Here is a 111,420-nt window from a genome sequence, read left to right as displayed (position 1 = left end):
CGATCTTGTCGATCTTTGGCACTTGCATGCTTGAAGTGTAGTTGAACTTCTTAGTCAATGCAGGAGCGATTTCTTCGTTGTATTTAGTTGCAAAACTATTAGCCATTAGTGTCCTCCTTCCCTAAATTAATCCTTGTTGCTTTCAGCTTTAGCAATAACTTTTACGTTGGAAGCGTGAATTGAACCTTCAGTTTCAACTACGCCACCGTTAGCGTTGGCAGCAGATGGCTTGGTAGCCTTCTTGATCATGTTAACGCCCTTAACGACAACGCGGTTCTTCTTAACGTTTACTGAAAGTACAGTACCTTCCTTGCCCTTTTCTGAGCCGGCAATTACCTTTACCTTGTCACCAGTTTTTACGAACATTCGCTTAACTCTCCTTTTACAATACTTCAGGGGCAAGTGAAACGATCTTCATGAAGTCCCCTTCACGGAGTTCACGTGCAACTGGCCCGAAAATACGAGTACCACGAGGGCTCTTGTCAGCGTTGATGATAACAGCTGCGTTTTCGTCAAACTTGATGTATGAACCATCAGCACGGCGAGCGCCTGACTTAGTTCTAACGATAACGGCCTTAACGACGTCACCCTTCTTTACAACACCACCTGGCGTTGCTTGTTTAACAGCTGCGACAACAATGTCACCGATGTTACCGGTCTTGCGCTTGGAACCGCCCATAACGCGGATAACCAGCAATTCACGTGCACCGGAGTTGTCAGCTACCTTCAAACGGCTTTCAGTTTGAATCACTATTAAATCCTCCCTTAGCTAATCCGCAAATTAAACAGATTTCTTTACAATATCAACCAAGCGGAAACGCTTAGTACGTGATAATGGACGGGTTTCCATGATACGAACAATGTCGCCTACCTTGGCTTCGTTGTTTTCGTCCATAGCGTAAAACTTCTTTGAGTAACGAGTACGCTTGCTGTAAACAGGGTGGTTCTTGTAGGTGTCAACTACAACAACGATAGTCTTGTCCATCTTGTCTGAAACAACGCGGCCTTGGTATACGTGGCGACGGTTTCTTTCATTTGATTCGCTCAAGTTAGTATCTCCCTTCCACTAGTTTTGTTCTAATTCTTTTTCGCTCAATACAGTCTTGATACGAGCGATGTTCTTACGGACTTGGCTCAAGCGAGCGGTGTTTTCTAATTGACCGGTAGCTTGTTGGAAACGCAAGTTGAACAATTCTTCCTTGTATTGCTTTTCCTTTGCCAACAATTCATCAGCTGATAATGCTCTGATTTCCTTAGTCTTCATTAGATGCGCCACCTACTTCCTGGTCTTTCTTAACGAACTTGCACTTGATTGGAAGCTTGCTTGCTGCGAGGCGCATAGCTTCACGAGCAGTTTCTTCTGAAACGCCACCAATTTCGAACAAGATCTTTTCTCTCTTAACTACGGCTACCCAACCTGCTGGTGCACCTTTACCGGAACCCATACGTACACCAACACCCTTGGCAGTGTATGACTTTTGAGGGAAGATTCTGATCCAAACCTTACCGCCACGCTTCATGTAACGAGTCATAGCGACACGGGCAGCTTCGATTTGACGGTTGGTAATCCAGTGAGATTCTTGTGCTTGCAGACCGTATTCACCGAAAGCGATGGTCTTGCCACCCTTGGCAGCACCACGCATCTTACCACGGAATTCACGACGGTGTTTTACACGCTTTGGTACTAAAGGCATTACTTGTTACCTCCCTTTGAACGCTTAGCAGGTTGATTCTTGCGACCTGGCAAAATTTCGCCACGGTTGATCCAAACCTTAACACCGATTTCGCCATAGGTAGTAAATGCGTTTACCCATGCGTAGTCGATGTCAGCTCTTAAAGTATGAAGTGGAACACTGCCTTCAGTGTGCCATTCACGACGAGCCATGTCAGCACCGTTCAGACGGCCGGCAGTTTGAATCTTCACACCCTTGGCACCAGCACGCATAGTACGTTGTGCAGCTTGACGGCTGGCACGACGGAATGCGATACGAGCTTCAAGTTGACGAGCGATGCTGTCAGCAACGAGCTTGGCGTCAAGATCAGGCTTCTTGATTTCAACGATGTTGATGTGAACTTGCTTGTTAGTCAAAGCGTTGATTTCCTTGTTCAAGGCTTCAACTTCAGCGCCGCCCTTACCGATAACCATACCAGGACGAGCGGTGTGGATAGCGATGTTAACGCGGTTTGCAGCACGTTCGATTTCTACAGTTGATACGGAGGCATCCTTCAACTTTTCATCGAGGAACTTTCTGATGCGAAGGTCTTCGTTTAAAGTTTCTTTGTAGCCTCTTGCAGCGTACCATTTAGCTTCCCAGTCGCGGTTGACACCCAGACGGAAACCAATTGGGTTAATCTTTGAACCCATTCAAATACCTCCCTAATTAATCGTTCAATTCTGAAACTACAACAACTACGTGGCTAGTTCTCTTGTTGATTGGAGAAGCTGAGCCCTTAGCCCGTGGACGGAATCTCTTCAAAGTAGCACCTTCGTTTACGTAAGCTTCTGATACGTAAAGGTTTGCACTTTCAAGATCGTAGTTGTGTTCTGCGTTGGCAACTGCTGAACGCAGAACCTTTTCAACGATTGGGGAAGCAGCTTTTGGCGTAAACTTCAAAATTGCCAATGCTTCAGCAACGCTCTTACCCCGGATCAAGTCGACAACGAGACGAGCCTTTCTTGGGGCGATGCGAACAGTTCTTGCTTCAGCTCTAGCTGAACTAATTTGTTCTGCCATTTATTGTTTCTCCTTCCTTTACTTAGTAGCCTTGTCGTCAGTCTTGTGACCGCGGAAGGTTCTAGTTGGTACGAATTCGCCCAGCTTGTGACCTACCATGTCTTCAGTAACGTAAACTGGAACGTGCTTTCTACCGTCGTAAACAGCGATAGTCAACCCTACAAAAGAAGGGAAAATAGTTGAACGACGTGACCAAGTCTTGATAACTTGCTTCTTTTCAGCAGCTTGTTGTTCGTCAACCTTCTTCAAAAGGTGGGCGTCTGCGAAAGGACCCTTTTTAATACTACGGCTCATTGATTTACCCCCTTCTCTTACTTGCGACCCTTACGGTGACGGATGATTAACTTCTCGCTAGCCTTCTTGGTGTCTCTAGTCTTGATACCACGTGACTTCTTGCCCCATGGAGTCATTGGTTGAGGACGACCAACAGGTGCCTTACCTTCACCACCACCGTGTGGGTGGTCGTTAGGGTTCATTACGGAACCACGAGATTGTGGACGCTTGCCCATCCAACGTGAACGACCAGCCTTACCGATGTTGATCAGTGAGTGTTGTTCGTTGCCGACTTCACCAACAGTTGCACGGCATTCTGAAAGAATTTCGCGAACTTCGCCGGATTGCAGACGAACTTGAGTGTACTTGCCGTCAACACCAACTACCAGAGCTGAAGTACCAGCACTACGAGCAACTTGGCCGCCCTTGCCTGGCTTCAATTCGATGTTGTGGATTGCCGTACCAGTTGGGATGTTCTTCAATGGAAGTGCGTTACCAACCTTGATGTCGGCGTTTTCGCCTGATTCTACGAAAGCACCTACTTCCAAGCCCTTAGGAGCCAGGATGTAAGCCTTGGTACCATCAGTGTAGTGGAGCAATGCGATGTTAGCTGAACGGTTTGGGTCGTATTCAATTGCGACAACCTTAGCCTTGGCGTTGTCCTTAACACGCTTGAAATCGATGATACGGTATTGTTGCTTGTGACCACCACCACGGTGTCTTACAGTAATGTGACCGTATGAGTTGCGACCTGCAGTCTTTGACTTAGAAGCAAGCAAAGTCTTTTCAGGCTTTGACTTAGTGATTTCTGCAAAGTCAGAAGAAGTCATATTACGACGACCGTTTGATGTTGGCTTGTAAACTTTAATAGCCAATTGACTGACCTCCTAATTACTTTTCTTCGTTTTCGTCTTTGAAAATCTTGATGTCGTTTGAGTCTTCAGTTAAAGCGACGATCGCCTTTCTGCGACGAGCGGTGTTGCCGAAGTAACGACCAACGCGCTTTTGCTTGCCGCGAACGTTCATGATGTTCACAGACTTAACCTTAACATCGAAGATTTCTTCGATAGCGTCACGTACTTGAGTCTTGGTAGCAGTTAAGGCCACGTCGAAAGTGTACTTCTTGCTGTCCATCAAGTCAGTTGACTTTTCAGTGATAACAGGTCTTAAGATAATGTCGCGTGCGTCCATTAAGCCAATACCTCCTCAATCTTCTTAACGTCGTCTTGAGTCATAACGAGCTTGTCGTAGTTAACAGCGTCTTCTACGTTCAAGCTGTTTACTGGAACAACCTTAACCTTTGGCAGGTTCTTAGCTGAAAGTTGAACGTTCTTGTCGTCTGAAACAACCAGAACCTTGCCTTCAAGCTTCAAGCCGTTCAAGATTGCAACGAAGTCCTTAGTCTTTGGAGCTGCCATAGTCAGCTTGTCCAAAACTACCAGGTTTTGGTCCAAAACCTTTTGGGACAGAACTGACTTGATAGCCAACCGGCGTTGCTTTCTTGGCATGCTGTAAGCGTAGGAACGTGGAGTAGGCCCAAAGACGATACCACCGCCGCGCCATTGTGGAGCACGGATAGAGCCTTGACGAGCACGGCCAGTACCCTTTTGTCTCCAAGGTTTCTTGCCGCCGCCGCGAACAGCGGATCTGTTTCTCACCTTTGAGGTACCTTGACGCTTGCCAGCTCTTTGTCTGATGATTGCATCAAAAACAACAGCTTCGTTTGGTTCAACGCTGAATACGTTGTCGTTCAAAGCAACTTCGCCAGCTTGGTTGCCGTTTTGATCCATAAGTTTGAAATTAGTCATTCGAGTCCTCCTTCCTAGTCGTTAGCCTTTGAAGCTGACTTAACAACGATCAATGAGTTCTTAGCACCAGGTACGTTACCCTTGATCATCAAAACATTCTTGTCAGCTACAACCTTTTCTACTACTAAGTTTTCAATAGTAACAGTCTTCACGCCCATGTGACCTGGCAACTTCTTGCCCTTTGGCACGCGGTTGATGATTGAACCCATTGAACCTGGGATTCTGTGGTAGCGTGAGCCGTGAGTTTCTGGGCCACGTGATTGGTGGTGGCGCTTGATGTTACCTTGGTAGCCATGACCTCTTGAAGTACCAGTAACGTTGACAACGTCACCTTCCTTGAACGTATCCACAGTAACTTCTGAGCCGACTTCATAGTCCTTAAGCTCAACACCGCGGATTTCCCGAATGAAGCGCTTAGGTGAAGTCTTTGCCTTTGCAGCATGACCTTGTTCTGGCTTGTTGCTCAAAACTTCACGCTTGTCTTGGTAGCCCAATTGAACTGCTTCGTAACCGTCGTTTTCAACAGTCTTAACTTGCAAAACAACGTTAGGAGTTGCTTCAATAACAGTTACTGGAACAAGGATACCGTCTTTAGTGAAGATTTGAGTCATGCCAACTTTTCTTCCTAAGATTCCTTTGGTCATGATTACACCTCTTTCTATTTAAAATTAAAGCTTGATTTCGATGTCTACACCGCTTGGCAGGTCGAGCTTCATCAATGAGTCAACCGTCTTTGGGGTTGGGTTCAAGATGTCGATCAACCGCTTGTGGGTCCGCATTTCGAATTGTTCACGTGAGTCCTTGTTCATGTGTGGTGAACGCAGAACAGTGAACAAAGTTCTTTCAGTTGGAAGTGGAACTGGACCTGAGATTTCAGCGCCAGTCCGCTTTGCAGTGTCCACAATCTTTGCTGCAGATTCATCGAGAATGCTGTGTTCGTAAGACTTTAATCTAATACGAATTTTTTCGTTTGCCATCTAATTACCTCCTATACGTCTTCTTTAAATAAGATGACTAGCTCGGCGAAAATTTCCTGCACAACCACTGTGGCAATGCAGCCTGGTGTGCCGCAACCTTCCGCGTCAAAGCTGACTACATATTGCCCATGACGGGGTCTCCCCCGTCAAAAGCACTTTATCTAGTATAAGGCCTCACGCCTTAAATAGCAAGGGTTTAGCCCAACTTTTTTGAAAAAAGTCTCGAAAATATCGTTAGACTTTAGAAATACAATTTTCTCTAAGTACTTATTCTACCATAGTGGTAAAATGTAAGCGTAAATAAAACGCCTAATTTTAATTAATGGAGAAAATCATGAAAAGAAGAAAGTTATTTATGTTACTTGGATTGATTGGGATGCTAGCTCAGTATTATCCCCAATCTAAAGTATTAGCAGCCGAGCAAAATATTTCTCAAGATAATCCGTCAAACTACCAAACTTTCACTCCAAGCACACAGCAAAATAGTACAACTGTAAATCCTAATTTGTTTACTACACAATTTAATACCGTAAAAGGAAATTTAGGTGTTGCCAAGGTTTGGATCTCGGGCGGAGAGATTTATCTTTTACTCAAAGTTACAAACCCAATTTTTCCAGTTTATCATGTGACTGGAACAATCAATGTTCACTACTATGCTACAGGTAAAAAGCGCGCTTATAATAGATACTTTGAATTTTCAGGGTTTGGTAGTCTAAATAAGAATTGGACCTATCATCATAAATATAACACCAAAAGACATGGTCAGGTTGTTGTGACAGGTGAGCTCAACGGTAATTTTGGTGAAATTAGTTTTCCACATACCGCTTTTTAATTCTGTTGGAGAGTTTTTTTATGAAAATAGATAAAGTAGCTGAGATAAAATGGATCCTAGATAGTATAAATAAACTGCCCCGCAACAATGCTAACAAACTATGTTTAAACAAATCTAAGTTGATTTCCTTTCGCGTCATAAAAAAGAGCTACCTAAAAGTTTATGTTCCAAATTGCGATCTTTTCATCGCAGTCATGCAGCGACTGGGTATGATGGGGACATACTTTTCAATCGATCTAGGTCCCTTCCAAGCCCCAGCATATAAAGACAAAATTGCTTATATACTCATTTCTGATTATGACGACAATGAAATTAATCACCCTTTTAATTTCTATGGTGGTGATGGCCAGATTGTCAGCCAAAAGCAGGTGAAAGAATTCGATTTGATTTTGCAGAATCTAAGAGAAACAATTTCTTCATTAATGTACCATCCAACCAAGAGCCACAAATTCATCATCTATCCCCAGTCAAAAGATGACTTCTTAACAACTATGAATGCCTTAGGTAAGGTTGGAGCCTATTTTTCCTTCGACTTTTTGAAATATCGCGCACCAGAACCAGGCTATGAGGATTCTTACGCCCGTATCATCGTCATCGACTACGATCAAAATTGGAGTGAGAACGCACAAGACTTTCAATAAATGCAAAAAGGTCACCCTCAATTAAGAGGCTGACCTTTTTGTAATATGATGATATACTTAAAGAAGAAATGTAACATATTTAATTTGTAATGAAGGAAAATATGAAAGTGGAAACTTTGGAAATATTGCTTTTCCACGTACCGCTTTTTAATTATGGATCAAACACAAATTAACGAGCTACAGTGGATGCTTCAATATATTAAGAATGGGATACCGTCTCTGAGGTATCAAGCATCTGATTGCAATGCAGCCTTTACCCTCAAATCACAACACGATCTAAAACTCTTCTTATCCTTTCTAGGATCAATCGGAGCCTACTTCACCTTCGATTTTGAAGTTGATCATCCCCTCGTATTCGAATCGAATAATGCGCTCGTAGTTCTTGATAATTTTGACAAAAATTGGCGTCAACATCCACGGAACTACTACTATGGACAAGGAAAGGCAATGAGTCAAGATCAGATTGCCGAGTTGCAAGCTCTCCTGGAATATGCCAAGTCTTTATCCCCATCGCTAACTTACGAGATTATTGAAGGCGATAAATTTGATCTTCGTCTTCAATCTGAAACAGATTTCCTTTACTGTATTTCCTTTTTAGGTCAGATTGGAGCCTACTTTGCTTTCGATTTTGACATTGACCATGACGACTATGATCTCGTTCCTGAGTCCGAACACCAAACCGACTACGCCCGCATCATCGTCATTGACTACGATCCAAACTGGCGTGAGCACGCACCAGACTTTCAATAAACACCAAAGCAGCCAGCTTCTCAATTGAAGCTGGCTGCTTTTTTCAAAAAAAGAGCCGCTAGATCAACTAGCGGCTCGATTAAAACTTGCGTTTTAACTACCTTTTAAATTTCGCCTCGAGTTCGAAATCAAAAGCATGTTTATTTTGATCTAAAATCTAGAAACTAAGCGTTGCCACCGCGCTTCTTGATGATTTCAGCTTGGATTGACTTAGGACATGGTGAGTAGTGGTCCATAACCATCGTGAAAGTACCACGGCCTTGAGTTGATGAACGCAGGGTGGTTGCGTAGCCGAACATTTCGGACAATGGAACCATCGCGTTGATAACCTTGGCACCGGCACGGTCAGTCATACCTTCCATTTGGCCACGGCGGGCAGTGATTGAGCCCATAACGTCACCGAGGTATTCTTCTGGAGCGATGACTTGAACCTTCATGATTGGTTCAAGAACAACAGCACCAGCCTTTGAAGCAGCGTTCTTCAAAGCGAGTGATGCGGCAACCTTGAAGGCAGCTTCAGATGAGTCGACTTCGTGGTATGAACCGTCGTACAGCTTAGCCTTAACGTCGATCAATGGGTAACCAGCCAGAACGCCGTTCTTCATGGCTTCTTGCAGACCTGCGTCAACTGATGGGATGTATTCACGAGGAACGACACCACCGACGATTGCGTCTTCGAATTCGTAGCCTTCGCCTGGGTTTGGAGTAAATTCGATCCAAACGTCACCGTATTGACCCTTACCACCGGATTGACGAACGAACTTACCTTGAGCCTTAGCTGGTTGAGTGAAGGTTTCACGGTAGGCAACTTGTGGTTCACCGATAGTCGCTTCAACGTTGAATTCGCGCTTCATACGTTCAACCATGATGTCCAAGTGAAGTTCACCCATCCCGGAGATCAAAGTTTCACCAGTTTCTGGGTTGGTTTCAGCACGGAAGGTTGGGTCTTCTTCAGTCAGCTTTTGCAAAGCAACGTCCATCTTGTCACGGTCGGCCTTTGACTTAGGTTCAACTGAAACTTGGATAACTGGAGCAGGAATGTCCAGGCTTTCCAGAATCAATGGGTGGTCTGGGTCAGTCAGAGAGTCACCAGTAGTGGTGTTCTTCAAACCGATGGCACCAGCGATGTCACCTGAGAAGACTTCTGGAATTTCAGTCCGTGAGTTGGCGTGCATTTGCAACAGACGACCAACACGTTCACGTTGGTTCTTAGATGCGTTCAAAACGTATGAACCTGATTGCAATGAACCAGTGTAGACACGGATGAAGGTCAAACGACCAACGAATGGGTCAGTAGCGATCTTGAAGGCCAAAGCTGCGAATGGCTTGTTGTCGTCAGCCAGCAGTTCAACTTCGTTGCCGTCCTTGTCGTGAGCAACGTATGGCTTAACGTCAAGTGGTGATGGCAGGTAGTCGATCACGCCGTCAAGCATCATTTGCACACCCTTGTTCTTGAAGGCTGAACCAGCAAAGACTGGGAAGGCCTTCAGGTCCAAAGTTGCGCGGCGCAAAGCAGCCTTAAGTTCTTCGTTAGTGATTTCTTCACCGCCAAGGAACTTTTCCATGATGTCGTCGTCAACTTCAGCGATCTGTTCGATCATTTCTTCACGACGGCTTTCGGCTTCTTCCTTGTATTCGTCAGGAACTGGAATAGTGTCCCAGTTTGAGCCAAGCTTGTCTTCGTCGTAAACATCGGCAACCATGTCGAACAGGTCGATAACGCCTTCGAATTGGTCTTCAGCACCGATAGGCATTTGAACGGCGATGGCGTTGGCGTTCAGACGTTCATGCAAAGTCTTGACTGAGTAGTCGAAGTTGGCACCGATCTTGTCCATTTTGTTAACGAAGACGATCCGTGGAACACCGTAGTTTTCAGCTTGACGCCAAACGTTTTCAGTTTGTGGTTCAACACCTGATTGAGCGTCCAGCACAGTAACGGCACCGTCAAGGACACGCAGTGAACGTTCAACTTCGATAGTGAAGTCAACGTGCCCTGGGGTGTCGATGATGTTGATCCGGTAGTTCTTCCATTGCGCAGTAGTGGCAGCGGAAGTGATCGTGATCCCACGTTCCTTTTCTTCGTCCATCCAGTCCATTTGTGAGTCACCTTCGTGAGTTTCACCAATCTTGTGGATCTTACCAGTGTAGTAAAGGATACGTTCAGTGGTAGTGGTCTTACCGGCGTCGATGTGCGCCATGATACCGATGTTGCGAGTCTTCTCTAATGAGAATTCACGTTTGTTAGCCATAATTATTTATCTCCTTAGATAACGAACACTAGATTAGAAACGGTAGTGAGCGAAGGCACGGTTGGCTTCTGCCATGCGGTGCACGTCTTCACGCTTCTTAACGGCTGAACCAGTGTTGTTTGAGGCATCGATCAATTCGTTTGCCAAACGTTCATCCATAGTGTGTTCGTTACGCAGGCGGGAGTATGAAACGAGCCAACGCAATGCCAGAGTAGTTTGTCTTTCTGGACGAACTTCTACAGGAACTTGGTAGTTAGAACCACCGATACGGCGAGCCTTAACTTCCAAAACTGGCTTAACGTTGTTCATAGCTTCTTCAAAGACTTCCATTGGTTCCTTGCCAGTCTTGTCCTTGATGATTTCAAAAGCATCGTACAAGATTGATGAAGCTTGAGCTCTCTTACCATCCTTCATCAAGTGGTTGATCAGCTTAGTAACCAGCTTTGAGTTGTAAACTGGGTCTGCTAAAACGTCTCTCTTTGAAACATGACCTTTTCTTGGCATTATTTAGTCCTCCTTTAACCCTTCTTAGCGCCGTACTTAGAACGACCTTGCTTTCTACCGTCAACACCAGCAGTGTCGAGTGCGCCACGAACGATGTGGTAACGTACACCAGGAAGGTCCTTTACACGGCCCCCACGAATCAGAACAACTGAGTGTTCTTGCAGGTTGTGGCCTTCACCTGGGATGTAGGCAGTAACTTCAGTCAAGTTGGACAGACGTACACGAGCGTACTTACGCAAAGCTGAGTTAGGCTTCTTTGGCGTCATAGTACCGACACGGGTAGCAACCCCACGCATTTGTGGTGCTGGGTTGAAGACTTGTTCCTTCTTCATGCTGTTGTAGCTGTAGTTCAAAGCTGGTGACTTTGACTTAGTCGTCTTTGAGTGACGGCCTTTTCTAACCAATTGATTAATGGTTGGCATTAACTAGTTCCTCCTAAAATTAATTATCATTTTGTTCACATATCCGGGAGTTTCTTTTTATTCACGCTCCGGACTAATCTTCAAAACATACATCTGATATTGTACTCCAAATATCTGTCAAAGCAAAGCTTTTTCCAAAAACTTTTTCCGCGCTTTTTTCGGTAAAAAACAGTTAAAAATGCGTACTAGTAAGTGAGGTGATAAAAATGACAATTCTTTTAACATTTATGCTTGGCCTGTCGGCGGCGCTCGCGGCCGCGGCCTTTTATTGGAAGTACCTGGCTGATGAAGCAATTGCTGCTTTTGACTTGGCGGATTTTTCCACTGCAAAAAAAAGGCTGCAGCTGAGCCTTCCTTTTGGCCTGGCCATCAGCTGCTGCCTGGTCCGGCAGAATTATGTTTCCTGCTCCTTGCTGGCCTGCGATCTGGCTTTCTTTTCCTTTCTCAGCCTCCTGGCTACCAGCGATGCCTTTGAGAATTCCTACCTGACCGTGCTGCTGCTCCCGCCGCTAGTCCTGGCCTTCAGCCGGCACTTATTTCTGCCGCTGAATCCTGCCGGATCCCTCTCTGCCCTGCTGCTGCTCTTCCTCCTGGCCGGCTTGGCCTTTCTGGAAAAAATGGGCAGCGGCGACGTCTGGTTCTACGCGATCATCGCTGCTGCCCTTTCGCCGCTCGCAGCCACGAGAACCCTGCTGGCCGGCTGCCTGCTCTGTCTCTTGATCAACTTAACGGATTGGCGCTTGCATGAACCGCTGCCTTTTTTGCCCTATCTTTTCGTCGGCTTGGGCATTCAGGCGCTGATTTTCTGACAACAAAAAAGACGCCTTTCGGCGTCTTTTTGACTAATCACTAGCTTTTGAAACTGCAGCGCTTAGTTATTGCTTTCTTCTTTGTTGTCTTCGTCTTTCATTTGCTTTTCAAGATCAGCAATTGAGTAGACGGAATCAGGCTGTTGGACATCAGCTTGTGGTTCTTCGTTGCGGTAGATTGGCATGCCAGTCCCGGCAGGAATGATCTTACCGATGATGACGTTTTCCTTAAGCCCCAGCAATGGGTCGTTCTTGCCGCGGATTGAAGCGTCAGTCAGAACGCGGGTAGTTTCCTGGAATGATGCGGCTGACAGGAAACTGTTGGTTTCCAGGGCAGCCTTGGTGATCCCGAGGATGTCCGCTTGAGCAGTAGCTGGGATGCCACCGCTGATGATAACGTCACGGTTACGGTCACGGAATTCAGCGATATCCATGACTTCACCTGGCAGGATGTTGGTTTCGCCTGGGTCAAGCACGCGAACCTTTTGCAGCATTTGTCTGGTCAAGACTTCGGCATGCTTGTCGGCCAGGTCAACACCCTGAGTCCGGTATGACTTCTGAACTTCGGCCAAGATGTATTCTTCAGTGGTCAAAGTGTCGGTTACCTTGATCAATTCCTTAGGGTCGATAGAACCTGGGATCAGCTTGTCACCACGGTGGATGACATCGCCAACCTTAACGGCTGGCTTAGCCGTGTAAGGAATAGTGTAGCTTCTGGTATCGATCTTGCCCTTAACGGTGATTTCTTGCAAGTGTTCAGCCGCGTTGCTTTCGATTGAGTCAACAACGCCGTCAACTTCAGAGATGATCGCGCGACCCTTAGGGTTGCGGGCTTCAAACAATTCTTGAACACGAGGAAGACCCTGAGTGATGTCTTCTGCACCGGCAACACCACCGGAGTGGAAAGTCCGCAGAGTCAGCTGGGTACCTGGTTCACCGATTGATTGTGCGGCAACGGTCCCGACTGCTTCACCGATTTCAACTTCTTCGCCAGTAGCCAGGTTGCGGCCGTAGCACTTCCGGCAAACGCCGTGTGAAGTGTTGCAAGTCAGGATTGAACGGATTTGGACTTCCTTGACGCCAGCATCGCAAATCTTGTGGGCCATTTCTTCGTCCATCAAAACGCCCTTGCCGCAGATGATTTCCCCGGTGTTAGGGTCCTTGACTGAACGGTTGGTGAAACGACCAACCAAACGGTCGTAGAGAGATTCGATCAAGCCAGCATCCTTGTCCACGATTGCCCGGGCAGTGATGCCGCGGTCAGTGCCACAGTCATCTTCACGAATGATAACGTCCTGGGCAACGTCGACCAGACGACGGGTCAGATAACCAGACTGGGCGGTCTTCAAGGCCGTGTCAGTCATCCCCTTGCGGGCACCGTGAGTGGACATGAACAGTTCCAGAACGGTCAAGCCTTCCTTGAAGTTTGAAATAACTGGGATTTCAAACAGCTCACCTGATGGAGTAGCCATCAAGCCACGCATACCAGCCAGCTGGGTAAAGTTGGAGATGTTACCACGGGCACCAGACTGCTGCATGACTGAGATTGGGTTGCGAGGGTCGTTGAATTCAGCAATTTCTTTTTGAACTTCGTCCTTGCATTCAGTCCAGATTCTGATGACGTTGTCGTGACGTTCCTTGTCTGACAGCTGACCGTGACGGAACATCTTGGAAACCTGCTTAACCTGCTTGCGGGCCTTGGCAACCAAAGCATCCTTGGTCTTGGTTTCAGGAACGTCGGCCATACCGATGGTCAAGCCGGAGATGGTTGAAGCGGTGTAGCCCATTTCCTTCAAGTCGTCCAGGTATTCTGAAGTCCGCTGTACCCGGTAGCGCTTGTAGATTTCGGAAATCGTGTCGCCCAGGAAGCCCTTCTTGAATGGCGTGTTTACCAAGTCGTCAGCCACTTCGGCAATCTTTTCGTGGATGTCTTGGCCTGGTTCCAGGAAGTACTTGTCATCCATCGGACCAGTCAAATTGGCCTTGGTTGGCTCGTTCAAGTAGAAGTAGTCGTCTGGGTACAGTGAGTTGAAGACCAAACGGCCGTAAGTAGTTACGAAGACTGAGTCTTCGCGGCCTGCTGGCCAGCGCTTCTTAGGCATTGATGATGCTGAAATACCGATGATGGTGTGGTAGTGAATGTCGCCGTTAGCGTAAGCAACAGTTGCTTCGTTTGGAGTAGCGAAGATCATGCCTTCGCCTTCACGGCCCTTTTCAGCTTGGGTCAGCCAGTAGTTGCCCAAAACAATGTCCTGTGAAGGAGTAACGATTGGGGTACCGTCCTTTGGAGTCAAGATGTGGTGGGCAGCCAGCATCAGCAAGCGTGATTCGGCTACGGCTTCATCTGACAAAGGAACGTGGATGGCCATCTGGTCACCGTCGAAGTCGGCGTTGTAGGCTTCACAAGCCAGCGGGTGCAAGCGCAAAGCCTTGCCTGGCACCAGAACTGGCTCGAAGGCTTGAATTGACAGCCGGTGCAGGGTAGGTGCCCGGTTCAAAAGAACTGGACGTTCCTTAATAACGTATTCCAATACGTCCCAGATGTCATCGTCTTCACGGTCAATCTTGCGCTTGGCGTTCTTGATGTTGGAAGCAATGCCCCGGCGAACGAGTTCACGCATCACGAATGGCTTGAACAGTTCCAAAGCCATTGGCCGCGGAACGCCGCATTGGTAAAGCTTCAGCTTAGGTGAAACGTCGATAACTGAACGGCCTGAGTAGTCAACACGCTTACCAAGCAGGTTTTGACGGAAACGACCTTGCTTACCCTTCAGCATGTGTGAGATTGACTTCAGTGGCCGGTTGCCTGGGCCGACAACAGGACGGCCGCGGCGGCCGTTGTCGATCAAAGCGTCAACGGCTTCTTGCAGCATTCTCTCTTCGTTTTGGACGATCAAGCTTGGCGCGTGCATGTCCAAAAGCTTCTTCAGACGGTTGTTCCGGTTGATTACCCGGCGGTACAAGTCGTTCAAGTCGGAAGTAGCGAAACGGCCACCTTCCAATTGCACCATTGGCCGCAAGTCTGGTGGAATGACTGGGATAGCTTCCATGACCATCCATTCAGGCTTGTTGCCGCTGTTCTTGAAGGCATCCAGGATGTCCAAGCGGCGGATCGCGCGGGTCCGCTTTTGCCCCTTCAAGGTCTGCAGCTCGGTCTTGAGCTCAGCAACTTCCTTGTCCAGGTCAACTTGCTTGAGCAGGTCGCGGATGGCTTCCGCCCCCATCTTAGCCACGAAGCGGTTGCCGTACTTGGCCCGTTCTTCACGGTATTCAGCTTCAGTCAGCAATTGCTTGGCTTCCAGGCCAGTGTCGCCTGGATCAATGACAATGTAGGCCGCGAAGTAGATAACTTCTTCCAATTGCTTTGGAGATACGTCCAAAACCAGGCCCATTCTTGATGGAATCCCCTTGAAGTACCAAATGTGGGTTACTGGAGCGGCAAGTTCGATGTGGCCCATGCGTTCACGGCGAACGTGTGAAGAAGTAACTTCAACCCCGCAGCGGTCACAAACGATGCCCTTGTAGCGAACGCCCTTGTACTTGCCACAAGCACAGGCGTAGTCCTTGGTTGGCCCAAAGATGCGTTCATCAAACAAGCCATCTTTTTCTGGTTTTAAAGTACGGTAGTTGATGGTTTCTGGCTTCTTAACTTCACCATAAGACCAGCTTCTGATCTTGTTTGGTGATGCCAAACCAATCTGCATACTATCAAACTTATTTACGTCGATCAAAGTTTAACCTCCCAATTACTTAGAAGCCTTGTCGTCAGCTTCATCTACCGGCTCTGCTTCCACGGCTGACGCGTCGTCAGCTGCGGCATCGTCGTCTGAATCTGCTGCCATTTCAGCTTCTTCTTCGGCTAACTTCTTCTTTTCTTGCGCTTCGGCAAGGCGAGATAAAGTATCGATGTTGACATGTTCATTTGAGTCTTCGTCCATGTCGCGCAATTCAACTTCCTTGTGGTCAGCATCCAAGACGCGCAGGTCCAGACCCAATGACTGCAGTTCCTTGACCAAAACTCTGAATGATTCAGGAACGCCTGGCTTAGGAATTCTTTCGCCCTTAACGATGGCTTCGTACGCCTTGACACGGCCCACAACGTCGTCTGACTTGTAAGTCAAGATTTCCTGCAGGGTGTAAGCGGCACCGTAAGCTTCAAGAGCCCAAACTTCCATTTCACCGAAACGCTGGCCACCAAATTGCGCCTTACCACCCAAAGGCTGTTGGGTAACAAGTGAGTAAGGCCCGATTGACCGCGCGTGGATCTTGTCGTCAACCATGTGAGTCAGCTTCAAGTAGTACATCACGCCGACTGACACGCGGTCGTGGAATGGCTCACCAGTCCGGCCGTCGTAAAGAACAGTCTTCCCGTCTGAGTCCAAACCGGCCTTCTTGACGATGTCCCAAACGTCATCTTCGTCAGCCCCATCAAAGACTGGCGTAGCAACGTGGATCCCCAAGGCACGGGCTGCCCGGCCCAAGTGGAGTTCCAGCAGCTGCCCGATGTTCATACGTGATGGGACACCCATTGGGTTCAAGCAGATATCAACTGGCGTACCGTCTGGCAGGTAAGGCATATCTTCAACTGGTGCTACCAAGGCAACAGTACCCTTGTTACCGTGACGACCGGACATCTTGTCCCCAACTTGGATCTTTCTCTTTTGCACGATGTAGACCCGGACCAGGGTGTTGACGCCTGGAGCAAGCTCATCGCCGGCTTCGCGGGTAAAGACTTGTACGTCTTGTACGACACCGCCGCCGCCATGTGGCACCTTCAATGAAGTGTCGCGGACTTCACGGGCCTTTTCACCAAAGATGGCGTGGAGCAGTCTTTCTTCGGCGCTCAGTTCGGTAATCCCCTTTGGGGTAACCTTGCCGACCAGGATGTCGCCGTCGTGAACTTCAGCACCAATCCGGATAATCCCGTTTTCGTCCAAGTCCTTCAAAGCATCTTCACCGACGTTAGGAATTTCCCGGGTGATTTCTTCAGGCCCAAGCTTAGTATCACGGGCTTCTGAGTCATAGTCTTCAATGTGGATTGAAGTGTAGACGTCATCCTTAACCAAGCGTTCGCTCAGCATAACCGCGTCTTCGAAGTTGTACATGTTCCAAGTGGTGAAGGCGATGACTGGGTTTTGCCCCAAGGCCAGTTCGCCATCAGCCATTGATGGACCGTTGCCGATAACTTGACCGGCAACCACCTTTTCACCGCGCTTGACGTTTGGCGTTTGGTTGTAGTTCTTAGTGGCGTTTGACCGGCGGTACTTTTCAAGCTTGTAGACGTCCAAAGTGTCATCATCGCGGCGAACGCGGATTTCGTTGGCGTCAACGTATTCTACGGTACCAGCTGCTTCAGCAAGCAGGGCGTCGCCAGAGTCGTGGGCTGAACGGTATTCCATCCCAGTCCCAACCAGTGGGCCGTGCGGGTTGATCAAAGGAACCGCCTGACGTTGGTGGTTGGCCCCCATCAAGGCACGGTTGGAGTCGTCGTTTTCCAAGAATGGGATACATGCGGAAGTTACGGAAACGACCTGCTTAGGAATAACGTCCATGTAGTCGATCTTGTCTGGGGTAACTTCGACGTTGTCTTCACGCTGACGGCAAAGGATCACGTCGTCAACGAATGAGCCATCCTCGTTCAAAGGCGTGTTGGCCCCGGCGATGATGTAATTGTCTTCAACATCGGCAGTCAGGTAGTCGATCTTGTCGGTAACCTTGTGGGTCTTCCATGAAACCCGACGGTATGGGGTTTCCAGGAAGCCGTACTTGTTGATGATGGCGTAGGTTGCCATGGAGTTGATCAAACCGATGTTAGGACCTTCTGGCGTTTCAATTGGGCACAGACGGCCGTAGTGGGTGTAGTGAACGTCACGAACTTCGTAGCCGGCACGGTCACGTGACAAACCACCAGGCCCCAAGGCTGACATCCGGCGCTTGTGGGTCAATTCACCCAGTGGGTTGTTCTGGTCCATGAATTGTGACAGCTGGGATGAGCCGAAGAATTCCTTGATTGAACCAACGATTGGCCGGATGTTGATCAATTGCTGCGGAGTTACAGTTGCCGCGTCTTGAATTGACATCCGTTCGCGAACGACGCGTTCCATCCGGGCCAAGCCGATGCGCATTTGGTTCTGCAACAGTTCGCCAACGCGGCGGATCCGGCGGTTGCCCAAGTGGTCGATGTCGTCAATGTCGCCGACGCCTTCTTGCAGTTCCAGGAAGTAGTTGACGGCAGCAATGATGTCAGCTGGCTGGATGCACTTCACGTCTTCATCAATGTGGCCGTTGGAGATCAGCTTGATTTCACGGTCAGGGATTTCACGTGAGTAGACCTTGACTTCTTGAACGGTGATTGGTTCAGGAATGGCCCCTTCTTCTGAAGGAGTGTAGGTTACGGTCTTGAAGTCGTCACGGTCAAGGTAGTCCTTCAGGACATCCATGATTTCGTTGTTGACCACAGTCCCCTTGGCAGCCAGAACTTCACCAGTATCCGGGTCAGCCAAAGTTTCAGCCAAAGTGTAGCCCAAAAGCCGGTTCTTCAAGCTCAGCTTCTTGTTGACCTTGTAGCGGCCAACGGCTGCGAGGTCGTAGCGGCGTGGGTCAAAGAAGCGGGAGACCAACAGGCTGCGTGATGAGTCGGTCGTCTTTGGTTCACCTGGGCGCAGACGGTCGTAGATGTCCTTCAAAGCTTCAGCAACGCGGCTGTCAGCTGGGTTCTTGTGGACGTCCTTGTCCAAAGTCAGGTCCAGCGTGTCGCTGTCGCCAAACATTTGCTTGATTTCGTCATCTGAGCCAAAGCCCAAAGCACGAACCAAGACCGTCAAAGGCAGCTTACGAGTCCGGTCAACGCGAACGTAGGAAACGTTCTTGGCGTCAGTTTCAAATTCCAGCCATGCCCCACGGTTAGGGATGACAGTGGTGCCAAAGATTTGGCGGCCGTTCTTGTCAACTTCGCCGTTGTAGTAAACGCCTGGTGATCTAACCAATTGGGAAACGATAACTCTTTCAGCACCATTGACGATGAAAGAGCCTGACTTGGTCATCAATGGCAAATCGCCGAAGAAGACGTCTTGCGTCTTGATTTCGCCAGTTTCGTGGTTGGTCAGCTTCAGGGTTACATGCATTGGAGCTGAGTAAGTAGCATCATGCTTACGTGCCTCATCTACAGTGTACTTAGGTTCTTGAAGCTTGTAGTCAACGTATTCCAAAGTCAAGCGGCCAGAAACGTCGCTGATTGGCAGAATATCGTCAAAGACTTCCTTAATGCCGTGGTCAAGGAACCACTTGTATGATTCAGTTTGGACGTCGGTCAGATTTGGCAGCGGCAGGATTTCTTTAATCCGTGAGAAGCTGCGTCTGGTCCGGTGTTGTCCGTAATTAACTACGTGTCCGTTTAGCAAGGAAAACATCCTTTCTATCCTGTTGAAGAAAGCAAATATTACATTTGTGTTACAATTTCAAAAAGCTGTGATTTTGAGCATAAAAAAGACAAAAACGAACCAGTCGTTTTTGTCTTTATCATTTTACTGGACAATATATCAGTAAAATCCTGAACTTCAGCCTTTTAAATCGCCAAATATTGTACCACTATTTTCAAAGAAGTGCAAGTCCTAGCGGCCGCTAAAAAGCATGGCCGCCTGGCTGGCCAGACCAACCCCGGTGAGCTGGTAGCCGCCAGCCGTGATGTTCCAGAAGATCTGCTTGCCTTGCGGGCTGAGCTGGGACTTGATCGCAACCGGCTCTAAAGCGATGCGCAAGTCCCGCATCACCTTGCCCAAGTAGACCTTCTGTTCCAGCTGCTGCTTAGCTTCCAGCAGGGCCTCCCGCTCTTCCACCGGCATTTCGTCGTAAAGAGCGTCAATGATGTCGCTGTAAAGCAAGATCCGCCCGTCGGTCTTCTTGCTTGCTTCTTGTTCTGCCTTAGCAGCTTCAGCTTTTTTCTTTTTGCCAAACATAGTCTGCCTTAAAAAATTATCTATCCTTTGATTTTTTCGTCACTTTTAGCCTTGACGATTGCAAATCTGAGCTTGCCGCCTCTGGCGCCAACCTTGATCGTGTCGCCGCTCTTCAGCTCTTCGCTGACGATGTATTCGGCAATTTGGTCTTCCACTTGGTCTTGGATAGTCCGGCGCAGCGGCCGCGCCCCCATTTCTGGATTGTAGCCGTCCTTGGCCAGCTGGTCCAAGGCCGCTGGAGAAATCTTCAGCGTGATCTGCTGCTTGGCCAGACGGGTTACCAGCTTCTTGGTCAGGAGGCTGACGATTGCCCGCAATTGCTTTGGCTGCAGCGGCTCAAAGACGATCTTTTCATCGATTCTGTTCAAGAACTCAGGACGGAAGAAGTCCTTGGTAGCCTTCTTAACCTTGTCGGCAATGACCTTGGACTGGTCTTCCTGCACGCTGGCAAAGCCCACATGGCTGTCTGACTCCAGGCTTCTTGACCCCAGGTTGGACGTCATGATGATGATCGTGTTTCTGAAGTCGATCTTGCGGCCCAAAGAGTCAGTCATAAAGCCTTCGTCCAAGACCCGCAAAAGGACGTTGAAGATTTCCGGATTGGCCTTTTCAACTTCGTCAAGCAGAACGACTGAGTAGGGGTGCTCGCGGACCTTGTTGGACAGCTGGCCACCTTCCTCATAGCCGACATATCCTGGGGCGGAGCCGATCAGCTTGGATGAGGCTTCCTTATCCATGTATTCAGACATATCCACGCGGACGATGCTGTCTTCTGAGCCAAAAACGGCTTCCGCGACAGCCTTGGCCAGTTCGGTCTTGCCGACCCCGGTTGGTCCTAGGAAGAGGAAGGAGCCGATTGGCCGGTTCTCATCCTTCAGACCGGACCGGGAACGGCGAATGGCCTTGGCCACGGCAGAAACTGCCGCGTCTTGGCCGATGACCCGCTCATGCAGAATCGTTTCCAGGTTGGCCAAGCGCTTGTTTTCGCTGGTCTTAAGCTGGGTAACCGGAACGCCGGTCCAAATTGAAACGACCTTGGCCACGTCTTCTGGGCCAACGACAGCCCGCTTGCTCATCTTGCCTTCCAGCTTGGCGGCAACGGCCGCCCGTTTCTGCCGCAACCGCTGCTCTTCATCGCGCAGGCTGGCGGCTTCATCGAAGTTCTGCTTAGCCGCGGCATCGTTCTTCTTCTTTAACGTCCGGTTGATTTCCAGATCCAATTCTGCCAGCTCCTTGTCTTCACCGGTGTCGTTCGCCAATTTCACGGCGGCACTGGCTTCATCGATCAGGTCGATGGACTTGTCTGGCTGGAAGCGGTCAGCAATGTAGCGGGTCGAAAGGTCAACCGCGGCCTTTAAGGCTTCTTCTGACAAGGCTACCCGGTGGTAGTCCTCGTACTTGTCTTTAATCCCTTCCAGGATCTTCAAGGTCTCCTCATCATTTGGCGCGTCCAGGCGAACAAGCTGGAAGCGGCGGACAAAGGCCTGGTCCTTTTCCATGTGCTTGCGGTATTCTTCATAAGTCGTCGCCCCAATCAGCTGGATGTCGCCTCTGGCCAAAGCTGGCTTTAAGGTGTTGGAGGCGCTCATTGCCCCTTCCGCATCCCCGGCCTTGACCAAGGAGTGGATTTCATCCACAAACAGGATTACGTTCTTGCTGGCAGAGACTTCCTTGATCAAGCGGTCCAGCCGCTCTTCAAATTCGCCCCGGTAGCGGGTTCCGGCCACCATGCTGTTGACATCCAATGAAACGACCCGCTTGCCCTGCAGATCCCGTGGCACCTGCTTGGCCACGATCTCACTGGCCAAAGCTTCCGCAACCGCCGTCTTGCCGACGCCAGGCTCCCCTACTAGCAGTGGGTTGTTCTTGGTCCGGCGGGACAGGATCTGGATGACGCGCTGGAGCTCACGCTCACGGCCGATCACCGGGTCAATCTGCCCTTCACGTGCCCGCTGGTTGAGGTCCATGCCATACTTATCCAAAGTTGGGGTGCTTGACTGGCCCCGGCTGACGTCGCTACCGGTCTGCCCGCCTTCATCCGCTGCCTGGCCAACGCTGTTGGCGTCATCGATTTCATCGCGCAGGCTATTCAAGTCCACGTCCAGGTTCCGCAGGATCATGGCTGACAGAACCTGCTCACTGGAAATCAAAGCCAGCAGAATGTCAGTCGTTTCAATCTCCTTGCTGTGACGCATTTCAGAATTGCGCTTGGCGTAATCCAGCGCCAGAGTCAAGCGCGGCGAAAATTCCATGTAGTTGGCACTGGCTGCTGATCCGTAGCCCGTGTAGCGCTCGATTTCCTCACGCACCGCGGTTGGCGTCACGCTCATGGTCCGGAGAATCTTTCCGGCCTTTCCTTCGCTTTCAATCACCAAGGCCAGCAGGACGTGCTCAGTCCCGATCAGCCGGTGATGGAAGCTCCTGGCTTGTTCCTCGGCAATTTCCAGCACTTGATTGCTGCTGTTGCTGTATGAATTTTGCATAAAAACACCGCCTTTAATAATCAGTCCACCTGGGACTTGCTTGGTAATGACAAAGATTCAGACTTATTCGCCCAAAACGAAGCTGGCAATCTCTTCCAAATACTTCTGGTCAGTTTCATCAAAATTGTCTTTGACCGTGGAGTCAAAGTCGTAGACGCCCCAAAGACTCCCATCCTTGTGGAAGATTGGCACGACGATCTCAGAGTTAGAAGCGCTGTCGCAGGCAATATGGCCTGGGAAGGCGTGGACGTCTGGCACGATCTGAGTTGCTTCCTCCTCAGCCGCGGTCCCGCAGACGCCCTTGCCAATGGCAATATGCACGCAGGCCGGCTGCCCCTGGAAGGGCCCCAGGATCAGCTCGCCCTTTTCAAAGCGATAGACGCCGGCAAAGTTAACCTTCTTCAGAGCGTGAAAAAGCAGGGCGGAAACGTTGGCCACATTGGCAATCCAGTCGCTTTCACCGGCAGCCAGGGCTTCTGCCTGCTTAACTAGTAATTCATATTCTTCTTTGCTTGCTGCTGGCATGTTTATCTCCTCGAGTAGATCAATTTCTACTTATTATAGCAAACCCCAAGCCAAAAGCCGCATAATAACTCTTCTCGTCTTCGACATTAAGTCGAGGAGCAGCTGCCCAAAAAGAGCAAAGAAAAAGACCCGCCCTTAAGCGAGTCTTGATGATCGAAAGCGGAAGACGGGATTCGAACCCGCGACCCCCACCATGGCAAGGTGATGTTCTACCACTGAACTACTTCCGCGATACATTTTCTAGTTTACCAAAAAGTCGGCTTTTTGCAAGGAATTCAAGCGAAAAAGTTGAAAAAACAAAAGAAAAAAGCGAGGCAAGAATGCCGCGCTTTGATCACACATTGGCTATCGGGAATGCAGGATTTGAACCTGTGACCTCTACGTCCCGAACGTAGCGCTCTACCAAACTGAGCTAATTCCCGTAAAAGAAAAGGCCCGCCGCCAAGCAAGGCCTGATGCGGAAAGCGGAAGACGGGATTCGAACCCGCGACCCCCACCATGGCAAGGTGATGTTCTACCACTGAACTACTTCCGCAATACATCTATTAGGATAATCAAAGTCGGTCTGTTTGGCAAGGGCTTTTTTTATTTTTCTAAAAAAAGATGCGGTAAACTAGACTTAAGCAGTAGTGTTAGCTAAGAAATATCAAGCAGAGAAAGGAAAAATCATGAAAAAACTGTCAAAATTCCTGCCGCTCCTGGCCATTCTGGCCCTTGTCCCCCTCTTGGCCTCTTGCTCCAAGATCAGCGACTACACCTTGGACCTGCGGTCGAAACTGACAGGGATTCCCTTCACGGTATCAACTTATGACTACAACGGCCAAAAGATTGACCAGATCAAGGCCAAGTCCGTCCACATTGAGACCTACAAGCCAATGAGCAAGAAGACCAGCGACGGCGATGAGCAGTCCAAGGTGATTGACGTCGAGTACGGCGGCCACCAGATGATCCACGTCGGCTCCAGCCTGATTGCCAATGAAGGCTTGAAGAACTACCAAGATACCTTTTCCAAGAACGTGACGATCAAGAACGACCAGCGCTCCGTCCCGGTCCTGTCCATCATGTACAACAACTTCCGCAATGACTGGGCCAGCAAGGGCAAGGTCATCATGGTCCGTTCCCAGGCCGGAATGCCGATCGCCGTATATGCCGGCAACAGCGTCCGCGTCAGCGCCACTGACATGCCGTCCACCACTAAGATCAACGTCGACGGCCACCGCCTGTTTATTTACCGCTGCGACTACTCTATTTACGACATGTCGACCGTAAAGACGATGTAGCTGATTTCCCCCCAAGGACTTTGGGGGGATTTTTTCATAACCAAAAAACAGGCACCTCACGCGAGGTGCCTGACTGCAGGTTTTGGAAAAGTGGATTATTGTGTGTTATTAATGTGTGTTTGCTATATTTGTGAATTGCTAATTGATGATCTTGCTGCTAGTCAAGCTTGTCCAGGGCTTGAGTCAAGTCAGCAATCAAGTCGTTGACGTTTTCAACGCCGATGGAGATTCTGATCAGGTCCGGAGTGATCCCAACGCTGGCCAGTTCTTCCGCGTTCAGCTGCGCGTGCGTGGTTGACGCTGGCTGAATGATCAATGACTTCGCGTCGGCCACGTTGGCCAGAAGAGAGAACAGCTTCAAGTTGGAAATCAGTTCCTTGCCGGCTTCAACGCCGCCCTTCAAGCCGAAGGTAAAGATTGACCCGACCCCCTTTGGAAAGTCGCGTTCAGCCAAAGCGTGGTCCGGACTGTCCTTAAGACCTGGGTAACGAACCCAGGCAACCTTTGGATGGTCGTTCAAGAATTCAGCGATCTTCTGTGCATTGTAGACATGGCGTTCTACGCGCAAGGACAAGCTTTCAAGGCCCTGCAAAAGCAAGAAGGAGTTGAATGGACTAAGAGTGGCCCCGGTGTCGCGCAAAACCGTTGCCCGGATCTTGGTCGTAAAGGCTTGGCCGCCCAAGTCGCCCCAAGTCACGCCCTTGTATGACGGGTCTGGGTTGACGAAGTTCGGGTAGCGGCCGGAAGCCTTGTAGTCGAACTTGCCGCTTTCAACGACCACCCCGCCCATCGTCGTGCCGTGGCCGCCAAAGAACTTGGTAGCTGAGTGCACGACTACGTCCGCGCCGTGTTCAAACGGCCGGTAGAGGTATGGGGTAGCGAAGGTGTTGTCGATAATCAAAATAATCCCATGTTTGTGGGCGATTTCAGCCACAGCATCGATATCGATCAAGTTGGCGTTCGGGTTGCCGATGGTTTCCGCGTACAAGGCCTTAGTGTGTTCGTTGATTTCCTTTTCAAAGTTTTCCGGATCGGATGGGTCAACGAAGTGGGTTTTAATGCCCAATGGCGGCAAGCTTTGCGCAAACAAGTCGTAAGTCCCGCCGTAGATGGTTGAGGCAGCCACGATTTCGTCGCCGGCACCCGCGATGTTCAAAATCGCTGCCGTAATTGCTGCCGCGCCAGTTGCCAGAGCAACGCCGCCAGTCCCGCCTTCCAAGGCGGCAACTCTGTCTTCAAAGACAGCCGTAGTTGGGTTGGTCAAGCGGGTGTAGATGTTGCCCGCATCAGTCAAAGCGAAGCGTCCAGCCGCTTGGTCCGCGTCCTCAAAGACGTAGGAAGTGGTTTGGTAGATTGGCACTGCCCGGGCGCCAGTCTCGTCGATTGGTTGCCCAGCGTGGACTTGGAGAGTTTCAAATGATAAACCTTCGTTGTTAATTGGAGCCTTGCTCATGATAAATACCTCGTTAATATTTTCTAGTCATAATGACAAATCAAATTTTGGTTATTGCTGCTTTTTCGCTTATGAGTCATAAAATATTAACGACACATGGCTGTGCTGCCAATTGACGCGCCCCGCCAGAAAATCAACCAGCGCTTCGTTTGATGATATCGATTCCTGTTCATGCTTGTTTCCTTTCAAATAAAAAACCGCCAAACCATTTGCAATGGTTCAGCGGCTTGCGCGATCAGTCTAATACAGTTAGCGATATTAGGATGGTGAACTATTGCTGGTATTTGAATGTACGCTAAGAGGCATGCAGCACATCATCATGTTGCATGGCATGGTCATCATCATTTTCATGGCGTTAGTCTTCTTAGCTGCAAATACCATCGTAGTTCTCCTTCCCTTTCATCAAATCTTAATTTGGCTTTAAGTATAATTCTTTTCGCCAAGATGTCAAATCCTTTTTGGCCAAAAAAATCTAAAAAAAGAAAAGCAGCCGCAACTGGCCAAAAACAGTCGCTGCAGCCGAAGAATTCTTCATTTTATTAATTTTCGTATTTAGTCAGTTCTGCCTGCAGGTCTTTGACTGACTTAGGCAATTGGCTTTGCGGATAGTTGGCACGAATGTTTACCGTTAAGTTGGCAGCCACGCCAGCTACTGGCTCATTCATCGCGATTCGCTTGGCGGCCATCCGGAGCAGGTTTCCCAGAGCTGGAATCCTGCCAACGGCTGGATCAGCCAGGACTTCATCCAGCAAGGCCTTGAAGCGCTCATTTTCTTTTGAAAGTTTCTTTTTGTGGAAAAGCATTTTTTCCTCCTTATCATCAACTTTAATTTTAATGCCAAGTCTGCCGCTTGTTAAGATTGCAAAGAACGTGCTGAATGAAAAGCAACTTTTCCCGGGAAATATTGCCAGTAAGTTCCAGCAATTTCTTCTTTTTACAAAATATATCGTTTTTTGTGCTTTTTCTTGCTCTTTTTTTCCGGCTTCTTGCTAAAATTAAGAAGAAGCTTGATTTGGTTAGGAAAGCAAACAAGGAAAGAGAAAAGTTAAAGTTGAAAAAAGCGTCTCCATTCCCCCAGTTTTGAACTATAATTTATCTCAAATGATAGATAATTTTATAGAAAGATTGAGTGAATTACTATGGAACACGCACAACAAGGCAATGGCAAGGCCATTAAATATGCCATCAACGCATTCGTGATTATTGCAATCTGTTGGATGAGCTTATTCAACTTTTTGGGCATGGCCATCGGCGGAAATTTCTACCTGAGCATGCCTGAACTTGAAGAAGAAATTATGGCAAGCATTATCTACTTCAGCTGGATTTTTGGCCCAGTCTATGCCATTTTCCGTTTCACCCCTTGGTACAAGGGGCGCGCTGCGCAAGTGATGACCGCGATTGCCATCGTGGTAGCTATCCCTGCTGGCTTTTTGGCTGGCTATACTACCGGCTGGATCGCTTTCGCCTTTATTATGCCAGTCCTCTTCGCTGCAGCTCTGATCTATGATGAGCTGCAACGGGAGCACGGAAAGTATTAGTTTTTTAGAAGAAATTGGATGCAAATAAAAGGACGGTCGCCTGACCGTCCTTTTGTTTTAGCGGACATTGTAAGTTTTTTCATAATCATCAACAGAGCTGCGGATCGTCACTGACCACGTGTCAAAAAAATTGGTCTTGCTGAGAGAAACCGTGTAGTAGTACGGCAAGTTGGCATCCCGCTCGCTTTTAATGGAGCCAGCGTTCTTAAGGAGCTTATAGTTGCGCTTGCGGCAACTGGGAGTCGTAAATTTAGCCGTAAAAGTTGGCACCAGCTTCCAACCCGCGGTCGTCTGCACCGACTCCACGAATTTGGCCTGGAAGCCGTGCTTGGGCAGGCTCTTTTGCAAAATAGCCGCCGCGCTCTTGTTTTCAAGCTGGACATACACATCATATACCGCATTGGCCACGCACAAAATCAAAATCAGTGATGCCAAAAAAGTGCAGACCACGTGCAGAATGGATTTCTTCTGAGATACCATAGCTCTATCTTTCTTTTATTAAAGCTTTTGCTTGGAACATGACTATCAGTTTTATGATATCACGATTTCCTGAGCAGTGATTAGCACTGCCTATTTGGGCAAATGTTTTTGGTAAAAGCCACGCTCGCTTTCTGAAAGCTGCAGGAGTGCCAAAGCCTGATCTAGGCTGATGTGAAAAGCATCCATCATTTTTGGCACAGAATCCATGCGGCTATTAAACTCGCCAGACTGCTCCTGCACCGTTGCTTCTTCAAGCCGGGCTTTGTAAAAAGCACGGTCTGATTCAGGGATATGCAAGATATCCATTGCCTGATCAGGTGAAATCCGCAAAGATGCCATCAAATTCTTGAGGTCCTCCAGTTTGGCCTGTTGCTTGCCGCGAAACTCGGCACTGCTTATCTGTTCTTTGAGATTCATCTGCTCACCTCCAGCAGTTCCGGCTAGGCCTTTCTTGAAAGCTCAGACTTGTAGCCTGCACGGTCTGATTCAGGGATATCCAGGATGTCCATTGCCTGGTCAGCCGTAACTTTGAGAGCTGACATTACTTTCTGAATAGCAGACAACGTGCTTTTTCTTTGGCCAAGTCTTTCGCCCTCTTTTCGGCCGAGTTTTTCGCCTTCTTTTCGGCCAATGTATCTTGCGTCATCCATTTTCATCTTTAAGTCCATGTTTGTGCGCCTCCATTCACTATCATTGCTGTACATCAGCATCTTATCCTTCAGCTGCTTGATGTAGTTATCCCCGTCAACGACCTTGTCGTTCATCAGATCCAGAAAGTTTTGCAGTTTTTTAGAAACTCTCCCCTTTTCACCGCGCGCGTTGACAAAAATCGTGGTCACGCCGGTGTCAATCACTTTTCCGGTATCCAAATTGTAATCAGCACATCTATAATTTTTAACGGCAGGCAAGCCCGGGATTCCACCTATTTCAATGGGTGGAGGGATAGGGCTTGCCTGCCTTCTTTCTTACTTAAATTCGTAAAGCAAAAGCTTTTGCTCTGCTTTTTGCCAGTTGCCGTTATGAGTAATCAGCTTACAGAGCTTTGTACTGATGTAATTCTTGCCATCCTTGATTACGTAATTGCCTAAGCCATCTGAGAGGCGAACATAAGCGCCTTTTGACGTGTAGCTCTGCACATAGCCCCTGAGATTAGTCCCGATGACATGTACATAGTCATTGAGCCATAATCCTCTGGCATGCTTTGTGTTCTTGGCATTGCGTTTTGATGTTCTGTTTGGTTCTTTTCTGCCTTTGCGGGCGGTTGCCTCATGAAGCGAACGCTTCTTTTTGCGGAACTGGCTGATCATCGCTACCGTCTCCGGCATCTGACCAACTGACTTGATCCCGCTGATTGCGATTGCGTCCGTGAAATGTCCCTTTGGCAGATTGAATTTCTTGCGCTCAAAGAAAGTCTGATAGCCGTACTGGTAAGACGCTTCAGGGAAAGCGATCATGATCCGCTTGCGCAGAATGTTCATGAACGTTGCCCCCTTCAGCTGCTTTGTCACTTTCTTCTTGGCCTTCATCCACTTGTAGAGCTTGCCGCCCGGCTGGTGGTTCTTCGTCGTATGACAATTCGTGCAAAGAGTTATCAGATTGTCCACCCGATCTGTCCCGCCCTGTGAGCGGTAGACGATATGGTGGACGACAAGCTTTACGCCTTCGCCATGCTTATGGCAAAGCTGACAAGTGTACTTGTCACGTGCCAGCACGTAGTACTCATAGTTCTTCCAGTCCTTTAGGCTTCCTTCTTGGTACTGCTTGCCCGAAATGGCCGGATTGACCATCTTGGCCATGTCAAACTTGCCCACCTCAATATGCAGATCTGGGTTCGGCAATACAGCCAAATAGCGCTTGATCCAAGCAATGTTGTGGCTTGCCTTGCCTTTTACTGACGGTGGAAGCCACAAGCCGTCTCGCTTGCCGTGCACTCTGTTTAAAAAGCGGGCCTGGCGATAGCGGGTCTTGCGGTTTCTTCTGCCTCGGCGGTAGATCTTGCGGGTGTACAGATTCGTGTGCACGTCCTGGCGAAGCTCTACCTCGCTTTGGTGCAGCACCTTGTCTTGACTCGTTACGGCAAAGCCAATATGTCTTTGCCCGGTGTCAACGCCAAGGCTGACTTTCTGCTTATAGCCGTATGAGCCGTATTTCAGTTGAATGGTGAACGGATATTTCTTGACCACGAAGGCCTTGCCGCTTTTCAGCAGCAGTCTGGCCTTTCTTGGACGGCATGGCATTAGCGGCTTGCCGTCCTTGTTGAGCAGAAATACCCGATTGGCATTCTCATATTCCATTTTTCCTCCTTTGCCGGCAATCATGTTGCCGGCCGCTATCCGCATTGGGAGACCCAACGCGGAGTTGCGTTGTTGCCCTTCGACAATGTTATCCATGCTTGCCACGGTTCCGAAGAACCATGACGACGCAGTTGACTGTCACGTTAACCTCATGACTGTTTACAGAGCTGCCACAGCGCATGGGACTAGAGCATCATCCCATGGTGTGATAACAAAGATAACGTAGTTTTTCTTTCCTGCCAGCCGAAGCCGACTGGAAAGCTTAGTCTAGACAATGATTCCGGATTTCTCCGGAACACCCCACAAAGATATTGAGGCTTGAAGCTTGCGCTCCAAGCCCCTCACTTCAGTGAGGGGTTACCATTGACTTTCGTGCCGCTGCTAATTAAAATGATCGTGCAGATTGCAATGACCACGGCCATGATAATCAACGAAACAATCATTTTTTCACCCCGTTTGCTAAATCTCGTGCTATCAAAAAGAGCTTCCCGCTGGGAAGCTCTTTTAACTCGCCTGGACTACTTGTCCAGCTTAATGTTCTTTTCTTCGTCAACGATCTTTTCCGGACGCATGGTTGGGAACAGCAGGACGTCGCGGATTGATGGCGCGTCAGTCAGCAGCATGACCAAACGGTCAATCCCGATGCCCAGACCACCCGTAGGCGGCATGCCGTATTCCATCGCCCGCAGGTAGTCTTCGTCGATGATGTCAGCTTCATCGTTGCCGGCATCGCGTTCAGCCATTTGAGCTTCAAAACGTTGGCGCTGGTCCAATGGGTCGTTCAATTCTGAGAAGGCGTTGCCGTATTCGTTGCCCAGAATGAAGACTTCGAAACGGTCAGTGAAGCGTGGGTCATCAGCGTTCTTCTTAGCCAATGGTGAAACTTCAACTGGGTGACCGTAAACGAAGGTTGGGTCAACGATGCTCTTTTCGCCGAATTCTTCGAAGAAGGCGTTGATGATGTGACCAACTTGCCAGTATGGCTCAACTTCAACATGGTGTTCAGCAGCCACGTTTCTGGCTTGCTCCAATGTCATTGGCTTCCAGAAGTCAACGCCAGTCAATTCCTTGATCAAGTCAACCATGTGCACGCGGCGGAATGGCTTGCCCAAGTCGATATCAGTGCCTTGGTAGTTGATCTTGCCGTCTGGTGAAACAACCTTGGCAGCGGCACGGATGATCCCTTCGGTTTCGTCCATCACGTCGTGGAAGTCGAAGTAAGCAGCGTAAGTTTCAAGTTCAGTAAATTCAGGGTTGTGCTTCAAGTCCATCCCTTCGTTTCTGAACACGCGGCCGATTTCGTAGACGCGTTCCATGTCACCAACGATCAACCGCTTCAAAGGCAATTCCAAAGCGATCCGCATGTACAAGTCGATGTCCAAAGCGTTGTGGTGGGTTACAAACGGACGTGCTTCCGCGCCGCCTGGAATGTTGTGCAAAACTGGAGTTTCAACTTCCAAGAAGTCGTGGGCGTTCAGGTAGTCACGGATGGCTTGGATGATCTTGGTCCGGTTGACGAAGCGTTCATAGCTCTTGCGGTTGGTCATCAAGTCCAGGTAGCGTTGACGGTAGATTGATTCAACGTCCTTCAAGCCGTGGTACTTGTCTGGAAGCGGACGCAGGGCCTTGGACAGGAAGGTCACGTGCTGGGCGCGCACTGACAGCTCGCCAGAATCAGTCTTGAAGACTTCACCTTCAATGCCCAGGAAGTCGCCCAAGTCAGCCTTCTTGAAAATTTGGTAGTTGTCTTCGCCAACAATGTCCTTGCGAACGTAGATCTGGATCTTGCCAGAACGGTCGTAAAGATCGGCAAAGCCTACCTTGCCCTTGCCACGCTTAGCCATCATTCGACCTGCAACCTTGGTCTTAGGCATATCAGCGTTCAGTTCGTCTTTATCAAAAGAACCGTACTTTTCATCCAAATCGCGAGCAAGCGCTTCACGGTCATACTTGCGACCAAATGGTTCAATCCCCATTTCCTTCAGTTCTTCGAGCTTTTGACGACGAACAAGCAATTGGTCGTTAACTTCATTCTTTGCCAACTTGTTTTCCTCCATTTACATTAAATTTCGCCGGCTGCGCGGGCAGCCTTTTGTCTTTCGCGCTTTTCATAGCTTTCCACGAATTCATCAAGCAGATCGCAGACTTCCTGGCGCGTCCAAACTTCATTTATTTTAGCACGAGTCCGGGCTGAACGGGGAATTCCCTTCAAATAATATGCGGCTTGTTGCCGGAATTCTGGAACCGCCCGCTTTTCGCCGTGCAGCTGGATCAAGCCGTCCAGCTGATGCTTGGCCGTTTCTACCTTTTCGCGCACCGTCTGCTCTGGCAATTTCTCGCCAGTTGCCAGATAGTGGGTCATGTCCTTGATCATCCAAGGATTGCCCAAGGCAGCCCGGCCAACCATGACGGCCGTGCAGCCAATTTCATCCAGGGCTTGCTTGGCCAGTTCTGGACTGGTGATATCACCATTGGCCACAAATGGCACGTCAAGGACTTGCGCGACTTCATGCAAGGTTTCCCAGTCGGCTTCGCCCTGGTACATCTGCTTGCGCGTGCGCCCGTGCATGGCAATCATGGAAGCGCCGGCCTCTTGCGCGGCCAAGGCGTTTTCCACAGCGAAGATGTGCTTGCGGTCCCAGCCAATCCGCATTTTAACCGTTACCGGCTTTTCCACATTCTGGACAACAGTGTGCACCATTTGGTAGATCTTGTTGGCGTCAAGCAGCCACTTGGAGCCGGCATCAGTCTTAGTGACTTTCGGCACCGGACAGCCCATATTGATGTCGATGATGTCAGCATCAGTGTGCTGGTCGATGTACTGTGCTGCCTGCAGCAGCGTCTCTTCAGTGCCGCCGAAGATCTGGATGCTCATTGGATGTTCGTTTGGATCGACATCCAACATGCTCAGGGTTTTCTTGTTGCCGTAAATGATCCCATGGTCGGAAATCATTTCGCAAACAACCATCCCCGCCCCGAACTCCTTGCAGACTTTTCTAAAAGCCATGTTGGAGACCCCGGCCATGGGAGCGACCACGACCCGGTTAGGGATTTCGATCTCACGAATCTTCCAAGTATTGTCCATTGCCATCTTCTTCCTTTCAAATGCTACAACTTTATATCATAGCAAGAAAGGCCGCAAAAAACAAACCGTAAGCCCGGCAAAAGAGCATCCCCCAAAAGGAGGATGCTCTAGTCTACCAGTATTTTTTCAGTGGCCGCTCATCGCGCCCAGTCTGGCTCTGGCGGGCATGTTCAGCCGCGATCGTCACCAGGACCTCGGTCAATTTGTCCATCTGCTCAACCGTCACGTACTCATAGCGGCCGTGGTAGTTGCCGCCGCCATTGAAGAGGTTGGGGGTCGGAATCCCCTTTTTGGTGATAAAGTTCCCGTCCGTGCCCCCTCTGAAGGTCTGCACGCGCGGGGTCAGGCCAGCTTTTTTATAGCTGTCCAGGGCCAGGTTGACCACGTAAGGCCGGTCCTTGACGCCGTTGTAGATGTTCTCGTATTGCCGGCGCAGCCGCAGGTCGAAACGGTCCGGGCCGTACTTTTGCCCTAAGCGGTCCACCAAGTTTTTAACCAGATCTTCCTTAGCCAAAAACTTGTCCCAGTCAAAATCGCGGATGATCAAGCCAACGTGAGCCCGGTCAACGCTGCTTTGGGCATCCGTCACCATGATAAAGCCATCATGACCACGGGATTTTTCCGGTACCTGGTCAGCTGGCAGCGCGGCCAAGAATTCCGTCATAATCGTCGTCGCGTTGACCATCAAGCCATATGCCTCGCCCGGGTGCACCACCGTGCCCTTGATCGTCAAATCCGCCGCGGTGGCATTGAAGGTCTCGTATTCAAAGTCTCCTGGCCGGCCATTGTCCAAGGTATAGGCAAATTCCACACCCGGGAAGTCAGCTGGGTCAAAGCGCTGGCCGCCCAGGCCAATTTCCTCGTCCGGGCCAAAAGCCACATAGAGGTCGCCGTGTGCTATTTCTGGATGCTCGTGCAGGTATTTCAAGGCAGCCAGCAGGCTGACCACCCCCGCCTTGTCATCAGTCCCCAGGACGGTCTTCCCGTCGCTGCTGATCAAGGTCTGCCCCTGCAAATTGCGCAAATCCGGAAATTCCGCTGGATCCAAAAAGACGCCATTTGCTTCATCCAAGATAATCTTTTCCCCCTGGTAGTTCCGGTGGACCTGCGGACGGATTGGGAAGCGGTCGTCATATTCGACCGTGTCGACATGAGCGAAAAAGCCAATTGGCGAAACGCCCGCCGTATTGGCCGGCAAGCAGCCGATCGCAAAGGCCGTCTTTTCGTTGTAACGAGACTTGACGCCGTAGTCTTGCACCTGCTTAGCCAGCTCCTGCATCATCTTGACCTGGCCCGGAGTGGTCGGGACCTGGTCCTTGTTGGCATAATTGGACTGGGTGTTTTCTTTAGCGTAATGAATAAAGTTTTCTTCTAAAAAATCAAGGTCAGAAAATGCCATGACTGCCTCCTACTTCTTGAGATAAACCAGCTTAAAGTCATAAGGGATGCCCAGCGGGTTGTAGGATACGTTCTTGACGTAGCTTTGCACCAGCTGCGGGTGGGCCGTCTGGATCAACTGGCCGCGGCAATTTTCTTCTTTAAAATCATGATTTCCTCCATTAAAAATTCAAACAACTCACGTGCCGCTTAAAAAGAAAAGCGCCCCTGAGATTAACTCTCAAGGACGCCTATAGCGTGTTACCACCCATCATTCAAAGCACAAATGCTTCCTCAACAGATGCTCTGCCAGAAAAAAGACGCCTCTTGGCCCAGAGGCCAAGGGACGTCTTCGCGCGTTACCACCCTTTGTTCAGCCCTGCCTCACGGCCAGGGCCCTTAAAGTCTTCCAGTCAGAAGATCTGAACGCGCTAACGGGCGTTAAGCGGACCCGGCTTATCTGCGACTCGCCGGAATCATGCCAGCACAAGACCATCTTCGCCAGCTGCCGCCTCCTGTTTCTCAGCACCAACAGTTCTCTGTAGAGGCTTTCCCTGATTACTCATCTTCTTAAGCTTTTATTAATTTAACTATAATAAAGCATAAAGGAGCTTTGCCCGTTCGTCAAGCTTCCGCGAAATTATTTTTGCTTCTTAGCCAGGATTTCCTGCAGCTCAGCTTCGCTGAACTGGTACTTGTCCCCGCAGAAGTTGCAGACCAATTCAGCTCCATGGTCTTCATTGATCATCTCGCTCAATTCGCTGGCCTTCAGAGTTTCCAGCATCTTGGCGTACTTTTCCTTGGAACAGTCGCATTCGTACTTGACCGGGTCCTTTTCCAGGATCTTGCAGTCATCGCCCAAGATCTTCTTAGCCAGGTCTTCTGGGGTCATCCCGTCCAAAAAGGCTTCAGACAAAGGCGGCAGAGCCTTGATTCTCTCTTCGGTCTTCTGCAAGAGTTCGTCAGTTGCCCCCGGCAGAGCCTGGAGCAAGAAGCCGCTGGCTTCGCCAATCGTGTTGTTGGGGTTGACGAAAACCGACAGACCAACGGCTGAAGGAATCTGTTCAGACTTGGCCAGGTAGTAGGTCAAGTCTTCCGCGATTTCCCCGGAAACGATTTGGACTTCCCCAGTGTAAGGCTGCTTAAGGCCCAGATCCTTGGTCACCTGCAGCCAGCCTTGGCCAACGGCCTTCTTAACGTCAATGTGGCCATCGGCTCTGGCTGGAAGGGCAATATGATTGTTTTGCACGAAGCCCTTAACCGTCAAGTCAGACTTGGCCGTCACGACCGTGGCGCCAACTGGCCCGTTGCCCAAAAGGCGGACCGTCAGTTCCTGCTGGTCCTTCAGTTCCGCCCCGGCCAGCAGCAGGCCGCCCAACAGGGTCCGGCCCAAAACGGCTGAAGAGGCAGACCAGGTGTCATGGCGCTGCTGGGCTTCAGCTACCAGGTTCTTCCCGTTAATGACCAGCAAGCGCAAGTTCTTGCTGGCGTCGATTGCTTTGATTAAGTAGTCATTCATTTTATTTGTTCCTTATCTAGAAAAATAGAGCCGCGTTGACGGCTCTATTGCATCTTTATCTTATTGTTCGTCCTTGTCTGAATCATCCTGCTGGTCAGCAGCTTCATCGTGACTAGGAGCTTCATCGTGCTTGACGGCTTCAGCAGCCTTCTTCAAGTCTTCTTCGCTCGGCGTTGCCAATTCATGTGGCTTGTCAGCTGCTGGCTTGGCTGCCTCATCCTGGCTTTCAGCCTGCAAAGTGGCTTCCGTTTCCGGAGTTTCAGCAGTTTCAGCTGGCGTAGTCAAAGCATGGGCTTCTTCACGCTTGCCTTCTTCTGCCTTTTCCTCGGCCTTCTCTTCGGCCCGCTTTTGCGCGGCTTCCTTGGCTTCTTCGTAGCTCAAGGCCTTGGCTTCTGAAGGGAATTCGTCGCTGCCGTCTTCAGGCATCTTGCCCGTCTTGTACAAAGAGTTGATCTGCTTTTCATCCAGCGTCTCGTACTTCAGCAGAGCTTCAGCAATGATGCGGTGCTTTTCCCGGTTGTTCTGCACGATCTCAACCGCCTTGGCGTGAGCTTCGTCCAAAATCTTCTTGACGGCTTCATCGATCTTGGCGGCAGTGGCTTCACTGTATGGCTTAAAGCCGTAAGGAGTGCCTTCGCCTTCCTTTTCCAGCTCAACCATCCCAAGCTCGTCAGTCATCCCGTAGTTGACTACCATGCTGTGGGCAATGGCAGTTGCCTGTTCAAAGTCGTTTGAGGCCCCAGTCGACTGGTCGCCGACTACGACTTCTTCACCAGCACGGCCGCCCATCAGACCAACGATCTGTTCAAACAATTGCTTCTTGGTCAAAATGAACTGGTCATCCTTAGGCAGCATGATGTTGTAGCCGCCTGCCCGGCCACGAGGCACGATCGTAACCTTGCGGACCGTTCTGGAGTCGCTCAGAACCAAGCCACAGATTGAGTGGCCGGCTTCGTGGAAGGCCACGCGCTCGCGCTCCTTCTGGGAGATCATCCGGTCCTTCTTGGCTGGACCGGCAATTACCCGGTCTTCGGCTTCGTCAATGTCGGCCGCGGTGATCTTGGTCCCGTTGCGGCGGGCTGCCACCAGCGCGGCTTCGTTCAGGACGTTCTCCAAGTCAGCCCCGACAAAGCCAGGAGTCTGGCGGGCAACTTCCTTCAAGTCAACGTCGTCAGCCAGCGGCTTGTTCTTGGCGTGCACGCGCAGGATAGCTTCACGGCCCTTGACGTCTGGACGGCCAACCAAGACCTTCCGGTCAAAACGGCCTGGCCGGGTCAAGGCCGGGTCAAGCACGTCGGAGCGGTTGGTAGCAGCCATAACGATGACGCCTTCGTCGCCTTCAAAACCGTCCATTTCAACCAGCAGCTGGTTCAAGGTCTGCTCGCGCTCATCATTGCCGCCGCCCTGGCCATTGCCACGCTGGCGGCCGATGGCGTCGATTTCGTCGATGAAGATGATGCTTGGCGCGTTCTTCTTGGCGTTGGTGAACAGGTCACGGACCCGGCTGGCCCCGACCCCGACGAACATTTCGACGAAGTCAGAACCAGAGATTGAGAAGAACGGCACGCCGGCTTCACCGGCTACGGCCTTGGCCAGCAAGGTCTTACCAGTACCAGGAGGCCCCTCAAGCAGGACGCCGGATGGAATTCTGGCCCCCAGCTTGGTGTATCTTGCTGGATTCTTCAGGAATTCAACGACTTCCACCAGTTCCTGCTTTTCTTCTTCTTCACCCGCGACATCGTCAAAGCGGACCTTGTTCTTCTTAGGGTCCTGCGGCTTGACGTTTGAGCGGCCGAAGTTCATGATCCCGCCGTTGCCGCCCCGGCTGCCGCCCTGGTTCATCATCATGAACATCATGACGATAAACAGGACCGTCGGAATCAGCATGACGATCGTTGAAATCCAGTTGCTTGACTGTGATTCCCCTTGAGTGCTCATCTTAGTGCTGTTTTCCTGCGCCAGGTCTTGAACCTTCTTGACGCTGGAATCATTCTCCAACATCGTGGTGGAGAAGCCAGTCACCTTTGACGTTGAGCTTCCGCCAAACCAGTCGTTGCTTGACGCCGTCTTGGTCCGGCTTTCCTTGTAGGTCCCGGTAACCGCGTAGACGCCGTTTGACGGCTGGACGTTGAAGCTCTTGACCTCACCGGCTTTCAGGTCCTTGACGAATTCAGAGTAGCTGATGTTCTCAGTTGCCCCTGAAGACGACTGACCGCCGAGGAGGAAATTGATGCCCCAAAGGAGAAGCAAAAATACGACTATGTAGAATAGACCATTGCTAAATAGTCGATTCCGATTATTTTTCATAAATGACCTCCGTCAGATCGAAGAATTACTTCTCAAATTTTAACATAAACAAGGGCGATTATCTAAAATTTGCCTCTTACTTTTCGCGTCGTGGCGCAATTTTCCGCAAATAAAGACAAACGCGCCGGTCTTGGCTGCTTCTGGGCCTTTTTTGGTAGGCATATTCGACATAGGCCGGCTCATCCCCAGCAAAAATGCTGAGGCAGCTGCCGCGCAGGGCCAAGGGAATGCCGCTGGCGGCAAACTCTTTCTTGCTTTTAGCGTGGTGGCCGCTGGCCAGGAGCAATTTCTGTCCGGCGGGCAAGGACCCGTAGCGGATTTGGCCAGGCGCCAGATAAAAGCTGGCAGTCAATGTCCACTGCTCTTGGTCAAGCTGGCCCGCCGGCTCATCCGTCAACAGGTATGTCCTGTCCTGAAAGGCGAACGGCTGGTTCAAGGCCAGCTGGCGCAAAGGCTGCGGCTTTGGCCGCCGGCTGGGATAGAGCCACCAGCGCTTCTGGTAGCACTGGACGGTCAGACCGCCCTTTTCCTGCGTTTTTCCTTGTTTTAGCAACTGTACATCTAATTGTACTCTTTTATGATATTTTTTCGCGATAAAGTTGCTTAAATGCAGCCCTAAAAGTTCCGGCGGCAAGCCGTCCGCGAGCCGCCACCCCAGACCAGGAACCAATTCCGGCTCAGGCAGCCCGGCCTGCGCGCTGACCGTCAATTGCTTCATCCCCTGCCTGAAGCGGTTGGCATTTTCCACCAGCTTGGGATTTTCCTGTTTGAGCAGGGGCAGGACATGGTGGCGCAGACGGTTGCGCAGGGTTTCATCCGCCAGGTTGGTCTGGTCAAGCACGTAAGGAATTTGCCTTTCTTGGACATAAGCCAGCAATTCTGCTTTTTCAAAATTCAAGAGCGGCCGCAAAAGCTTGATTCCGCCGCGCTCTGAGACGGCCTGCAGGCTGTTCATTTCCTGGGGAATACCTGACCGGAGAAATTTGATCAGGATGTTTTCAATCAAGTCGTCCCCGTGGTGGGCCGTCAGCAGGTAGTCCGCGCCAATTTCCCGGGCTGTCTTTTCCAAGAAAGCATAGCGCCAGTTCCGGGCCGCGGCTTCTATTCCCTTGCCGTTTTCCGGCTGCTGGTCTTTAGGCCACTTGGTCTCAAACAGGCTGATGGCCTTTTGCTGACAGTATTCCTGGAGGACTTGGCTTTCTTGGAAGCTGTCCGCGCGCAGCTGGTGGTCCAAGTGGGCTGCGCAGATCGTGCAGCCTTCTGTTTTTGCCAGTTCAGTCAATAAATCCAGCAGGGCCATGGAATCCGGACCGCCGCTGGCAGCCACCAGCAGCTTCTTGCCTTTTAAAGGCAGCTGCTGCTGCTTGAAAAAGCTGGCCAGCTTCTTTGTTTCATCGTTTATCATCGTTGCTCGTCAATGCTTTCTACAAAAAAATGACCCATCCCTGGGTCATTTGCTAGTTTATGCTCTTATTCAGCTGCCGCCAAAACGGCTTCCAGCTGCTTGATTTCTGCCTGCGCCTTAGCGTCGACCTCATTCAGGGTCTGGGCGAACTGGCTTGGCGTCAGCTGGCTGAACTGGTTGGCCGGATCGGTCAGGTCAGGATCATTGACCCGGCGGATTGACAGGTCATAGCGGCCCTTGCGGATCTGCTGGACGACCACCCGAACTTCCTGGCCGATTTGGTAGCGCTGGCGCTCTCTAAGCCATTCCTGGCCAAAGTCATTCCGGTGAACCAAGCCGCGGTGATGCTGCGGCAGGGTCACGAAGATCCCTAAGTCGGTGATGTTGTTGATCACCCCGTCAAAGCGCTGGCCAGTTTGAATTTTCATTGCTTGTCATCACCTTGTTCGTTAACGTTATAGACCTTTTCGTTGGCCTTGGTGTACTTGTACTTGTAGCGGATCAGCTTGGCCACGTAGTCGCTGTCCTTCAAGTCGTCACGCTTTTCGCGCAATTTCTTGTTGCTGGACTTGACTTGCGCCAGACTGGTCTTGTTGGCGGCCACCTGCTGCTCAACCTTCTTGGTCCGGGCATGGGTAACCACCAGCTGAAAGCCAAGCAGGAGAAACAGCACTAAAAAGCCGGCAATAATCCGGTTGCGGCGCACCCGGTGCACCTCTTTAAACTTTCTCTGCCGTGACTTCAGCTTTCTGACCTGACTGTCAGGCCGCAGCTGCGTAATCTTCTCTGAGTTGTCGTTTCTACCCATCGTGCTGTCCTATTATCCTAAAAATACAGATTATCCTAATTATCCAAAATATCGGTAAATTTATACTTTAGTATAACAGCTTCCTGGGTAAAAGTCATCAGTCAACCAGCTCGTAAAGGTCGCTGGCTTCGGCTTTTTTCGTGGTTTCCCGGATGTCCAGGACCCGGGCCTTGACGACCCGCGTCCCATAAGCAACCGCGATGACGTCGCCAATGGCCACGTTGTAGCTGGACTTGACTGCCTTGCCGTTGACGCTGACGCGGCCCTGGTCGGCCATTTCCTTGGCGACGGTACGCCGCTTGACCAGGCGGGAAATCTTTAAAAACTTGTCAATTCGCATATTTTGCCTCTTTTCTTGCCTTTGTTATCTGATTTGCCTTATCTTTGAATAATCTTGGCCGCGGCCTGGATAAAGGTTCCCAGCTCTGAGAACATCGTCCGTCGCTTGGCCTGAGGCGGCACTTCCAGCAGGACGACCATTTTCTGGTCAGGCCGCATGCTGATCCGGGCCTTCCAGGAAACGTGCTCCAGGGCCTTGAAGATGTTCGGTCCGCTCAATTCCTTTGACGCTGACGCGGAGAAGACCACCTTGATCTTGGCTTCTTTGCGCCGCTTGTCGGTCTGCTTGATCATCGTCAGCACCTGAGCCAGGTCGCAGGCGGCCTTCAAGCCGGCCATGCTGAGCAGGTTCTCGACTGCTTCCGGGTAGTCGCCAAAGCGGTCCAGAAGCTCGTCTTCAATGTCCTGCAGCTCTTGCTCACTGGCAATGCCCTTGATCTTTTTGTAAAATTCGATTTTTTGTTCTTGGTCGGCAATATAGCTGGATGGAATATAGGCTTCCAAGCCCAGATCAAGCTCTGAATTGGACTTGACCGTCTGCTTTTGGCCCTTGCGCGCTTTAATGGCATCAGCCAGCATTTGCGAATAGAGGTCATAGCCGACAGAGTCGATAAAGCCGTGCTGCTTGGCTCCAAGCATGTTTCCGGCCCCTCTGATCGACAGATCCCGCATGGCAATCTTGAAGCCGGCCCCTAGTTCCGTAAAGTCGCGGATGGCATCCAGACGTTTTTCGCCCACTTCCGTCAAAACCTTGTTGGGCTGGTACAAGAAGTAGGCATAGGCCAGGCGGGCGCTGCGCCCAATCCGTCCCCGGAGCTGGTAAAGCTGGCTGAGTCCGTAGCGGTCAGCGTCCTCAATAATCATCGTGTTGACGTTTGGCATGTCGATCCCGGTTTCGATGATGGTCGTCGTCACCAGGATATCGAATTCTCTTTCCAAAAAGCGGTGCAGAATGTCTTCCAGCTGCCCCTCGCTCATCTGCCCGTGGGCATAGGCGATTCTGGCTTCCGGGAGCAGGGCTTCCAGCCTGGCCACCGTTTCCTCGATGTCGCCGACCCGGTTGTGCAGGTAAAAAATCTGCCCGTCTCTTTGCATTTCCCGCTCACAGGCTTCTTTAATGGTGCCCGGCAATTGCTCAAGCACGTAAGTCTGGATAGGATAGCGGTTTTGCGGCGGCGTTTCCATGACGGACAAATCGCGTACCCCCACCATGGACATGTGCAGGGTCCGGGGAATCGGCGTCGCGGTCAGGGTCAAGACGTCAATGTTGGTCTTCAGCTGCTTGAGCTTTTCCTTATGCTTGACCCCAAAGCGCTGCTCTTCATCGATCACCAGCAGTCCCAGGTCCTTAAAGCCAACGTCCTTGGACAGGATCCGGTGGGTGCCGACAACTAAATCAATGCTGCCGTCCTTCAGGCCCGCGATGATCGTTTTGGACTCTGCTGGCGTTTGGAAGCGCGACAAACTGGCTACTTCCACGGGGAAGCCCTGGAAGCGGTCTTTAATCGTCTCATAGTGCTGCTGGGCCAAGATCGTGGTCGGCACTAAGAAGGCCACCTGCTTGCCATCCAGAATCGCCTTAAAGGCAGCTCTGAGGGCTACTTCCGTCTTCCCGAAGCCAACGTCCCCGACTACCAGCCGGTCCATTGGCCGGGGCGATTCCATGTCCGCCTTGATCTCGCGCAGGGTCTGCAGCTGGTCTGGCGTCTCCTGGTAAGGGAAGGCATCCTCAAAGGCCCGCTGGTCAGCATTGTCTTTTGAAAAAGCAAAGCCCTGTTCGGATTCGCGCTTGGCATAAAGATCAATCAGGTCATCCGCGATGTCTTCCACCTTGGCTTGGACCTTGCGCTTGGTCTTGGCCCATTCGCTGCCGCCCAGCTTGTTGATGTGCGGGGCCTTGCCTTCAGAAGCGACGTATTTTTGCACCAAGCCCAGCTGGTCAGCTGGAACGAAGAGCTGGTCGCCCTTTTGGTAGGTGATCGTGATGTAGTCGCGCTTCTTGCCGTCAGTCTCCAGGGTCTTGATCCCTTCAAAGCGGCCAATCCCGTGGTTGACGTGCACCACGTAGTCGCCCGGCTTAAGCTCCGTATAGTTGCGCAGGCGCTGGGCATTTTCCAGGGTCTTGATCCGCCGCTTGGGCTGGCTGGTCTTGTTGAACAGCTCCTTTTGGGTCAAATAGACCAGCTTGCGGCTTGGCAACAGGAAGCCGCTGGGCATGGCGCCAACGATGATCTGAGCCCGCCCTTCAAGCAGGTCTTCGGCCCGACACAAGGGATAGTGCATGTCGAAGTCGTTGAAGGTGATGCTCATCTGCTTGGCCTGCTTCTCCGTAGCGGCCTGCAGGATGACGGTCTGTCCGCCCTTTAGGTATGAAGTCACTTCCGTGTGCAAAAGCGGCATTTGGCCAAAGAACTGCTGGGGCTCCCGGCTGTCCCACTCCAAGTGCTGGCCAAAGCGCAGGCGGCCCATGGACCGCTTGAACAGGCTGGCAAAAATCCGGTGGTGGCGGTCCTTCTTTAAGACTGCCCCGAAATCCAGGCGCAAGGTCTGCCTTGGCAGCAATTCCCCGCTTTCCAGCTGGCTGTTGAGATAGTCCTGGTTGGCCGCGTCGATGGCTTCAACGCTGTCAGTGATCGGCTTCCAGTCATTGAAGAAGAGAAGCGCGTCCTTGGGCAGGTAGTCCAGCAGGCTGCTGGCCTTGGGGTTCAAGTAGTCCACATAGCTGGCACGATTTTCCGGCAGCTCCCCGCTGGCCAGGGCTTCTTGTGCCAAAGTCAGCTGGGCGGACAAGTCCTTGCCAGCTTTTTCAGCCGCTGCCAGGTCTTTGGCCAGCAAGTCTCCGGCCTGCAGGATGGCCTCTGGGGAATAGACCTGGTCGATTGCCGCGGAAATGGTCACTTGGTCCAAGTCCTCCTGGCTGCGCTGGCTAGCCAGGTCAAAAGTCTTGACCGTGTCCACTTCATCGCCGAAGAACTCAAGCCGGACCGGCTCTTCCCGATCCAGCGGGTAGATATCGACGATATCCCCGCGCATGGCAAATTCCCCTGGCCGCTGGACCAGGGCTTCTTTCTTATAGCCTGACTGCCTGAGCCAAGCCGCCAAGTCGGCTAGTTCAACCTCATCTTCCGGCTGGAAAGTCCGCTTGGCCTTCTTAAAGGCGGCAGGATCCGAAAGCTTGTACTGCAAGCCCTGCGGGGTCGTGATAATGATCCCGCTCTGGCCGCTCAAGGCCAGGTTCAGCGCCTGAATCCGGCTTGAGAGCTCATCTGGCGAGCTGACGGCCGTCTGGGTGGCAATCGTTGGGTCCAGGGTGAACAGCTGGACCTGTTCATCAGCAAACAGGCCGGCCAGGTCGCTGTAGCGCTCCTGGGCTTTGTGTTCATTTTCTTCAACGACTAAGACCGTCCCCGGCCGCTGGGCCAGCAGGTACTGCAAAAAGAAGGCGAAAGCACCACGCTCGGCCCCAGTCAAAAGCGAGTTCTTGACCGCGGATGTTTTCGCGATGAAGTCATTGACCTGCTGGTCGTCTTTTAAGAAATCAATTAATTGCATACGCTAACAACATTTTTCCTTAATTGTACTTGTTCATCAAATATTGGGCACTCTTGCCGGCGATAAAGTCGTCAATGATCTTGGCGCTAGTCGCGAAGGCTTGATCCATGGCCTTCTGCTGGTCAGCGTCAAAGGGCGTCAGCACCCAGGAAACCACGCTCTGCTTTTGCGGGTGGCGGATCCCAATCTTGAGGCGGTTGAATTTCTCAGTCCCCAAGTCGGCGATGATGCTCTTGATCCCATTGTGGCCGCCTGACTTGCCGCCGGCCCGGATTCTGATCTTGGCAATTGGCATGTCCATGTCGTCGTGGATAATCAGAATGTCTTCTGGCGCGATCTTGAAGAATTTGGCTATTTGGGCCACGGAGCGGCCTGACTCGTTCATGTAGGTCTGCGGTTCCAGCAGAATGACGTCTTCGCCATTGATCTTCTGCTTGCTGTAAAGGCCCTCAAACTTGTCTCGATCTAAGGTCAGCCCGTTTTCCTTCAAGTAGTGGTCCAGGGCCATGAAGCCCGTATTGTGCTTGGTGCGGTCATACTTGGCACCTGGATTGCCTAAGCCTGCGATTAATTTCATTTTTGCTTGTATCTCCTCGTAATCTGTATCTTTTCTATTCTAGCACATCCCGGCAAATTCCTTATTTTAACGCTCTCTCAGTAATCTTTAATTTAAGCTTTTAGCATGATATAATGTGAAAGTACGAAAACATTTACATCTATTAGTATTTAGACAACTTTACCGGAGGTTCTCCTATGCTGATTAAATCATTGGTGATCAAGAAAGATTATTTGACGACGGTCAACGAACACGCCACCTTGGAAGAAGCCCTGAAGGTTCTGGAAAGCTCTGGCTACCGCTGCGTGCCAATTTTGGATGACAGCGGCAAGATCTTCCGCGGCAACATCTACAAGATGCACATCTACCGCCACAAGTCCCAAGGCGGCGACATGAGCCTGCCAGTTACCTATCTGCTCAAGAACGCCACCAAGACTATCAAGATCAACGCCCCATTCTTCCAAGTCTTCTTCACGATCAAGGACTTGCCTTACATTTCCGTTTTGGATACTGACGGCAGCTTCTATGGGATCTTGACCCACGCCCGCTTGCTGGACATGCTGTCATCCGCTTGGAACGTCAAGACTGGTGCTTACGTTTTGACCGTTTTGTCAACCAACGACAGCGGCAACCTGGCCAAGATGTGCAAGATCATCGCTAAGTTCGTCAACCTGGCCGGGGCGATGACTTTGGACGCGCCGACTGGCCAATACAACGGCAAGTACGTCCGCCGCACCTTGTTCACCCTGCCGCAAGGCACTTCAGAAACCCAGATGAAGGCTATCTGCAAGAAGCTCAAGTCCAAGGACTTCCCAGTCGTTGCCGTCGAAGACCTGGCTGCCGGCATGAACATCATGAGCGAAGAAAAGCCTGGCGTCTTCTTAAACGAAGAAATCAACAAGCACTAAAAAAGCCAGCAAAACAACAAAAGTTTCAGGATCAGCTGATCCTGAAACTTTTTTCTTTGAAATTCGTTATTTTCGCAATTTTTCAGCCTACTTATTGTCGTAGACCCGAGCCAAGCGGTCGTTGAACAGGCAGGCCACTTCGTAGTGGATGGTGTCCAGCCAGTCCGCGGCCTTGCGCAGGCTGTTTGGCGCTGCCGGATCCTTGGAGATCAGTTCCACCTTGGTGCCAGCCGGCATTTCTTTTGGCAAAAGCACCATAAACTGGTCCATGCAGACCCGGCCCACGATTGGACAGTAGACGTCGCCGACCTTGACCTTGAAGCCTTGGAACTTGCGGATCCAGCCGTCAGCGTAGCCAACTGGAACCGTTCCGATCCATTCATCGCCTTCGGCGATGTGGGTTGACCCGTAGCCAACCCCATAGCCCTTGTGAATCTGCTTGACGTAGGTCAGTTCACTGACAAAGGACATGGCTGGCTTGAGCTCAAAGGCTGGCTCAAGATCGGCTGAGCCGGGAGCTGAAGACGGGTTCAAGCCATAGAGGCCGATCCCGAAACGGACCAGGTCACTGTCGATGTCCTTTTCAAACAAGCTGGCCGCCGTGTTGTCAACATGAATCCACTTTGGCTTGACCGTCAAGAGGCTTTGCAAGTGCTTGAAGCGCTTGACCTGGTAGTCAAAATAGGCGTGGTCGGCGCTGTCGGCAGAAGCAAAGTGGGTAAACATCCCTTCAACGAAGAAAGCGTCATTGTCCTTCAGGTAGTCGTTGACCCGCTTGAAGTCTTCGTCTTCGCTGAAGCCGATCCGCCCCATGCCGGAGTCGATGGCCAGGTGGATCTTCAGCTGCAGCCCCTCCTTGCGCAGGACCTGTTCGGCTTCCTTAAGCCATTCCAAGCTGGAAACCGGTAGGGAAATGTCATTGGCCGCGGCCAAGGCTGCCTCAGCTGCTGGCTGCAAGCCCAAGACCAGGATTGGCTTGACGACTTGCGCCCGGCGCAATTCCAGCCCCTCATCCAGCATGGCCACGCAGAAACCGTCAGCGCCGGCCTCCTCCATCACTGGTGCTAAAGCCACGGCTCCATGCCCGTAGGCGTTGGCTTTGACCACGCAAAAGAGCTTCTGGCCCGGCTTTAAATGCTTCTTGGCATTGACGGTATTCTCTCTAATCGCGGCGACATCAATGTGGAGCGCTGCTGGTCTGTTAACTGCCGTAATCATCGTTATTTATCCCTCCAGGACAACAAATGTACTGATTTCATGATTATCATGCGCGATCGTGGAAAAAATCTTCCCCGGGTAGCCCTTGACCGTGGTCACTGGGGCGCCGTTTTCATCCCACAGGGTTTCAATGTCCTGCAGGGCTACGGCCTTGCCAATTCCAGTTCCAAGTGCTTTGGCAAAAGACTCCTTGATCCCCCAGCGCCCGCCCAGATATTCAGCCTTGCGCTTGTCGCTAAGCTGCTGGTACTGGGCAAATTCAGCTGGCGTCAGGACCTTTTTGGCGAAGTCATCGCCCTTGGCCACCAGGGCCTGAAAACGGGCGATCTCGATGATGTCATTGCCGATTCCCTTGATCATTTTTCCTCCTTGTGCGCTTTCTAAATTATATATCTACAAATTTTAAATAAAAAGACCAAGTCAAAAAGCTTGGTCTTTTTATAAAATTCATCTTTATTTCAGCCTTAGCCCTTGCGGTTCCGGATCTTGAAGCCCTGCTTGCTGCCGTGGCCTGACCGGCCCTTGCGGTCAAAATTGCGGCTGCGGCGGGCGTTCTTGCCATAGCGGCCGTGGTTGTCGCCCCGGTGGCTGCCATGGCCATTGCCGCCATGGCGGCGATTGCCGCGGTATGGCAACGGCTTTTCTGGCGTAATCTTGACTTGAACGTCAGCATCATTGGCCAATTCCTTCAACAAGGCCGCGGCCAGGTCTTCTGCCGTGTAGTTCTCCAGCAGCTGCTCAGCTGCTTCAGAGTACTTGGTCAAGTCGTTGGCAAGCAGCTCATCAACCTTGACTGCTGCCTGCTGCATCTGCCCTTCAAAGGCTTGTGCGGCTGTTGGCGGACGAAGCGGAGACATCTTCTTCTTGGTCAGGTCTTCGATGGTCCGCATGTAGCCGACTTCATTCGGCGTCACGAACGTCACGCTCATCCCGCTCTTGCCGGCCCGGCCGGTTCTGCCGATCCGGTGCACGTAAGAGTCAGGGTCTTGCGGAATGTCATAGTTATAGACGTGGGTCACGCCCGAAATGTCCAAGCCGCGGGCCGCAACGTCGGTGGCCACCAGGATGTCCAGCTTGCCTTCCTTGAAGCGCTTGAGCACCTGCATCCGGCGGGCCTGGGTCAAGTCGCCGTGGATGCCGGCAGCGTTGTAGCCGCGGGCCAAGAGCCCCCGGGTCAATTCGTCGACCCGGCGCTTGGTCCGGCCAAAGACAACGGCCAGATCAGGATTTTCCACGTCGATCAGCCGGCACATGGTGTCGAACTTTTCGCTTTCGCGCACGCGGACGAAGTATTGGTCGATCAGGTCAGCCGTCAGTTCCTTGGCCTTGATCTTGACGATCTTCGGGTCATTCATGAACTTTTCGCCCAGGCGCTGGATTGGCTTTGGCATGGTAGCACTGAACAGCAGGGTCTGGCTGCGACTGTCCGCGTAGGACAAAATGCTTTCGATATCTTGAATGAAGCCCATGTCCAGCATTTCGTCAGCTTCATCCAGAACGACTGTCTTGACCTGGTCCAGCTTGATCGTCTTGCGCTTCAAGTGGTCCAGCAGGCGGCCTGGAGTGCCGACCAAGATTTCCGGAACGTTCTTCAAGGCCCGGATCTGGCGGCCAATGTCTGCCCCGCCGTAAACGACCTGGACGCGGGCTTTTTCATCGCGCCCTAAGCGGAAAAGCTCTTCCTGGGTCTGGATGGCCAGTTCCCGGGTTGGCTCAATAATAATCGCCTGGATTGAATGCAGGTTCTTGTCCAGCTGCTGCAGGATCGGCAGGCCAAAAGCCGCCGTCTTCCCAGTCCCCGTCTGGGCCTGGCCAATTACGTCTTCGCCGGCCAAAGCCAAAGGGATGGTTTGGGCTTGAATTGGCGTAGCCTCTTCAAAGCCTGAGCGCTTAATCGCCTTTAACAAATCATCATTCAATCCTAATTCAGTAAATTTCAAATTGTTCTCCTATTTCAGTCTGTCGAGCACTTTTTCCAGGTGCATGCCGTGTGAGCCCTTGAGCAGGACGATATCGTTTTCGTGAATGTCGCTGCGCAGATCATCGATCAAGTGGTCCATCTCATCTTCTGGATAGTAGTGCAGGTCTTCTTCCGGGTACTTGTCTTTTACGGCTTCGTACAAGTACTTCATTTCTGATCCGAAAAGGTAAAGGACGTTGATCTTTTCCGGATCCAGGTCTTGGGCCAATTCCGCGTGCAGCTCATGGGATTTGGCGCCTAATTCCAGCATGTCGGCCAAAACGGCAATCCGCTTGCCGCCTTCCTTTGGCGCGACCTGACCGAAGCTGGCAACGACGGCCTTAACGGCCGTTGGGTTGGAGTTGTAGATGTCAGACATGATGTCTTCGCCGCAGTCGCCCTTTTCCCATTCCATCCGGTTGGCCGTTGGCACGAAGTGGGCCAGGCCAGCCGCGATTTCTTCATCGCTTTCGCCAAAGTGGCGGCCGACGCAGATGGCAGCCATGGCGTTAGATACGTTGTGGCGGCCGATCATTGGAATGCTGAATTCCTGGTCTGAGTCGTTGATGGTAAAAGTTGCGTGGTGCATGAAGCTGTGCATGCTGGTGGCGTGAACCGTGTCCTGGTCGCCGAAGCCAAAAGTAGCCTTGGCCTGGCTGAGCTTGCCGGCTCTTTCCACCAGCAGCGGCTCATCGCCGTTGTAGATAAACTCGCCGTCTTCCTGCAGGAAGTCGGTAATCTCCATCTTGGAGTCCGCGATCTTGTCGCGGCTGCCAAAGAATTCAATGTGGGCTTCGCCGATCATGGTAATGACGGCAACGTCTGGCCGGGCCAGCTTGCTCAGTTCGTGCAATTGTCCGGCCCGGTCCATGCCCATTTCCAGGACCAGGATTTCCGTAATTGGCTGCATTTCCAAAATCGTCATTGGCACGCCAATTTCGTTGTTAAAGTTGGCTTGGGTCTTGTAAACGTTGAAGCGCTTGGACAAAACAGCCGCGATCATATCCTTGGTCGTCGTCTTGCCGTTGGACCCAGTGATGCCCACGACCAGGGGATTGACCTTCTGCAGGTAGTAGCGTGCTAAATCCTGCATGGCCCGCAATGTGTCAGGCACTTCCAAAACCGCGATATTGTCCGGCTTGCCAGGGTGACCCGCCTCCCACAAAGTCGCGCTCGCCCCGGCGCTGACCGCACTTTCGACGAAGTCGTGGCCGTCGCGCTCACCCTTGATTGGGACGAACAGGCCACCCGCCGTAATCTTGCGCGAGTCAAAAGCGACCGAAGTGATTACCGTTTCTTCATTGCCTTCACAAGTTGTATTTAAAGCTTGGGCAATTTCTGCCAGCTGCATCTTCATTCCTAAAACTCCTTAAGTTAAGAATCTATTTACACTGTCACCTATTATACTTTGTTTGATACAAGACACTCAACACCTACAATAAAAAAAGCAACCCGGACGGGCTGCTTTTAAAGTGCAAAGAACGATTAGTTCTTCTTGTTGAAGCCGTACTTCTTGTTGAAACGTTCGATTCGACCATCTGCTGCAGCAAACTTTTGCTTGCCAGTGTAGAATGGGTGAGAATCTGATGAAACTTCAACACGAACCAGTGGGTAAGTCTCGCCTTCAAATTCGATAGTTTCTGACGGCTTCAAAGTTGAGCCGGCAACGAACTTAAAGCCAGTTGCTGAGTCCATGAAGCAAACTTCTTGATAATCTGGGTGAATACCTTGTTTCATAATTCTATAACTCCTTTGCCATAACCATTTTTCAGGCCATAGATTAATCGATTAACTCTAATATCATAACACCCTTCGCCGCCATTTACAAGGTCCTGGCGCAAAAGTGCCCTCGAAAAAGCCAAAAACTAGAACTTCAATTCTTGAATGATCCGCTGCTTTTCTTCTGGAGCCAGAACCGGGTAATCCAGGGGCAGCTGGCTGATTGCCTGGGAAATAATGTTGGAGACCAGGTAGCGGGAATACCACTTGTCGTCAGCCGGGATCACGTACCAAGGGTTGGCCGGCGTTGCCGTATTGTTGATGGCTCTTTCATAGGCATCTTGGTATTGCGGCCAGAAGTCGCGCTCCTTGACGTCATTGGCTGAAAGCTTGTAGTTCTTCTTTTCCACCGCCAGCCGGCCCTTGAAGCGGGAAGCCTGCTCTTCCTTGGAAATGTTCAAGAAGAACTTGAGAATCAGGTAGCCTTGCCGGTTCAGATATTCCTCCCAGTAGCGGATGTCGCTGTAGCGCTGCTGCCAAAAGGCCTCCGTCACGTCCGCGGTCTTGACGATGCCTGGCAATTCCTGCTTCAAGACCAGTTCCGGGTGCACGCGCTGAACCAATACGTCTTCATAGTGGGACCGGTTGAACACGCCCAAATAGCCGCGCGGCGGCAGCTGCTTTTCTACCCGCCACAGGTAGTCGTGGGTCAGTTCTTCACTGGTTGGCTGCTTGAAATTGGCCGTTTGAAAGCCGATCGGGTCTACCCCTTCAAAGACGTGGGTAATCATGCTGTCCTTGCCGCCGGCATCCATGGCCTGGAAGACGCACAAGACCGCGTACTTCTTGTCGGCATACATCTTCTTTTGGGCCTTGCGGATGACCTTGGCGTTGGCCTGGACAGCCTTCTTGATCGCAGCCAGCTGGGCGCTGGAGTCGACCAAATGGGTCGGTAGGGTCTTCAAGCGCAGGTCAGGGCCGGTAAACTTGACGTTTTCAGGCAATTCAAATGGCTTAAGCAACATCTATTTTTCCTCCTCATCTCGGCAAAAAGCGAAATATGCAATTAGTCTTCTTAATTTTAAAACAAAAGCCGGCAGCGGGAACAAAAAAAGCTGGATTTGCTCCAACTTTCCTTGTTTTATCGTTTTGCTTTTGTTCTTTTTACTTGTCAGGCACGTCGCGAATCTCGACGTCAGCCCCAATTTGGCGCAGCTTCTGCTCTACCCGGTCATAGCCCCGCAAAATGTTGCCGGCATTGTTGATAACGGTCTCGCCTTCAACCATCAAGCCCGTCAGCATCAAGCAGGCCCCGGCCCGGATTTCATCAGCATGCACAACTGCGGCGTGCAGCTGGCTGCCTGGATGAACCAAAATAATATTGTCCACGACGTTGATCGAGGCCCCCATCTTCTGCAGCTCAGGCACGTGCCGATTCCGCTTCGGGTAGATCGGGTCAATGATGACCCCTTCGCCCGTCTTCGCGGTCAGCAGCAGCGGCGTGATCGGCTGCTGCAGGTCAGTCGCGAAGCCTGGGTAAGTGCCGGTGCGGACCTGGACCATCTTCAGTTCGCCGGCTGGGTAGACAAAGAGCGAGTCTTCATCAGTATCGATAACGACGCCCATTTCTTCCACCTTGGCCAAAAAGGCATCCAAGTGTTCCGCGATAATGTTGTGGATGCGAATGCCATTGCCGATGCAGGCAGCCATGGAAATGTAGGTCCCGGCTTCAATCCGGTCAGGGATGATCGTGTGCGGCACTTTGGCTTCAAGACGCTCAACCCCGTCGATTCGGATGGTATCAGTCCCCGCCCCGCGGATCTTGGCCCCCATGTTGTTCAGGAAGGTTGCCAGGTCGATAATTTCCGGCTCCTTAGCGGCGTTTTCAATCACCGTCCGGCCACTGGCCGTTACGGAAGCCATGATGATGTTCATCGTGGCGCCAACTGAGGCCATCTTCAAATGGATATCGGCACCCTTCAGACCTTCTTCAGGAGCCGTGATTACGATCTGTTCATTTTCATATCTAACGTCTGCACCCAGCGCTTGGAAACCCATAATGTGTTGGTCAATGGGACGCGGACCAATGTCGTCGCCGCCAGGGAAACCAACAATCGCTTTACCGAAACGACCAAGCAGAGCACCCATAAAGTAGTATGAAGCGCGCAAACTCTTAATCTTCCCAGCAGGTAACGGGCTCATCTTGATCTCGGTTGGGTCGATGCGCAGCGTCATTTCGTGGAAGTCACAGTGGACGTCCATTTCACTCAGCAAGTCCATCAAATTGTCCACGTCAGCAATTCTTGGAACGGATTCCAAGGTTACCGGGGTACGGGACAAGATTGAGGCTGGAATCAGCGCAACCGTGGAGTTCTTCGCCCCACCAATCCAGATATCGCCCTGCAGGGGTTTCCCTCCGTGAATTATCATTTGCTTCATTTGGGAAAATAAGTCCTTTTCTTTGTTTATTGTCAAATTATCATAATAATGTTAATGGATATTCATTAAAAAAACAAGAGAAGAGATTAGCTCTTCCCTTGCAATCCTTTATATTATTATCGTACAAAAATTAGAACTTGTCGACCTGCAAACCACTGGCTGCCCCAATAAAGCCCTTGAACAAGCCTTCTGGACGGTTAGGTCTGCTCAGGAATTCTGGGTGGTATTGGGCGGCGATGAAGAACTTCTTGTCGCTCAATTCGATAATTTCAACCAGGCGGTTGTCAGGTGAAACCCCGCTGAAGGTCATGCCGGCCTTTTCAAAGGCAGCCCGGTACTTGTTGTTGAACTCGTAGCGGTGACGGTGACGTTCTTGGATGACGTCCTGGTTGTCGTAGCAGGCGCGGGTCTTGCTGCCGGCCTTCAGCATGGCTGGGTAAAGGCCCAGACGCAAGGTGCCGCCGATCTTTTCCTGGTCGCGCTGGTCAGCCATCAAGTCAATGATGTTGTTTTCGCAGTCTGGCTCAGCTTCGGCAGAGTTGGCATCGTTGAGGTGCAGGACGTTGCGGGCGAATTCCACGCTGGCCATCTGCATCCCCAGGCAGATCCCAAAGAATGGCAGGTCATGCTCGCGCGCGTATTGGATGGCCAAAATCATGCCTTCAAGGCCACGGGTCCCGAAACCGCCAGGCACGATCAAGCCTTGAGTATCCTTGAGCAGGTCAGCAACATTGTCCTTGGTAATGTCTTCCGCCTGGATCTTTTCAACTTCGATCTTGGTGTTGTACAGGTAGCCGGCGTGCTGCAGGGCGTCAGTAACTGAGATGTAGGCATCTTCCAGTTCAACGTACTTGCCGACCAGGGTGATCTTGGTCTTGTGCTTCAGGTTCTTTGCCCGCTCATCCATCCGGCGCCATTCGTCCATGTCAGCAACTGGCTTAGGACTGTCGATGTGCAGGAAGTCGACGATCTTTTGGTCAACGCCTTGTTCCTGGTATGACAACGGCACGTCAAACAATGATGGCGCGTCAAGCGATTCAACGATGTAGTCGACTGGCACGTCGGTGAAGGTTGAGATCTTGTCCTTCATTTCCTGTGGAACTTCCATCTCTGAACGCAGAACCAGCATGTTTGGCTGAATCCCGATTGACCGCAAAGTTGCTACTGACTGCTGGGTTGGCTTGGATTTCAGTTCCTTAGCCGCGCGCAGGTATGGCACGAAGGTCACGTGAACGTACATGACGTTTTCAGCCCCAACTTCCCGGCGCATTTGCCGGATGGCTTCCATGAATGGAGTTGATTCCATGTCGCCAACCGTACCGCCGATTTCGGAAATAACGACGTCGGTGTCAGTCATTTGCGCTGCCCGCATCACCTTTTCCTTGATCATGTTGGTTACGTGCGGAATCACTTGCACAGTGCCGCCGTGGTAGTCGCCGCGGCGCTCGCGCATCAGGACCTCTTGGTAGATCTTACCGGTCGTGACGTTGGAGTACTTGCTGGTTCTAACGTCGACCAGTCTTTCATAGTGGCCCAAGTCAAGGTCAGCTTCAGTACCGTCATCGGTGACGAAGACTTCACCGTGCTGGTATGGGTTCATCGTCCCTGGGTCGATGTTGATGTATGGGTCAAACTTTTGCATGGTGACCTTCAGGCCCCGGTTTTTAAGCAACCGGCCAATGCTTGACGCCGTGATCCCCTTCCCCAGTGATGAAACAACGCCACCTGTCACAAAGATATATTTTGTCATTGAGCTCTCCTTTGAAAAAAATAAAAAGCTCCCTTGGTCAGGGAGCTAAACGCACATAGGGTGCCCAAGCAAAATATTAGCGGCTTTTGCCATTTAAGTCAAGGGCCCACCCCAATAATTAATTATTCGTCGCTGTCGTCGTCTTCGTCGTCCATGTCATCGTCAAGCTGGGACAATTGGCCTTCAATTCCGTCTGGCAGTGAGTCTTCGTCTTCATCATCGCTGTCATCGTCGTAATCACTGTAGTCGTCATCGTAATTGTCGTCGGAACTGTCGTCATCGTCGTCAGTGTCATCGTCATCGTCGACGCTGTCCATGTCTTCATCTTCAGGGTCGTCGTTTTCGTAGTCGATCACGTCGTCGCCTTCAGTCGTTGCTAAGAAGGCGTTGACCTTCTTGTGGTGCTTGCGGGTTGAGGCTTCATCGCCATCGTCTTCTGGGTGGTCGACTTCTTCGTCGATCGCCTCGTACTTGAACCAGGTCCGCAGCGCCCACACGTTTTCACCCATGGAAATAAAGCGGCCATCGGTGTTCATGTCCGTGTAAAATTGTGGCAAGCGTTCGCGAATTTCTTCATCACTCTTGTGCAAGTATTGTTGTACTTCGTTTACGATATCGGCAAAAGCCATTCTTTCGCCATGATCTTCCAAAATTGCGTGCGCAACTTCAATCATTGATAATTCGTTGCGATCTACGTCTTTAAAATCAGCTAATCCCACAGTTGAGCGTCCTCTCTATTTAATCTTATCTATTTTACACGTCATTTAAGCAAAAATCAACGAGACGGCATAACTACCAATTAAGTCTACACCACTAAACAGGTCATATTCAACTTCAAGTTGCTGGCCAGCGGCAATTTCTTTGAATTCCAGCCGCTTGGTCTCAGACACCAGATCCATTTGCCGGCCCTGGACGACGTACTTGCACTGACCTTTCTCGCCCAAGATAAAGTGCATCTGGGAGAAGTTGGCCCGATCGCTCCCTCGGCGGATCAGCAGCTCCTGCTCCTTGACGAGCATCTTGACCGGTACGTTTTCCGTCTCATAAAAAATCCGCTTGATGGCCCCGTCTTCGCGCAGCTCCCCGTCTGCCTCCTGGCGGATAGTCTCAGTTTGGTCCGCTTGGGTAATCTTGCTGGTTAAGTTGATCTTGACTTTCTTACTCATATTTCACTAACTTTCGCGCTTTAATCAAATAGTCCCTTCAGCAGGCTGGAGGGTCTTTTGCTATAATTTTAGATAGCATATTCCTGAACATATTTTAATATGTTTTTGGAAAAATAAAAACAATTAAGAATGGAGGATCCTGTTTTGCCTAAATTTACCAGTCCAAAGTTGGCCCGTGAAGTCGTCGTCCGCGACCCGGTCCACGGCTACATCCATCTTGAAACCCAAGTGGTTCTGGACGTCGTCCGGTCCAAAGAATTCCAGCGGATGCGCCGGATCAAGCAGCTGGGGCCAACGGCGTTCGTTTTCCCCGGGGCAACCCACACCCGTTTTGAACACAATCTGGGCGTTTATGAATTAGCCCGCCGCATTTCCAACCTGTTTACGGACAAGTATCCGTCCCAGGTGCCTGGCGATGGGCTGTGGAACAGCGATGAGAACCTCCTGGTCCAATGTGCCGGCCTCTTGCATGACATCGGCCACGGCCCTTACTCTCACACCTTTGAGCACCTTTTTGGCACCAACCATGAAAAAATCGGCCAGATGATCATCACCGACCCCTCCACCGAGGTCAACCAAGCCCTGCGGCAGGTCTCGCCCAGCTTCCCTGAAGCCGTGGCCAGCGTAATCGCCAAGACCTACAACAACCCCCAGGTCGTCAAGATGATCTCCAGCCAGGCTGACGCTGACCGGATGGACTACCTGCTTAGAGACGCCTACTTCACCGGGGCCTCATACGGGGAATTCGACCTTGACCGGGTCTTCCGGGTCATTCGTCCATATAAGGACGGGATCTGCTTTACGGCTAACGGGATGCATGCCGTTGAAGACTATATCGTCTCCCGCTACCAAATGTACCAGCAGATTTACTACCACCGGGTCAACCGGTCCATGGAAGTCATCCTCCACCACCTTTTGGAAAGAGCCCAGCTGCTCTACCAAAAAGGCGAGCTGGAAGTCACTCCCAGCCTGGCGCATTTTTTGGCAGGCGACTGGACCTTGGACGACTACCTTAAAATGGACGACGGGGTCATGGAGACCAACTTCTCCATGTGGACCCAGTCCAAGGACCCGATTTTAGCCGACCTGGCCAGCCGCTACCTTTTCCGCAAGCCCCTGGCCAGCGTCAAAATCGACGAGGAAAGCAAGGGCCTGATCCCCAAGCTCAAGCGCCTGATCAAGCAGGCAGGCTTCAACCCGGACTATTACACCGACGTCAACTCCGCTTATGATGAGCCATATGACGCCTACAAGCCAACGGGCAAGAACGCCAACAGCCAGATTGAGATCATGCAGGACGACGGCTCCTTGATTGAGCTTTCCCACCTCAGCCCCCTGGTCAAGGCCTTAAACGGGACCTTGCAGGGCGACGAGCGCTTCTTCTTCCCGACGGCCATGCTCAGCCGCGGGGATGAGACCCAGCTTTTTGACGCGATCTACGAAGAATTCCAGAAGTACATCAAGAATGGCTCCCTGCACTACTTGCGCCGGCCAAGCAAGAAAAACAAATAAAAGAAAAACTACCAAGTTCTATGAAACTTGGTAGTTTTTTAGACTCTGAAAGCTGAAAGCTTATTGGTCCTTGTACTTGTTGGCGTCGTAACGCGTGTCGAACAACGGGCTCATTGCCTTGTGTTCCAGGATCAGCTTGATGGCATCGCCCATCAAAGGTCCAACTGAAACCAAAGTCATCTTGTCCAGGTTCTTTTCGGCTGGCTGCTGAATTGAGTCGGTCAAAACAAGGCGCTTGATTACTGAGTTGTTCAAGCGGTCGATCGCTGGGCCGGACAAAACGGCGTGAGTCGCGCAAGCGTAGACTTCGGTTGCACCGGCATCCTTCAAGGCTTGGGCAGCCAAGGTGATGGTGCCGGCAGTATCGATCATGTCGTCGATCAGGATCGCGCGCTTGCCCTTAACGTCACCGATGATGTTCATGACTTCAGCAACGTTGGCGCGTGGACGGCGCTTGTCAACGATGGCAATTGGCGTGCCAAGGAATTCAGCCAGCTTGCGGGCACGGGTAACGCCACCGTGGTCTGGTGAAACGACAACCGCGTCTTCTTCCAAGTGGTTGCTCAGGAAGTAGTCAGCCAAAAGCGGCGCGCCCATCAAGTTGTCGACAGGGATGTCGAAGAAGCCTTGAATTTGTGGAGCGTGCAGGTCCAATGACAGCACGCGGTCAGCCCCGGCGGTTTGAATCATGTCGGCAACGAGCTTGGCAGTGATTGGTTCACGGGCACGGGTCTTGCGGTCTTGACGAGCGTAGCCGTAGTATGGCAGCACGATGTTGACTGAAGCCGCGCTGGCCCGGCGAACGGCGTCGATCATGATCAAGAGTTCCATCAAGTTGTCGTTGACTGGAGCACTGGTTGATTGAATCAAGAATACGTCCTTGCCACGAACTGAGTCGTCAATGTTGACTTGGATTTCGCCATCACTGAAGCGAACAACGCTTGAAGTTGACAGCTTCACACCCATGCGCTTGGCGATTCTTTCAGCCAATGGCTTGTTTGAATTAAGAGCAAAAAGCTTGATATTGTCCTTGTAAGACATAATTTCCTCCGAAAAAAACAGCATTTACCAACTTCTATTTTAACAAAGTCCAGCATTCTTTTGTTGGAAAAAAGCCATTTGTGTTCAGTTTTTAAGCAAAAAATTTCCCTCTTCCCGCCTTTGCCATGGCCAAAAAGCAGGAAAGGCTTTTATTTTTGGCATGGATAGAATAAAACGTCTGTTTTCGGGCACCAAAAAAGCCTTGACTCGCGTCAAAGCTTTTCTTGGATTACTTAGTCTTGGTTACCGTAACGTCTGAAGCCTTCAAGTAAGCGGCGTTGCCGATGTAGTAGTACTTAGCGCCTTTGATAGTAACAGTCTTTACAACGTTGTAGCTAACGTTCTTGTAAGCTACAGTGCTGCTCCAGCCATTGTACTTGTAAGGCTTAGCCTTGGTGAACTTTGAACCGTCCTTGTGGTAGTAAGGAACAGTCTTCTTGGCTACCTTGACTGCTGCAACCGTCTTTGCTGCCTTCTTAGTAGAAGTCTTCTTTGATGAAGTCTTGCTTGATGACTTAGTTGAGGTCTTCTTGGTTGAAGTAGTCTTCTTGGCTGCGGCCTTCTTGGTTGAAGCTACCTTAACGTCTGAAGCCTTCAGGTAGGCGTTGTTGCCGATGTAGTAGTACTTGGCACCCTTGACGGTCAATTCCTTGGAAACCTTGAAGGTAATGTTCTTGTAAGCTACAGTGCTAGTCCAGCCAGCGTACTTGTATGGGTTGGTCTTAGTGAACTTTGAGCCGTCTGCGTGATAGAAAGGAGTAGTCTTCTTAGTTACCGTAACGGAAGTAACATTGGTTGCGGTACCAGCTGGGACAGCAGCTTTCTTAGCAGTGGCCGCCTTCTTAGTTGAAGTCTTCTTGGCTGCAGTCTTCTTTGATGATGACTTAGCTGAGGTCTTAGTTGAAGTGGTCTTCTTAGCCGCAGTCTTAGTTGAGGTCTTCTTTGATGATGAAGCAGCCTTAACAGTCTTGCTTGCAGTTACCTTAACGTCTGAACCCTTCAAATAAGCATCGTTGCCGATGTAGTAATACTTAGCCCCCTTGATAGTAACGGTCTTGATTACCTTGTAGTTTGCGCCCTTGCCAGTAGTAGCGCTGGAGTACTTGCCGTACTTGTAAGGCTTAGCCTTGGTGAACTTTGAGCCGTCCTTGTGGTAGTAAGGAGCAGTCTTCTTAGTGACCGTAACGGCAGTTGCTTGAGTCGCAGCCAGAGTCACGCTAGCGTTTTCAGCAACCAAAACTGCTGGAGCAGCCATGCCCAAAGCCAGTGATGCAGAAACAAGTGCAATCTTCTTTGTAAGTTTCATTGAAAAATACCTCTCTTCGTATGTCTGAAATACAACACCCTTACTTCTGTTCGATTATACACCTCGAGACTAAAAAATAGTTGTTAAAGTTTAAAAAAGAAACACTAAATCTTTCTTAAGTGCTGTAAGCGAATACATTATCTTGAGAAAATTAGTTTTTCAACCCTTTTGTAATCGTTTTGCAACAAGCGCTTTTAACCAAAATAGATTGATCGGACTTTGAACAAGCCGAAGCAGATTGCTCCTGAATTTGTAAAAAACGATTTGGACCTTGGCTGCAGTAGTTTTGAAACGAAACGCGTGATTTTGGACCCGGTTGGGGATTATTACGAAAAAACGGTCTTCCATGACTGTCAGTCACAGGAAGACCGTTATTGTATCCATCCGTAAATTACTATGGATAATCTTCATTTTAAATAAAAAAGATCAATTATTTCCAGTCGTCAGACTCAGAAAGCGGCAGCTTGTGCCAGTAGTCTTCCTTGTTGACTTGACGGCCGCGGGCGATGGCCATTTCATAGCGGCCAACGTCCTTGGTAATCGTTGAGTCAGCGGCCACGAAGGCGTGGTCAGCCACATTGATTGGCGCGATCAAAGTTGAGCCGGCACCGATGAAGGACTTGTCGCCAACATTGGTGTGGAACTTCTTAACCCCGTCAAAGTTGGAGAAGATGGTCCCGCAGCCAACGTTGATGTCCTTGCCCAAGGTAGCGTCGCCAACGTATGTCAGGTGGCCCACCTTGGTGTTTTCGCCGATTTCAGCCTTCTTGACTTCAACGAAGTTGCCCAGGTGCGCGCCCTTGCGGATCACTGCCTTTGGCCGCAGGTGGGAGTTAGGGCCAACGTCAGTGTTGTCGTCCATTTGGGCTTCTTCCAGAGTTGATGAGGTAACGGTTACCCCATTGCCAATCTTGCTGTCAATAATCCGGGAACCGGAAGTGATCAGGCAGTCTGAACCGATCTCGGTGTTGCCCTTGATGGTTACGCAGCCTTCAATCACCGTGTCGTTGCCAATCTTGACGCCAGCGTCAATGTAGGCCGTGGCTGGATCAATAAAGGTTACCCCGTCTTCCATGTGCTTCTTGTTGATGCGGGCTTGCATGATCCGCGTAGCTTCTGCCAAGGCTACCCGGTCGTTGACGCCAAGGCTTTCGCTGAAGTCCGGCATCTTGTAGGCACCAACCTTGTCACCTTGCTTGCGCAGGATTTCAATGACATCAGTAATGTAGTATTCGCCTTGGGCGTTGTCATTGCCAATCTGCTTCAGGGCTTCCCACAGTTTCTTGTTGTCAAAGCAGAAAACGCCAGTGTTGATTTCCTTGACCTTGAGCTCTTCAGGATTGCCGTCCTTTTGCTCAACGATCCGCAGCACGTTGCCTTGGTCGTCTCTGATGATTCTGCCATAGCCAAATGGGTTTGGCGCTTCAGCAGTCAAGACGGTCGCGGCGTTGCCTTCTTCTTCATGGTAGGCAAACAGCTTGGCAAAAGTCTCGCTGGTAAAAAGCGGCGTGTCGCCAGTTACGACCAGAGTTGCCCCATCCAGTCCTTCCAATTGGGCTTGAGCCTGCATTACGGCATGCCCCGTCCCCAATTGCTGTTCCTGGAAGGCAAATTCAGACTTGCCTTTCAGCACCTTTTCCACGTCTTCAGCCCCATGGCCAACGATGGTCACGATCTTTTCCGGCTTCAAAGCGCTGGCCGCGCCAACGACATGTTCCACCATGGTCTTGCCGCAGACCTTGTGCAAAACCTTGTACAGCTTTGATTTCATTCTGGTGCCCTTGCCGGCAGCCAAAACTACAACGTATTTTTCCATGATAAATAACCTTCTAAATCAATAAACTCAACCTATTGTAACATTTAGAAGCGGTCAAAGTCAGTTCTGGTCAAAAAGTTCCCAGGTTCAGCGACGATTGATTCCTTTTCGCTGTCAATTTCGTCGATATTGATCAAAGAAACGTAGTCCTTGATCTTGCGGTCGGCTTCGTATTCAGTCTCGCAAAGCACGCAGACGCCGGCGACCTTGCAGTTGAATTCCTTAACCAATTGCCGCATCCCATCCAAAGTGCCGCCGCCCTTCATGAAGTCGTCCACAATCAGAACGTTCGTATCTTTTTGCAAGGCCCGGGTTGGCAGCTCCATCTTGGCCACGCGTGAAGTTGAAGAAGACATGTAGTTGACGGAAACGGTTGCCCCTTCCGTAACCTTTGACCGCTTGCGGGCCGTTACGGCTGGGACGTTTAAGTAGGCAGCAACGGCATTGGCCAAAGAAATCCCCTTGGTTTCCACCGTCATGACCGCCTCAATGTCTGAGTAAGCGTAGCGGGAGGCAATCAGCTTCCCAATCATGCCCAAGTCCTGCGGGCCACCCAAGACGTCGGACAAGTACACGAAGCCGCCAGGCAGAATCCGGGTGGGGTCTTGAATCCGGCTGGCCAGGTCCTTTAAGTACTTCTCAGCTGGCTTGCGGCCCAGGAATGGAATGTAGCGCACCCCTCCTGCCGCGCCGGCGACCGTCTCCAAGATGCCGTCTTCGTTTGCCGCGAGGGTATGCTTCAAGATGGCCAGGTCTTCGGAGATTGAGGACTTGGCGGCCCCATAGCGCTTAGCAAAGAAAGGCAGAGCAATCAGAGTATGTGGCCGTTCCATCAAAAACTTGGTCATGTCTACTAATCTTTCTGAACGTTTCATTCTGTTTCCTTCCTAATGTCTGTTTTTGTACTTATACTAATATACTCTAAAGGGCAAAAAAAAGCACTAACATTTTTCAGAAATGTTAGTGCAAAAATTCGGCTTTTACTCAGCCGCTGCTTCATCATCGAATTCGATCAAGATATTCTTGGTCAAAACGTCCGTATAGCTGTATGAAGCATGCTCGAAGTTGTTGCTGTCCTGATCCAGTGCAACTACGAATACGGCTGGAAAGGTGTTTTTCAAAATGCCCCGTCTTCTGGTGACTTTCTTGCGGCCCGCTTGGGCAACAATCGTCAGTTCTTCACCAAGGTGGGCGTCCAACTTTTGCTTAATAGTTTGAATAGTTACTGGCAATTAATGACACTCCTTTGAGTCCATTAAAGCATATTTCACAAGCAAAAGCAAGACCATTAATACATTTATTTAGATAAACGGGAAATTTCCTCATTTATTTTTATAAAAGTCGCGATCGGCAGCTGCTCCGGCCGGGTCTTGGGATCCAAATCCAGGTCCGTGAACAGCTGGTCTCTTTGCCCCTTGTCTGGCAACAGGTTCTTCAAGTTGTTGTTTAAGGTCTTTCTTCTTTGAGAGAAGCACATCTTGACGACCCAGTTGAAGTGCTTGCGGTCGCCGACATCGGCCCGCTCGTCCTCTTTAAGCGGCGTCAAGACGACTACGGCTGAATCAACCTTCGGAGCCGGCATAAAGGAGCGGTGGTCCACTTCCAGGGCCAGGTCAACCCGCATTTGGGTTTGCACGGCAATGGTCAATGGACCGTAGGCCTTAGAGCCAGGCTCAGCTGCCAGCCGCTCAGCGACTTCCTTTTGCATCATCAGGGTCAAGCTGGTGAAGTTCAGGTCGGACTCGATCAAGTTGAAGATGATCGGAGTCGTGATGTAATAAGGCAGGTTGGCCACAACCTTGACCGGCTTGGCTGGGTCAAAGAAGCCGGCCAGATCTTCGGCAAAGTTGGCCTTCAAGACGTCCTTCAAGACGATCTTGAAGCGGTCAGCCAAAGCTTCCCCAGCAATCTTTTGCGGCAGCTCATTGTGGAGAATTTCCGGCAGGCTGTCGTCGACTTCATAGGCAAAAACCTTCCCGCCCGCCAAAAGCAGCTGCTCGGTCAAAGACCCGATCCCCGGTCCGATTTCAATCACCTGGTCGCCGGGCTCAATGCCAGCGGCTTCCACGATCCCCTGGACGGCATCCAGGTCGACCAGGAAGTTCTGACCAAGGTTCTTCTTGGCGTGGACGAAGTAGCGGTTGACGATCGCGGCCGTTCTAACGGGCGTCGCGATTGGAATCTGATTGGACATTTTCTGCCTCCTTTACTGCCCGCGCTAGTTGCTGGTAGCTGATGCCATAGGTCCGCAGGCGCTCATAAAACCTTTTTGAATTGGCATAGCCGATCCCGAGCTTGATCCCGACGGCTTCGCGGAGCTTGCGCGAAGTCTTGCCCAAAGCCAGGCCCAGGTCGATATAGTCGCTGTAGTCAAAATCAGGCTCAGCCGCCTCCACGGCATGAAGCTCAGTCAAAGCGCGCTCCAAGGCCTCCTTTGAGGCATGCTCCACGCCCAGGCTGCCAACCCCGGCCGGCTCCCCTTCCTTGCGGGTGATAAAGGCCTGCTTGGCATTAGGAACGGCTTCCGTGACGATCCGCCGGATCCGCTCCCCGTTGACGTCCGGGTCGGTAAAGACGATGATCTCCCGGGTCTGGGCCAATTTTTTCAGCTTTTCCAAAAAGACATCAGAAACGGCCGAGCCATTCGTCTCGACCGTCTCAATGCCTGGAAAAAACTGCTTCAAGCGAATTGTGTCGTCCTTGCCTTCCACGACAACGACGGCGTTAAAATTCTTCTGCATTTAATCCGTAAACCCTCATAGTATTTTCAAACGCAGCTTGGGCTGCTTCAGCCAGGCTGATCCCCTTGAGATCCGCAACGGCTTGGGCCACATAGCGGACGTAGCCTGGCTCGTTCTGGTGGCCGCGGTGCGGCACCGGCGTCAGGTATGGGGCGTCCGTTTCCACCATAAAGCGGTCCAGCGGCACCATTTTGGCTGACTCATGCACTTCCTTGGCATTCTTGAAGGAAACCACCCCTGAGAAGGACAAGGTCACGTCGTCCAGGCCCAGGAACTTTTCCGTCCATTCGGGACCTCCGTTGTAGCTGTGCAAAACGGCCCCGTATTCCAGGTTGGCTTCCTTAAGAATCCGGTAGCAGTCCTCAAAGGCATCCCTGGTGTGGATGTTCACCGGCAAATGCAGGTCGCGGGCAACTTCAAGCTGCCGGGCAAAAACTGCCCGCTGCACGTCCCGGGGAGATTCATCCCAGTAATAGTCCAGGCCGATTTCGCCGATCGCGACCACCTGGTCATCCTGAGCCTGCTCAACCAGCAGGTCTTCGGCTGCCTGGTCGTAGTCCTTGGCGACGTCCGGGCAGTAGCCGATGATGGCCTTGACGTTTGGAAACTGGCGGGCCAGCCGCAGGGCGCCCAGGTTCATTTCCGGATCTTGCCCCACGCAATTCATCCCCACGACCTCCAGGTCACGGGCGCGGGCGACATAGTCTGCCTCCTTGCCGGCAAACGGCTTATCGTTCAGGTGGGTATGGTTGTCGTAGATCTTCATTAGCCTAAGAGTGCCCCCAAAGGATGCTCATCGCCGACCAAAGCCAGCTTGATTTCCCCGTCCTTTTCACTGGACAAGAGCATGCCTTGGCTTTCATGGCCCAGCATCTTGCGTGGCTTCAGGTTGGTTACGGCCAACACCTTCTTGTCCAGCAATTCAGCTGCATCTGGATAGAACTTGCGGATGCCGGACAGGATCTGGCGGGTATTGCCGTCGCCAAAGTCCAGGTGGAAGAGCAGCAGCTTGCTTGACCCTTGAACTGGCTCAACTGACAGAATCTTGCCAACTTGGATCTTGACCTTGTCGAAGTCGTCGATGGTGATCAGCTTTTCGTCAGACTTCTGTTCTCTTCTGGATTGCTTCTTTGGCTTGGCCTTCTTCATTTCTTCCTTGATGTAGGCCACTTCTACTTCGTTCTTCAAGCGTGGGAAGATTGGGGTTGGCTTGGCAATAACGTTGCTGTCCCAAGCAAAATCACCAAATTCCAAAGTCTTTTGGCTAGCGTCATCCCAGTCCAGACCCAGCTGCGCGAACATCTTGGCCGGAGTTTCCGTCATGACTGGGGCAATCATGATCGCTACCAAACGCAGCGTTTCAGCCAGGTTGCTCATCACGCGTGACAATTCAGCGGCCTTGCCTTCCTTGTTCAGGACCCAAGGAGTGGTTTCGTCGATGTACTTGTTGGCACGTGAAATCAATTGCCAGACATTTTCCAAAGCGTTGGAGAAGTGCATGTGGTCCATGTTGTCGTAGTAGTCGCTGATTGCCTTGGCAGCTACGGCTTGCAGGTCAGCGCCAAACTTGTCCTGTTCTTGGTCTACAGGAGCCACGCGGCCGGCCTGGTATTGGTTGATCATTGACACCGTCCGGTTCAACAGGTTGCCCAGGTCGTTGGCCAGATCAAAGTTGGTCCGTTCAACGAAGTCTTCCGGAGTGAAGGAGCCGTCAGCGCCAAATGGGATGGCCCGCATCAAGTAGTAGCGGACTGGGTCCAGGCCGTAGCGGGAAATCAGTGATTCTGGGTAAACGGCATTGCCCTTTGACTTGGACATCTTGTCCTTGTAGATCAAAACCCAGCCGTGGCCAAAGACCTGCTTAGGAAGCGGCAGATCCAAAGCCATCAGCATGATCGGCCAGTAGATGGTGTGGAAGCGCACGATTTCCTTGCCGACCAGGTGGACGTCAGCTGGCCAGTACTTCTTGAACAGGGAGTCGTCTTCTGAGCCATAGCCCAAAGCGGTGATATAGTTGGCCAAAGCGTCAATCCAGACGTAGATGACGTGCTTTGGATCGCTAGGCACCGGAATCCCCCAGTCAACCGTGGTTCTGGTGACTGACAAGTCTTCCAGGCCCGGCTTGATGAAGTTGTTGATCATTTCCTTTTCACGGGAGTTAGGCTGGATGAATTCTGGGTGGTCCTTGTAGTATTGGAGAAGCCGGTCAGCATACTTGCTCATTCTGAAGAAGTAGGATGGCTCCTTGACCAGCTGCACTTCGTGGCCAGATGGGGCAATCCCGCCGACAACGTTGCCCTTGTCGTCCTTGAAGACTTCCTTCAATTGGGATTCAGTGAAGTATTCCTCGTCTTCAACCGAGTACCAGCCCGTGTATTCGCCAAGGTAGATGTCGCCTTGCTTCAAGAGCTTTTCGAAGATCTTTTGCACGGCCTTGACGTGCTGCTCATCAGTAGTCCGGATGAACTTGTCGTAGTTGATGTCCAGCTTGCTCCAAAGGGCCTTGATGTCGCTGACCATGCCGTCCAGGTATTCCTTTGGCTTCATGCCCAGCTTTTCAGCCTTTTGTTCAATCTTCAAGCCATGCTCGTCGGTCCCGGTCAAAAAGAAAGTGTCGTAGCCACGTGACTTCTTGTAGCGCGTCATCGTGTCTGCGGCTACCGTAGTATAAGCGTTACCGATCGTCAATCTGCCTGATGGATAGTAAATTGGCGTAGTGATATAAAAAGTTTTCTTATTTTCTGCCATTGTGGTTCTCCTAAAAAATTCTTACTCTCTATCATACACCAAAAGCAGGCGCTTAATAAAGCTGATTAGCTGAGAAAAGCCTTAAAGCCCGGCATTCAAAAAGCCATCGCTCACTCAAGTCGCGAGTGCCGATGGCTTTTTGTTTTTAATAGGAAAATTATCTTCTATTTTAAATCAGGAACTTCTGCTTCTTCATGTAGAAGTACTTGACGACCGTGGTCAAAAGCAGGTAGCAGACCAAGAGGCCAAAGACGATCCACAGGAACTGGGTTGAGATCGGGCCAAACTTCATGGCTCTGGCCACGCTGGAGAATGGCAGGTAGGTGCCAAACAAGGCGGCTCCGAAAGTCCCAACCATGACCGGCAGCGAAGCCCGCTGCTGGATGAATGGCAGCTTTTCGTCACGCAGGGCGTGGATGACCATTTCCTGGGTCCACAGGGATTCAATGAACCAGCCCGTGTGGAAGATGGTGACGAAGGCCAGCTGACCGGCTGGTCCTAAGGAAGCGTAGCTGCCGCCGACGATGGCCGGGCAGACAATGAAGTAAAGCAAGGCGAAAGTAATGACGTCAAAAATTGATGACGTTGGGCCAAAGTAGAACATGAACTTCGGCATGTTCTTGGTCGTCCATTCCCGCGGCACGTGCAGGTAGTTCTCTGAAACCCGGTCAAATGGCAAGGTCAGGCAGCTGGTCCCGTAGAGCAGGTCCAAAATCAGCAGCTGCAGCGGCAGCATTGGCAGAAATGGCAGGAAAATTGAGGAAACCATGATCGACAAGATGTTCCCGAAGTTGGATGACAGGGTAATCTTGATGTACTTCATGGTGTTGGTCAAAGTCTTGCGGCCGATCCGGACGGCATGCTCCAAAACGGACAGGTCCTTTTGCAGCAGGATGATGTCGGCTGATTCCTTGGCAACATCGACCGCGGAATCAACTGAGATAGAGACGTCAGCCTGCTTCATGGCTGGCGCGTCGTTGATCCCGTCGCCCATATAGCCAACGGTATGCCCGTTCTTTTGCAGGGTGGCGATAATCTTGGTCTTCCACTCTGGCGACAGCTTGACAAAAATATCGCACTGCTCTACGATCTTGGCCAGCTCTTCATCGCTCTTGCCGACCAGGTCCTTTTGACTGTAGACCGTGTCAATGTTCAAGCCGACCTTGAGGGCAACCGTCCGGGTAACGGCTTCGTTGTCCCCCGTCAGAATCTTGACGGTGATCCCGTCCCGGTGCAGGCTGTTCAAGGCCGCCTTGGCGCTTTCCTTAGGCGGATCAAGGAAGGTCAGGAAGCCGATGATAGTCAGGTTGCTTTCATCCTTGACCGTGAACTCGCCGACTGGCGATGGGTCAACCTTGTAGCCCAAGACAATCACCCGCATCCCGTCATCGTTCATCTCATCGATGTCCTGCAGGATCTTCTGCTTGCGCTCATCAGTCAGCGGCAAGACTTTCCCGTCAAATTCCACGCTGCTTGAGCAGGCCAGCATTTCTTCCGCCGCCCCCTTGGTGACCAGGAGGTGTTCGCCGTGCTTTCGGTCGGAGTTGGCAACGACCACGCTCATCCGTCTTCTTCTGAAGTCAAATGGAATTTCATCAATCTTGTGGTAGTCGCGCTGGATTTCACTGACATCCAGCTCATTGTTGGCCGCGTCGATGACCGCGCTGTCGATCAAGTCCCGCATCCCCGTCTGGTAGTAGGCGTTCAGGTAGGCCATCTTCAACACGTGGCTGGTTTCGCGCATGTCCAGGTTGTAGTGGCGCTCCAGAATGACCTGCCCCTGGGTCAAGGTCCCGGTCTTGTCGGTACACAGAACGTCAGCAGAGCCGAAATTCTGGATGGAGTTCATCTTCTTGACGATCGTCTGGTGCTTGCCCATTTCCACGCTGCCCCGGACCAGGTTGGTGGTCACGATGACTGGCAGCATTTCCGGCGTCAAGCCCACGGCCGTAGCAATGGCAAAAATCAAGGCATCAGTCCAGTTGCCCTTGGTAAAGCCATTGATGATGAAAACCAAAGGCGCGATGATCGCAGTCATGGTGATCAAGAGCTTGGAGATGTCCTTGATCCCAGTGTCAAAAGTGGTTTCCTTCATTTCCGTGTTGGCAATGTCGGCCGCCATCTTCCCGAACATGGTCCGGTTGCCAGTAGCAAAGACTACCCCGCGGCCTGACCCGGACACGATCGTAGTCCCTTCAAACAAGATGTTTGGATAGTCCAGGTAGTTGTCCAGCTTGTCTGGGGTTGGCACCACGTTGGCAATCTTTTCAACTGGCGTTGATTCCCCGTTCAGTGAGCTTGATGAGCAAAACAGGTCAGTGCTGGACAGCAGCTTCATGTCGGCTGGAACCATGTCCCCGGCGGCAACGTTGATAATGTCGCCAACGACCACGTCCTTGGTCGGCAATTCCTGGTCCTTGCCATCCCGGCGGATATTGGTGGTCACGGAGACCATCTTCATCAAGGATTCAACCGCGTTTGAAGTCCGCACGTTCTGAACGAAGGAAGTAATTCCGGAAATGAGCACCATGACGATCATGATGATGACCGTGCTCAGGTCCTTCTGACTGGCTGGGACCAGGATATAGTTGGTGAACAGCGACATGGTGGCCAGCACCAGCAAGACCAGGGTAAATGGCGTCAGAAAGGCTTCAGCCAGGAATTTGAGCTTGCTGTTGCTGTTGCTGTGGGCAATTTCATTGGAACCCGTTCTCTCCCGGATTTCATTCGCCTGCTCGGTCGTCAGACCGCTGCTGCTGGTATGGAGTTGGGCCAGGGTGACCGTTCTTCTTTCCAAAGCAATTCTCGCGACTTGCTTTGCGTCTTCACTCGCTGCTTTTGTCCCCTTTACGGTGGACTTAGTCATGTTGAGCATCTTTCTCCCCTTTCAAATCGCTACCGCAAACAAACAAAAAAGCCCCACTTACACCAAACTGTAAGGGGGGCTTTGCCAAACAAGGCCTACGCGTTATCTACTAGTCGATCAGTTTTAACACTACGTGACGTAAGCACATGCTAGCTACCTGGAAAGTGCCTTATTTCGACAATTTCTATTTAACCCGTTGGCATCTCTGGATGTTTCTGGGCGATAGCGTGTGTTCACGTAGGAGTCTCACCTAACAGTTCATTTGCACTATATATTAATTTCTTCCACAGGAAACTATACACGCTCAAGTCAGCCTTGTAAACAGCTTTTTAAAAATAAGCGCTTTTATTTTTAATCTATCTGCGCAGGCGCCTTTTGACCGTGAAGTGCCAGAAGGTCACCAACCCAATGATGACGACCAGCAGGCCGACCATGATCGGGACGCGGAGGTCCGCTGGCTTGATGACGCGGCTGATTTCATCCGCCGACAAGTCATACTCATCCTTTGGAAAATGAAAATGCTGGTCAACCAAGGTCACGCACATCTTGAACAGGTTCTGGATTCCCCGATTGACGGTCAGCTTGCTGTCAGCCGCCAGGTCGCTTTCAACGCTGTGAAGCAAGTTGGCCCGCACCTGGGCAGTAAACTGGCTGTGCAAGTCGCTGCTCGAATAGATGTTGGCCTTCTTGGACCCGTCTTTTTGCACGTTGATGACGATATAGACGGTCTTTTGGGCATAGTTCAGCCCTGAAGGCTGGGTTTTCTTTGCATTGTCAAGCGTCTGCACGATCACGATCGGGTGCTGGCGGCTCTTTTGATACTTAGCATTCTTGCGGTTCACGATCTGCCGGGTGTCCTTGGTCAGGATGCCGGCATTGTCCTGGGCGAAAAAGCTGCTGGCGCCCGTCAGCAAAGCCAGGACCAAGACCAGGGGCAAAGCGCGGACCAGCTTATTGATTGCCGTCTTCAAGCTTGTGCGCCAGCTCTTCGACGAATTGGCGGTCAATCTTAATCTGTTCATAAGGTACTCCACTGTCTTGCAACAACTGAATGGCAAGCGGACTGTCATGGTAATCATAGTAATAGTTGATCTTCTTGACTCCAGCCTGAACCAAGTGCTTGGTACAGTTGTAGCAAGGAAAATGCGTCACAAAGATTTCCGTGCCATTGGTGGAAACCCCATTTTTGGCGCAGGAAATCAAGCTGTTCATTTCCGAGTGGATGGTCCGGACGCAGTGACCGTCGACCAGCTGGTGGCCCACGTCATCGCAGTGGGGCTCACCGGACACGGAGCCGTTATAGCCCGTGCTCAGGATCCGCTTGTCCTTGACCAGGACTGAGCCGACCATCGCCCGGTCGCAGGTTGACCGCTGGGCAATCACCAGCGCCTGCATCATAAAGTATTGATTCCATGGAATTCGCTTGCGTGCCATTTTTGTCTAGCCTCTGTTTTTGAAGTAATTGAAGCCGATCGCATCGCGGACTTCTTGCAAAGTCTCATTCGCCACGGCGTTGGCCTTTTGTGAGCCCTCGTAAAGCATGTCGTAGACCGCGTCCGTGTCTTGGGCATATTTTGCCCGGCGCTCTCTGATCGGAGCCAGTTCAGCTTCCAAAACCTTGTTCAAGTAGCGCTTGATCTTGACGTCGCCCAAGCCGCCCTTTTGGTAGTCTTCCTTCAGCTGGGCTACCTTATCCTTGTCCGGGTCAAAGACGTCAAGGTAGGTGAAGACGGTGTTGCCTTCAACCTGGCCTGGGTCTTCCACGTGGACGTGGTTAGGGTCAGTGTACATGGACATGACCTTCTTCTTGACCGTTTCCGCGTCATCTGCCAGGTAGATGCAGTTGCCCAAAGACTTGGACATCTTAGCGTTGCCATCAAGGCCAGGCAAGCGGCCTTGCCCCTTTGGCGGGAAGTAGCCCTTTGGCTCAACCAGGACATCGACATTGTAGGTCCGGTTGAAAGTGCGGACGATTTCGCGGGCTTGTTCCAGCATTGGTTCCTGGTCATCGCCAACCGGCACCAGCGAAGCCTTGAAGGCAGTAATGTCGGCTGCTTGGGCAATTGGGTAGGTTACAAAGCCAACTGGCACGGAGTCGCCAAAATTCTTCTGCTTGATTTCCGTCTTTACGGTTGGGTTTCTTTCAAGCCGGGCCAAAGTAACCAAGTCCATGTAGTCCATGCTCAGTTCAAACAGGGCTGGAATTTGGGACTGAACGAAAATGGTGGACTTTTCCGGGTCCAGGCCAACGGCCAGGTAGTCCAGGGCAACTTCGATCAAAGAATTGCGGATTTTTTCCGGATTTCTGGCATTGTCGGTCAAGGCCTGGGTGTCGGCGATCATGATGTATGGGTCGTACTTGCCGGTGTTCTGCAGCAAGACGCGGTTCTTCAAGGAGCCAATATAGTGACCGATGTGGAGCTTGCCGGTTGGCCGGTCGCCGGTCAAGATGATTTCTTTAGACATTGATATTTCCTTCCTTCACTCTTTTAACTTGCATTCATCGCTTAGCTTGTCTGTCGATGTTATTTTTATTTTTTCGTAGATATTATTTTTATTTTAGCAAAAAGCGCTAGCAGATTAAACAGTTCCAAGGCGCGGACAGGGGCAAATTCAAGTTTTTTTCACAGTTTCCGGAACTTTTTGGAATTATTTTTGCAAAAAGCCTTTGCCAAACTAAAAATTAATGGTATACTAAAACCATCTTGCGGGTATAGTTTAATGGTAGAACGCTAGCTTCCCAAGCTGGAGATGAGGGTTCGATTCACTCTATCCGCTTTTTTTATACCTAAATAAGCAAAATAAGAGACGGCTCATGGCCGTCTCTTATTTTTTGCTTTTTTCAATTAAACGGCAAGGGTGACCATTGTCAGCACCCCGTTAAGGGCAGCCAGGTAGATGGGCATCCAGATCGTCTGCGTGCTCAGGTAGCTCCAGGCAAAGAGCATCCCAAAGCCAAGGTTGCAGACCAAGGCTGCCGGGGCAAACTGGAAGCTGAGAACCGCGTAAAGCAAGCCGGAACACAAGATGCCCAGGTAGGCCACGCGCTTTCGCTCGGCACAAAACCAATAATTGAACAAGAATCCCGTGCACAAGTACTCTTCCAAGATCGGCATGACCAAGCCATTGGCCACCATCATGAACCAATAGAGCAAGGTCGAAGCATGCGCCAGGTAGGCGTTCTGCAAGGGCGATGCCGCCATGCCCCGGTACAGCTGCAGGTAGGAAATGCCAATCCTTCCCCCTGCCACCACCAAGCTCAAGGCCAAGGTCATCCGGAAGCTGCTCAGCCAGGAGACGTTGAAGCGCGAGTCAAAGAAGCGCTGCTCCCGGTTGTAGCGGTAGATGTAGAACAAGGTGCACATTGAGGCCACGATTATGAACAAGATAATGTTCCAGATGCTGATGGCACTGCTCTTGATGGCCAAGTTATCAGCCAAGGCCGTAAAAATAAAAACTGCAAAATAGACCAGATAACGAATAACGTTACCCTCGCGCGATTGTGGCGTGTTCATCATCTTCCGCTCACCCCTCCGTGAAACATTTACAATTATTTTATTATACCAGAGAAAACGACCGCTTTTTGACCTTTGTATGAATCTTTTGGGTTACTTTTTCCTTACAATGTTTCATGCTTTTTACGCGAAAAAATGCCAAAATTACCGAAATTAGTGGCTAAAAAGTAGGTGATATTTGACAGTTTTCGTTTTTGTAAAGTTTGAAGGTGGGTGGTTGGTGCGGCTGGGGTGGCCGATGCAGCCCCCAAAGTATGTCAACCGATTGCAATTTGGCGTTTTTTCTCCCCCAAGTTGGCTCAACCGGTGTGGGATTTGCCGTTTTTTCGCCCCCAAGTTGACTCAACCAGGCTGGTTTTTGCCGTTTTTCGCCCCCGAGTTAACTCAACCGGGCTGGTTTTTGATATTTTTCGCCCCCAGATTGACTCAACCGGTGCGGGATTTGCCATTTTTTGCCCCCAAGTTGACTCAACCGGTGCGGGATTTGCCATTTTTTGCCCCCAAGTTGACTCAACCGGTGTGGGATTTGCCGTTTTTCGCCCCCAAGTTGACTTAACCAGATTTGGTTGACATACTTCGGGGGCGGTTTTTGCCAAAATCCACGCCGGTTGACATACTTTGGGGGCTTTTTTCGGCCAAAATCAAACCGGTTGACATACTTTGGGGGCGGTTTTCGACCAAATCCAAACCGGTTGACATACTTCGGGGGCGGTTTTCGACCAAATCCAGACCGGTTGACATACTTCGGGGGTGGTTTTCGACCAAATCCACGCCGGTTGACATACTTTGGGGGCTTTTTTCGGCCAAAGTCAAAGCGGTTGACATACTTTGGGGGCGGTTTTCGGCCAAAGTCAAAGCGGTTGACATACTTTGGGGGCGGTTTTCGACCAAAATCCAAACCGGTTGACATACTTCGGGGGCAACAGCAACGGCGACACCCCCCAACCCCACCACGCCAACAAAAAAGGACCCTGTTACCAGGGTCCTTCTATCAAGGCGGCCGAATTTTCCAAAATCAGTACGACATAGACAGCCGTGACTCCTTCTCGTTCACATCAAGGGTGTGTCAGCATCGACGCTTCCCGCGTCTGGCAGTTAAGCCGGATGCCCTCTATCTCAAAATACGCACCATGCGTTTTTCTCGACTCGTCAGCCAACATTGTAGCCCCTCCGGGCCAAATTGTCAAAAAGCCTACCGCCACAGCCGCGCGCGCCGACGCTTAATCAGCTTGTTCAGCGCCTCCTGAAACAGGGTCGACAGCAAAAAGCCCAGCGCGATCGCCACCGTGATGATGGCGACGCGCATGATTATCTGCATCCCAGCCATGTAGCGGCCATCGATAAAGCACCGCACCGCCATGTAGGCCGGCGCCCCCGGCACACTGTAGTTAAAACTCGGGTTTTAACTACTATAAAAAATGAAAAGTCGGTATACCAAGTGAAGGAATACTTTGAGAAGTAATTTAATGGAGAACTTGACTTTATATGACGTTGTCGATGTTATTAGCAAAAATTATCCAAGCCGGCTAATCGTCTTGTTTATGCTTGCCGGAATTAAACTTCCGGTCCCGCAGATAGTCTGCAATCATCGCACCAATGAAGATCAAGTCAAAGGGAACCAAAAGGGCCAGGCCGGCAATATTCAGCATGCTATAGGCTGCCGCGTTGGTAACTACGATGATTCCGATAGGAATCATCATGTTCCAATAGCCGATCCGGTAACGGAAGAAGTCTGTAATCTTTTGCATCCTTGGCGCAAAGGGTGCAGTCAAAATAAAGCCGATCATTAACCCAGCTGAAAAATAGCTGATTAATAAACGAGTCATGATAATACCTCAGAAAATTTACTTATAAATGTGGAATGAAAATCCAACGGTATAATTAATATCAGTATAAATTTTGCTCTTTTTAAGTTAATTAATCCATAATCGCGCAGCTCATGGCAAAGTAGACCAGACCCAGGCAGGAACAGAAAATGATGACTGGCCAGACAGCTTTAGCGACGTTTTTTTGCCGGATGCCACTGACAACCAGATAGATCACCAAACCAAACAAGGTTAAAAGGCCTAGAGCCACGATTAAGAGGTGGTGCCACAACCAGATAATCATGCTGTCACCGACAATATGGAAAACACGTTCCCAAAACGAAAGGCGTGAAGCTTGGTACATGTAGTTCACCTAGTTTCAATCACATATCTAACGCTTCTAATTCACGTTTAAAGCGTACACCAAGCGGATAGACTTCTGGGACAGCATACATGCCAATCCAATTTACGATATAAACCGTTGGTGCAGTTTCATCTGGTTCTATGCTAATCTGACTAGCAATCTTGTGGAATTCATGTTGAAAATCCTTGACAGTCAATTTTTGCGGATCATCTGCCGTAGATATTAGTTCTTTGCTCTTTTTAATGAGCTTATCTTTAACCGCCGGATCCGTAATATCAAAGATCTGTAAGTACAGACTTAGTGAAATCGGAGTATCTAAGCCATTATCACAATACAGGGCAATTTCTTCCATTGCCTTTTTCAGCATTTTCATTTCTTCAACATTTTCATCCATTGGAATCTGCTCCTGCTAGAAGTTCATGGCTATTGGGTAGACTCTTGGAAAAAGATGCTGACCAATCCAAGTTACTATATAAATCGTCTGTTCTGTTTCATCCGGTGCGTCACTAATTTGACTGGCAATCTTGTGGAATTCATGTTGAAAATCCTCAACGGTCAGCTCCATTGGATCATCTGCCCCAAAGGCAATTTCAGCCGTCTTTTTTATCAACTTGTCTTCCACGCCGGCATCCCTAATTCCTAATCTGAGTAGAAACAAGCTTAGGGAAACTGGATTTTCAGGATTGTCCTTAAGGAAATCAGCTATCTCAAAAGCGGATTTCCTCAACATGGTCAATTCTTCGAGATTTTTGTTCATGGATTAGACTAACCTTTACTCTAAAAATTCATCCCTCGATTATCTCCACCAAAGTCCATCCAAATTTACTTCAGAACTACGCCATTGGCACCAACTGCAGAATAGCGGGCCAAGTCCAATTGCAAACTAGTAATCGCCTTTGGCAGTTCGTTTTCAGCGAAGTTGGACCGCAATTGGGTGTCCAGGTTAGATGCAATTGAGCGGATTGATTCTGACTTTTCAGTCTTCTTAATAGCTGCTTCAATCAGCTTGCTCAAAGCAGAGTTTGCCTTGACTGCCGGGTCATTTGCGACAGTTTCCAACTGCTTCTTGAATGCTTCTTCTGCTTCGTTTTCTTTCTTGTTAAAGAACATCGTACAGCCTCCTATAAATGAAAAATCAAACAATGTTTTTTCGCTTACATTCTAGCACTATTTGTAATTAGTGAAAAAGGAAAATTGCTAATTATTTTTTAAAAAACTATATAATTCACTAGCACTCTTTCCGCCACCAACCCAAGCATTAGCAACATCACCATTGTTAATACGCATAACTGTTGGCGTTCCCGGAATCTGCAGCACATCAAAAGCATAAGAGTCGTTCTTTGAACTAGCACTTACATCAAGATAATACAGCTTATGCTTTATGAGCTTACTGAAGTCCTTCAACACTGGTGAGTATTGTCTGCAATAATAGCACGTTGGTCTGCCGATATATAAGTATCTGTCTTTTCTATCTTTCTTAGTAAATAAATGATCTGCTTTCTTCGCATTAATCTTCTTGAAGTGTTTGACGTTCAATAGATACTCATCAACGCTGATAGTTTGTTCAGCCAAAGGAGAATCCGAAGTAGAGTCATTATAATTAGTCGCAGCGTAGATAGGACTTGATGTAAAAATCAATGTGCTAAGTACTGCTATAATACCTAAAAATAATTTTCTTAATTTCAAAATATCATCCTCATTTTCAATTTAAAAGGAAAGGCTAATGCCTTTCCTTTCGTTAATTAGCAACGCCCAATAGTTGCCTTACCACCAGTGGCATATGCTGCACCCATACGATTTGCGATACAATACCAAGCCTTGCTCCAATCAGTTCTGCAGTGGTATCTGTTGCATGAAACACCATTTCCATAGTAGTGGTACTTGCCACCGCTCTTACTGCCGCCGATCACATCTTTTAAATCCATTTCGGTCAACGTTTCAAATTTTTCCATATTTTTTACCTCCTAGCAATTAGCTTACAGTACATAGATTAACTTTTTTATCACGTAAATGTTGCTACCGAACCAATCTTGCTAACTATCAGACTAATTCCGTAGAGGCCTCTACAAGGCTATGGTAACTTCCTTTCTTGTCAAATAGCTCTTTGCTAGATCCACTTTCAACAATTTTGCCGTGATCTAACACAAAAATTCTGTCAACTTTTTGAGCTATTTTCATCTGATGTGCGATAAAGATTATTGTTTGATCACCTTTTATGAGATTCTCTACAACTTTTTCTTCAGTGATAGGATCCAATCCACTTGTTACCTCATCTAAAATAAGAACCTCAGCACGTGAAAGTAGCGCCCGTGCTATAGAAAGTCTTTGCTTTTGTCCTCCCGAGAGAATCGTCGCACCTTCATCTAACACTTCATCAAATTTTGCTGGTAATTTTTCTACATCACCCAAAATCTCGGCTTTCTTACAAGCATCCCTAATCTCTTGTTCTGAAACATCCCGATTAACGCCCAAAAGCAAATTCTCTTTTATGGTGCCAGAAAAAATATATGGATCTTGTGGAATATATCTAACAAAAGAACGAAGTGTTCGCTTGCTGATTCTTGCAAGATCAGCTTTCCCTAGTAGAATTTTTCCTTCAGTAGGTGAAATAAAGTTAACTAGTAATTTTGCCAAAGTAGATTTTCCTGACCCGCTTCTGCCGACTAGCGCTATCTTCTCGCCCGTATTAATCTTCAAACTGATATCTTCCAATATTTTGTGGCTAAAATCATACTGGTAATCGACATTTTTTAAAGTGAATTCTCCTTGAAGCACAGCTGTATCGACATATTTCTCCTCACTAAGAGCAAACTCACTTGGAATAACCATAACCTCATTTAAACGTTTCTGAGACACTCCAGCGGCTTGCAAAGAAGGCTGCAAATTGACTATGTTTTGTAAAGGGTCTATGAAATATGAAAGAAGTGAATTATATGTTATCAATTGCCCTATCGTCATTTCTTTGTCAATAATCATTTTCGACCCAACAACCAATACTACAATACTTAAAAATAGGCGAAGGAAGCTCTTTATTGCACTTTGAATGGCTTCTGCTTTAACATAATCCAAAGACTTACTAAGATAATCTTGAAATTGTGCTTCTATTCTCTTATACTGCCTCCCCTCGCCTGTCACCGACTTGATCGTAACTATCCCTCGTAGCGCCTCAATAATCATTGAATTGAGCTTTGAATTACTCTCCATCTGTTCATTATCAAGTGTTCTAAACTTCGCTGTAAACGCCAAAATTGTGATTGCGAATAACGGCGTAAGTAATAAAACTATCTTGTATAAAGACGGGCTTTGTATGCTTAAAGTTACCCCCATTGTTATTACAGTCGCAACATCTATGCACAAAGATACTGCAACATTTGCTAGCGCATCTGTTATATGGTTAACATCCGAAAATCTAGAGGTTATCTCACCGATCTTTCGAGTTTCAAAAAAGTTGACAGGCAATTCAAACACATGATTGAGATATTGCAAACTAATCTTTTTAATAAGGTGCTGCCCTAATATATTCACCAAAATATCTTGAAAATAGCCTAAAACAGAGTTAACAGCGTATGCTATGCAAAGTCCTACAGCTATCAATTGAATCAAATGATAGTCTTGTTGCGGTATGTAGCTATCTATTAGGCCTTGAAAAAAATACGAACTACCAATATTTATTATGGTCAATAGAAAAGCAGCTAGTGTAATCGATAATACCAGCCGCTTTTGTCTGAGTACGAGCTTGAAAGTTGAAAAGATATTAGTCCGCTTCTCATGAATTGCTTTAAAATTTCGAGACTTTGAGAAAAAAATTGCTATGCCTGTCCACTCATTGAAAAATATCTCCTTTGAAATTCTCTGAATTCCAACCTTAGGATCTGGATCAGCAATAACAATATAATTCGGTAAATTCTTCAAGACAATGCAGTAATGTAAAAGGGAATTATTCTTCACCATATGAACGATAAAAGGAAAATGTAATTCGTCAGTATCGAACAGAGTTTCATCAGCCTTAACCGCATGTGTCAGTAATCCTAACTGTTCAGCGGCTCTGACTATCCCTAAAGCTGATGTTCCTTCCAAAGTCGTTTTTGCTAGATATCGTAATTTAGCTAAAGAAACTACAGCTCCATATTTCTTTAACACCATAGCGAGACACGCAATTCCACAATCTTTCTCATCAATTTGCGGAACATAGATACGATTATATTTCATGTACATCATAAATCAGTTATTCTTTTCCTCAAGAAACTTTTCTCCAAGTGCTGCGATCTGCTTCTTCTTATCTCTCGAGAAGTAAACTATATCTCCGTTTGGAAAAGTTACGTATCTTTTAGCCAAATCTACACTAACAACATTATCCGGATTGATTACGCATGACTGCGAAACCTTTAGCAAAAAATCATTTTTCTTCATCTAGCTTAGAAATGTTGTTCTTAAATTCGCTGTCACCATTTGCCGCCACTAAATGAACTTTGTGTTGCATCGTACTGTTTTCGATATAGTAAATTTCAGAAGCACTGACTCTTTGTAAGTGCCGGCCGCACTTGTAGCTAAAATACTGATGGTTTACGTGACTTAAAAGGTCCAGATTATCAAAGGCCGCTTGTAGAGTTTCCTTTAGCCGTTGCATAAAGGCGGCTGAGGGCAGTTCCTTGTTGATGTAATCAATTGCACCAATTCGCCGACGATAGGTCAATGGGGCGTATTTATCATACGCTGTCACAAAGATTATCTGCGCGTTGGGATCACGACTTCGAACAAACTCAGCCAAGTCAACGCCTGTCTTAATCCCCTTGTTCAATTCAATGTCTAAAAAATAAAGTGCATTAGTCGTTTCGTTAGCTACCAAATAGCCAGCTACCTCTTCAAAACTGCTGGCAACCAATGCTAATTCCACCTTGCTCTGCCGGTAATTTTCGTTGTCATCTGACAAATTCTCGCTGGCATAAACTATCCTTTGAGCAAGGCTTTCAGCTAAAGACGCATCGTCATCACACACAATAACCTTATATTTCAACTTACTCATCCTCTTCGTGATCAATCGTTAAGTAAAGGTCAAACCAGCCATCCGAAACATTGTATGAGATATCTAATTCTGAATACTTTTGTTCGATATCTTGTAAATTTGCCAACCCCAGCCCTTGATGTCCTGTTTTCGTTGTAAAGCCTTTAGTCGCTAGATTTGTATGCTGTCTTTTACCCGGAACGATCTTGTTTCGGATTTCAAACTCTAGACTATCTGTTGTTTCTTGGTAAAGCATCGCCTGTATCTCTGGATGACCATTTCTTTCTGAAAGAGATTGACTCTCCTCTAATGCATTGTCAAAGGCAATCCCAATTACTCTAACTAAGTCAAGTTCATCAACATTGCCTGGGATTGACGCAATTGTCTGCCGGCATTCAAAGTCATATGGAATGCCGGCCTGATATATAGCATTTAACTTCGTAATGATGATGCTCTTAAGGGTTTTAACTTGGATGTGATTGGCGTCTTTGTACTTAAGCAGGGCTTGAGAATCAAGATTTTCAGCCGAATACCGCTCCAATTTTTCTAGCAGTTCTTGCACATTTCCTTCTTTTGCACTCACCTTTAATGAATTTAATAGATTCCGATAATCATGTCTGAAAGCCCGCAGATTGTCTTCACTCTGTTCAAGGTAGTTGGCATATTCTTCCAGCTCTTTTTGTTTTTGCTGCTGTACTTGATTCCTAACACGTGCATCCTCTGCCTTTCGTAACGCATAATAAATAATCCAGCTGAAAGCAGCTTGACCAAGTGACAAATAGGAATAAACAATAACAGAGGGTTTGGCCTCATCTAGAAAAACATTGACCAAATTAACCGCCATCAGTGAGCAGAATGAATATGCCAATAAGCTCCAAAAGATTTTTCGACATTGATCTTTCAGACTTTGTAATAGCCACCTCTGGAAATGTTTAATCAGCAAAACACATAGCGAATAGTAAACAATGGACAAGCCCAACGTGCAGAGACTAGACATTAACTCGCTGATATTCGGAATTTTTTGCAAGAAGACAATAATCAAGTCATACAAAAAATCTATCAGTAAGCCTACCATGAATGAGCTCGAAACCTTGAGTAAGCCATATTTTCGATAATACCAGGTGAATAGTATCAATTCCATCAAGCTAGCTACGTTTGTTTCCCATCTTCCTTGTATAGCTATTAAGATTGCCAATACGCACAGTCCGAAAGCAAATATACGATCTCGCCAACCAGCCAGTTTAATTTCAGCTAAATGATAACCAACATATACATCATATACAACCGAAATAGCAGCTGACAAAAGTCCAGAAATCAATTCAATATATAGTTTAATTTCTTCCATGGTGATTGTGATGCAATAAGCGGAAGATCAAGGAGGCTTCACTCTTTTTTACTTGAGTAGCACCACTAATATAAATGGCAAATTTTTCCATTCCACCCCCAACGATTTGCCCCAGTTCTTCATTTGTCAGCGTTTCAATTTTATGAGCTTTATTATCCATAATTTTCTTTCCTTCCGTAAAAAAGTAACCTGTTTTCATCCTAGCAAATTTTTGCACTTTCGTGAAAAAAAGACGAAATTCGTCAGAATCCGGACCGATTTTTCAACCGCCAACACCTTCCTGCTTTAATGCTATAATTGTAAGAAAACGCGAAAGGAGCTGATTGGATGCCTGAATTAGAGAAGATCGTCGAGCGCCCCTTGATCACCATCACCAACCTGATCTGGAGCTTCAACAAGGAGACCCACCGGGTTCAGCTGCTTCTGGTCAAGCGCAAGGACCAGCCTTTTGCTGACCGCTGGGCGTTGCCAGAAACCCTGCTGCGTGAGAATGAAAGTGCTGACCAAGCCGCCGTGCGCCTGATCAAGGAAAAGATCGGCCTGGATCTGCCTGAATCTTCTACCGAGCAGCTGGCCACTTTTACCGCTCCCCACCGGGCTCCCGGTGAGCGGGCTTTGGCTTTGACCTACATGACCTACCTGCCTGCCATGCCGGCGCTTCGCCCTGGCTATGGCGCGACCGCGGTTGCTTGGTTTGCCTTTGAGAATTTTGGCCATAAATATGAGTTGATCTCTAGCGACCAAACCTTTGAAATCGCCAAGGGTTCCCATGCCCTGGCCTTTGACCATGACGAGATCATCGCCGTCGCTATCCAGCGAATCAGAAACAAGCTGGACTACCAGCCAACCATTTTGCAGATCCTCGGACCTGAATTTACCCTGCGGGAAGCCCGTGAAGTCTATGCCCCCTTCTTTCAGACCACAGTCGACAAGATCGACAATTCCAACTTCCGCAAGACCCATGGCTTCTTCTTGACTGAAACCGGCGTGCAGAAAAATTACCATAAAAGCGGACGGCCACCCAAACTATATCGGCTAAAAGACTTGAAAAACAACATTTTATGGAGTAAAGTTGACCCTAAGTAAGTTTAAGTGAACTTTACTTTTATTTTTTGCCTGATTTTAGGTAAGTTATACTTTTAACTATTTAGGAGATAAATCTAAAGAGGAGTTATCAAATGACTGACGAAGCACTTCTGATCATTGACTACACCAACGATTTCGTTGACGACAATGGCGCTTTGACCTGTGGCAAGCCGGCCCAGGTCTTGGCTGATCAAATCGTCAAATTAGCTGATGAATTCTACGAAGCCGGCAAGTGGGTCATCCTGCCAACCGACAAGCACTTTAAGGGCAACCCTTATCACCCGGAAACCAAGCTCTTCCCGCCTCACAACCTGCCAAACACCTGGGGCAGAAAGTTCTATGGCCCTTTGGAAGACTGGTACCAAGCCCACAAAGACAGCGATCATGTCGTCTTGCTGGACAAGGGGCGCTACTCCGCCTTCTGCGGTACGGGTCTGGACCTCTTCTTGCGCGAGCGCCACGTCGGCCGCGTCCACCTCACTGGCGTCTGCACCGACATCTGCGTTTTGCACACGGCCATGGACGCCTACAACCACGGCTATGACATCACCGTCCACGAAAAGGCCGTGGCCGCTTTGAACGATGCCGGCCAAAACTGGGCCCTGAACCACTTCAAGTCCTGCCTGGGCGCTGAAGTGGTCGACTAACCGCCAATAGCTGGAATAGCAGAATTTAGCCAGAAATCATTCAAAAAGCCAAGCAAGTTTCATTCAAAAACTATATAATATAGCTAAGTTCTTGGCATATTCGTTAAGAATGGTAGTTTGATTTTTTAAGATTGAGAAAGTAGATTTAGATACTATGTCATTATCACACGCATTAATCACTGACCTTTACGAATTTTCAATGGCCAATGGGTACTTCGAGACCCTGCCGCACGATACTGAAGCCGTCTTCGACGTCTTCTACCGCAACGTTCCTGACAACGGCTCATTCGTGATCGCCGCGGGTCTGGAACAAGTCGTTGAACAACTCAGAGGTTTCCACTACACCAAGGAAGACATTGACTATCTCAAGAGTCTGCACCAATTCAGCGATGAATTCATTTCATACCTGGAAACCATGACTTTTGACTGCGTCGTTTACGCGATCCCAGAAGGTACGCCAGTCTTCCCGCGCGTGCCAATCCTCACGGTCAAGGGGCCTTTGATCCAATGCCAATTGCTTGAAACCTTCGTCTTGAACCTGATCAACCACCAATCCCTGATCGCGACTAAGTCACGCCGGATCAACCTGGCAGCTGCCGGCCGGCCAGTCATGGAATTCGGTGCCCGCCGGGCACAAGGTCCTGACGCTTCCGTATTGGGCGCCCGGGCTGCTGTTATCGGCGGCTGCGGCTCAACCAGCAACTGCCTGTCCGCCGCCAAGTTCAACATTCCTGTTGCCGGCACCATGGCCCACGCTTGGGTTCAAAGCTTCCCAACCGAGCTTGAAGCCTTCGAAAGATGGGCTGACGTTTACCCTGGCAACGCCCTGCTCCTGGTCGACACCTACGACGTCGTCAAGTCCGGCGTGCCAAACGCCATCAAGGTCTTCAAGCAATTGAAGAAGAAGGGCTACAAGAAGTTCGGGATCAGAATTGACTCCGGCGACATTGCCAAGCTGTCAAGAAAGGCCCGCAAGATGATGGACGACGCTGGCTTCCCAGAAGCAACCATCACCGCTTCCAACGCCTTGAACGAAAACGTCATCCACTCTCTGCTGCAAGAAGGTGCCCCACTGGACAGCTTCGGCGTTGGCGAACAATTGATTACCAGCTCCAGCTCTCCAGTCCTGTCCGGCGTCTTCAAGCTGGCCGCTTTGAAGATGGACGGCGGCGAATGGGAGCCAAAGATCAAGCTGTCCAACTCCAAGGAAAAGGTGACCCTGCCTGGTGAAAAGAAGGCCTACCGCCTCTACCACAAGGGGACCAAGAACGCCTTCGCTGACGTTATTGCCCTGGCTGATGAGAAGCTGCCTGATGAATTCGTCGGCGTAAACATGGACCCAATGATGACCGAAACCGAAGCCGACTTGAAGGACTTCGACGCTGTCCTTTTGACCCAAGTAGTCGTTGGGCCAAAGGCCAAGTCAATCGAAACCGATACTTTCAAGATTCAAAAGCACATGTACGAAAAGCTGGCTGAACTGCCAGAAGAAACCCAAAGACTTTTGAACCCAGACCGCTACCCTGTCTACCTGACTCCAGCCTTGGCTGAACTGCAAACCAAGATGATCAAGGACATCAAGGGCAAGTAAGCCTGCGCTAAACCGTCTTTTAAAGCAGCACCTGGATTTTCCCAGATGCTGCTTTTTTAATGACAGAAGGATGGGAAAACGAACATGAAGCAAATCTTGGAAAGCGGCCTCCTGCTCTTAAACCTGGCCGCCTGTGCCCTCTACGGGATCGACAAGGTCAAGGCCAAGCTGCACGCCTGGCGCATCCCCGAACGGGTCCTGCTCGCCTGCGGCCTGCTGGCGCCGGTGGGGGCAGGTCTAGGAATGCTGCTTTTTCGCCACAAGATCCGCAAGCCGCGCTTCTATCTGGTCCTGCTTGCCGGCATTGCCCTGTGGCTGCTGGCTTATTGCCTGATCCGCGGCCTTTAAATCTGCCAACCAAAAAATCCTGCCGCAAGCGACAGGATTTTTTCATGCAATCTTATCTATCCAACAATTCGGCGGTACACGCGCGTGGTAATGGCGTAGATGGCCAGGTAGAAGGCGAAGACGGCCACGGTCACCCAAAAGGCAACCTTCAGCATCATCGCGGAGTTGTAGATGCTGAACTCATACAAGACCTTCTTGACGGCAGGCGCCGCGATCAGCATGTTCAGCAAGCCCCCAGCCAGAGGGAAGAAGAAGATCAGCAGCACTTGCACGTGGATGGCCTGGCTGCTTTCCTGCTCGCTCAGCCCCACCTGCTGCATAGTCACGAATCTGGACCGGTCGGCATAGGCTTCAGAAACCTGCTTGAAGTAGATCACGACCGCGGTCGTCAGGATCAGGGCCACGCTGATCATCAGGCCAATCATGATCACCCCGCCCACCAAGCCGGTATACATGGCCTCATTCATGGCCGCGCCAGTAAAGTTGACGGGGGAGGCGTTGACGTTTGAGAGATTGTATGCCAGCTTTTCCTCGTAGTTCAGGCGCTGCTTCAAGCTGGAGCCGGCGATCCGGTAATTATAAGCATAGACATAGACCGGCTTGGCTTGCTTGGGCAGAGTCTTGACGATCACCCAGACTGGCTCCAGGACTGCGTGATCTGGATTGTAGGCCCACTTGAACTGGTCCAGCTGCTTGATCTGGTACTCTTTCCCGTAAATGGTCAAACTAGTCCCCATCCGGCTCTGACGGGCATGAACCAAGGCCTGGTTGCCCTTAAGACTGATTTTCTGCCCCGTCAGCTTCTGGTAGTTGGCTTGATCCAGCAGCATCAGGCTGGTATTGGCCGTACTCGAAAAAGTCCTGCTGACTTTCAGCTGGTTCCCAGTCCGCTCAGCGAAAACCGGGTCCGCCATCTTAAACTCCGTCACTGGCCCCCGCTTGGCGCCGGCCTTGACTGACGTCTTTTTGATATAAGCCCGGGTCCGCTTAAGCAGCGGCTTTTCCGTTTGGATAACCACGTCTTTAGGGTTCCAAGACTTTAAGGCTTCCTCTTTCCCGCTGTAGACGGAGATAGAGCCAAACAGCACCACCATCACGGCGGAAACCATCAGGCAGACTGAAGCCAAGCTGGCACCGTTGGCCCGCATTCTCTGAAGCAGGCCGGAAACGGCAATGAAGTGCTTGGGCTGGTAGTAGTAGCGCTTGCGGGTCTGCAGAAACTTGAGCAGGACCACGCTGGCGGCGATGAAGACGAAGTAGGTCCCGGCAATTACCAAAAAGGCCGCGCCAAAGAAGCGCATCAGCGCGCTGGCCGTTGGCTTGGTGGTCACTGCCAGCCAGTAGCCCCACCCTACCAGGATCACGCCAATTGCTCCGCCCAGGTAGGGAGTCTTCTTGCCCACCTTGGCCGCTTTTTTGCCGGAATTCCACAATTGCCGCGGCGTCATGCTTTTGACCTTAATGGCATCCAAGATGAACAGGCAGGCAAACAAGGCTGCCAGGAGGCTGGCCGTTTTGCCAATCGCCGCCAAGGACAGCCAGCCTTCCTTGACTTTGGTCAGCTTGAGCAGCTTGGCATAGCTCTGAAAGGCGATTTTTTCAAAAATCTGCCCGACCACGACGCTCCCGGCCAGGCCAGCCAGCAGAAGGTAGAGCTTCTCCAGGCCAATCATGGCGATCAAGTTCTTAGAGGTCATCCCCAACATGCTGTAAAGGCCCATCTCCTGCTCGCGGCGGCGGGCAATGAAGTTATTGGCATAAATCATGAAGGCCGCGGTCAAGATAATGACGATCCAAGATCCCAGCTGCAGCAGCACGTTGGTCGCGAAGCCGGATTCCAAGTCCTGCAGGCTGCTATTGGCCATCAGGGCGTAAAAAATATAGTTCAAAGCGCCCAAAACCAGGACTGACAAGAGGTATGGCAGGTAGACCTGGCGGTTGCGCTTGAGGCTGGAGATGACTAGCTTATTGAGCATCTGCATCACCGCCCGTCAAAGCTACCATGGCATTATTGATCTGCTCCTGGTAAGTCCGCTGGTCCAAGTCGCCCCGGAAGATTTCATGGTAGATCCGCCCGTCCTTGATGAAGAGGGTCCGCTTGGCATAGCTGGCCGCGGCAGTTGAGTGGGTCACCATGATGATCGTCTGCCCCTTCCCGTTGACCTCGTCAAACAGGTGCAGCAGCTGCTTGGAAGTCGCTGAATCCAGCGCCCCGGTAGGCTCATCGGCCAGCAGGAGGTCTGGGCGCGCGATCAAGGCTCTGGCCACGGCAACCCGCTGCTGCTGGCCGCCAGAAGCCTCAACCGGATAGCGGTCCAAGATCTGGCTGATGCCCAGCTTAGGCGCCAGCTCCTGCAGCCGCTGCTCCATTTCATCGACCGGCGTCTTGGCCAGAACCAGCGGCAAGAAGATATTGTCCTTGTTGGACAGACTGTCCAAGAGGTTGAAGTCCTGGAAGACAAAGCCCAGGTGCTCCCGGCGAAAGCGCGCCGCCTCATCCGGCTTGAGCGTGCCTAAGTCCTGCCCGCCTAAAATGGCCTGCCCGCCCGTAGCCTTGTCCAGGGTGGCCATGATGTTGAGCAGGGTGCTTTTGCCAGCACCGGATTCCCCCATGATGGCCACGTACTCCCCTTTTTCCACGGTGAAGTTTATGTCCTTCAGGGCCGTCACGGCATTGGCGGCTTTTTCATTGTAGACTTTTTTGACATGATTCAGTTTTAAGAGTGGCATCTCTTTGGCTCCTTTCATCGTCCCTTTGCTTGATGCTTCTATTATAGAAAGCCCCCGCTCCTTTTCCTACTTACGAAAGTGGCAACTAGCTTACGTTTTCGTAAGGTGGCAATTTAAAATTCCTGCCAGAAAAAGGCCACATTATCTCAAATACGTGGATAATGTGGCCTTTATCGTTAATTTGCTTCAAATCTCCAGGCTTGCTTGGCGTCAGGCGCCCTTGACCTGGTCGACTGGAAAGATTACCTGGGCCGCGACGCCCTTGGCTTCCGAGGTGACGGCGACGCCCAAGCCCAGCTTGTCGGCCGCTTCTTTGACGAAATACAGGCCCATCCCCGTCGACTGGGCGTTGTGGTGGCCATTTTGACCGGTAAAGCCCTTCTCAAACAGGCGCGGCTGGTCGCTGGCCGCGATCCGCGGGCCTTCATCATAAATCGTCAGGGCCTGGTCCTTAAAGTAGATCCTGATCTGATCGCCGGTTGAATACTTCAAGGCATTGCTCAAGAGCTGCTGCACGATGAAGCGCAGCCACTTACGGTCTGTCAACACCTGGACTTCAGCCAGGTCTACTTCGGGGATGACCCCTTTTTCCAAAAAGACGGCCATGTTCTGGGCCAGCAGCTCGCTGACCAGGCTGGTCAGCTTGCACCAGGCAAAGTCAAAGTCGTTCTGGTCCGCGGCCAGGCGCTGACCGCCCAAGAGCAGGTCGAGCTGGTAGTCCGCCTGCCTGAGCGGCTGCTCCAGGTCCCGGCTTTGCACCTGGCTGCCCTGGCTGGCCAGGCCGCTGATCTCAGTCAGGGAGTTCTTGATCTCATGGGCCAGCAGCTCCATCTGCTCAACTTCTTCCTGGGCCTTTAGGTTCCAGGCCTGCTCGCTTTTCTGCTTGTCAGCCGCAAGCAATTGGGCCCGCTTGATCAGGGCCAGTTCGCTGGGGCTGGCCGCCTTCAAGGCCCTTTGCCCGTCCCAGCGGCGAATCTCTGCCGTCTTCTGCCTTTCATGCAGGAAGTCGCCAACCAGCCAGGCCAGCAAAAAGGGCAGCGTATAGCGGATCAAGTCGCCCCAAGCCTCCAAGCGGCAGCCATAGAGGTTCAGGACCAAGGCCGCGAAGGCCAAAACAAGCGCGTACAGCAAGAGCAGGGGCAACGCTTTTTTCAGGTACTGGCGGCAAAAAGTCTTCTTCATTGCATCCCCCTAGTCCACGATCCGGTAGCCCACGCCCCGCTCCGTCAGCAGCTGCTTGTCCAGGTCCAGCTGGTGGAGCTTGCCCCGCAGGCGCGAGACGTTGACGTTCAAGGTGTTTTCGTTCAAGTACTTGCCGCCCTGCCAAAGCAGCTCCAGGATCTCCCGCTTGGAAACGGCCTGACCCTTTTGCCTGAGCAGGATCTGCAGCATGGCCCCTTCCGTTGGCGTCAGCTGCACGGCCTGCCCGTCCTTGACCAGTTCGTTGGTCAGGCTGTTGAAGCTGGCCCCGGCAAAAGCCAGCTGCCTGCCCACCTGAGGCTTGTTGCGCCGCAGGATCGCCTGAATCTTGGCCAGCAGAACCGCCCCGGAGAAAGGTTTCATTATATAGTCGTCAGCCCCGGCGGAAACGGCATGCATCACGTTGGCGTCAATGTCCGCGGCCGAAATCACGATAATCGGCACGGCACTCTTCTTTCTGACCTCCTGGATCCAGTAGAAGCCGTCAAAAGTTGGCAGGGTGATGTCGCACAAGACCAGGTCCGACTGGCTCGCGGCTACTTCTTCTGCCACCCGGTTCCAGTCCTTGACCACGACTGGCTCATACTGCCATTTGCGCAAAGTCTGGCTGATATTGGCAATAATTTGCTGGTCATCTTCGACCAACATGATTCTTTCCATGCTTCCTCCTTACTTGCCTTGATATTGTGGCAAAACGAAGCGTTCAATGGCCTCGGCTACCCCGCCGTGCAGGTAGTCATGCTTGGTAATTGCATCGCAATCCGCCCGCATCTCAGGCGTGGTGTTGGCCATGCCAACGCCCAGGCCGGCCGCCTTGATCATGGCATCATCGTTGAAGCTGTCGCCTAAGGCCATTGTTTCCCGCAAGTCCAGGCCGATTTCAGCGCACAGGCGCTTTAAGCCATTGCCTTTATTGACGCCAACGGGGTTGAACTCCAGGTAGCGGCTGGAAGAGCAGCTCATCTCCGTCCGTTCCTCCATGTCGCCCATTTTGCTTCTGATCTGCTTGATCTTGGCAAAATCGGGATTTTCATACAGAATCTTCACGAATTTCTCGCCGCTTTCGCGCAGGCGGTCCAAGGTCGGGTCCGTGATTTCGATCAAGTCCAGCCGCCCCCGGCAGAATTCCCGTTCTTCATCAGTCAAATTATAGGCAAAAACCTTGTCCTCACTGTAAATGTGCATGCAGACGCCATACTTCTGCCCGCGCTCATAGAGCTCTTCGATCAGCCCGTAGTCCATCCCGGTAAGGCTGATCAGGCGCGGCCCCTGATTTTCATAGATGGCCCCGCCGTTGTAAGTGATGGCGTACTGGCCAGGCGCGTCTTTGATCCCCAATTCCTCAAGCGTCTGCTGAATCGAGCCAAAGCCGCGGCCCGTGGCAGGGACGAACTTGATGCCAAATTCCTGGCACTTGCGGATGGCAGCCAGGTTCTCCTGGCTGATATGGTGGTCAGGACCCAGCAGGGTCTCGTCCAAGTCGCTCGCGATCAATCTATACATCTTGCCTGCTCCTTTCTAAGCTGCTTGTTCTGGCTGCTTTCGTTTTTCCTTATTTAACTATACAATTGACTGCCACAAGAAAAAAGAATCTCCGCTTGGCGAAGATTCTTTAGCTGGCTATTGCAGGCTCTTAAGCATCTTGAAGGCCGTTTCCGTGCTATGAGCCTTCATCTGGTACACGCTGGATCCCTTAGACCAAGTGATCACGGTGTTTAACGAGCCCAGGCTCTCGCCGACGTCGACCTGGACGCTGGCATTGCCGCCGCTGGCCGGCAGACCATACTGCCGGTAAAGCTTGAGCAGGGCCTTGGCCGTTGGAAGCGCCTCTTGCCCTTGCACCTGGCTGGCCCGCACGACGAAGGACCACTGGCCCTGATTGAACTGCAAGTAGGTCGATCCGGCCGCTCCTTCCTCAGTCCCGGTCACTTGGCCGTCAAGTTTGACCGTTGGCAGGCCGCTCTTGGGCTCCTGGTAGTTGATCAGGCTGCTGGCGTCAGTCACGTTCTTGTTTTCCGTCAAGACGGCGTATGGCTTTTCCTTGGCCACCTGGCTGGCGTTCAACGGCAACGGACTATTGCCGACGCTGTAGTAGACGACGTTCTGACTGGCAGAGCTCGTCCAGCGCGCGTTCAAATTTTCGCTGCCCTGGCCCAGGCCGTCAACCGTTGGCAAAAGCATCCCCGGCAGCTGGGTTCGCAGCTGGGCCGTCAAGCTGCTCATGCGGCTAGCGGTTGAACTAGGTGCGGACTTAGAGCTGGCGCGGCTTGAGGTGGATTTGCCTGAGCTGGCGGCGGAACTAGCCGCGCTGGTTGATGAACTAGCCGTGGACTTAGAACTGGCGCGGCTTGAGGTGGATTTTTCCTTTTGAGACTGGCTGGAAGCCTGACTGGACTTTTCCTGGCTTTGCTCTTGGCCCTGGCTCCCGCAACCCGCGAGCAAGGCCGCGGACGCGAGGAGCAGGCCAAGGACTTGTTTTCTATGTCTCATTGTCTACACTCTTTCCATTGAATACTTATCCCTGCTTTTTTGCTTATTCACCTTTAATTATAAACTTGGATAAGGCTTTCATAAAGAAAGAGCCCCTTAAGACTTAGCTAATTTTTGGTAAAAAGCTTTAGCTGGTCTTCTTGCTCGAGACTGCAAATTTAGGCCTTAGCCGGCTGACGCGTTTTTTAAAAATACGCGAAAAAACACCCACCTAACTGAGCACTGTCAATCAGTTAGTGGTTTGACGCTGCTAAGCTAGATGAGTGTTTAGGCCGTCCTCCGCTTAAAGGCAATGCCTTAATTCAATGACATTGACCCGCTGGACAACTTTTATGGTCTGGCAATCGTGACTTCACCGGCGATATCCTTGTTGAAAAAGGCCCGGATCTCTTCCAGATCCATCTCCTGGCCCAAGGCCCACATCAACTTGGTAACGGCACTTTCACTAGTCATGTCGCGGCCGCTGATGGCCCCTTCAAGCAAAGCAGCCCGGCCGACCTCGTACTTGGTCAGGTCAGTCCGCTCGTACAAGCACTGGCTGCAGGCGATAACCGGGATTCCCTGCTTGATGATCTCGCCCACGGCCTTGACCATGTTCCGGCGCATATAGTTCATCCCGCCCAAGCCATAAGCTTCGACGACGATCCCCTTGCATCCGGCGTCAACCATGGCTTTGAGCATGGCCGGATCAAAGCCTGGGAAAAGCTTGACCATCGCCACGTGGGGGTTGACCTTGGTGTTCAGGGTGCAGATGGCGTGCTCGCTTGGCACGTACTCATTCGCTGAGTGCTTGATGTCGATCCCGTCGGAAGTTACCTGAGCGACTGGATCCATGTTGATGGACTTGAAGGCGTCAAAACCGGTGGTTCTGATCTTCACGCAGCGGCATCCCCGCATGATCTGCCGGTTGAAGGCAATGTAGATCCCCGGCTTGCAGGTCGCCGCGGCAGCGAAGGCCACGCGGAGGTTGTCCGGGGCATCGCTCAAGATAGCCTGCATAGGCACCTGGCTCCCAGTAAGAACGACTGGCAGGTCAATCCCCTGAAGCATAAAGGTGAGCATTGAGGCCGTGTAGGCCATGGTATCCGTCCCGTGGGAGACGACGATGCCATCATAGCCCCGGCGGAGCTGGTAAATTTGTTCGGCGATGTAGGCCCATTCTTCTGGCTGGATATTGGATGAGTCCAGGGAAAGGATGTCCTTGGCCGTAATTTCATAAGGCTGCCCGCCCAAAGTATGGAGGAGCTCAGCACCGGATTGTCCGGGCACTAAGCCCTCTTCTGAAGCTACTGAGGCAATGGTACCTCCTGTTGACAAGAGCAGAATCTTTTTCTTGGTGTTAGTCATGGTGTCCCCGCTTAATAACTTGCATGTTTGCGAAAAAATACTTGCACATCTCCACTTTAACCGCTCGTTTTTCTATTTGCAAGCCGCTTCTTCTGTTCCTGTTCATCAGCCTGGACCAGGAACTGATAAAGGCGCTCCATGTACTCCTTGTACTGAGCCAGCTCCTGCTCGCTGTAGAGGCTTTCGATTTTATCGTGGAACTGGTGCACTGACGCCAAGGCCTCTTGACACTTTTCCTCGCCTTCTGGCGTCAGCTGGATAATCTTGACCCGCTTGTCCATTTCACAGACGCGGCTGATCACGTAGCCCTTGCCATCCAACCGGGCGACGATGCCGGCCATCGTTGCCTGGGCCACTTCAAAATGGGTTTCCAGCTTCTTTAACGGTGCCCGCTTGTCTGGACATTTCTTATACAGGTAAGCCAACACGTGAAATTGCGAGAAGGTCAGGCCCATTTTCTGCAAGGCGCGGTTGCCATGCTTGGCCATTAAGTCGTAGTTTCTCTTCAAGAGCAGGCCGAAATCTCTATCCATTCTTCAATCTATCCCCTTGTTAAATTATCCGCGTTTTCAGCCCAGCAGCTGAAAACAATAGCGTGCTTTCATTGTCGTTCTATAATTCTAACACTTTTTCCGCAAAAGCAAAAAGGACTGAGCCAGCCAGCTCATTCCTTTAATCCTATTTTTCAAGTTTCTTAGCCTCATCCATGATGGTCTGATAGACGGCCTTGACCGCGGCCGCGTATTCCGGCCGTCCCGCCAGCCTGGCCACCTTGTCCAAGACCTGCCCCTCGCGCTTGGGGTCATAAACGGCGATCCCCTGGGCCTGCTTGATCGTGCCGACCTGGCGGACAATGTCGTAGCGCTTGACCAGAGCCGCTACCAGCTCCCGGTCGGCCTCATCGATCTGCCCACGCAAGGCGGCTAATTCTCTGGTTTTCATTTTCACTTTTTTCCTTTCTTTTCTATCGAAGAATTTTATCTGTAAGTTCAGCTTATCACACCAGAGCTTTACACAGACTTTGCAAAAAAGTTGAGCTAGGCCGCTTTACGAAAGGAAATGAAAGTATTATCATATAAATGAGAAAATTACGATTGGGTTGAGCGTCCCACCAAGCGCTCGGCTTATCTTTTGGTAAACTATTGTTATCAGTGTAATTTTTCACATCACAGAGAACGCGAGCCACGTCCAAGGCTCGCGTTTTTTGTTTGCCGGCCTAGTTCTTGGTCACGTCGATCCAGGCTTCATAGCCCGAGTACTTTTCCAGGTCAGGAATTGATAATTTTACCGCTGAATTTGACGAGCCAGCTGCCGGGAAGACTTCCTCATGGCGCTTAAGCGACTCATCCAGGTAGACTTGGACCCCGTCTTTGACCGCGAAGGGGCAGACCCCGCCCGGTGCGTGGCCGACATAGTCCTCAACCTGGTCAAAGGGAATCATCTTGGCCTTCTTGTGGAAGACGCCCTTGTACTTGTGGTTGTCGATCCGGGCTTCGCCAGCCATAACGATTAAAACCGGCTCATCATTGACCAGGAAAGACAGGGTCTTGGCAATCTGGTCAGGCTCAGTGGACAAAGCCTCAGCCGCCAAATCAACCGTTGCCGATGATTCAGGCAATTCGATCACATCGACGCCCGTGCCCGCGAAAAATGCTTTTACTTTGTCTACTGCCATATTTCATGCCTCTTTCTTTGCAAATCAAAATCAGATTCTTGATTAATTTTAAATTAGAAAGTAGTATACCTCTTTTATTTGTCTTTCACAATAAGAAGGACCTGAAAAATTTGTCTTTCTTTCGCCTTCTGCAAAAAAATAAGCGTCAGCCTAGTGGTGACAAAGGCCGGCGCTTATTTCACTCAGGGAGTCACGATCAAAGGAATGAAGGAGTCGCGTGGCTCATCAAGCATCATGCATACGAAATTTTAGATATTGTGTTGAGTGTATATGAAAAAATATGCTGTTGCAATCACAAACAAAAATAAAGAAAAGGGCCAGGGAGGGATCGCGATGTCTTTGCCAACTCCCCAACTCAGCCTAAGTATAAGACAAGCAGGCAAAAGTCCCAGCAGTAAAGCAGGCGAAACGTCCGTTTTTGAGACACCTTTCAGTTTTTGTCTGATTAAGGTGCAAAAGCCTTTATTTTGCCAAAAGCTTTGTTATATTTGTCGCAGAGGATTATTAGAGTGATTGATTTCGGAGATGGACAGGAATGAGACAAAGCGAAAACAGGATGAGGCGCGATATCTTGCTGGCAATGAAGACAATGCTGAGCAGGAAGCGGTTTGAGGAGATTACGGTTGCCGACATCTGCAAGGAGGCCATGATTCACCGCAGCTCTTTCTACCGCTACTTTCGCGACAAATATGAAGTCGTGGATGAGCTTTTCATGACCTTGATCCGCCAGCTGCTGGCGGACACGAAGACGTCCACGGACGCCATTGAGCAGATCAAGGCCTTCATGCATGAGAACCTGACCCTCCTGCACAATCTCAGCCCGCAGAACCAGGGCCGGATCAATCTCTACCCGGACACCATGCACCTGATCCAGGACCTGCTCGCTGAATCCCTGCACATGACGGAAGCGGCAGGCACGACCGACCAGGACCCTCTCCTGCACCAGATCAAGATCGCCGATGATCCTGAAATGGCTCTCGCCTTCTACAGCGGCGGCATCATGGGCCTTTTTGAAAACTACGACATCTTTGACCACCCCGACCGGATCGACAAGTTGCTCAACCACTGGAAGGAAAAGCGGCTTTCCGCGCTAGTGGGAAATGAGCAGCCAAAATAAGCACCGAACTATGATACGACTAGTTCGGTGCTTATTTTTCTCGTAAAAATGCTCTTATTCCAATTCCATTTCCAGCTTCTTGACGGCGGCGTTGACCTTGGCGATATCGCTTGGCATTGTCGTGCAGCATCCCCCAACGATCATGGCCCCGGCATCCAGCCAGTCCTTAGCCGCGGCCCCAAAGCTGGTGTCTTCAGCCGGATACTTCCACGCCTTGACCTCTGGATCGTATTCAGCGCCAGAATTCGGATAGATCACGACCGGTTTCTTGGCCACGGACTTGACCGTCTTGACGGCGGCTGAGCCCCATTCCAGCTTAAAGCAGTTGATGCCGGCCGCGAAGACCTGCGGGTCATCCTGCACGGCCTGGATGGCCGCGGTCAAAGGCGTCCCTTCACTGATGGTTTCCGGGTCCTTTAACGAGAAGCTGACGTAGACCGGAATCTCCGGGTACTGGTCCTTGAGGTAGGCCAGAATGGCCTGCACCTCGTCCAGCCTCGGCTGGGTCTCAATGGCCAGGCAGTCGACCCCGCTCTTGACCAGCTCCTCAATCCGCGGCGCGTGAAAGTCCACGTACTGGTCGCGGCTTAGCAGGTAGTCGCCCCGGTACTCGCTCCCATCGGCCAGGTAGGCCCCGTAAGGGCCTACGGACCCAGCCACGAAGTTGTGGATGCCAGTCCGCTCCTCGTAGTCGTCACGGGCCTTAAGCGCGATCTCCGCGGCCTTTTCCATCAAGCCCCGGGCCTCGCTGGCGCTTAAGCCATGCTTCTCAAAAGCTGGGATGCTGGTCTGGTAGGTATCCGTGATCGTCATCCGGGCTCCGGCCTTAAAATACTCGTAGTGGACCTTGTAGACCCGCTCAGGATGGTCAAGCAAAGCCTCAGCCGTCCATAAGTCGGTATTGGTCTGCTCACCCCAAGCTTCCAAAGGGGTTGACATGGATCCGTCCAGCACGAGTGGTTCTTTTAGCAACGATAATAAATCCGTCATTAGGAATCCCCTCCCTACTCACCTGTTTATTATGCTATTATAGTTATTATTTTAAATAGAATTTAGCGTAAATAAAAGAGGAATGCTTCATGACTCAAGAAAAAGAAATAAACAAAGGAAAAGTCGAGCACCTGGAACGAAAAATGGAGGCCCGGCATATCCAAATGATCTCCCTGGGCGGGGTCATTGGGACGGGACTCTTCCTTAGTTCTGGCTATACCATCAGCCAGGCCGGGCCAATTGGGACCATCCTGGCCTACTTCGTCGGAGCGGTATTGGTTTACGCCGTCATGCTCTGCCTAGGCGAATTGTCCGTGGCCATGCCTTACACCGGCTCTTTTCACGTCTATGCCAAAAACCTGCTCAACCCGGCAACGGGCTTCGTCGTTGCCATTCTCTATTGGCTGACCTGGACCCATTGCCTTGGGCAGCGAGTTCACGGCCTCAGGGATCATCATGCGCCACTGGTTTCCCAGCATCCCGGTCTGGGTCTGGAGCCTGGTCTTCATGATCCTGATCTTCCTGTCCAACTACTTCTCCGTCCGCGTCTTCGCGGAAAGCGAGTTCTGGTTCGCGGCCGTCAAGGTCTTTGCCATCGTTGCCTTTATTGTTTTGGGCGGGCTGGCAGTCGTTGGCCTCATCCCGATCAAAGGCTACGCTCATGCCCCGCTTTTGACCAATCTGACCAAGGACGGATGGTTTCCGACCGGCTTTAAGGGCGTCTTTACGACCATGCTGACGGTCAACTTTGCCTTTTCAGGAACGGAATTGATCGGGATCACCGCCGGGGAGGCCAAGGATCCGGAAAAGACCCTGCCTAAGGCCATCCACACCACCCTGTGGCGCTTGATCATCTTCTTCATCGGCTCCATCTTCGTGATGGCCTGCCTGATCCCTTACAAGCAGGCTGGCGTCAGCGAAAGTCCCTTCGTCCACATCTTCAAGATGATGGGGATTCCTTTTGCCAGCGACCTGATGAACTTCGTCGTGCTCACGGCCATCATTTCCGCCGGCAACTCCGGCCTCTACGCCTCCACGCGAATGCTGTGGTCTTTAGGCAATGAAGGAACGATTCCGGTCGTCTTCGCCAAGACCAACAAGCGGGGCATCCCCGCCATCTCCCTGGTCGTGAGCATGCTTGGCGGGATTCTGTCCCTGCTGACCAGCATCTACGCCGCGGACACGATCTACCTGGTCCTGGTTTCCATCTCCGGCTTGGCGGTCGTCTTCGTCTGGATGGCCATCGCCCTTTGCGAGTTGAGCTTCCGCAAAAAGTGGCTCAAGGATGGCCACCAGGTCAGCGAGCTGCAGTTCAAGACCCCGGGCTACCCCTTCACCCCTTGGTTCGCCTTCCTGGCCAGCCTGGCTTCCTGCCTCCTGATCTGGTTTGACCCCAACCAGCGGGTGGCCCTCTACGCGACCATCCCCTTCGTCATTCTCTGCTACCTGGCCTACTACCTCTACGCCAAGCACAAGCAGCACACTAGCATCAATGATTAGCAAACAGCCAGAACCCGCGTGGGCTCTGGCTTTTTTGTCTTTTGGAAATCGAATCAAATCACGCTAATCCAATCCAATCAAATCTAATCAAATCATTGGCGAGATTGACGTGATTGGATTAGAATAGTTAGTAGGCCAACCGACTAGAAAAATGGGGGAAAATCGTCATGTTCAATCCAAACGCCAGCGAAAATTTTGAAAGCCAGCTCTCCTACCGGCAGGATTTGACTTTTAAGAGTCTGAACCAGGTCCTGGCCGACCACCAGCTGCCGGCTGCCCAAACGCCGGCCCAGCTTTTGGGTCTGGGCCAGTTCAGCAATCTGGACCTGCTTTTGTCAGACCAGTGCCCCTACTCGATCAAGTGCGGGGTCTTCAAAGGGGTGACCCAGGATGAGTTCCTGGACCGGCAGGAGTTCACCGGTTCTTTGGCCGCCCAGTTCGCGGCCGTCTACCGCTTCATTGACCAGCACAACCCAGTCAAGAGCCAGATCAAGGGCCTTTACCGGGAAGACCAGCGGACTTATCCACCGCAGGCTATCCGCGAGGCCTTGATGAACTGCATTATCCACAGGGACTATTCCAATCCAGCCAGCACTTTGATCAATGTCTACGCTGACCGGATTGAGTTCATCTCTTACGGCGGCCTCGCGGACGGAATTACCGAAGCTGACGTCAAGCTGGGCTTGTCAGTCTGCCGCAACCCGCACCTGGCCCAGTTCTTCTACCGGCTCAAGCTGGTGGAATCCTACGGCACGGGCTTGGCCCGGATCAAGAGTGCCTACAAGGGCGCGGCCGACCAGCCCGTCATCATCCCCGCCCCTGCTTCTTTCAAGGTGGTCCTGCCAGCCTACCAGCTTGAGAGCGTCAAGCTTAAGCCAAAGGCCAAGGCTAAGCCCCAGCCGGCGCCGCGGCCAGCCCGCCCCAAAGCCGCCAAGAGCGCGGCCCCGGCTGGCAACGAGCAGGCCGTCCTGGCTTTTGGCCAAGACCACGCGGAATTCATCCGAAGCGACATCGAAAAATTGCTGGGAGTCAGTCCGGCCACGGCTACCCGCCTGCTCCGGCAAATGGAGGGCAAGGGCCTTATCACGAAGCGCGGCAAGGCCAAAGCGATCCGCTATCGGATCGCGGAATAAGAGCGGCAATTTTTTCTAAAAAAGCGCTTCCCCATTGAATCAGTCCGGCTCATAAATGCTAGTATATGTAAGGACCCAACCGGTCCAAACAATGAAGCAAATTAGAAAGAATCAAACAAGCAATGAAACCATTTACCCCAATTCTGCTGGGCAGCGACATCAACGTCTACGGGATGGCGCGCTCCTTCCATGAAGCTTACGGAATCAAGGTCCAAGCCTGGGGTGCTTCCACCCTGGCCCCGACCCGCTACTCCAACATCGTTGATATCGAGGTCCACCCCGGCTTTACCGAGGATCCAGCCTTTATCGAAGTCATGCGGGAAAAGATCAAGGAATACCAAGACCATCCCGAGCCAGTCATCCTGATTTCCTGCGGGGACGGCTATTCCGAGCTTTTGGCCAAGCACAAGGCTGAATTGGAAAAGGCCTTTATCGTGCCTTACATCAACTACGACCTGCTGGAAAAGCTGATCTCCAAAGAGGGCTTCTACGAAGTCTGTGAGGAATACGACCTGCCATATCCAAAGACCCACATCATCACCATGAAGGACTACCGGGATGGCTCTTATGAAAACGTACCGTTCCCCTTCCCGGTTGCCTTAAAGCCAGAAGACCCGGTGTCCTGGCTGGACGTGCAGTTTGAGGGCCGCAAGAAGGCCTTTGTCATCAAGGACTTTGCTGAATTCAAAGACATCGTGGGCAAGATCTACACCAACGGCTACAAGGAAGACCTGATCTTGCAGGACTTTATCCCAGGCGACGACTCCAACATGCGGGTTCTGAACGCTTATGTGGACAAAAATCATAAGGTCAAGATGATGTGCCTGGGCCACCCGCTTCTGGAAGATCCAGACCCAATCGCCATTGGCAACTACATGGTGATCGCGCCGGACTATGATGAGCAGCTCTACCAGACCGTTCAGGCCTTTTTGGAAAAGATCCACTATACGGGGATGGCCAACTTCGACATCAAGTACGACCGCCGCGACGGGATCTACAAGTTCTTTGAAATCAACCTCCGCCAAGGCCGCTCCAGCTTTTACGTGACCCTGAACGGCTACAACCTGGCCAAGTGGTACATCGACGACTACGTTGAGGACTCCCTCAAAGATCGGGCAACCGTCTACGGGAACAAGGACCGGGCTGGCCATATGCTCTGGCTCGGCGTGCCGCGGAAGCTTTTTGAAGAATACGCGGTTCCTTCCCCGGCCAAGGACGAGGCCATGGAGCTCCTTAAAGAGGGCAAGTATGGCACGACCGTCTTCTATGACAAAGACCGCAATTTTAAGCGCTGGCTGCTGATGAAGCACATGTACCACAACTACTTCAAGGACTACCAGACCTACTTCAAGGTCAATAAGGAACAGTACTTCAGCCAAAACAAGTAAGAAATTCAAGACTTATGCACAGCAAAAAGAGGAATCTCACGCGAGATTCCTCTTTTTGGGCTTATTTTTAGGCCTGGCTTGTTTAAAAAATGTGGATAATCCGCAGGCAGATGTGCATAGCCTGCTCTTGAGCAGCTTTTCCCCAGCTGCGGTCGTCATGGGCCGCCACGTTGGCCAGGGAATCGGCCGTGTAGAGCAGCTGGCCGAATTCAACGCCCCGCTTGGCGGCAACGGCGGCCATTGAGGCACATTCCATCTCCACCACCTGGCAGCCTTCTTCGCGCCGGTACTCGACCATGTCCTGGGTTTCACGGAAAAAGCCGTCCGTCGTCCAGGTCGTGCAGTGCTCATAGGGCAATCCCTGCTCTGCCAGTCCTTGGCCAATTTTTTCCACAGCAACTGGGTCAAGGTCCACATAGCGGCTGGCCGGCAGGTACTTGTAGGAGGTGCCCTCATCTCTCAGAGCCCGGGTTGGGATCAAGAAGTCGTTCTCCTTGATGTCGACCAGGGTGCCACAGGAGCCGACGGCCAGAAATTTTCGGCAGCCAAGCGCGATCAAGGCATCCATAAACTGGGCTGCCGCCGGGCCGCCCAAGGGAGCCCGGCACAAGCAGAGGGGCTCTCCTTGATCCTTAATCACGTAAATTGGCCGCAGCCGGTCAACCGTGATAAAGTGGTCAGCCACCGTGGCATTAACCTGTTCCGCGTATTCATCCACTTCATCCCCCAAGAAGGCAAACAGGCATTTCTCTGGCAGCTTGACGCCTTTGGCATCGTGGCCGGGCTTGAGGACTTCCTGAGAAGTCGGGTCGTATTCCAAAATTGGCAGTTCGTTCTTTTCAATCATAATTCCGCTCTTTTCATCTCAAATAAGTTAAGTATAGCAACTTTTCCACCCATGGCAAAAGCAGCAAAACAAAACGAGTCGATTCCGTTTGAAACCGGCTCGTTTCTGGTTTGAGAGATTAAGCAGTGGTGATTTCGATTAAGCGTGGAATTCGATTACGACGCAGACCATCGCGTTGTTGCCGCTGCCGTAGTGGCCAACCCCGATGTAGGCCGTGTGGTTGCCTGAGTCAACCAGCATCTTGTAGTGTTCGTAAGTGCCGCTGATATTGGTCAGGTTCTTTCTGGTCTTCTTGACAACGATTGCTTCGTAGTCGTCCTTTTCAGCCTGCATGTTTTCCGTGAAGGTGCTAGTCAAGCTAGCCTTCATTTCAGCAGTAGCGTCAGAGCTCAGGCCGTTGTAGTAGCAAGCGTGCAGGGTTTCGCCGCCGTGGTAGACGATCTTGCCCTTAACGATTGGGTAGGTATTGAGGTACTTTGGTAGAGCGTTGTAGCCAGAGTGGTCGTAGGTCCCAGTCGTTACGTATTGCTTAGCCTTTTCAGTGGCCCGCTTGTCAAGGATTTCGTTGTACTTGGAGCTCATCTTGACTGCCTTGACGCCAACCTTGGCCCGGAAGCTGTTGACAACATTCAGGACTGACTTGCGCAGCTGGTCTTGGCTGCTGTTGGCAGGGCTGGCCTTAACAGCGGCCTTCTTGACTGCCACGTACTTGATCTTGACCGTTTTGTTCTTGGTCTTGCTGGTTACCTTAACTGCCTTGACCGCCTTGGTGCTGGCTGCGTAGCCAGAAGCCTTAGGAGCCTTGTAGGACTTCCAGGTAGCGGTCGTCCACTTGCGGCCCTTCTTCTTCAAAGTTACAGTCTGCTTAACTTGGCTGTACTTGCCTGGCTCGTAGACCTTGATGGTCCGAGTAACTTTCTTGCTAGCTGCTTTTGCGTATACTGGCTTGGGTGCTGAGGTTGCCAGCCCGAGGAGGGCTGCCAGGGCTGCCAGAACTGTTATCGTGTGTTTTATTGTAAATCTCCTATATCCATTTGATCTTTAATATTGCGTTTCTGTTATCTTTCACTTATGATTATAGACGCTGCTCAGAGAAAAATCCACACTTTTTCGCCGATTTTCATTAGTTTTCGCCTATATCTACAGAGGCTCAGTGCACTTAGCTTTCTATGATCAATGCCACAGCGATATAACCATTGCTCTATTCAAAAAGCCAAAAGTAGTTCGATAGCCCCTCCAAAAGTATTGATCTATCAATGATTGTTAAATCAATATCCAGCAACCGATATTGTTTACAGTTTATTAAAAAGATAATACAAAAGATGAGTGCACTTCTAGCCACAGATTTTTTGTCCATTCTTTATAACCATGTTCTTAAAATCTGTCCTTGGGGTCAATTATTGCTGTTCTTATCAGAATTATTGTTAATCAGCAATATCAATGAGGCTGAATTGGTGTTTGAAGATTTTAAAAAGATTATTATCACTAGCCGTCACCGCTTTCTTTTCGCCAAATAAACGGCCGCTGCTTATTTTTCTAAGCGGCGGCTGCTTGCCTTGGGATTTCACTTGCTGCGTTATCCCCTGAATCATATTTTTTCGGCATTTAAAACATAAAAAAGGAAGCCGAAGCTTCCTTAACTAGCAATTATTGTCATCCTAGCAACACGTTATCGCCACCCTGTTTCTTGATCTGGTACATCAGGGCGTCAACCTGTTGATAAATCTGTTCTACGTCATCCCCCTGGCTTTGGCAGTGAATCACCCCGCAAGAGAAATGCAACTGGCTGAGCTCGCGGCCATTCAGCCTGATCACTCGCTGGCGGAAGTCGGCTTGAATGGCACGAAGCTTGGCCACGCAAGCCTGGTCAGCTGGCGCGTGAAAGGCGAAGACGAACTCATCGCCGCCCAGCCGGCCTAAAAGGCTGTCTTTCTTTGGATCATAATCTTCCAAAAATTCAGCCCGGTCATGGTAGTCGACATTTAAGCCCTGGACAAAGCAATTGCTTAATTCCCTAATCGCCAGATCTCCCATCTGGTGGCCGTAGCTGTCATTGATCTGCTTGAAGTGGTCGATATCGATCAAGCCAATATAGAGATCCGTGCATTCGGGCCGGTCGACCGTTTTCTGCAGCAAATCCGCGAAAGTCGACCGGATCATTGCCCCGCTTAGGCGGTCAAAGTCTGCCTGCACTCTTAGCTGACGCTGATTGGCATGGTACTTGTTCAATAAGATGAACGAGGCCAAGCGTTCCTTTTGAACGACATAGTTCAAGGATAAAGCAACGGCAGTAAAAATCACCCCATTAAAGGTATCCAGCTCCCCCATCGCGGCCCCTTTGAAGCAATAAGAGCCGACGCTAAATAAAGCCAGCATGGCCACGTAGAAAGCAGTCAGACTGTAGAAGGTGTCCGTCAGCAAAACCGCAACCAGCACAATAAGGACTAAATAACCAGTTGCCACGTTGCGCGGGTCAAGGTTTGAGTCCACGATCGAGTTAAGCAGGAAAAGCGCCATCGTGCAATAAACCGTCAGCCGGTTGCCGATCAGCTTCTTCTTGATCAGCCAGGCCAAAATCAGGGCAGCTACAAATCCTGACAGATACATTGCCAAATAAGCTGGGTGCAAGCCAAATAGCGACAGTATGGTAAAAATCGCCATCGCGACCGCGTACATCTTCACCAAAAATGCGCAGCTCTGCCAGTTATGCTGGCGAATATGGGGCAAGCAGGCCCGGTACTGGTCAAAGTCGAGTCCATAGTAATTAATGTTCTTCAAATTTAACGTCTCTCATTGCTCCATCCCGCTATGAATCCGCGAGAATTTATTTTCCACTATTTTAACAAAAATCATCAAAAATTTTGTCTCTCGAAAGCGATTTATTTTTCATTGCTGATTGCCTCACTAATCATGCAGGAACAAGCAATTATTTCTCGGGAAATAATTCGATGACAGCTTTGCTTTCTTGTCAGGGCGCGCTTTTTCCCTTAAGCTTGAGTCAAACTTGCTAAGAAAAAGGAGCTGTAAATCATGGAATTCAGTGATCAAGTCAAGCAGCTGCGCCAGCAAATGGGACTGACCCAAGAACAGTTTGCCCTCAAGGTCAACGTGACCCGCCAAGCCGTCTCCAACTGGGAGAACAACCGCAACTTGCCTGACATCGAAACCCTGATCGTAATCAGTCAGGTCTTTCACATTTCTTTAGACGAATTAATTTTAGGAGGAACGGATATGAACAAGATGACGGAAAAGCTGATCCAAGACGGCTCAGAAGGTCGCCGGGCCAAGATGAACATGGTCTCAACCCTAACTGGGGCCTTTTTGATGATTCTCGGCTTGGCTTGCTTCTTAATTAAGGCCAACTCAGTTGAATACATCGACAAGCAAGGGATCCTGCACGAAAACTTCTATCTTTTGCCAATTGGCTTCGCCTTTCTCTTCACGGGCTTCCTGGTCCTCTTGACCACCACGACCTGCTTCCTGGTGAGAAAGCTGCGTGAAAAATAGTAATGCTAAGCTGATAATCATATTTTTAAGATTTAGAGCGCCAACTGGCGCTCTTTTTCTATAAGTTTTAAAGAATAAAAAAATTTTGACGTTTTTCCGTGTATTACTTATTGAAGGGGAAAATTCCCTTCTAGAATGGAGGAAAAATGTCAAAATCAACCCTAACAGTCCGCGGCAGCAAGGATATCGTCCAAAAGGTCATGCTGGACAAGAACGAGATCTTTGCTGACGTGTTGAACGGCTTTATTTTCAAAGGCCAGCAGGTTATCAAGCCGAATATGCTGACGGATACGAACACGACCAGCTACTACAAGGCCAACGGAGAAATTCACGGCCAGGACCGGGACGTGGCCAAATTGCTGACAATTGGCGATAAGAAGATCGTCATCTTGCTGGTCGGAATTGAGAACCAGACCAGGCCGGACAAGCACATGCCAGCGCGGGTGATGAACTATGATGCCGCAGCCTACCGCTACCAGCTCACCAAGAGCAAAACGCTCTACCCCGTGCTTACGCTGGTGGTATACTACGGGAAAGAAGCGTGGAACTACAGCCGGAACCTGCTGGGAAACATTGAGCTGCAGAAGTTGCCCAAGGAAATGCGGCAGCTAATCAGTGATTATGAGATCAAGGCCTTTTACCGGATCAGCGACTTGTCAGCACCAGAACTGGATCAGCGGTTCAAAAGCGCCTTCTTCTGTCTGGCGGAATACTTCATCCAGACCAATGCTGGTGAAGAATACCACCCGAGCGCCAAGAAACTGTCGGTCGAAGATATCATGCTTCTTTTGGATATGATGAATTCCTTGTCAGGCACTCATGCTTATGACGAGTTGATCAAAGAATTGGAAGAAAAAGATAAGAACGAGGTGACTACCATGACTGAAGTACTGCCACAATTTATTCAGGTCAAGATTGACCGGGCAAAGAAGGAAAACACTGAAGAAGTGACTAAGAAAGTGACCAAAGAAGTGACTAGAAAAACTACTGAAAACGTGACTAAAGATCACTTGCTCAACATTCTAAACACTACCAGTTTAACTCCGGACGAAGCTATGGATCTCCTGGGCATCCCCGCGGCAGATCGGCCTAAGTACAAGGAAATGCTCAAGAAAACAGGCGACTACCATGACTGAAGTACTGCCACAATTTATCCAGGTCAAGATTGACCAGGCAAAGAAGGAAACTGCTGAAGAAGTGACTAAGAAAGTGACTGCGAAAGTGACCAAAGATCACTTGCTCAACATTCTAAAAACTACCAATCTAACTCCGGACAAAGCTATGGACCTCCTGGGCATCCCCGAGGCAGACCGGCCTATGTACAAGGAGCTGCTCAAGAAAAAATAAGCAACGCAAAAGCGGGCAAGCTTGGCTTATCCGCTTATCTTTTATTCATATCAATCGTTGCCGGTGGCTTGCTCGTCACGTCGTACAGTATGCGGTTAACCTGCTTGATTTCGTTGACGATCCGCACGGAGTTCTTTTGCAAAACGTCCCATGGAATCTGGGCAAAGTCAGCAGCCATCCCGGCAATTGACGTCACGGCCCAGATGTCCAGGTCAAGTTCTGGGAATGGCTTCCACTTATTTTTTAAGCAGCAGCCTCAAAATTTGATCGCTAGAATTCAATGTCGATGTGAATCTTAATTCTACCTTTAGCACTCATGAACCTCACCTCCTAAACTAATTACTAGTTAGTGTCGTCAAAATTCTTAGTGTCGCCAAACTTCATCGCCAAATACAATTCGATTTTTCATTCACGATCCCCCTTTTTTGCAAGATTTCGTGTTTTAGTATAATCTGATAAAAAATGGATAAATAAAAAGTCATACCTGCAAGTAAAATTGCAGATATGACTTTTTTTACATATGCTCATCTAAAAACTTTTGAACCTCTTGTCCGTATTCCGCCATCCCTAACAACTGATAATTCTGAACCGCCAGACGGCAATATTTCATTTTATCCGCGCTTGGTTCGGCTTGATAGGCTAGCAAATTTTCAAAAAACAACAGCGAGTTCTTGTAGAAAAACAGCTCTGGCCTGGTTGGGATCTGCTTGCCTGCCTCGATAAAATACTCTGTTCCATTCACTTCTCTCTTCTCAGCAAAATCAGTCAGCAGATTATCAATAATCGCCAGCAGGGCAACTTGAATATCTACATCTGTCGTCTGCCTGTATTTTTCTACAATTTGCCGGCTTAGATAACGGTTGCTTTCCAAATCATAGAAGTCCATGAAGTTACAGTACAGCATTAACCGCTTTTTATCAAAAACGTCAATATTAAATATCTTGTCCTTAATCTTCTGCCTAAGAACTTCATTTGCCTCTTGATTATCTTTAATTGTCTCCATCCAACCCTCAATGATCAAGAGCTGCTCTTCCTTGTCTGGAAAGCTGCTGGCTTGAACTTCTTTAGACAATTGCTGAAAATCTGCTTGATTTCCGTGGTAATATGCCTGCATCAACCGCGCCCGTAAATTCTTTTCCCACTTCTTCCGCTGACCAGCCTCCCCTTCCAAGTGACTGAAGAATTCCCCCAAAGGGATGTGGTTAGCCTCCAGCAGCTTCAGCAAATCTTCAGCGCTTATCCGGTTTAACCCTTTTTCAACTTTCGAATAGAATGAAGGGCTGATCACGTTGCCCGCCCATGACTTTTGCGTTTTTCCCTGCTCTATGCGGTATTTTTGAAGTAATTCGCCAATTTCCATCTCTAGCTCCTCCACAGTCAAATATGACATTTTTCGCTAACCGGTTCATGAAGTCCTATCTTAAAGTAAAAATCTTTTTACGAAAGCTGGTTCAACAATGAATTCTTTTCTCAATAACAAAAACTTCCGCCGCTTTGCCACCGGTGGACTCCTGTCAGCCGCGGGCGATGTCTTCTTCTATCTGGCATTTATGACTTATGCCAGCCAAATGCACAACTATTCTTTAGCTATCTCTTTAATCGCAATCTCTGAAGCCGTACCAAAATTTCTAGAGATATTTGCTGGCTACTTAGCTGACAAAAGCAATCACAAATTTCGCAGTATCGTGCTGACCGCGCTTTTACGCTGTCTCTTATACGCCTTGGCGGCTCTGCTTCTAGCCTCTAAGGTTGACCAATGGAAACTCCTGCTGGCCATCATCACCATCAACTTCTTATCCGATCTCTGTGGCTCCTACTCCTCGGGGCTGATAGTTCCGCTCGTGGTCGACCTAGTTGGACAAGATAATTTCGGTGAAGCAGAAGGATTCGTTAGCGGTACTAAACAGATTATCGACGTTCTGGCCCAATTTGCCGGAGCTGGATTAATCCTGGTTCTTTCCTATGCTGCTCTGGCCTGGATCAATTCTCTGACTTTTCTGATCGCCGCGATTCTTTTCGCCTTGGTTAGCCGGAAGACTGGTCCTGTTCACGCAACTACCAACAAAACTCCAGCTTTTTGGCAAACCATGCGGCAGGCTTATCAGCAAACACAGAAACAGTCTGGGCTCTTAACCATCATACTTGTTTTAGCAGTAATTAACGCCTCACTAACCGCAATTGAGCCCTTGTTTTCAATTACTCTGGCCGCTCACAAAAATAGCATGGTCATTTTAAGCTACAGTTTTACCCTGGCGCTGACCAACGTAGCAGCCGCAATTGGGGCAGCCGTCGGCAGTATTTTTGGTCAAAAGATTTTCCGTTCAGTCAACATTTTTCATCTAGCCAGCTTGACCGCCTTATCCAGCCTATTGACCACGCTGAGTCTTTTTTGTCATAACGGCTGGCTAACTGCAGCTTGGTTCAGTCTCTTAGCAGCTTTGGCCAGTGCTGTTTCCATCAAAATGACCCAATGGCTGGTAACTAGCGTTGATCGGCAAATTTTGGCTTCAACTGTTGGCCTGCTAAATACCATTTTGATGGCCGCCAGTCCTTTGATTACAACTTTGGTCACCACTATTTCTAGTTTTAGCTTGACCTGGGCAATCATCAGCTTACTTGCCTTAGAAGTCGCCGCTTTGGCAGTATTAATTGCCCTCAACCAGCGACTTCGACTATCTCAGCCTAACAAGTAGATAGTCATGAGTCAAATGCGGCAGATCAATACCACTTTGACATCAATTCGACTTTTTCTGCTGGCAACGCCCTTATAATTTTGAAAAAAGAAAAAATTTTGGCATCTTTTCGTGTATTACTTATTGAAGGGGAAAAATCCCTTCTAGAATGGAGGAAAAATGTCAAAATCAACCCTAACAGTCCGCGGCAGCAAGGATATCGTCCAAAAGGTCATGCTGGATAAGAACGAGATCTTTGCTGACGTGTTGAACGGCTTTATCTTTAATGGCGAGCAGGTTATCAAGCCGGACATGCTGACGGATACGAACACGACCAGCTACTACAAGGCCAACGGAGAAATTCATGGCCAGGACCGGGACGTGGCCAAGCTGCTGACAATTGGCGATAAGAAGGTCGTCATCTTGCTGGTCGGAATTGAGAACCAGACCAGGCCGGACAAGCACATGCCAGCGCGGGTGATGAACTATGATGCCGCAGCCTACCGCTACCAGCTTACCAAGAGCAAAACGCTCTACCCCGTGCTTACGCTGGTGGTATACTACGGGAAAGAAGCGTGGAACTACAGCCGGAACTTGCTGGGAAACATTGAGCTGCAGAAGTTGCCCAGGGAAATGCGGCAGCTGATCAGTGATTATGAGATCAAGGCCTTTTACCGGATCAGCGACTTGTCAGCACCAGAACTGGATCAACGGTTCAAGAGCGCCTTCTTCTGTCTGGCGGAATATTTCATCCAGACCAATGCTGGTGAAGAATACTACCCGAGCGCCAAGAAGCTGTCGATCGAAGATATCATGCTTCTTTTGGATATGATGAATTCCTTGTCAGGCACTCATGCTTATGACGAGTTAATCAAAGAATTAGAAGAAAAAGATAAGAACGAGGTGACTACCATGACTGAAGTACTGCCACAATTTATCCAGGTCAAGATTGACCGGGCAAAGAAGGAAAACACTAAAAACGTGACTAGAGAGCACTTGCTCAACATTCTAAATACTACCAATCTAACTCCGGACAAAGCTATGGACCTCCTGGGCATCCCCGAGGCAGACCGGCCTATGTACAAGGAACTGCTCAAGAAAACAGGTGACTACCATGACTGAAGTACTGCCACAATTTATTCAGGTCAAGATTGACCGGGCAAAGAAGGAAAACACTGAAGAAGTGACTGCGAAAGTGACCAATGAAGTGACTAAGAAAGTGACTAAAGACTACTTGTTCAACATTCTGAACACTACCAATCTAACTCCGGACAAAGCTATGGACCTCCTGGGCATCCCCGAGGCAGACCGGCCTATGTACAAGGAACTGCTCAAGAAAAAATAAGCAACGCAAAAGCGGACAAGCCAAGCTTGCCCGCTTTTTCTTCGTTTAACTACAAGCCTGCAGTATTGCTTAAATCAACTACCCCCGACCGAGGTCGGAGGTTTGCGACTAACTAGCGTGGTCCAAGCAAACTCCCCGAAGAGAGTTCTCCCATAGCCAAGCCCGAAGGCTTACGCTGTCGCTTCTCAAGCATCCTTGGCGGACCTCAGATGCTTCCGCAGATTGATTAACTACGGCAGAACAGCACGTGTACGCACTGCTCTAATTTGTTTCTTTCTTTGAT

111 protein-coding genes, 4 tRNA genes, 5 pseudogenes and 1 riboswitch (1 of these 121 only partly in view) are annotated in these 111,420 nt (G+C 50.3%); of the genes and pseudogenes, 24 read left to right on the top strand and 96 right to left on the bottom strand.

Features of this window, described 5'->3' with window-relative positions; genetic code table 11:
• The 14 genes in view from rplE to rpsJ are tightly spaced (at most 30 nt apart) and all read right to left on the bottom strand, a layout consistent with a single transcriptional unit that may run on beyond the window.
• A protein-coding gene (gene rplE, locus FYJ62_RS00600; RefSeq protein ID WP_154546845.1) for a 50S ribosomal protein L5 crosses the window boundary here: on the bottom strand, nt 1-106 show its 5' end (the start). Its footprint begins 437 nt before the window's first position; only the first 106 of its 543 coding nucleotides appear in the window; its start codon is at nt 104-106; the stop codon falls past the left edge of the window.
• Between the two features lie 20 nt (nt 107-126).
• Nucleotides 127-366 (bottom strand): 50S ribosomal protein L24, encoded by a 240-nt coding sequence (gene rplX / locus FYJ62_RS00595; protein WP_154546844.1) that lies wholly within the window; start codon nt 364-366, stop codon nt 127-129.
• A gap of 16 nt (nt 367-382) precedes the next feature.
• Nucleotides 383-751, bottom strand: coding sequence for a 50S ribosomal protein L14 (gene rplN / locus FYJ62_RS00590; protein ID WP_206987766.1), 369 nt, complete (start codon nt 749-751; stop codon nt 383-385).
• 30 nt (nt 752-781) lie between these two features.
• Nucleotides 782-1,048, bottom strand: coding sequence for a 30S ribosomal protein S17 (rpsQ, locus tag FYJ62_RS00585; RefSeq protein ID WP_154546843.1), 267 nt, complete (start codon nt 1,046-1,048; stop codon nt 782-784).
• Between the two features lie 18 nt (nt 1,049-1,066).
• Nucleotides 1,067-1,264, bottom strand: a complete 198-nt coding sequence (gene rpmC, locus FYJ62_RS00580; protein WP_154546842.1) for a 50S ribosomal protein L29 — start codon at nt 1,262-1,264, stop codon at nt 1,067-1,069.
• On the bottom strand, nt 1,254-1,694 hold the full coding sequence (rplP, locus tag FYJ62_RS00575; RefSeq protein ID WP_154546841.1) for a 50S ribosomal protein L16: 441 nt from the start codon (nt 1,692-1,694) through the stop codon (nt 1,254-1,256). Before rplP ends, rpmC begins: the two co-directional genes overlap by 11 nt.
• Nucleotides 1,694-2,365 (bottom strand): 30S ribosomal protein S3, encoded by a 672-nt coding sequence (rpsC, locus tag FYJ62_RS00570; protein WP_154546840.1) that lies wholly within the window; start codon nt 2,363-2,365, stop codon nt 1,694-1,696. Before rpsC ends, rplP begins: the two co-directional genes overlap by 1 nt.
• Nucleotides 2,366-2,381: 16 nt before the next feature.
• Nucleotides 2,382-2,735: a 50S ribosomal protein L22 gene (gene rplV / locus FYJ62_RS00565; RefSeq protein ID WP_154546839.1), complete on the bottom strand. Its 354-nt coding sequence runs from the start codon at nt 2,733-2,735 to the stop codon at nt 2,382-2,384.
• An 18-nt stretch (nt 2,736-2,753) separates the two neighbouring features.
• Entirely contained in the window at nt 2,754-3,029 is a 276-nt protein-coding gene (gene rpsS / locus FYJ62_RS00560) for a 30S ribosomal protein S19 (RefSeq protein WP_154546838.1), read from the bottom strand.
• A gap of 17 nt (nt 3,030-3,046) precedes the next feature.
• Nucleotides 3,047-3,883, bottom strand: a complete 837-nt coding sequence (rplB, locus tag FYJ62_RS00555) for a 50S ribosomal protein L2 (protein ID WP_154546837.1) — start codon at nt 3,881-3,883, stop codon at nt 3,047-3,049.
• 16 nt (nt 3,884-3,899) lie between these two features.
• Nucleotides 3,900-4,199, bottom strand: coding sequence for a 50S ribosomal protein L23 (gene rplW, locus FYJ62_RS00550; protein WP_154546836.1), 300 nt, complete (start codon nt 4,197-4,199; stop codon nt 3,900-3,902).
• Complete coding sequence (gene rplD, locus FYJ62_RS00545) at nt 4,199-4,816, bottom strand: 50S ribosomal protein L4 (protein WP_154546835.1); 618 nt, start codon at nt 4,814-4,816, stop codon at nt 4,199-4,201. Before rplD ends, rplW begins: the two co-directional genes overlap by 1 nt.
• A gap of 14 nt (nt 4,817-4,830) precedes the next feature.
• A complete protein-coding gene (gene rplC, locus FYJ62_RS00540) occupies nt 4,831-5,460 on the bottom strand; it encodes a 50S ribosomal protein L3 (RefSeq protein ID WP_154546834.1) in 630 nt (209 codons plus the stop codon).
• Between the two features lie 24 nt (nt 5,461-5,484).
• Entirely contained in the window at nt 5,485-5,793 is a 309-nt protein-coding gene (gene rpsJ, locus FYJ62_RS00535; RefSeq protein WP_154486195.1) for a 30S ribosomal protein S10, read from the bottom strand.
• Nucleotides 5,794-6,127: 334 nt separating this feature from the next.
• On the opposite strand from rpsJ, the gene FYJ62_RS00530 reads away from it, so the two are divergent.
• The 3 genes from FYJ62_RS00530 to FYJ62_RS00520 all read left to right on the top strand — a co-directional run bounded on the left by FYJ62_RS00530 (nt 6,128) and on the right by FYJ62_RS00520 (nt 8,016).
• Nucleotides 6,128-6,625, top strand: a complete 498-nt coding sequence (locus FYJ62_RS00530; protein WP_154486196.1) for a hypothetical protein — start codon at nt 6,128-6,130, stop codon at nt 6,623-6,625.
• Between the two features lie 20 nt (nt 6,626-6,645).
• Nucleotides 6,646-7,266, top strand: coding sequence for a hypothetical protein (locus FYJ62_RS00525; protein ID WP_154486197.1), 621 nt, complete (start codon nt 6,646-6,648; stop codon nt 7,264-7,266).
• 186 nt (nt 7,267-7,452) lie between these two features.
• Nucleotides 7,453-8,016 carry a hypothetical protein gene (locus FYJ62_RS00520; protein WP_154546833.1) on the top strand — a complete coding sequence of 188 codons (564 nt, stop codon included), beginning with the start codon at nt 7,453-7,455 and terminating at the stop codon, nt 8,014-8,016.
• 164 nt (nt 8,017-8,180) lie between these two features.
• On the opposite strand, the gene fusA is transcribed toward FYJ62_RS00520, so the two are convergent.
• The 3 genes from fusA to rpsL are packed head-to-tail and all read right to left on the bottom strand — an operon-like array spanning nt 8,181 to nt 11,191.
• Nucleotides 8,181-10,265 carry an elongation factor G gene (gene fusA, locus FYJ62_RS00515; RefSeq protein WP_154546832.1) on the bottom strand — a complete coding sequence of 695 codons (2,085 nt, stop codon included), beginning with the start codon at nt 10,263-10,265 and terminating at the stop codon, nt 8,181-8,183.
• A 33-nt stretch (nt 10,266-10,298) separates the two neighbouring features.
• On the bottom strand, nt 10,299-10,769 hold the full coding sequence (gene rpsG, locus FYJ62_RS00510) for a 30S ribosomal protein S7 (RefSeq protein WP_154546831.1): 471 nt from the start codon (nt 10,767-10,769) through the stop codon (nt 10,299-10,301).
• A 14-nt stretch (nt 10,770-10,783) separates the two neighbouring features.
• A complete protein-coding gene (rpsL, locus tag FYJ62_RS00505) occupies nt 10,784-11,191 on the bottom strand; it encodes a 30S ribosomal protein S12 (RefSeq protein WP_008460088.1) in 408 nt (135 codons plus the stop codon).
• Nucleotides 11,192-11,397: 206 nt separating this feature from the next.
• On the opposite strand from rpsL, the gene FYJ62_RS00500 reads away from it, so the two are divergent.
• Nucleotides 11,398-12,000, top strand: a complete 603-nt coding sequence (locus tag FYJ62_RS00500; RefSeq protein ID WP_154546830.1) for a hypothetical protein — start codon at nt 11,398-11,400, stop codon at nt 11,998-12,000.
• A gap of 62 nt (nt 12,001-12,062) precedes the next feature.
• Here the strand turns inward: FYJ62_RS00500 and rpoC are convergent, their stop codons facing one another.
• From rpoC to FYJ62_RS00460, 8 genes are all read right to left on the bottom strand, one after another.
• A complete protein-coding gene (gene rpoC, locus FYJ62_RS00495) occupies nt 12,063-15,731 on the bottom strand; it encodes a DNA-directed RNA polymerase subunit beta' (protein ID WP_154546829.1) in 3,669 nt (1,222 codons plus the stop codon).
• A gap of 15 nt (nt 15,732-15,746) precedes the next feature.
• Nucleotides 15,747-19,400, bottom strand: coding sequence for a DNA-directed RNA polymerase subunit beta (gene rpoB, locus FYJ62_RS00490; RefSeq protein WP_154546828.1), 3,654 nt, complete (start codon nt 19,398-19,400; stop codon nt 15,747-15,749).
• 210 nt (nt 19,401-19,610) lie between these two features.
• Entirely contained in the window at nt 19,611-19,955 is a 345-nt protein-coding gene (locus FYJ62_RS00485) for a bacteriocin immunity protein (RefSeq protein WP_154546827.1), read from the bottom strand.
• Nucleotides 19,956-19,975: 20 nt separating this feature from the next.
• Nucleotides 19,976-22,438, bottom strand: a complete 2,463-nt coding sequence (locus FYJ62_RS00480; protein ID WP_154546826.1) for an ATP-dependent Clp protease ATP-binding subunit — start codon at nt 22,436-22,438, stop codon at nt 19,976-19,978.
• 63 nt (nt 22,439-22,501) lie between these two features.
• On the bottom strand, nt 22,502-22,963 hold the full coding sequence (locus FYJ62_RS00475; RefSeq protein WP_154546825.1) for a GAF domain-containing protein: 462 nt from the start codon (nt 22,961-22,963) through the stop codon (nt 22,502-22,504).
• Between the two features lie 158 nt (nt 22,964-23,121).
• Nucleotides 23,122-23,193 (bottom strand) — tRNA-Gly (locus FYJ62_RS00470).
• 118 nt (nt 23,194-23,311) lie between these two features.
• Nucleotides 23,312-23,385, bottom strand: a tRNA-Pro gene (locus tag FYJ62_RS00465).
• 41 nt (nt 23,386-23,426) lie between these two features.
• Nucleotides 23,427-23,498 (bottom strand) — tRNA-Gly (locus tag FYJ62_RS00460).
• Nucleotides 23,499-23,631: 133 nt separating this feature from the next.
• Between FYJ62_RS00460 and FYJ62_RS00455 the strand changes: the two genes are divergently transcribed.
• Complete coding sequence (locus FYJ62_RS00455; protein ID WP_154546824.1) at nt 23,632-24,243, top strand: DUF5052 family protein; 612 nt, start codon at nt 23,632-23,634, stop codon at nt 24,241-24,243.
• A gap of 157 nt (nt 24,244-24,400) precedes the next feature.
• Here FYJ62_RS00455 and FYJ62_RS00450 read toward each other — a convergent pair whose 3' ends face one another.
• Both FYJ62_RS00450 and FYJ62_RS00445 read right to left on the bottom strand, forming a co-directional pair.
• Nucleotides 24,401-25,696 carry an O-acetylhomoserine aminocarboxypropyltransferase/cysteine synthase family protein gene (locus FYJ62_RS00450; protein WP_154546823.1) on the bottom strand — a complete coding sequence of 432 codons (1,296 nt, stop codon included), beginning with the start codon at nt 25,694-25,696 and terminating at the stop codon, nt 24,401-24,403.
• Between the two features lie 539 nt (nt 25,697-26,235).
• Nucleotides 26,236-26,499 carry a bacteriocin immunity protein gene (locus FYJ62_RS00445; RefSeq protein WP_154546822.1) on the bottom strand — a complete coding sequence of 88 codons (264 nt, stop codon included), beginning with the start codon at nt 26,497-26,499 and terminating at the stop codon, nt 26,236-26,238.
• A 336-nt stretch (nt 26,500-26,835) separates the two neighbouring features.
• Between FYJ62_RS00445 and FYJ62_RS00440 the strand changes: the two genes are divergently transcribed.
• Nucleotides 26,836-27,234 (top strand): hypothetical protein, encoded by a 399-nt coding sequence (locus tag FYJ62_RS00440; RefSeq protein WP_154546821.1) that lies wholly within the window; start codon nt 26,836-26,838, stop codon nt 27,232-27,234.
• A 57-nt stretch (nt 27,235-27,291) separates the two neighbouring features.
• Here FYJ62_RS00440 and FYJ62_RS00435 read toward each other — a convergent pair whose 3' ends face one another.
• The 16 genes and pseudogenes from FYJ62_RS00435 to pth all read right to left on the bottom strand — a co-directional run bounded on the left by FYJ62_RS00435 (nt 27,292) and on the right by pth (nt 44,977).
• The gene (locus FYJ62_RS00435) at nt 27,292-27,714 is read right to left on the bottom strand and encodes a hypothetical protein (protein ID WP_195837361.1); all 423 of its coding nucleotides are present in this window, start codon (nt 27,712-27,714) and stop codon (nt 27,292-27,294) included.
• A gap of 90 nt (nt 27,715-27,804) precedes the next feature.
• Nucleotides 27,805-28,131 (bottom strand): hypothetical protein, encoded by a 327-nt coding sequence (locus FYJ62_RS00430; protein ID WP_154546819.1) that lies wholly within the window; start codon nt 28,129-28,131, stop codon nt 27,805-27,807.
• 23 nt (nt 28,132-28,154) lie between these two features.
• Nucleotides 28,155-28,622 (bottom strand): hypothetical protein, encoded by a 468-nt coding sequence (locus tag FYJ62_RS00425; RefSeq protein WP_154546818.1) that lies wholly within the window; start codon nt 28,620-28,622, stop codon nt 28,155-28,157.
• A 57-nt stretch (nt 28,623-28,679) separates the two neighbouring features.
• A complete protein-coding gene (iscB, locus tag FYJ62_RS00420) occupies nt 28,680-30,008 on the bottom strand; it encodes an RNA-guided endonuclease IscB (protein WP_154546923.1) in 1,329 nt (442 codons plus the stop codon).
• A gap of 518 nt (nt 30,009-30,526) precedes the next feature.
• The gene (lysS, locus tag FYJ62_RS00415; protein WP_154546817.1) at nt 30,527-32,050 is read right to left on the bottom strand and encodes a lysine--tRNA ligase; all 1,524 of its coding nucleotides are present in this window, start codon (nt 32,048-32,050) and stop codon (nt 30,527-30,529) included.
• Nucleotides 32,051-32,070: 20 nt separating this feature from the next.
• On the bottom strand, nt 32,071-33,093 hold the full coding sequence (dusB, locus tag FYJ62_RS00410) for a tRNA dihydrouridine synthase DusB (RefSeq protein ID WP_195837360.1): 1,023 nt from the start codon (nt 33,091-33,093) through the stop codon (nt 32,071-32,073).
• Nucleotides 33,094-33,205: 112 nt separating this feature from the next.
• The gene (gene pepT / locus FYJ62_RS00405) at nt 33,206-34,492 is read right to left on the bottom strand and encodes a peptidase T (protein ID WP_154546815.1); all 1,287 of its coding nucleotides are present in this window, start codon (nt 34,490-34,492) and stop codon (nt 33,206-33,208) included.
• A gap of 9 nt (nt 34,493-34,501) precedes the next feature.
• Nucleotides 34,502-34,609: pseudogene (locus tag FYJ62_RS00400) on the bottom strand (ABC transporter substrate-binding protein); the annotation flags it as partial.
• Between the two features lie 501 nt (nt 34,610-35,110).
• Nucleotides 35,111-35,989, bottom strand: a complete 879-nt coding sequence (gene hslO / locus FYJ62_RS00395; protein ID WP_154546814.1) for an Hsp33 family molecular chaperone HslO — start codon at nt 35,987-35,989, stop codon at nt 35,111-35,113.
• Nucleotides 35,990-36,049: 60 nt separating this feature from the next.
• Nucleotides 36,050-38,296, bottom strand: coding sequence for an ATP-dependent zinc metalloprotease FtsH (gene ftsH, locus FYJ62_RS00390; RefSeq protein WP_154546813.1), 2,247 nt, complete (start codon nt 38,294-38,296; stop codon nt 36,050-36,052).
• Between the two features lie 76 nt (nt 38,297-38,372).
• Nucleotides 38,373-39,701, bottom strand: a complete 1,329-nt coding sequence (tilS, locus tag FYJ62_RS00385; protein WP_154546812.1) for a tRNA lysidine(34) synthetase TilS — start codon at nt 39,699-39,701, stop codon at nt 38,373-38,375.
• 65 nt (nt 39,702-39,766) lie between these two features.
• Entirely contained in the window at nt 39,767-40,129 is a 363-nt protein-coding gene (locus tag FYJ62_RS00380; protein WP_154546811.1) for a S1 RNA-binding domain-containing protein, read from the bottom strand.
• Nucleotides 40,126-40,509 (bottom strand): FtsB family cell division protein, encoded by a 384-nt coding sequence (locus FYJ62_RS00375; RefSeq protein ID WP_154546810.1) that lies wholly within the window; start codon nt 40,507-40,509, stop codon nt 40,126-40,128. The genes FYJ62_RS00380 and FYJ62_RS00375 overlap by 4 nt, the downstream gene beginning before the upstream one ends.
• A 97-nt stretch (nt 40,510-40,606) precedes the next feature.
• Nucleotides 40,607-40,849: an RNA-binding S4 domain-containing protein gene (locus FYJ62_RS00370; protein ID WP_154546809.1), complete on the bottom strand. Its 243-nt coding sequence runs from the start codon at nt 40,847-40,849 to the stop codon at nt 40,607-40,609.
• A gap of 38 nt (nt 40,850-40,887) precedes the next feature.
• Nucleotides 40,888-44,400 carry a transcription-repair coupling factor gene (mfd, locus tag FYJ62_RS00365; protein WP_154546808.1) on the bottom strand — a complete coding sequence of 1,171 codons (3,513 nt, stop codon included), beginning with the start codon at nt 44,398-44,400 and terminating at the stop codon, nt 40,888-40,890.
• Between the two features lie 19 nt (nt 44,401-44,419).
• A complete protein-coding gene (pth, locus tag FYJ62_RS00360) occupies nt 44,420-44,977 on the bottom strand; it encodes an aminoacyl-tRNA hydrolase (RefSeq protein ID WP_154546807.1) in 558 nt (185 codons plus the stop codon).
• A 176-nt stretch (nt 44,978-45,153) separates the two neighbouring features.
• On the opposite strand from pth, the gene cbpA reads away from it, so the two are divergent.
• Nucleotides 45,154-45,864 carry a cyclic di-AMP binding protein CbpA gene (cbpA, locus tag FYJ62_RS00355; protein WP_154546806.1) on the top strand — a complete coding sequence of 237 codons (711 nt, stop codon included), beginning with the start codon at nt 45,154-45,156 and terminating at the stop codon, nt 45,862-45,864.
• Nucleotides 45,865-45,951: 87 nt separating this feature from the next.
• Here cbpA and alr read toward each other — a convergent pair whose 3' ends face one another.
• From alr to FYJ62_RS00305, 10 genes are all read right to left on the bottom strand, one after another.
• Nucleotides 45,952-47,082: an alanine racemase gene (gene alr / locus FYJ62_RS00350; protein WP_154546805.1), complete on the bottom strand. Its 1,131-nt coding sequence runs from the start codon at nt 47,080-47,082 to the stop codon at nt 45,952-45,954.
• 6 nt (nt 47,083-47,088) lie between these two features.
• A complete protein-coding gene (gene acpS, locus FYJ62_RS00345; protein ID WP_154546804.1) occupies nt 47,089-47,442 on the bottom strand; it encodes a holo-ACP synthase in 354 nt (117 codons plus the stop codon).
• A gap of 104 nt (nt 47,443-47,546) precedes the next feature.
• On the bottom strand, nt 47,547-49,022 hold the full coding sequence (locus tag FYJ62_RS00340) for a DEAD/DEAH box helicase (protein ID WP_154546803.1): 1,476 nt from the start codon (nt 49,020-49,022) through the stop codon (nt 47,547-47,549).
• Nucleotides 49,023-49,031: 9 nt separating this feature from the next.
• Entirely contained in the window at nt 49,032-50,399 is a 1,368-nt protein-coding gene (locus tag FYJ62_RS00335) for a UDP-N-acetylmuramoyl-tripeptide--D-alanyl-D-alanine ligase (protein WP_154546802.1), read from the bottom strand.
• A 128-nt stretch (nt 50,400-50,527) separates the two neighbouring features.
• Nucleotides 50,528-50,779 carry a type B 50S ribosomal protein L31 gene (locus tag FYJ62_RS00330; RefSeq protein ID WP_154546801.1) on the bottom strand — a complete coding sequence of 84 codons (252 nt, stop codon included), beginning with the start codon at nt 50,777-50,779 and terminating at the stop codon, nt 50,528-50,530.
• 128 nt (nt 50,780-50,907) lie between these two features.
• On the bottom strand, nt 50,908-51,786 hold the full coding sequence (locus FYJ62_RS00325; RefSeq protein WP_154546800.1) for a PPK2 family polyphosphate kinase: 879 nt from the start codon (nt 51,784-51,786) through the stop codon (nt 50,908-50,910).
• A 139-nt stretch (nt 51,787-51,925) separates the two neighbouring features.
• Nucleotides 51,926-53,200 carry a UDP-N-acetylglucosamine 1-carboxyvinyltransferase gene (locus FYJ62_RS00320; RefSeq protein WP_154546799.1) on the bottom strand — a complete coding sequence of 425 codons (1,275 nt, stop codon included), beginning with the start codon at nt 53,198-53,200 and terminating at the stop codon, nt 51,926-51,928.
• 130 nt (nt 53,201-53,330) lie between these two features.
• Nucleotides 53,331-54,950, bottom strand: a complete 1,620-nt coding sequence (locus tag FYJ62_RS00315) for a CTP synthase (protein WP_154546798.1) — start codon at nt 54,948-54,950, stop codon at nt 53,331-53,333.
• A gap of 122 nt (nt 54,951-55,072) precedes the next feature.
• Complete coding sequence (rpoE, locus tag FYJ62_RS00310) at nt 55,073-55,669, bottom strand: DNA-directed RNA polymerase subunit delta (RefSeq protein ID WP_206987823.1); 597 nt, start codon at nt 55,667-55,669, stop codon at nt 55,073-55,075.
• A 45-nt stretch (nt 55,670-55,714) separates the two neighbouring features.
• Nucleotides 55,715-56,116, bottom strand: coding sequence for a DUF1934 domain-containing protein (locus FYJ62_RS00305; RefSeq protein WP_154546796.1), 402 nt, complete (start codon nt 56,114-56,116; stop codon nt 55,715-55,717).
• Nucleotides 56,117-56,260: 144 nt separating this feature from the next.
• On the opposite strand from FYJ62_RS00305, the gene FYJ62_RS00300 reads away from it, so the two are divergent.
• On the top strand, nt 56,261-57,628 hold the full coding sequence (locus FYJ62_RS00300) for an HD domain-containing protein (protein ID WP_154546795.1): 1,368 nt from the start codon (nt 56,261-56,263) through the stop codon (nt 57,626-57,628).
• 60 nt (nt 57,629-57,688) lie between these two features.
• On the opposite strand, the gene FYJ62_RS00295 is transcribed toward FYJ62_RS00300, so the two are convergent.
• From FYJ62_RS00295 to trpS, 13 genes are all read right to left on the bottom strand, one after another.
• The gene (locus FYJ62_RS00295) at nt 57,689-58,669 is read right to left on the bottom strand and encodes a ribose-phosphate diphosphokinase (protein ID WP_154546794.1); all 981 of its coding nucleotides are present in this window, start codon (nt 58,667-58,669) and stop codon (nt 57,689-57,691) included.
• 229 nt (nt 58,670-58,898) lie between these two features.
• A complete protein-coding gene (locus FYJ62_RS00290; RefSeq protein ID WP_229771795.1) occupies nt 58,899-59,975 on the bottom strand; it encodes a hypothetical protein in 1,077 nt (358 codons plus the stop codon).
• Nucleotides 59,976-60,405: 430 nt separating this feature from the next.
• Complete coding sequence (gene glmU, locus FYJ62_RS00285; RefSeq protein ID WP_154546793.1) at nt 60,406-61,791, bottom strand: bifunctional UDP-N-acetylglucosamine diphosphorylase/glucosamine-1-phosphate N-acetyltransferase GlmU; 1,386 nt, start codon at nt 61,789-61,791, stop codon at nt 60,406-60,408.
• A gap of 44 nt (nt 61,792-61,835) precedes the next feature.
• Nucleotides 61,836-62,666, bottom strand: a complete 831-nt coding sequence (gene purR / locus FYJ62_RS00280) for a pur operon repressor (RefSeq protein ID WP_154546792.1) — start codon at nt 62,664-62,666, stop codon at nt 61,836-61,838.
• 105 nt (nt 62,667-62,771) lie between these two features.
• Nucleotides 62,772-63,023 carry a Veg family protein gene (locus FYJ62_RS00275; RefSeq protein ID WP_154546791.1) on the bottom strand — a complete coding sequence of 84 codons (252 nt, stop codon included), beginning with the start codon at nt 63,021-63,023 and terminating at the stop codon, nt 62,772-62,774.
• Nucleotides 63,024-63,088: 65 nt separating this feature from the next.
• Nucleotides 63,089-63,985, bottom strand: a complete 897-nt coding sequence (rsmA, locus tag FYJ62_RS00270; protein ID WP_154546790.1) for a 16S rRNA (adenine(1518)-N(6)/adenine(1519)-N(6))-dimethyltransferase RsmA — start codon at nt 63,983-63,985, stop codon at nt 63,089-63,091.
• Nucleotides 63,951-64,532, bottom strand: a complete 582-nt coding sequence (gene rnmV, locus FYJ62_RS00265; protein ID WP_154546789.1) for a ribonuclease M5 — start codon at nt 64,530-64,532, stop codon at nt 63,951-63,953. Before rnmV ends, rsmA begins: the two co-directional genes overlap by 35 nt.
• A complete protein-coding gene (locus FYJ62_RS00260) occupies nt 64,516-65,298 on the bottom strand; it encodes a TatD family hydrolase (protein ID WP_154546788.1) in 783 nt (260 codons plus the stop codon). The genes rnmV and FYJ62_RS00260 overlap by 17 nt, the downstream gene beginning before the upstream one ends.
• Nucleotides 65,298-67,280 carry a methionine--tRNA ligase gene (gene metG, locus FYJ62_RS00255; RefSeq protein ID WP_154546787.1) on the bottom strand — a complete coding sequence of 661 codons (1,983 nt, stop codon included), beginning with the start codon at nt 67,278-67,280 and terminating at the stop codon, nt 65,298-65,300. Before metG ends, FYJ62_RS00260 begins: the two co-directional genes overlap by 1 nt.
• 169 nt (nt 67,281-67,449) lie before the next feature.
• On the bottom strand, nt 67,450-70,155 hold the full coding sequence (gene mgtA, locus FYJ62_RS00250) for a magnesium-translocating P-type ATPase (protein WP_154546786.1): 2,706 nt from the start codon (nt 70,153-70,155) through the stop codon (nt 67,450-67,452).
• 92 nt (nt 70,156-70,247) lie between these two features.
• Nucleotides 70,248-70,411: riboswitch (M-box (ykoK) riboswitch) on the bottom strand.
• Nucleotides 70,412-70,502: 91 nt separating this feature from the next.
• Nucleotides 70,503-71,117 (bottom strand): TPM domain-containing protein, encoded by a 615-nt coding sequence (locus FYJ62_RS00245; RefSeq protein WP_154546785.1) that lies wholly within the window; start codon nt 71,115-71,117, stop codon nt 70,503-70,505.
• Nucleotides 71,098-71,580, bottom strand: coding sequence for a deoxycytidylate deaminase (locus FYJ62_RS00240; protein WP_154546784.1), 483 nt, complete (start codon nt 71,578-71,580; stop codon nt 71,098-71,100). The genes FYJ62_RS00245 and FYJ62_RS00240 overlap by 20 nt, the downstream gene beginning before the upstream one ends.
• 6 nt (nt 71,581-71,586) lie before the next feature.
• Entirely contained in the window at nt 71,587-72,612 is a 1,026-nt protein-coding gene (gene trpS / locus FYJ62_RS00235; protein WP_154546783.1) for a tryptophan--tRNA ligase, read from the bottom strand.
• A gap of 241 nt (nt 72,613-72,853) precedes the next feature.
• Here trpS and FYJ62_RS00230 point away from each other — a divergent pair.
• A tRNA-Gly gene (locus FYJ62_RS00230) sits at nt 72,854-72,924 on the top strand.
• A 68-nt stretch (nt 72,925-72,992) separates the two neighbouring features.
• Here the strand turns inward: FYJ62_RS00230 and FYJ62_RS00225 are convergent.
• Nucleotides 72,993-73,664: a CPBP family intramembrane glutamic endopeptidase gene (locus tag FYJ62_RS00225; protein ID WP_229771794.1), complete on the bottom strand. Its 672-nt coding sequence runs from the start codon at nt 73,662-73,664 to the stop codon at nt 72,993-72,995.
• Nucleotides 73,665-73,839: 175 nt separating this feature from the next.
• Here FYJ62_RS00225 and FYJ62_RS00220 point away from each other — a divergent pair, with 175 nt between their 5' ends.
• Nucleotides 73,840-74,217 (top strand): hypothetical protein, encoded by a 378-nt coding sequence (locus tag FYJ62_RS00220; RefSeq protein ID WP_154546782.1) that lies wholly within the window; start codon nt 73,840-73,842, stop codon nt 74,215-74,217.
• Nucleotides 74,218-74,853: 636 nt separating this feature from the next.
• Here the strand turns inward: FYJ62_RS00220 and FYJ62_RS00215 are convergent.
• The 12 genes and pseudogenes from FYJ62_RS00215 to FYJ62_RS00160 form a co-directional block, all read right to left on the bottom strand.
• Nucleotides 74,854-75,042 (bottom strand): annotated as a pseudogene (locus FYJ62_RS00215) (threonine/serine exporter family protein); the annotation flags it as partial.
• Nucleotides 75,043-75,187: 145 nt separating this feature from the next.
• A complete protein-coding gene (locus tag FYJ62_RS10705; protein WP_229771792.1) occupies nt 75,188-75,409 on the bottom strand; it encodes a hypothetical protein in 222 nt (73 codons plus the stop codon).
• 169 nt (nt 75,410-75,578) lie between these two features.
• Nucleotides 75,579-75,770 carry a hypothetical protein gene (locus FYJ62_RS00205; protein WP_229771791.1) on the bottom strand — a complete coding sequence of 64 codons (192 nt, stop codon included), beginning with the start codon at nt 75,768-75,770 and terminating at the stop codon, nt 75,579-75,581.
• A 79-nt stretch (nt 75,771-75,849) separates the two neighbouring features.
• Entirely contained in the window at nt 75,850-76,224 is a 375-nt protein-coding gene (locus FYJ62_RS00200) for a hypothetical protein (protein ID WP_154546780.1), read from the bottom strand.
• Between the two features lie 15 nt (nt 76,225-76,239).
• Complete coding sequence (locus FYJ62_RS00195) at nt 76,240-76,587, bottom strand: hypothetical protein (protein ID WP_154546779.1); 348 nt, start codon at nt 76,585-76,587, stop codon at nt 76,240-76,242.
• A 65-nt stretch (nt 76,588-76,652) separates the two neighbouring features.
• Nucleotides 76,653-76,940 carry a bacteriocin immunity protein gene (locus tag FYJ62_RS00190; protein ID WP_154546778.1) on the bottom strand — a complete coding sequence of 96 codons (288 nt, stop codon included), beginning with the start codon at nt 76,938-76,940 and terminating at the stop codon, nt 76,653-76,655.
• An 87-nt stretch (nt 76,941-77,027) separates the two neighbouring features.
• Nucleotides 77,028-77,516 (bottom strand): thioredoxin domain-containing protein, encoded by a 489-nt coding sequence (locus tag FYJ62_RS00185; protein ID WP_195837357.1) that lies wholly within the window; start codon nt 77,514-77,516, stop codon nt 77,028-77,030.
• Between the two features lie 56 nt (nt 77,517-77,572).
• Nucleotides 77,573-77,782 carry a leucocin A/sakacin P family class II bacteriocin gene (locus tag FYJ62_RS00180; RefSeq protein WP_050952046.1) on the bottom strand — a complete coding sequence of 70 codons (210 nt, stop codon included), beginning with the start codon at nt 77,780-77,782 and terminating at the stop codon, nt 77,573-77,575.
• 88 nt (nt 77,783-77,870) lie between these two features.
• Nucleotides 77,871-80,045 (bottom strand): peptide cleavage/export ABC transporter, encoded by a 2,175-nt coding sequence (locus FYJ62_RS00175; protein ID WP_154546919.1) that lies wholly within the window; start codon nt 80,043-80,045, stop codon nt 77,871-77,873.
• 6 nt (nt 80,046-80,051) lie between these two features.
• A pseudogene (locus tag FYJ62_RS00170) lies at nt 80,052-80,853 on the bottom strand (LytR/AlgR family response regulator transcription factor).
• Nucleotides 80,846-82,177, bottom strand: coding sequence for a GHKL domain-containing protein (locus tag FYJ62_RS00165; protein ID WP_154546777.1), 1,332 nt, complete (start codon nt 82,175-82,177; stop codon nt 80,846-80,848). Before FYJ62_RS00165 ends, FYJ62_RS00170 begins: the two are co-directional and overlap by 8 nt.
• Nucleotides 82,164-82,337 (bottom strand): hypothetical protein, encoded by a 174-nt coding sequence (locus FYJ62_RS00160; RefSeq protein WP_154546776.1) that lies wholly within the window; start codon nt 82,335-82,337, stop codon nt 82,164-82,166. The genes FYJ62_RS00165 and FYJ62_RS00160 overlap by 14 nt, the downstream gene beginning before the upstream one ends.
• Before the next feature lie 167 nt (nt 82,338-82,504).
• On the opposite strand from FYJ62_RS00160, the gene FYJ62_RS00155 reads away from it, so the two are divergent.
• The 4 genes from FYJ62_RS00155 (at nt 82,505) to FYJ62_RS00140 (ending at nt 85,849) form a co-directional block, all read left to right on the top strand.
• Nucleotides 82,505-83,263 (top strand): NUDIX hydrolase, encoded by a 759-nt coding sequence (locus tag FYJ62_RS00155; RefSeq protein WP_154546775.1) that lies wholly within the window; start codon nt 82,505-82,507, stop codon nt 83,261-83,263.
• A 92-nt stretch (nt 83,264-83,355) separates the two neighbouring features.
• Nucleotides 83,356-83,910 (top strand): cysteine hydrolase family protein, encoded by a 555-nt coding sequence (locus FYJ62_RS00150; protein WP_154546774.1) that lies wholly within the window; start codon nt 83,356-83,358, stop codon nt 83,908-83,910.
• 154 nt (nt 83,911-84,064) lie between these two features.
• Nucleotides 84,065-85,501, top strand: a complete 1,437-nt coding sequence (locus tag FYJ62_RS00145; RefSeq protein WP_154546773.1) for a nicotinate phosphoribosyltransferase — start codon at nt 84,065-84,067, stop codon at nt 85,499-85,501.
• 84 nt (nt 85,502-85,585) lie between these two features.
• The gene (locus tag FYJ62_RS00140; protein WP_154546772.1) at nt 85,586-85,849 is read left to right on the top strand and encodes a DUF1294 domain-containing protein; all 264 of its coding nucleotides are present in this window, start codon (nt 85,586-85,588) and stop codon (nt 85,847-85,849) included.
• Nucleotides 85,850-85,905: 56 nt separating this feature from the next.
• On the opposite strand, the gene FYJ62_RS00135 is transcribed toward FYJ62_RS00140, so the two are convergent.
• The 10 genes from FYJ62_RS00135 to FYJ62_RS00090 form a co-directional block, all read right to left on the bottom strand.
• Nucleotides 85,906-87,825 (bottom strand): FtsX-like permease family protein, encoded by a 1,920-nt coding sequence (locus FYJ62_RS00135; RefSeq protein ID WP_195837356.1) that lies wholly within the window; start codon nt 87,823-87,825, stop codon nt 85,906-85,908.
• The gene (locus FYJ62_RS00130; protein WP_154546770.1) at nt 87,815-88,579 is read right to left on the bottom strand and encodes an ABC transporter ATP-binding protein; all 765 of its coding nucleotides are present in this window, start codon (nt 88,577-88,579) and stop codon (nt 87,815-87,817) included. The genes FYJ62_RS00135 and FYJ62_RS00130 overlap by 11 nt, the downstream gene beginning before the upstream one ends.
• Nucleotides 88,580-88,789: 210 nt before the next feature.
• On the bottom strand, nt 88,790-89,761 hold the full coding sequence (locus FYJ62_RS00125; RefSeq protein ID WP_154546769.1) for a sensor histidine kinase: 972 nt from the start codon (nt 89,759-89,761) through the stop codon (nt 88,790-88,792).
• A 9-nt stretch (nt 89,762-89,770) separates the two neighbouring features.
• Nucleotides 89,771-90,439, bottom strand: a complete 669-nt coding sequence (locus tag FYJ62_RS00120; RefSeq protein ID WP_154546768.1) for a response regulator transcription factor — start codon at nt 90,437-90,439, stop codon at nt 89,771-89,773.
• 9 nt (nt 90,440-90,448) lie between these two features.
• The gene (locus tag FYJ62_RS00115) at nt 90,449-91,282 is read right to left on the bottom strand and encodes a Cof-type HAD-IIB family hydrolase (RefSeq protein ID WP_154546767.1); all 834 of its coding nucleotides are present in this window, start codon (nt 91,280-91,282) and stop codon (nt 90,449-90,451) included.
• Nucleotides 91,283-91,399: 117 nt separating this feature from the next.
• Nucleotides 91,400-92,269: a hypothetical protein gene (locus tag FYJ62_RS00110; protein WP_154546766.1), complete on the bottom strand. Its 870-nt coding sequence runs from the start codon at nt 92,267-92,269 to the stop codon at nt 91,400-91,402.
• A 330-nt stretch (nt 92,270-92,599) separates the two neighbouring features.
• On the bottom strand, nt 92,600-93,616 hold the full coding sequence (locus tag FYJ62_RS00105; protein ID WP_154546765.1) for an asparaginase: 1,017 nt from the start codon (nt 93,614-93,616) through the stop codon (nt 92,600-92,602).
• A gap of 56 nt (nt 93,617-93,672) precedes the next feature.
• Nucleotides 93,673-94,149, bottom strand: coding sequence for a MarR family winged helix-turn-helix transcriptional regulator (locus FYJ62_RS00100; RefSeq protein ID WP_154546764.1), 477 nt, complete (start codon nt 94,147-94,149; stop codon nt 93,673-93,675).
• A gap of 145 nt (nt 94,150-94,294) precedes the next feature.
• Nucleotides 94,295-94,558: a chorismate mutase gene (locus tag FYJ62_RS00095; protein WP_154546763.1), complete on the bottom strand. Its 264-nt coding sequence runs from the start codon at nt 94,556-94,558 to the stop codon at nt 94,295-94,297.
• A 274-nt stretch (nt 94,559-94,832) separates the two neighbouring features.
• On the bottom strand, nt 94,833-95,291 hold the full coding sequence (locus FYJ62_RS00090; protein ID WP_154546762.1) for a YbaK/EbsC family protein: 459 nt from the start codon (nt 95,289-95,291) through the stop codon (nt 94,833-94,835).
• A gap of 535 nt (nt 95,292-95,826) precedes the next feature.
• On the opposite strand from FYJ62_RS00090, the gene FYJ62_RS00085 reads away from it, so the two are divergent.
• Nucleotides 95,827-96,408, top strand: a complete 582-nt coding sequence (locus tag FYJ62_RS00085; protein ID WP_154546761.1) for a TetR/AcrR family transcriptional regulator — start codon at nt 95,827-95,829, stop codon at nt 96,406-96,408.
• A gap of 54 nt (nt 96,409-96,462) precedes the next feature.
• Here the strand turns inward: FYJ62_RS00085 and mmuM are convergent, their stop codons facing one another.
• The gene (mmuM, locus tag FYJ62_RS00080; protein WP_154546760.1) at nt 96,463-97,398 is read right to left on the bottom strand and encodes a homocysteine S-methyltransferase; all 936 of its coding nucleotides are present in this window, start codon (nt 97,396-97,398) and stop codon (nt 96,463-96,465) included.
• A gap of 89 nt (nt 97,399-97,487) precedes the next feature.
• Between mmuM and FYJ62_RS00075 the strand changes: the two are divergent.
• The 3 genes and pseudogenes from FYJ62_RS00075 (at nt 97,488) to FYJ62_RS00065 (ending at nt 101,419) form a co-directional block, all read left to right on the top strand.
• A pseudogene (locus FYJ62_RS00075) lies at nt 97,488-98,898 on the top strand (amino acid permease).
• 167 nt (nt 98,899-99,065) lie between these two features.
• Nucleotides 99,066-100,031, top strand: a complete 966-nt coding sequence (locus FYJ62_RS00070; RefSeq protein ID WP_154546759.1) for an ATP-binding protein — start codon at nt 99,066-99,068, stop codon at nt 100,029-100,031.
• 122 nt (nt 100,032-100,153) lie between these two features.
• Nucleotides 100,154-101,419 carry a carboxylate--amine ligase gene (locus FYJ62_RS00065; RefSeq protein WP_154546758.1) on the top strand — a complete coding sequence of 422 codons (1,266 nt, stop codon included), beginning with the start codon at nt 100,154-100,156 and terminating at the stop codon, nt 101,417-101,419.
• An 82-nt stretch (nt 101,420-101,501) separates the two neighbouring features.
• On the opposite strand, the gene FYJ62_RS00060 is transcribed toward FYJ62_RS00065, so the two are convergent.
• The 4 genes from FYJ62_RS00060 to FYJ62_RS00045 form a co-directional block, all read right to left on the bottom strand.
• Nucleotides 101,502-102,266, bottom strand: a complete 765-nt coding sequence (locus tag FYJ62_RS00060; RefSeq protein WP_154546757.1) for a nucleoside phosphorylase — start codon at nt 102,264-102,266, stop codon at nt 101,502-101,504.
• Nucleotides 102,267-102,404: 138 nt separating this feature from the next.
• Complete coding sequence (locus FYJ62_RS00055) at nt 102,405-103,232, bottom strand: mucin-binding protein (protein WP_456073116.1); 828 nt, start codon at nt 103,230-103,232, stop codon at nt 102,405-102,407.
• A 458-nt stretch (nt 103,233-103,690) separates the two neighbouring features.
• Complete coding sequence (locus tag FYJ62_RS00050) at nt 103,691-103,834, bottom strand: hypothetical protein (protein ID WP_154546755.1); 144 nt, start codon at nt 103,832-103,834, stop codon at nt 103,691-103,693.
• Between the two features lie 85 nt (nt 103,835-103,919).
• Nucleotides 103,920-105,044, bottom strand: a complete 1,125-nt coding sequence (locus tag FYJ62_RS00045; RefSeq protein ID WP_229771789.1) for a GGDEF domain-containing protein — start codon at nt 105,042-105,044, stop codon at nt 103,920-103,922.
• Nucleotides 105,045-105,296: 252 nt separating this feature from the next.
• Here FYJ62_RS00045 and FYJ62_RS00040 point away from each other — a divergent pair, with 252 nt between their 5' ends.
• The 3 genes from FYJ62_RS00040 (at nt 105,297) to FYJ62_RS00030 (ending at nt 107,120) form a co-directional block, all read left to right on the top strand.
• Nucleotides 105,297-105,773, top strand: coding sequence for a DUF3955 domain-containing protein (locus FYJ62_RS00040; protein WP_154546754.1), 477 nt, complete (start codon nt 105,297-105,299; stop codon nt 105,771-105,773).
• A 146-nt stretch (nt 105,774-105,919) separates the two neighbouring features.
• Nucleotides 105,920-106,909 (top strand): Rpn family recombination-promoting nuclease/putative transposase, encoded by a 990-nt coding sequence (locus FYJ62_RS00035; protein WP_154546753.1) that lies wholly within the window; start codon nt 105,920-105,922, stop codon nt 106,907-106,909.
• Nucleotides 106,902-107,120 (top strand): hypothetical protein, encoded by a 219-nt coding sequence (locus FYJ62_RS00030; protein WP_154546752.1) that lies wholly within the window; start codon nt 106,902-106,904, stop codon nt 107,118-107,120. Before FYJ62_RS00035 ends, FYJ62_RS00030 begins: the two co-directional genes overlap by 8 nt.
• Before the next feature lie 34 nt (nt 107,121-107,154).
• Here FYJ62_RS00030 and FYJ62_RS00025 read toward each other — a convergent pair.
• Nucleotides 107,155-107,325, bottom strand: a pseudogene (locus FYJ62_RS00025) (GMP synthase (glutamine-hydrolyzing)); the annotation flags it as partial.
• A gap of 309 nt (nt 107,326-107,634) precedes the next feature.
• Entirely contained in the window at nt 107,635-108,480 is an 846-nt protein-coding gene (locus FYJ62_RS00020; RefSeq protein WP_195837355.1) for a helix-turn-helix domain-containing protein, read from the bottom strand.
• 97 nt (nt 108,481-108,577) lie between these two features.
• On the opposite strand from FYJ62_RS00020, the gene FYJ62_RS00015 reads away from it, so the two are divergent.
• From FYJ62_RS00015 to FYJ62_RS00005, 3 genes are all read left to right on the top strand, one after another.
• On the top strand, nt 108,578-109,813 hold the full coding sequence (locus tag FYJ62_RS00015; RefSeq protein ID WP_154546750.1) for an MFS transporter: 1,236 nt from the start codon (nt 108,578-108,580) through the stop codon (nt 109,811-109,813).
• Nucleotides 109,814-109,972: 159 nt separating this feature from the next.
• Entirely contained in the window at nt 109,973-110,914 is a 942-nt protein-coding gene (locus tag FYJ62_RS00010; RefSeq protein ID WP_154546749.1) for an Rpn family recombination-promoting nuclease/putative transposase, read from the top strand.
• Nucleotides 110,907-111,137, top strand: coding sequence for a hypothetical protein (locus FYJ62_RS00005; protein ID WP_154546748.1), 231 nt, complete (start codon nt 110,907-110,909; stop codon nt 111,135-111,137). The genes FYJ62_RS00010 and FYJ62_RS00005 overlap by 8 nt, the downstream gene beginning before the upstream one ends.
• Nucleotides 111,138-111,420 lie beyond the last annotated feature (283 nt).

It is taken from the genome of Lactobacillus porci, assembly GCF_009695985.1.
GTDB classification, from domain to species: Bacteria; Bacillota; Bacilli; order Lactobacillales; family Lactobacillaceae; genus Lactobacillus; species Lactobacillus absianus.
This window is presented reverse-complemented; position numbering and strand designations above follow the sequence as displayed.

What these genes read in the sequence shown, in the direction of transcription:
- rplX (WP_154546844.1), bottom strand. Translation starts at nt 366, where the DNA reads ATGTTCGTAAAAACTGGTGACAAGGTAAAGGTAATTGCCGGCTCAGAA.
- rpmC (WP_154546842.1), bottom strand. Translation starts at nt 1,264, where the DNA reads ATGAAGACTAAGGAAATCAGAGCATTATCAGCTGATGAATTGTTGGCA.
- rplP (WP_154546841.1), bottom strand. Translation starts at nt 1,694, where the DNA reads ATGCCTTTAGTACCAAAGCGTGTAAAACACCGTCGTGAATTCCGTGGT.
- rpsC (WP_154546840.1), bottom strand. Translation starts at nt 2,365, where the DNA reads ATGGGTTCAAAGATTAACCCAATTGGTTTCCGTCTGGGTGTCAACCGC.
- rplV (WP_154546839.1), bottom strand. Translation starts at nt 2,735, where the DNA reads ATGGCAGAACAAATTAGTTCAGCTAGAGCTGAAGCAAGAACTGTTCGC.
- rpsS (WP_154546838.1), bottom strand. Translation starts at nt 3,029, where the DNA reads ATGAGCCGTAGTATTAAAAAGGGTCCTTTCGCAGACGCCCACCTTTTG.
- rplW (WP_154546836.1), bottom strand. Translation starts at nt 4,199, where the DNA reads ATGGACGCACGCGACATTATCTTAAGACCTGTTATCACTGAAAAGTCA.
- rplD (WP_154546835.1), bottom strand. Translation starts at nt 4,816, where the DNA reads ATGACTAATTTCAAACTTATGGATCAAAACGGCAACCAAGCTGGCGAA.
- rplC (WP_154546834.1), bottom strand. Translation starts at nt 5,460, where the DNA reads ATGACCAAAGGAATCTTAGGAAGAAAAGTTGGCATGACTCAAATCTTC.
- rpsJ (WP_154486195.1), bottom strand. Translation starts at nt 5,793, where the DNA reads ATGGCAAACGAAAAAATTCGTATTAGATTAAAGTCTTACGAACACAGC.
- FYJ62_RS00530 (WP_154486196.1), top strand. Translation starts at nt 6,128, where the DNA reads ATGAAAAGAAGAAAGTTATTTATGTTACTTGGATTGATTGGGATGCTA.
- FYJ62_RS00525 (WP_154486197.1), top strand. Translation starts at nt 6,646, where the DNA reads ATGAAAATAGATAAAGTAGCTGAGATAAAATGGATCCTAGATAGTATA.
- FYJ62_RS00520 (WP_154546833.1), top strand. Translation starts at nt 7,453, where the DNA reads ATGCTTCAATATATTAAGAATGGGATACCGTCTCTGAGGTATCAAGCA.
- fusA (WP_154546832.1), bottom strand. Translation starts at nt 10,265, where the DNA reads ATGGCTAACAAACGTGAATTCTCATTAGAGAAGACTCGCAACATCGGT.
- rpsG (WP_154546831.1), bottom strand. Translation starts at nt 10,769, where the DNA reads ATGCCAAGAAAAGGTCATGTTTCAAAGAGAGACGTTTTAGCAGACCCA.
- rpsL (WP_008460088.1), bottom strand. Translation starts at nt 11,191, where the DNA reads ATGCCAACCATTAATCAATTGGTTAGAAAAGGCCGTCACTCAAAGACG.
- FYJ62_RS00500 (WP_154546830.1), top strand. Translation starts at nt 11,398, where the DNA reads ATGACAATTCTTTTAACATTTATGCTTGGCCTGTCGGCGGCGCTCGCG.
- FYJ62_RS00485 (WP_154546827.1), bottom strand. Translation starts at nt 19,955, where the DNA reads ATGTTTGGCAAAAAGAAAAAAGCTGAAGCTGCTAAGGCAGAACAAGAA.
- FYJ62_RS00480 (WP_154546826.1), bottom strand. Translation starts at nt 22,438, where the DNA reads ATGCAAAATTCATACAGCAACAGCAGCAATCAAGTGCTGGAAATTGCC.
- FYJ62_RS00475 (WP_154546825.1), bottom strand. Translation starts at nt 22,963, where the DNA reads ATGCCAGCAGCAAGCAAAGAAGAATATGAATTACTAGTTAAGCAGGCA.
- FYJ62_RS00455 (WP_154546824.1), top strand. Translation starts at nt 23,632, where the DNA reads ATGAAAAAACTGTCAAAATTCCTGCCGCTCCTGGCCATTCTGGCCCTT.
- FYJ62_RS00450 (WP_154546823.1), bottom strand. Translation starts at nt 25,696, where the DNA reads ATGAGCAAGGCTCCAATTAACAACGAAGGTTTATCATTTGAAACTCTC.
- FYJ62_RS00445 (WP_154546822.1), bottom strand. Translation starts at nt 26,499, where the DNA reads ATGCTTTTCCACAAAAAGAAACTTTCAAAAGAAAATGAGCGCTTCAAG.
- FYJ62_RS00440 (WP_154546821.1), top strand. Translation starts at nt 26,836, where the DNA reads ATGGAACACGCACAACAAGGCAATGGCAAGGCCATTAAATATGCCATC.
- FYJ62_RS00435 (WP_195837361.1), bottom strand. Translation starts at nt 27,714, where the DNA reads ATGGTATCTCAGAAGAAATCCATTCTGCACGTGGTCTGCACTTTTTTG.
- FYJ62_RS00430 (WP_154546819.1), bottom strand. Translation starts at nt 28,131, where the DNA reads ATGAATCTCAAAGAACAGATAAGCAGTGCCGAGTTTCGCGGCAAGCAA.
- iscB (WP_154546923.1), bottom strand. Translation starts at nt 30,008, where the DNA reads ATGGAATATGAGAATGCCAATCGGGTATTTCTGCTCAACAAGGACGGC.
- dusB (WP_195837360.1), bottom strand. Translation starts at nt 33,093, where the DNA reads ATGGACAATACTTGGAAGATTCGTGAGATCGAAATCCCTAACCGGGTC.
- pepT (WP_154546815.1), bottom strand. Translation starts at nt 34,492, where the DNA reads ATGGCATTTTCTGACCTTGATTTTTTAGAAGAAAACTTTATTCATTAC.
- hslO (WP_154546814.1), bottom strand. Translation starts at nt 35,989, where the DNA reads ATGAATGACTACTTAATCAAAGCAATCGACGCCAGCAAGAACTTGCGC.
- ftsH (WP_154546813.1), bottom strand. Translation starts at nt 38,296, where the DNA reads ATGAAAAATAATCGGAATCGACTATTTAGCAATGGTCTATTCTACATA.
- tilS (WP_154546812.1), bottom strand. Translation starts at nt 39,701, where the DNA reads ATGATAAACGATGAAACAAAGAAGCTGGCCAGCTTTTTCAAGCAGCAG.
- FYJ62_RS00380 (WP_154546811.1), bottom strand. Translation starts at nt 40,129, where the DNA reads ATGAAAATTCAAACTGGCCAGCGCTTTGACGGGGTGATCAACAACATC.
- FYJ62_RS00375 (WP_154546810.1), bottom strand. Translation starts at nt 40,509, where the DNA reads ATGGGTAGAAACGACAACTCAGAGAAGATTACGCAGCTGCGGCCTGAC.
- FYJ62_RS00370 (WP_154546809.1), bottom strand. Translation starts at nt 40,849, where the DNA reads ATGCGAATTGACAAGTTTTTAAAGATTTCCCGCCTGGTCAAGCGGCGT.
- mfd (WP_154546808.1), bottom strand. Translation starts at nt 44,400, where the DNA reads ATGCAATTAATTGATTTCTTAAAAGACGACCAGCAGGTCAATGACTTC.
- pth (WP_154546807.1), bottom strand. Translation starts at nt 44,977, where the DNA reads ATGAAATTAATCGCAGGCTTAGGCAATCCAGGTGCCAAGTATGACCGC.
- cbpA (WP_154546806.1), top strand. Translation starts at nt 45,154, where the DNA reads ATGCTGATTAAATCATTGGTGATCAAGAAAGATTATTTGACGACGGTC.
- alr (WP_154546805.1), bottom strand. Translation starts at nt 47,082, where the DNA reads ATGATTACGGCAGTTAACAGACCAGCAGCGCTCCACATTGATGTCGCC.
- acpS (WP_154546804.1), bottom strand. Translation starts at nt 47,442, where the DNA reads ATGATCAAGGGAATCGGCAATGACATCATCGAGATCGCCCGTTTTCAG.
- FYJ62_RS00335 (WP_154546802.1), bottom strand. Translation starts at nt 50,399, where the DNA reads ATGAAGATGCAGCTGGCAGAAATTGCCCAAGCTTTAAATACAACTTGT.
- FYJ62_RS00330 (WP_154546801.1), bottom strand. Translation starts at nt 50,779, where the DNA reads ATGAAACAAGGTATTCACCCAGATTATCAAGAAGTTTGCTTCATGGAC.
- FYJ62_RS00325 (WP_154546800.1), bottom strand. Translation starts at nt 51,786, where the DNA reads ATGTTGCTTAAGCCATTTGAATTGCCTGAAAACGTCAAGTTTACCGGC.
- FYJ62_RS00320 (WP_154546799.1), bottom strand. Translation starts at nt 53,200, where the DNA reads ATGAAGCAAATGATAATTCACGGAGGGAAACCCCTGCAGGGCGATATC.
- FYJ62_RS00315 (WP_154546798.1), bottom strand. Translation starts at nt 54,950, where the DNA reads ATGACAAAATATATCTTTGTGACAGGTGGCGTTGTTTCATCACTGGGG.
- FYJ62_RS00305 (WP_154546796.1), bottom strand. Translation starts at nt 56,116, where the DNA reads ATGAGTAAGAAAGTCAAGATCAACTTAACCAGCAAGATTACCCAAGCG.
- FYJ62_RS00295 (WP_154546794.1), bottom strand. Translation starts at nt 58,669, where the DNA reads ATGTCTTACAAGGACAATATCAAGCTTTTTGCTCTTAATTCAAACAAG.
- FYJ62_RS00290 (WP_229771795.1), bottom strand. Translation starts at nt 59,975, where the DNA reads ATGAAACTTACAAAGAAGATTGCACTTGTTTCTGCATCACTGGCTTTG.
- glmU (WP_154546793.1), bottom strand. Translation starts at nt 61,791, where the DNA reads ATGGAAAAATACGTTGTAGTTTTGGCTGCCGGCAAGGGCACCAGAATG.
- purR (WP_154546792.1), bottom strand. Translation starts at nt 62,666, where the DNA reads ATGAAACGTTCAGAAAGATTAGTAGACATGACCAAGTTTTTGATGGAA.
- rsmA (WP_154546790.1), bottom strand. Translation starts at nt 63,985, where the DNA reads ATGTCCAATCAGATTCCAATCGCGACGCCCGTTAGAACGGCCGCGATC.
- rnmV (WP_154546789.1), bottom strand. Translation starts at nt 64,532, where the DNA reads ATGCAGAAGAATTTTAACGCCGTCGTTGTCGTGGAAGGCAAGGACGAC.
- FYJ62_RS00260 (WP_154546788.1), bottom strand. Translation starts at nt 65,298, where the DNA reads ATGAAGATCTACGACAACCATACCCACCTGAACGATAAGCCGTTTGCC.
- metG (WP_154546787.1), bottom strand. Translation starts at nt 67,280, where the DNA reads ATGGCAGAAAATAAGAAAACTTTTTATATCACTACGCCAATTTACTAT.
- mgtA (WP_154546786.1), bottom strand. Translation starts at nt 70,155, where the DNA reads ATGCTCAACATGACTAAGTCCACCGTAAAGGGGACAAAAGCAGCGAGT.
- FYJ62_RS00240 (WP_154546784.1), bottom strand. Translation starts at nt 71,580, where the DNA reads ATGGCACGCAAGCGAATTCCATGGAATCAATACTTTATGATGCAGGCG.
- trpS (WP_154546783.1), bottom strand. Translation starts at nt 72,612, where the DNA reads ATGTCTAAAGAAATCATCTTGACCGGCGACCGGCCAACCGGCAAGCTC.
- FYJ62_RS00225 (WP_229771794.1), bottom strand. Translation starts at nt 73,664, where the DNA reads ATGATGAACACGCCACAATCGCGCGAGGGTAACGTTATTCGTTATCTG.
- FYJ62_RS10705 (WP_229771792.1), bottom strand. Translation starts at nt 75,409, where the DNA reads ATGCAAAAGATTACAGACTTCTTCCGTTACCGGATCGGCTATTGGAAC.
- FYJ62_RS00205 (WP_229771791.1), bottom strand. Translation starts at nt 75,770, where the DNA reads ATGATTATCTGGTTGTGGCACCACCTCTTAATCGTGGCTCTAGGCCTT.
- FYJ62_RS00200 (WP_154546780.1), bottom strand. Translation starts at nt 76,224, where the DNA reads ATGGATGAAAATGTTGAAGAAATGAAAATGCTGAAAAAGGCAATGGAA.
- FYJ62_RS00195 (WP_154546779.1), bottom strand. Translation starts at nt 76,587, where the DNA reads ATGAACAAAAATCTCGAAGAATTGACCATGTTGAGGAAATCCGCTTTT.
- FYJ62_RS00190 (WP_154546778.1), bottom strand. Translation starts at nt 76,940, where the DNA reads ATGTTCTTTAACAAGAAAGAAAACGAAGCAGAAGAAGCATTCAAGAAG.
- FYJ62_RS00180 (WP_050952046.1), bottom strand. Translation starts at nt 77,782, where the DNA reads ATGGAAAAATTTGAAACGTTGACCGAAATGGATTTAAAAGATGTGATC.
- FYJ62_RS00175 (WP_154546919.1), bottom strand. Translation starts at nt 80,045, where the DNA reads ATGTACATGAAATATAATCGTATCTATGTTCCGCAAATTGATGAGAAA.
- FYJ62_RS00165 (WP_154546777.1), bottom strand. Translation starts at nt 82,177, where the DNA reads ATGGAAGAAATTAAACTATATATTGAATTGATTTCTGGACTTTTGTCA.
- FYJ62_RS00160 (WP_154546776.1), bottom strand. Translation starts at nt 82,337, where the DNA reads ATGGATAATAAAGCTCATAAAATTGAAACGCTGACAAATGAAGAACTG.
- FYJ62_RS00155 (WP_154546775.1), top strand. Translation starts at nt 82,505, where the DNA reads ATGCCTGAATTAGAGAAGATCGTCGAGCGCCCCTTGATCACCATCACC.
- FYJ62_RS00150 (WP_154546774.1), top strand. Translation starts at nt 83,356, where the DNA reads ATGACTGACGAAGCACTTCTGATCATTGACTACACCAACGATTTCGTT.
- FYJ62_RS00145 (WP_154546773.1), top strand. Translation starts at nt 84,065, where the DNA reads ATGTCATTATCACACGCATTAATCACTGACCTTTACGAATTTTCAATG.
- FYJ62_RS00140 (WP_154546772.1), top strand. Translation starts at nt 85,586, where the DNA reads ATGAAGCAAATCTTGGAAAGCGGCCTCCTGCTCTTAAACCTGGCCGCC.
- FYJ62_RS00135 (WP_195837356.1), bottom strand. Translation starts at nt 87,825, where the DNA reads ATGCTCAATAAGCTAGTCATCTCCAGCCTCAAGCGCAACCGCCAGGTC.
- FYJ62_RS00130 (WP_154546770.1), bottom strand. Translation starts at nt 88,579, where the DNA reads ATGCCACTCTTAAAACTGAATCATGTCAAAAAAGTCTACAATGAAAAA.
- FYJ62_RS00125 (WP_154546769.1), bottom strand. Translation starts at nt 89,761, where the DNA reads ATGAAGAAGACTTTTTGCCGCCAGTACCTGAAAAAAGCGTTGCCCCTG.
- FYJ62_RS00120 (WP_154546768.1), bottom strand. Translation starts at nt 90,439, where the DNA reads ATGGAAAGAATCATGTTGGTCGAAGATGACCAGCAAATTATTGCCAAT.
- FYJ62_RS00115 (WP_154546767.1), bottom strand. Translation starts at nt 91,282, where the DNA reads ATGTATAGATTGATCGCGAGCGACTTGGACGAGACCCTGCTGGGTCCT.
- FYJ62_RS00110 (WP_154546766.1), bottom strand. Translation starts at nt 92,269, where the DNA reads ATGAGACATAGAAAACAAGTCCTTGGCCTGCTCCTCGCGTCCGCGGCC.
- FYJ62_RS00105 (WP_154546765.1), bottom strand. Translation starts at nt 93,616, where the DNA reads ATGACTAACACCAAGAAAAAGATTCTGCTCTTGTCAACAGGAGGTACC.
- FYJ62_RS00100 (WP_154546764.1), bottom strand. Translation starts at nt 94,149, where the DNA reads ATGGATAGAGATTTCGGCCTGCTCTTGAAGAGAAACTACGACTTAATG.
- FYJ62_RS00095 (WP_154546763.1), bottom strand. Translation starts at nt 94,558, where the DNA reads ATGAAAACCAGAGAATTAGCCGCCTTGCGTGGGCAGATCGATGAGGCC.
- FYJ62_RS00090 (WP_154546762.1), bottom strand. Translation starts at nt 95,291, where the DNA reads ATGGCAGTAGACAAAGTAAAAGCATTTTTCGCGGGCACGGGCGTCGAT.
- FYJ62_RS00085 (WP_154546761.1), top strand. Translation starts at nt 95,827, where the DNA reads ATGAGACAAAGCGAAAACAGGATGAGGCGCGATATCTTGCTGGCAATG.
- mmuM (WP_154546760.1), bottom strand. Translation starts at nt 97,398, where the DNA reads ATGACGGATTTATTATCGTTGCTAAAAGAACCACTCGTGCTGGACGGA.
- FYJ62_RS00070 (WP_154546759.1), top strand. Translation starts at nt 99,066, where the DNA reads ATGTTCAATCCAAACGCCAGCGAAAATTTTGAAAGCCAGCTCTCCTAC.
- FYJ62_RS00065 (WP_154546758.1), top strand. Translation starts at nt 100,154, where the DNA reads ATGAAACCATTTACCCCAATTCTGCTGGGCAGCGACATCAACGTCTAC.
- FYJ62_RS00060 (WP_154546757.1), bottom strand. Translation starts at nt 102,266, where the DNA reads ATGATTGAAAAGAACGAACTGCCAATTTTGGAATACGACCCGACTTCT.
- FYJ62_RS00040 (WP_154546754.1), top strand. Translation starts at nt 105,297, where the DNA reads ATGGAATTCAGTGATCAAGTCAAGCAGCTGCGCCAGCAAATGGGACTG.
- FYJ62_RS00035 (WP_154546753.1), top strand. Translation starts at nt 105,920, where the DNA reads ATGTCAAAATCAACCCTAACAGTCCGCGGCAGCAAGGATATCGTCCAA.
- FYJ62_RS00030 (WP_154546752.1), top strand. Translation starts at nt 106,902, where the DNA reads ATGACTGAAGTACTGCCACAATTTATCCAGGTCAAGATTGACCAGGCA.
- FYJ62_RS00020 (WP_195837355.1), bottom strand. Translation starts at nt 108,480, where the DNA reads ATGGAAATTGGCGAATTACTTCAAAAATACCGCATAGAGCAGGGAAAA.
- FYJ62_RS00015 (WP_154546750.1), top strand. Translation starts at nt 108,578, where the DNA reads ATGAATTCTTTTCTCAATAACAAAAACTTCCGCCGCTTTGCCACCGGT.
- FYJ62_RS00010 (WP_154546749.1), top strand. Translation starts at nt 109,973, where the DNA reads ATGTCAAAATCAACCCTAACAGTCCGCGGCAGCAAGGATATCGTCCAA.
- FYJ62_RS00005 (WP_154546748.1), top strand. Translation starts at nt 110,907, where the DNA reads ATGACTGAAGTACTGCCACAATTTATTCAGGTCAAGATTGACCGGGCA.